99 protein-coding genes, 1 pseudogene and 1 riboswitch (1 of these 101 running past the window's edge) are annotated in these 115343 nt (G+C 40.5%); of the genes and pseudogenes, 16 read left to right on the top strand and 84 right to left on the bottom strand.

Features of this window, described 5'->3' with window-relative positions:
• The 4 genes in view from eno (KQI66_RS00490) to KQI66_RS00475 are tightly spaced (at most 40 nt apart) and all read right to left on the bottom strand, a layout consistent with a single transcriptional unit that may run on beyond the window.
• Positions 1 to 969 carry the 5' portion of a phosphopyruvate hydratase gene (eno, locus tag KQI66_RS00490; protein WP_216426753.1) on the bottom strand. It extends 345 nt beyond the left edge of the window, so only the first 969 of its 1314 coding nucleotides appear in the window; the start codon lies at positions 967 to 969; the stop codon falls past the left edge of the window.
• A gap of 40 nt (positions 970 to 1009) precedes the next feature.
• Positions 1010 to 2557: a 2,3-bisphosphoglycerate-independent phosphoglycerate mutase gene (gpmI, locus tag KQI66_RS00485; RefSeq protein WP_216426752.1), complete on the bottom strand. Its 1548-nt coding sequence runs from the start codon at positions 2555 to 2557 to the stop codon at positions 1010 to 1012.
• Positions 2558 to 2597: 40 nt separating this feature from the next.
• Entirely contained in the window at positions 2598 to 3341 is a 744-nt protein-coding gene (gene tpiA, locus KQI66_RS00480) for a triose-phosphate isomerase (RefSeq protein WP_216426751.1), read from the bottom strand.
• Positions 3342 to 3357: 16 nt separating this feature from the next.
• On the bottom strand, positions 3358 to 4551 hold the full coding sequence (locus tag KQI66_RS00475; protein WP_216426750.1) for a phosphoglycerate kinase: 1194 nt from the start codon (positions 4549 to 4551) through the stop codon (positions 3358 to 3360).
• Positions 4552 to 4750: 199 nt separating this feature from the next.
• Here KQI66_RS00475 and KQI66_RS00470 point away from each other — a divergent pair, with 199 nt between their 5' ends.
• The 3 genes from KQI66_RS00470 to ymfI all read left to right on the top strand — a co-directional run bounded on the left by KQI66_RS00470 (position 4751) and on the right by ymfI (position 7269).
• Positions 4751 to 5554 carry a histidinol-phosphatase HisJ family protein gene (locus KQI66_RS00470; protein ID WP_216426749.1) on the top strand — a complete coding sequence of 268 codons (804 nt, stop codon included), beginning with the start codon at positions 4751 to 4753 and terminating at the stop codon, positions 5552 to 5554.
• 141 nt (positions 5555 to 5695) lie between these two features.
• Complete coding sequence (locus KQI66_RS00465) at positions 5696 to 6559, top strand: deoxyribonuclease IV (protein WP_216426748.1); 864 nt, start codon at positions 5696 to 5698, stop codon at positions 6557 to 6559.
• Positions 6556 to 7269: an elongation factor P 5-aminopentanone reductase gene (gene ymfI, locus KQI66_RS00460; RefSeq protein ID WP_216426747.1), complete on the top strand. Its 714-nt coding sequence runs from the start codon at positions 6556 to 6558 to the stop codon at positions 7267 to 7269. The genes KQI66_RS00465 and ymfI overlap by 4 nt, the downstream gene beginning before the upstream one ends.
• Before the next feature lie 183 nt (positions 7270 to 7452).
• Here the strand turns inward: ymfI and KQI66_RS00455 are convergent, their stop codons facing one another.
• From KQI66_RS00455 to KQI66_RS00435, 5 genes are all read right to left on the bottom strand, one after another.
• Positions 7453 to 8808, bottom strand: a complete 1356-nt coding sequence (locus KQI66_RS00455) for an MATE family efflux transporter (RefSeq protein ID WP_253287599.1) — start codon at positions 8806 to 8808, stop codon at positions 7453 to 7455.
• 224 nt (positions 8809 to 9032) lie between these two features.
• A complete protein-coding gene (tsaD, locus tag KQI66_RS00450; RefSeq protein ID WP_216426745.1) occupies positions 9033 to 10082 on the bottom strand; it encodes a tRNA (adenosine(37)-N6)-threonylcarbamoyltransferase complex transferase subunit TsaD in 1050 nt (349 codons plus the stop codon).
• 18 nt (positions 10083 to 10100) lie between these two features.
• On the bottom strand, positions 10101 to 11009 hold the full coding sequence (locus KQI66_RS00445; RefSeq protein WP_216426744.1) for a ribonuclease Z: 909 nt from the start codon (positions 11007 to 11009) through the stop codon (positions 10101 to 10103).
• Between the two features lie 11 nt (positions 11010 to 11020).
• On the bottom strand, positions 11021 to 12175 hold the full coding sequence (locus tag KQI66_RS00440; RefSeq protein WP_216426743.1) for a S41 family peptidase: 1155 nt from the start codon (positions 12173 to 12175) through the stop codon (positions 11021 to 11023).
• Positions 12176 to 12257: 82 nt separating this feature from the next.
• Positions 12258 to 13103, bottom strand: a complete 846-nt coding sequence (locus KQI66_RS00435; protein WP_216426742.1) for a patatin-like phospholipase family protein — start codon at positions 13101 to 13103, stop codon at positions 12258 to 12260.
• A 512-nt stretch (positions 13104 to 13615) separates the two neighbouring features.
• Here KQI66_RS00435 and KQI66_RS00430 point away from each other — a divergent pair.
• On the top strand, positions 13616 to 14146 hold the full coding sequence (locus tag KQI66_RS00430) for a flavodoxin family protein (RefSeq protein WP_216426741.1): 531 nt from the start codon (positions 13616 to 13618) through the stop codon (positions 14144 to 14146).
• Between the two features lie 160 nt (positions 14147 to 14306).
• Here KQI66_RS00430 and KQI66_RS00425 read toward each other — a convergent pair whose 3' ends face one another.
• Positions 14307 to 14738 carry a flavodoxin gene (locus tag KQI66_RS00425; protein WP_216426740.1) on the bottom strand — a complete coding sequence of 144 codons (432 nt, stop codon included), beginning with the start codon at positions 14736 to 14738 and terminating at the stop codon, positions 14307 to 14309.
• Between the two features lie 288 nt (positions 14739 to 15026).
• Positions 15027 to 15491 (bottom strand): hypothetical protein, encoded by a 465-nt coding sequence (locus KQI66_RS00420; RefSeq protein ID WP_216426739.1) that lies wholly within the window; start codon positions 15489 to 15491, stop codon positions 15027 to 15029.
• 426 nt (positions 15492 to 15917) lie between these two features.
• Here KQI66_RS00420 and KQI66_RS00415 point away from each other — a divergent pair, with 426 nt between their 5' ends.
• Together KQI66_RS00415 and KQI66_RS00410 are read left to right on the top strand one after the other, a co-directional pair.
• On the top strand, positions 15918 to 16346 hold the full coding sequence (locus KQI66_RS00415; RefSeq protein WP_216426738.1) for an RrF2 family transcriptional regulator: 429 nt from the start codon (positions 15918 to 15920) through the stop codon (positions 16344 to 16346).
• A 74-nt stretch (positions 16347 to 16420) separates the two neighbouring features.
• The gene (locus KQI66_RS00410; protein ID WP_216426737.1) at positions 16421 to 16897 is read left to right on the top strand and encodes a pyridoxamine 5'-phosphate oxidase family protein; all 477 of its coding nucleotides are present in this window, start codon (positions 16421 to 16423) and stop codon (positions 16895 to 16897) included.
• A gap of 76 nt (positions 16898 to 16973) precedes the next feature.
• On the opposite strand, the gene KQI66_RS00405 is transcribed toward KQI66_RS00410, so the two are convergent.
• The 11 genes from KQI66_RS00405 to KQI66_RS00355 all read right to left on the bottom strand — a co-directional run bounded on the left by KQI66_RS00405 (position 16974) and on the right by KQI66_RS00355 (position 35195).
• Positions 16974 to 21728, bottom strand: a complete 4755-nt coding sequence (locus KQI66_RS00405) for a stalk domain-containing protein (protein WP_216426736.1) — start codon at positions 21726 to 21728, stop codon at positions 16974 to 16976.
• Positions 21729 to 22253: 525 nt separating this feature from the next.
• Positions 22254 to 25943, bottom strand: a complete 3690-nt coding sequence (locus tag KQI66_RS00400; RefSeq protein WP_216426735.1) for a phosphoribosylformylglycinamidine synthase — start codon at positions 25941 to 25943, stop codon at positions 22254 to 22256.
• A 9-nt stretch (positions 25944 to 25952) separates the two neighbouring features.
• Entirely contained in the window at positions 25953 to 27215 is a 1263-nt protein-coding gene (gene purD / locus KQI66_RS00395) for a phosphoribosylamine--glycine ligase (RefSeq protein WP_216426734.1), read from the bottom strand.
• A 19-nt stretch (positions 27216 to 27234) separates the two neighbouring features.
• Positions 27235 to 28416: a phosphoribosylaminoimidazolecarboxamide formyltransferase gene (locus KQI66_RS00390; protein WP_216426733.1), complete on the bottom strand. Its 1182-nt coding sequence runs from the start codon at positions 28414 to 28416 to the stop codon at positions 27235 to 27237.
• 55 nt (positions 28417 to 28471) lie between these two features.
• The gene (locus tag KQI66_RS00385; protein ID WP_216426732.1) at positions 28472 to 29191 is read right to left on the bottom strand and encodes an IMP cyclohydrolase; all 720 of its coding nucleotides are present in this window, start codon (positions 29189 to 29191) and stop codon (positions 28472 to 28474) included.
• Positions 29178 to 29804, bottom strand: coding sequence for a phosphoribosylglycinamide formyltransferase (purN, locus tag KQI66_RS00380; protein ID WP_216426731.1), 627 nt, complete (start codon positions 29802 to 29804; stop codon positions 29178 to 29180). The genes KQI66_RS00385 and purN overlap by 14 nt, the downstream gene beginning before the upstream one ends.
• Positions 29805 to 29814: 10 nt before the next feature.
• Positions 29815 to 30852, bottom strand: a complete 1038-nt coding sequence (gene purM, locus KQI66_RS00375) for a phosphoribosylformylglycinamidine cyclo-ligase (protein ID WP_305832431.1) — start codon at positions 30850 to 30852, stop codon at positions 29815 to 29817.
• Positions 30852 to 32291, bottom strand: coding sequence for an amidophosphoribosyltransferase (gene purF / locus KQI66_RS00370; protein WP_216426730.1), 1440 nt, complete (start codon positions 32289 to 32291; stop codon positions 30852 to 30854). The genes purM and purF overlap by 1 nt, the downstream gene beginning before the upstream one ends.
• Positions 32292 to 32295: 4 nt before the next feature.
• Entirely contained in the window at positions 32296 to 33006 is a 711-nt protein-coding gene (purC, locus tag KQI66_RS00365) for a phosphoribosylaminoimidazolesuccinocarboxamide synthase (protein ID WP_216426729.1), read from the bottom strand.
• Between the two features lie 136 nt (positions 33007 to 33142).
• Entirely contained in the window at positions 33143 to 33640 is a 498-nt protein-coding gene (gene purE, locus KQI66_RS00360; RefSeq protein ID WP_216426728.1) for a 5-(carboxyamino)imidazole ribonucleotide mutase, read from the bottom strand.
• Positions 33641 to 33713: 73 nt separating this feature from the next.
• A riboswitch (ZMP/ZTP riboswitch) is annotated at positions 33714 to 33798 on the bottom strand.
• Positions 33799 to 33983: 185 nt separating this feature from the next.
• Positions 33984 to 35195, bottom strand: coding sequence for a helix-turn-helix domain-containing protein (locus KQI66_RS00355; protein WP_216426727.1), 1212 nt, complete (start codon positions 35193 to 35195; stop codon positions 33984 to 33986).
• A 248-nt stretch (positions 35196 to 35443) separates the two neighbouring features.
• Here KQI66_RS00355 and KQI66_RS00350 point away from each other — a divergent pair, with 248 nt between their 5' ends.
• The 3 genes from KQI66_RS00350 to KQI66_RS00340 are packed head-to-tail and all read left to right on the top strand — an operon-like array spanning position 35444 to position 38809.
• Positions 35444 to 36448 (top strand): phosphotransferase, encoded by a 1005-nt coding sequence (locus tag KQI66_RS00350; RefSeq protein WP_216426726.1) that lies wholly within the window; start codon positions 35444 to 35446, stop codon positions 36446 to 36448.
• A 15-nt stretch (positions 36449 to 36463) separates the two neighbouring features.
• Positions 36464 to 37765 carry a phosphopyruvate hydratase gene (gene eno / locus KQI66_RS00345; RefSeq protein ID WP_216426725.1) on the top strand — a complete coding sequence of 434 codons (1302 nt, stop codon included), beginning with the start codon at positions 36464 to 36466 and terminating at the stop codon, positions 37763 to 37765.
• Positions 37766 to 37786: 21 nt separating this feature from the next.
• Positions 37787 to 38809: an MtaA/CmuA family methyltransferase gene (locus tag KQI66_RS00340; protein ID WP_216426724.1), complete on the top strand. Its 1023-nt coding sequence runs from the start codon at positions 37787 to 37789 to the stop codon at positions 38807 to 38809.
• Positions 38810 to 38915: 106 nt separating this feature from the next.
• Here KQI66_RS00340 and KQI66_RS00335 read toward each other — a convergent pair whose 3' ends face one another.
• Genes KQI66_RS00335 through KQI66_RS00325 form a run of 3 tightly spaced genes read right to left on the bottom strand, consistent with a single transcriptional unit; the run spans position 38916 to position 41085 of the window.
• Positions 38916 to 39092: a hypothetical protein gene (locus KQI66_RS00335; RefSeq protein WP_216426723.1), complete on the bottom strand. Its 177-nt coding sequence runs from the start codon at positions 39090 to 39092 to the stop codon at positions 38916 to 38918.
• Positions 39093 to 39147: 55 nt separating this feature from the next.
• Positions 39148 to 39822, bottom strand: coding sequence for a TIGR00266 family protein (locus KQI66_RS00330; protein WP_216426722.1), 675 nt, complete (start codon positions 39820 to 39822; stop codon positions 39148 to 39150).
• Between the two features lie 33 nt (positions 39823 to 39855).
• Positions 39856 to 41085 (bottom strand): class I SAM-dependent rRNA methyltransferase, encoded by a 1230-nt coding sequence (locus KQI66_RS00325; RefSeq protein ID WP_216426721.1) that lies wholly within the window; start codon positions 41083 to 41085, stop codon positions 39856 to 39858.
• 165 nt (positions 41086 to 41250) lie between these two features.
• Here KQI66_RS00325 and KQI66_RS00320 point away from each other — a divergent pair, with 165 nt between their 5' ends.
• The gene (locus KQI66_RS00320) at positions 41251 to 41919 is read left to right on the top strand and encodes a YczE/YyaS/YitT family protein (RefSeq protein ID WP_216426720.1); all 669 of its coding nucleotides are present in this window, start codon (positions 41251 to 41253) and stop codon (positions 41917 to 41919) included.
• Positions 41920 to 42233: 314 nt separating this feature from the next.
• Complete coding sequence (locus KQI66_RS00315) at positions 42234 to 43382, top strand: YkvI family membrane protein (protein ID WP_216426719.1); 1149 nt, start codon at positions 42234 to 42236, stop codon at positions 43380 to 43382.
• 139 nt (positions 43383 to 43521) lie between these two features.
• On the opposite strand, the gene KQI66_RS00310 is transcribed toward KQI66_RS00315, so the two are convergent.
• The 31 genes from KQI66_RS00310 to KQI66_RS00160 form a co-directional block, all read right to left on the bottom strand.
• The gene (locus KQI66_RS00310; RefSeq protein ID WP_216426718.1) at positions 43522 to 47868 is read right to left on the bottom strand and encodes a PolC-type DNA polymerase III; all 4347 of its coding nucleotides are present in this window, start codon (positions 47866 to 47868) and stop codon (positions 43522 to 43524) included.
• An 18-nt stretch (positions 47869 to 47886) separates the two neighbouring features.
• Positions 47887 to 48942 carry a flavodoxin-dependent (E)-4-hydroxy-3-methylbut-2-enyl-diphosphate synthase gene (ispG, locus tag KQI66_RS00305; RefSeq protein ID WP_216426717.1) on the bottom strand — a complete coding sequence of 352 codons (1056 nt, stop codon included), beginning with the start codon at positions 48940 to 48942 and terminating at the stop codon, positions 47887 to 47889.
• A 7-nt stretch (positions 48943 to 48949) separates the two neighbouring features.
• Positions 48950 to 50038: a M50 family metallopeptidase gene (locus tag KQI66_RS00300; RefSeq protein ID WP_216426716.1), complete on the bottom strand. Its 1089-nt coding sequence runs from the start codon at positions 50036 to 50038 to the stop codon at positions 48950 to 48952.
• 12 nt (positions 50039 to 50050) lie between these two features.
• Entirely contained in the window at positions 50051 to 51205 is a 1155-nt protein-coding gene (locus KQI66_RS00295) for a 1-deoxy-D-xylulose-5-phosphate reductoisomerase (protein WP_216426715.1), read from the bottom strand.
• Between the two features lie 33 nt (positions 51206 to 51238).
• A complete protein-coding gene (locus KQI66_RS00290) occupies positions 51239 to 52054 on the bottom strand; it encodes a phosphatidate cytidylyltransferase (RefSeq protein ID WP_216426714.1) in 816 nt (271 codons plus the stop codon).
• 15 nt (positions 52055 to 52069) lie between these two features.
• Positions 52070 to 52798 carry an isoprenyl transferase gene (locus KQI66_RS00285; protein ID WP_216426713.1) on the bottom strand — a complete coding sequence of 243 codons (729 nt, stop codon included), beginning with the start codon at positions 52796 to 52798 and terminating at the stop codon, positions 52070 to 52072.
• Between the two features lie 66 nt (positions 52799 to 52864).
• On the bottom strand, positions 52865 to 53419 hold the full coding sequence (frr, locus tag KQI66_RS00280; protein ID WP_216426712.1) for a ribosome recycling factor: 555 nt from the start codon (positions 53417 to 53419) through the stop codon (positions 52865 to 52867).
• A gap of 48 nt (positions 53420 to 53467) precedes the next feature.
• On the bottom strand, positions 53468 to 54175 hold the full coding sequence (gene pyrH / locus KQI66_RS00275; RefSeq protein WP_216426711.1) for a UMP kinase: 708 nt from the start codon (positions 54173 to 54175) through the stop codon (positions 53468 to 53470).
• A gap of 85 nt (positions 54176 to 54260) precedes the next feature.
• On the bottom strand, positions 54261 to 54893 hold the full coding sequence (locus tag KQI66_RS00270) for a thiamine diphosphokinase (protein ID WP_216426710.1): 633 nt from the start codon (positions 54891 to 54893) through the stop codon (positions 54261 to 54263).
• Between the two features lie 2 nt (positions 54894 to 54895).
• Entirely contained in the window at positions 54896 to 55558 is a 663-nt protein-coding gene (gene rpe, locus KQI66_RS00265; RefSeq protein ID WP_216426709.1) for a ribulose-phosphate 3-epimerase, read from the bottom strand.
• Position 55559: 1 nt separating this feature from the next.
• On the bottom strand, positions 55560 to 56441 hold the full coding sequence (gene rsgA / locus KQI66_RS00260; protein WP_216426708.1) for a ribosome small subunit-dependent GTPase A: 882 nt from the start codon (positions 56439 to 56441) through the stop codon (positions 55560 to 55562).
• Between the two features lie 15 nt (positions 56442 to 56456).
• Entirely contained in the window at positions 56457 to 58925 is a 2469-nt protein-coding gene (locus KQI66_RS00255; RefSeq protein WP_216426707.1) for a protein kinase domain-containing protein, read from the bottom strand.
• 2 nt (positions 58926 to 58927) lie between these two features.
• Complete coding sequence (locus KQI66_RS00250; RefSeq protein WP_216426706.1) at positions 58928 to 59671, bottom strand: Stp1/IreP family PP2C-type Ser/Thr phosphatase; 744 nt, start codon at positions 59669 to 59671, stop codon at positions 58928 to 58930.
• A 35-nt stretch (positions 59672 to 59706) separates the two neighbouring features.
• Positions 59707 to 60744, bottom strand: coding sequence for a 23S rRNA (adenine(2503)-C(2))-methyltransferase RlmN (gene rlmN, locus KQI66_RS00245; protein WP_216426705.1), 1038 nt, complete (start codon positions 60742 to 60744; stop codon positions 59707 to 59709).
• Positions 60745 to 62094 carry a 16S rRNA (cytosine(967)-C(5))-methyltransferase RsmB gene (gene rsmB / locus KQI66_RS00240; protein ID WP_216426704.1) on the bottom strand — a complete coding sequence of 450 codons (1350 nt, stop codon included), beginning with the start codon at positions 62092 to 62094 and terminating at the stop codon, positions 60745 to 60747.
• Between the two features lie 167 nt (positions 62095 to 62261).
• Entirely contained in the window at positions 62262 to 63161 is a 900-nt protein-coding gene (gene ftsX, locus KQI66_RS00235) for a permease-like cell division protein FtsX (protein ID WP_216426703.1), read from the bottom strand.
• A complete protein-coding gene (gene ftsE, locus KQI66_RS00230; protein ID WP_216426702.1) occupies positions 63151 to 63834 on the bottom strand; it encodes a cell division ATP-binding protein FtsE in 684 nt (227 codons plus the stop codon). Before ftsE ends, ftsX begins: the two co-directional genes overlap by 11 nt.
• Positions 63835 to 63905: 71 nt before the next feature.
• Positions 63906 to 64997 (bottom strand): PucR family transcriptional regulator, encoded by a 1092-nt coding sequence (locus KQI66_RS00225; RefSeq protein WP_216426701.1) that lies wholly within the window; start codon positions 64995 to 64997, stop codon positions 63906 to 63908.
• A 345-nt stretch (positions 64998 to 65342) separates the two neighbouring features.
• Positions 65343 to 66194 carry a YitT family protein gene (locus KQI66_RS00220; protein ID WP_216426700.1) on the bottom strand — a complete coding sequence of 284 codons (852 nt, stop codon included), beginning with the start codon at positions 66192 to 66194 and terminating at the stop codon, positions 65343 to 65345.
• Positions 66195 to 66263: 69 nt separating this feature from the next.
• On the bottom strand, positions 66264 to 66986 hold the full coding sequence (locus tag KQI66_RS00215; protein WP_216426699.1) for a WecB/TagA/CpsF family glycosyltransferase: 723 nt from the start codon (positions 66984 to 66986) through the stop codon (positions 66264 to 66266).
• A gap of 24 nt (positions 66987 to 67010) precedes the next feature.
• The gene (csaB, locus tag KQI66_RS00210; protein ID WP_216426698.1) at positions 67011 to 69233 is read right to left on the bottom strand and encodes a polysaccharide pyruvyl transferase CsaB; all 2223 of its coding nucleotides are present in this window, start codon (positions 69231 to 69233) and stop codon (positions 67011 to 67013) included.
• Between the two features lie 36 nt (positions 69234 to 69269).
• The gene (locus tag KQI66_RS00205; protein WP_216426697.1) at positions 69270 to 69755 is read right to left on the bottom strand and encodes a DUF4330 family protein; all 486 of its coding nucleotides are present in this window, start codon (positions 69753 to 69755) and stop codon (positions 69270 to 69272) included.
• Between the two features lie 13 nt (positions 69756 to 69768).
• The gene (locus tag KQI66_RS00200) at positions 69769 to 70236 is read right to left on the bottom strand and encodes a DUF4330 domain-containing protein (protein ID WP_216426696.1); all 468 of its coding nucleotides are present in this window, start codon (positions 70234 to 70236) and stop codon (positions 69769 to 69771) included.
• Positions 70237 to 70246: 10 nt separating this feature from the next.
• A complete protein-coding gene (locus KQI66_RS00195) occupies positions 70247 to 71356 on the bottom strand; it encodes a glycosyltransferase family 4 protein (RefSeq protein WP_216426695.1) in 1110 nt (369 codons plus the stop codon).
• Between the two features lie 2 nt (positions 71357 to 71358).
• Positions 71359 to 72780: an O-antigen ligase family protein gene (locus KQI66_RS11445; RefSeq protein ID WP_216426694.1), complete on the bottom strand. Its 1422-nt coding sequence runs from the start codon at positions 72778 to 72780 to the stop codon at positions 71359 to 71361.
• Between the two features lie 4 nt (positions 72781 to 72784).
• Entirely contained in the window at positions 72785 to 74359 is a 1575-nt protein-coding gene (murJ, locus tag KQI66_RS00185) for a murein biosynthesis integral membrane protein MurJ (protein WP_216426693.1), read from the bottom strand.
• Between the two features lie 22 nt (positions 74360 to 74381).
• Complete coding sequence (locus tag KQI66_RS00180; protein WP_216426692.1) at positions 74382 to 77174, bottom strand: phosphodiester glycosidase family protein; 2793 nt, start codon at positions 77172 to 77174, stop codon at positions 74382 to 74384.
• Positions 77175 to 77178: 4 nt separating this feature from the next.
• Entirely contained in the window at positions 77179 to 77655 is a 477-nt protein-coding gene (locus KQI66_RS00175) for a hypothetical protein (RefSeq protein WP_216426691.1), read from the bottom strand.
• A 173-nt stretch (positions 77656 to 77828) separates the two neighbouring features.
• Positions 77829 to 78392 (bottom strand): DUF3877 family protein, encoded by a 564-nt coding sequence (locus KQI66_RS00170; protein WP_216426690.1) that lies wholly within the window; start codon positions 78390 to 78392, stop codon positions 77829 to 77831.
• Positions 78393 to 78405: 13 nt separating this feature from the next.
• Entirely contained in the window at positions 78406 to 79725 is a 1320-nt protein-coding gene (locus KQI66_RS00165; protein WP_216426689.1) for an LCP family protein, read from the bottom strand.
• Positions 79726 to 79743: 18 nt separating this feature from the next.
• The gene (locus KQI66_RS00160; RefSeq protein WP_253287617.1) at positions 79744 to 81054 is read right to left on the bottom strand and encodes an LCP family protein; all 1311 of its coding nucleotides are present in this window, start codon (positions 81052 to 81054) and stop codon (positions 79744 to 79746) included.
• Positions 81055 to 81422: 368 nt separating this feature from the next.
• Between KQI66_RS00160 and KQI66_RS00155 the strand changes: the two genes are divergently transcribed.
• Positions 81423 to 83306 carry an LTA synthase family protein gene (locus KQI66_RS00155; protein WP_216426687.1) on the top strand — a complete coding sequence of 628 codons (1884 nt, stop codon included), beginning with the start codon at positions 81423 to 81425 and terminating at the stop codon, positions 83304 to 83306.
• Between the two features lie 362 nt (positions 83307 to 83668).
• Here the strand turns inward: KQI66_RS00155 and KQI66_RS00150 are convergent, their stop codons facing one another.
• From KQI66_RS00150 to gpr, 4 genes are all read right to left on the bottom strand, one after another.
• Positions 83669 to 83836 (bottom strand): hypothetical protein, encoded by a 168-nt coding sequence (locus tag KQI66_RS00150; protein WP_216426686.1) that lies wholly within the window; start codon positions 83834 to 83836, stop codon positions 83669 to 83671.
• A gap of 288 nt (positions 83837 to 84124) precedes the next feature.
• The gene (locus KQI66_RS00145; RefSeq protein WP_216426685.1) at positions 84125 to 85744 is read right to left on the bottom strand and encodes an ABC-F family ATP-binding cassette domain-containing protein; all 1620 of its coding nucleotides are present in this window, start codon (positions 85742 to 85744) and stop codon (positions 84125 to 84127) included.
• 34 nt (positions 85745 to 85778) lie between these two features.
• Entirely contained in the window at positions 85779 to 86741 is a 963-nt protein-coding gene (locus KQI66_RS00140; protein ID WP_216426684.1) for a hypothetical protein, read from the bottom strand.
• A gap of 126 nt (positions 86742 to 86867) precedes the next feature.
• Entirely contained in the window at positions 86868 to 87842 is a 975-nt protein-coding gene (gpr, locus tag KQI66_RS00135; RefSeq protein ID WP_253287598.1) for a GPR endopeptidase, read from the bottom strand.
• A 242-nt stretch (positions 87843 to 88084) separates the two neighbouring features.
• Between gpr and rpsT the strand changes: the two genes are divergently transcribed.
• Positions 88085 to 88345, top strand: coding sequence for a 30S ribosomal protein S20 (gene rpsT, locus KQI66_RS00130; protein WP_216426683.1), 261 nt, complete (start codon positions 88085 to 88087; stop codon positions 88343 to 88345).
• A gap of 86 nt (positions 88346 to 88431) precedes the next feature.
• Here rpsT and KQI66_RS11180 read toward each other — a convergent pair whose 3' ends face one another.
• The 8 genes and pseudogenes from KQI66_RS11180 to KQI66_RS00095 all read right to left on the bottom strand — a co-directional run bounded on the left by KQI66_RS11180 (position 88432) and on the right by KQI66_RS00095 (position 95480).
• The gene (locus KQI66_RS11180; protein WP_253287597.1) at positions 88432 to 88908 is read right to left on the bottom strand and encodes an MATE family efflux transporter; all 477 of its coding nucleotides are present in this window, start codon (positions 88906 to 88908) and stop codon (positions 88432 to 88434) included.
• A pseudogene (locus KQI66_RS11175) lies at positions 88884 to 89302 on the bottom strand (stalk domain-containing protein). Before KQI66_RS11175 ends, KQI66_RS11180 begins: the two are co-directional and overlap by 25 nt.
• A gap of 191 nt (positions 89303 to 89493) precedes the next feature.
• On the bottom strand, positions 89494 to 89838 hold the full coding sequence (locus KQI66_RS00120) for a type II toxin-antitoxin system PemK/MazF family toxin (RefSeq protein ID WP_216426682.1): 345 nt from the start codon (positions 89836 to 89838) through the stop codon (positions 89494 to 89496).
• Positions 89839 to 89960: 122 nt separating this feature from the next.
• Entirely contained in the window at positions 89961 to 91121 is a 1161-nt protein-coding gene (gene alr, locus KQI66_RS00115) for an alanine racemase (protein WP_216426681.1), read from the bottom strand.
• A 14-nt stretch (positions 91122 to 91135) separates the two neighbouring features.
• The gene (locus KQI66_RS00110) at positions 91136 to 91771 is read right to left on the bottom strand and encodes a LolA family protein (protein WP_216426680.1); all 636 of its coding nucleotides are present in this window, start codon (positions 91769 to 91771) and stop codon (positions 91136 to 91138) included.
• Positions 91772 to 92160: 389 nt separating this feature from the next.
• A complete protein-coding gene (locus KQI66_RS00105; RefSeq protein WP_216426679.1) occupies positions 92161 to 93693 on the bottom strand; it encodes an NAD(P)H-hydrate dehydratase in 1533 nt (510 codons plus the stop codon).
• 2 nt (positions 93694 to 93695) lie between these two features.
• Positions 93696 to 94070: a holo-ACP synthase gene (gene acpS / locus KQI66_RS00100; protein WP_216426678.1), complete on the bottom strand. Its 375-nt coding sequence runs from the start codon at positions 94068 to 94070 to the stop codon at positions 93696 to 93698.
• A gap of 312 nt (positions 94071 to 94382) precedes the next feature.
• Complete coding sequence (locus tag KQI66_RS00095; RefSeq protein ID WP_216426677.1) at positions 94383 to 95480, bottom strand: Ldh family oxidoreductase; 1098 nt, start codon at positions 95478 to 95480, stop codon at positions 94383 to 94385.
• A gap of 230 nt (positions 95481 to 95710) precedes the next feature.
• On the opposite strand from KQI66_RS00095, the gene KQI66_RS00090 reads away from it, so the two are divergent.
• A complete protein-coding gene (locus KQI66_RS00090; RefSeq protein ID WP_216426676.1) occupies positions 95711 to 96532 on the top strand; it encodes a ferredoxin in 822 nt (273 codons plus the stop codon).
• A gap of 65 nt (positions 96533 to 96597) precedes the next feature.
• On the opposite strand, the gene KQI66_RS00085 is transcribed toward KQI66_RS00090, so the two are convergent.
• The 8 genes from KQI66_RS00085 to KQI66_RS00055 form a co-directional block, all read right to left on the bottom strand.
• Positions 96598 to 97074 carry a nucleoside deaminase gene (locus tag KQI66_RS00085; protein ID WP_216426675.1) on the bottom strand — a complete coding sequence of 159 codons (477 nt, stop codon included), beginning with the start codon at positions 97072 to 97074 and terminating at the stop codon, positions 96598 to 96600.
• Positions 97075 to 97134: 60 nt separating this feature from the next.
• On the bottom strand, positions 97135 to 99771 hold the full coding sequence (locus KQI66_RS00080; RefSeq protein WP_216426674.1) for a valine--tRNA ligase: 2637 nt from the start codon (positions 99769 to 99771) through the stop codon (positions 97135 to 97137).
• Positions 99772 to 99984 (bottom strand): hypothetical protein, encoded by a 213-nt coding sequence (locus KQI66_RS00075; protein WP_216426673.1) that lies wholly within the window; start codon positions 99982 to 99984, stop codon positions 99772 to 99774. It lies immediately after the preceding gene.
• Between the two features lie 377 nt (positions 99985 to 100361).
• On the bottom strand, positions 100362 to 100490 hold the full coding sequence (locus KQI66_RS11355) for a hypothetical protein (RefSeq protein ID WP_256441556.1): 129 nt from the start codon (positions 100488 to 100490) through the stop codon (positions 100362 to 100364).
• Positions 100491 to 100631: 141 nt separating this feature from the next.
• On the bottom strand, positions 100632 to 102002 hold the full coding sequence (locus KQI66_RS00070) for an amidohydrolase (RefSeq protein WP_216426672.1): 1371 nt from the start codon (positions 102000 to 102002) through the stop codon (positions 100632 to 100634).
• Positions 102003 to 102033: 31 nt separating this feature from the next.
• Positions 102034 to 103794, bottom strand: a complete 1761-nt coding sequence (ade, locus tag KQI66_RS00065; protein WP_216426671.1) for an adenine deaminase — start codon at positions 103792 to 103794, stop codon at positions 102034 to 102036.
• Between the two features lie 18 nt (positions 103795 to 103812).
• Positions 103813 to 105396, bottom strand: a complete 1584-nt coding sequence (locus KQI66_RS00060) for an N-acyl-D-amino-acid deacylase family protein (protein WP_216426670.1) — start codon at positions 105394 to 105396, stop codon at positions 103813 to 103815.
• A gap of 135 nt (positions 105397 to 105531) precedes the next feature.
• Positions 105532 to 106593, bottom strand: coding sequence for a DSD1 family PLP-dependent enzyme (locus KQI66_RS00055; RefSeq protein ID WP_216426669.1), 1062 nt, complete (start codon positions 106591 to 106593; stop codon positions 105532 to 105534).
• A 58-nt stretch (positions 106594 to 106651) separates the two neighbouring features.
• Here KQI66_RS00055 and KQI66_RS00050 point away from each other — a divergent pair, with 58 nt between their 5' ends.
• Positions 106652 to 107542 carry an MBL fold metallo-hydrolase gene (locus KQI66_RS00050; protein WP_216426668.1) on the top strand — a complete coding sequence of 297 codons (891 nt, stop codon included), beginning with the start codon at positions 106652 to 106654 and terminating at the stop codon, positions 107540 to 107542.
• Positions 107543 to 107598: 56 nt separating this feature from the next.
• On the opposite strand, the gene KQI66_RS00045 is transcribed toward KQI66_RS00050, so the two are convergent.
• The 7 genes from KQI66_RS00045 to KQI66_RS00015 form a co-directional block, all read right to left on the bottom strand.
• Positions 107599 to 108702, bottom strand: a complete 1104-nt coding sequence (locus tag KQI66_RS00045) for an extracellular solute-binding protein (protein ID WP_216426667.1) — start codon at positions 108700 to 108702, stop codon at positions 107599 to 107601.
• A gap of 36 nt (positions 108703 to 108738) precedes the next feature.
• On the bottom strand, positions 108739 to 109803 hold the full coding sequence (locus tag KQI66_RS00040) for an ABC transporter ATP-binding protein (protein WP_216426666.1): 1065 nt from the start codon (positions 109801 to 109803) through the stop codon (positions 108739 to 108741).
• A 13-nt stretch (positions 109804 to 109816) separates the two neighbouring features.
• Positions 109817 to 110611, bottom strand: a complete 795-nt coding sequence (locus tag KQI66_RS00035) for an ABC transporter permease (RefSeq protein WP_216426665.1) — start codon at positions 110609 to 110611, stop codon at positions 109817 to 109819.
• Positions 110604 to 111440 carry an ABC transporter permease gene (locus tag KQI66_RS00030; RefSeq protein WP_216426664.1) on the bottom strand — a complete coding sequence of 279 codons (837 nt, stop codon included), beginning with the start codon at positions 111438 to 111440 and terminating at the stop codon, positions 110604 to 110606. Before KQI66_RS00030 ends, KQI66_RS00035 begins: the two co-directional genes overlap by 8 nt.
• Before the next feature lie 155 nt (positions 111441 to 111595).
• On the bottom strand, positions 111596 to 112024 hold the full coding sequence (locus KQI66_RS00025) for an OsmC family protein (protein WP_216426663.1): 429 nt from the start codon (positions 112022 to 112024) through the stop codon (positions 111596 to 111598).
• Between the two features lie 24 nt (positions 112025 to 112048).
• Positions 112049 to 113224: a M20 metallopeptidase family protein gene (locus KQI66_RS00020; RefSeq protein WP_216426662.1), complete on the bottom strand. Its 1176-nt coding sequence runs from the start codon at positions 113222 to 113224 to the stop codon at positions 112049 to 112051.
• A gap of 86 nt (positions 113225 to 113310) precedes the next feature.
• Positions 113311 to 113823 carry a DUF1097 family protein gene (locus tag KQI66_RS00015; protein ID WP_216426661.1) on the bottom strand — a complete coding sequence of 171 codons (513 nt, stop codon included), beginning with the start codon at positions 113821 to 113823 and terminating at the stop codon, positions 113311 to 113313.
• A gap of 282 nt (positions 113824 to 114105) precedes the next feature.
• Here KQI66_RS00015 and KQI66_RS00010 point away from each other — a divergent pair, with 282 nt between their 5' ends.
• On the top strand, positions 114106 to 114681 hold the full coding sequence (locus KQI66_RS00010) for a helix-turn-helix domain-containing protein (protein WP_253287595.1): 576 nt from the start codon (positions 114106 to 114108) through the stop codon (positions 114679 to 114681).
• Between the two features lie 185 nt (positions 114682 to 114866).
• On the opposite strand, the gene KQI66_RS00005 is transcribed toward KQI66_RS00010, so the two are convergent.
• Positions 114867 to 115343: hypothetical protein (locus KQI66_RS00005; protein WP_216426660.1), on the bottom strand; the 477-nt coding region annotated here is incomplete at its 5' end.

The raw sequence follows: 115343 nt of genomic DNA, 5'->3' as shown, positions 1-115343 counted from the left end.
GTCGTCGCCAACGAGCTGAACCTTGTCACCGATTTCCTTAGTAAGTAACTGCCAGCCTGCCCAGTCCTCTTCTGCAAGACCGTCTTCAATAGAGATGATAGGATATTTTTCAACAAGCTTTTTCCAAAGCTCTACCATTTCTTCGCTTGTTCTTACTATTTCCTTGCCTACCATTTTGCTTTCGCCGGGGAAATGATATTTTCCGTCTTTTTCATCGAAAAGCTCGCTTGTTGCAGGGTCCATAGCAATCTTAATATCTGTGCCCCAGCCATAGCCTGCTTTTTCAACTGCCTCTTTGATAAGGTCGATAACTGCATCGGGTGTAGGAAGGTCGGGAGCAAAACCACCTTCGTCGCCTACTGCTGTTGAAAGTCCCTTTGACTTAAGAACGTCCTTAAGGTTATGATAGATTTCAGCACACATACGGAGAGCCTCTTTGAATGAAGGAGCACCTACTGGCATAATCATAAATTCCTGGAAGTCAACAGTGTTGTCTGCATGCTTACCGCCGTTCATAATGTTCATCATGGGAACGGGAAGCTGTTTTGCGTTAAATCCTCCGAGATACTGATATAAAGGCATATCGAGTGCCTCTGCGGCTGCCTTTGCAACCGCCATTGATACACCGAGGATAGCGTTTGCACCGAGCTTGCCTTTGTTGTATGTTCCGTCAAGATCGATAAGCATTTTATCGATAGCAACCTGGTCAAGAGCATTCATACCGATAATTTCTTCTGCGATTTCGTTGTTTACATGGTCAACTGCGTTCTGAACGCCCTTTCCCATATATCTGTCGCCGCCATCACGCATTTCAACAGCCTCGAACTGACCTGTTGATGCACCGCTGGGAACAGCCGCACGGCCCATAAAGCCGCCTTCAACCGAAACTTCAACCTCAACTGTGGGATTTCCTCTTGAGTCAAGTATTTCTCTTGCATATACGTCTAAAATTTCAATATAGCCTTTCATTTTGTCCTCCTTAGATTTTAGATATTAAATCCAATTTGTTTTAAATATTATTAATCAGCAGGCTTTCGCCTGTCATTTCCTTTGGTTTGGGAAGGTCCATCATGGCAAGAAGCGTCGGAGCTATGTCGCAGAGTCTTCCGTCCTTAATGCCTATTCCGTCCGTATAATTTACAAGCACAAGCGGAACAGGATTTGTTGTATGTGCCGTCATTGGCTGACCTGTTTCATAATCTATCATCTGATCGCTGTTGCCGTGGTCTGCACAAATAATCATCTGTCCGTCAGCCTCTTTGAGTGCATCGTAAACACGGCCTACACATTCGTCAACCGCTTCAACCGCCTTTACTGCGGCCTCCATAATGCCTGTATGTCCAACCATATCTGAGTTTGCAAAGTTAACTATAATAAGGTCATATTTTTTGGAAAGAATGTTTTCGACAAGCACATCGCATACCTCATAAGCACTCATTTCCGGCTTAAGGTCATATGTCGCAACCTTCGGCGAAGGAATAAGTATTCTGTCCTCACCGGGATTTGGCTCTTCAACGCCGCCGTTAAAGAAGAACGTAACGTGTGCATATTTTTCCGTTTCGGCTGTTCTGAGCTGTTTAAGTCCAAGTGAAGAAATATACTCGCCAAGTGTATTGTCAAGCTTCTGCGGCTTGAACGCAATGCTCACGTTAGGAAGTGTATCATCATAGCGTGTAAAGCATATATAAACAAAGCTCTTAAGCACCTTTTCTCTTTCAAAGCCGTCAAAATCCGGATCCACAATCGCTCTTGTTATTTCTCTTGCTCTGTCAGGACGGAAATTGAAGAATATAAATGAGTCGTTTTCTTCTGCCTTAGCCACCGGCTGACCGTCCTCATCTGTGATTACGGTTGGTATAACAAACTCATCTACAACGCCTGCCGCATAGGAATTATCCATACATTCCTCTGCCGATGCGGCTTTATTGCCTTTGCCGAGCATTATGGCATTATATGCCTTTTCAACTCTGTCCCAGCGTTTATCTCTGTCCATTGCATAATATCTGCCGGAAACAGTGGCAATTTTGCCTGTTCCGACCTTACGGAGCTCTTCCTCAAGCTGAAGAAGATAATCTTTGCCCGATGAAGGCGGAACATCTCGTCCGTCCATAAAAGCGTGTACATAAACCTTTTCAAGTCCATTGTCTGCCGCAAGCTTAAGAAGTGCATACAGATGCGAATTATGGCTGTGTACACCGCCGTCAGAAAGCAGTCCCATTATATGAAGTGCCGAATTATTCTTTTTGCAGTTATCAACTGCCTTTAACAATTCCTCGTTTTCAAAGAAATCTCCGTCCTCAATGGACTTTGTTATTCTTGTAAGCTCCTGATATACAATTCTGCCTGCACCTATGTTAAGGTGTCCAACCTCGGAATTTCCCATTTGTCCTTTGGGAAGTCCGACGTCAAGACCGCTGGCAAAGCCCTTTGCGTGGGGATATTTGGCCATAAGCATATCCATAACAGGAGTTTTTGCTGTTTTTATTGCATTTCCTTCGGTACGGTCGTTAATACCGTAGCCGTCAAGTATCATTAAAACCGTAGGTTTTTTACTCATATCGTTTCTCCTTCGGTAAATTTTGTTGATTTCGGAAAAATTAATAATTTACTATATCCTTAAATTCTTCCTTAAGTGATGCTCCGCCGACAAGACCGCCGTCTATATCAGGCATTGCAAAAAGCTCGGCCGCATTTTTACCGTTTACACTGCCGCCGTACTGTATTCTGATTTTTTCAGCTGTTTCCTTATCGTACATTTCGCCGAGAACGCCTCTTATTGCGGCACAGACCTCTTCTGCTTCAGCACTTGTGGCTGTTTTGCCTGTTCCGATTGCCCAGATAGGCTCATAGGCAACAACAACCTTTGTTATATCGTCCTTTGAAATGCCGTTAAGACCGCATTTAATCTGTGTTCTTATAAAATCTATTGTTATGCCCTTTTCACGCTGTTCAAGAGTTTCTCCGCAGCACATAATCGGAATAAGATTATGCTCAAGAGCTTTTTTAACCTTTTTATTGACTGTTTCGTCTGTTTCGGCAAAATACTGACGTCTTTCGGAATGACCGAGAATAACGTATTTTACGCCTGCGTCTGTAAGCATTGCCGGAGAAATTTCACCTGTATATGCTCCGCTTTCCTCAAAATACATATTTTCTGCACCGAGAGCGATTTTTGTGCCTTTTATTGCCTCTGCAACGGGAATTATATCTATCGCCGGAACGCAGAATACAACATCTACTTTATCTGTATTAACAAGAGGAACAAGCATTTTTGCAAGTGCAACAGCCTCAGAAGGTGTCTTATTCATTTTCCAGTTTCCTGCTACTATTTTTTTACGCATGGTATCATTCCCTCCATTATTTATCGTCAACTGCGGCTACACCGGGAAGCTCCTTGCCTTCAAGGAATTCGAGAGAAGCACCGCCGCCTGTTGAAATATGGCTCATCTTATCACCGTAGCCGAGCTGGTTTACAGCCGCAGCAGAATCACCACCACCGATGATTGTTGTTCCGTCAATGTCCGCAAGAACATGAGCGATTGCCTCTGTACCTTTTGCAAAGTTAGAAAATTCAAATACGCCCATAGGTCCGTTCCATACAACAGTTTTAGCTTCTTTAAGAGCTTCAGAGAAAAGCTTTATTGTTTCCGGTCCTATATCAACGCCCATCCAGCCGTCTGGAATAAGTCCTGTGGGAACGATGTCGCTTTCTGCCTCGTTTTTGAATTCCTTAACAATAACCGTATCAATGGGAAGAAGAAGCTTAACGCCTTTTTCCTGTGCTTTTTTAATCATATCTGCAGCATAATCAACTTTGTCGGCTTCAAGAAGCGAGTTTCCGATATTTCCGCCGAGTGCTTTAATGAATGTATAAGCCATGCCACCGCCAATAACAAGTATGTCTACCTTTTCAAGAAGGTTGTTAATTACATTGATTTTATCGCTTACCTTTGCTCCGCCGAGAACAGCCGCAAAAGGTCTTACGGGATTATTAACCGCATTTCCGAGATATGCGATTTCCTTTTCCATAAGGTATCCGACTGCCGATTCCTTTACAAATTTTGTAACACCTACTGTCGAGCAATGAGCTCTGTGTGATGAACCGAAGGCATCATCAACATAAACATCGGCAAGAGAAGCAAGCTCTTCGCTGAAATTATCCTCGTTCTTTGTTTCTTCCTTACGGAAACGTGTGTTTTCAAGAAGTATAACCTCTCCGTCCTTCATTTCTGCAACTGCTTTTTTAGCATTTACGCCGACTACGTTGTCGTCCTTTGCAAAAAGAACATTAACGCCGAGTTTTTCTGAAAGTCTTACTGCAACGGGAGCAAGCGAAAGCTCCGGCTTAACCTCTCCCTTGGGTTTGCCCATATGTGAGCAGAGAATTACCTTAGCACCTTCATCAAGGAGCTTTTTGATTGTCGGTATTGATGCCGTAATACGGTTATCATCCGTTATGACACCGTCCTTAACGGGAACATTAAAGTCGCATCTGACAAGGACTCTTTTTCCCTTTACCTGTAAATCATCAACTGTTTTTTTGTTAAGCATTCTGCAGTTCCTCCTAATCTTATTCGAAATAAGTTTTTTGTTGGATAGTCTTAATTAAATGATGCCTGTCTAAGCTCGTATTATTATGCCCGAACTTTCCGTTAATATTATACTACCGTTGGCAATAATTTTCAACGTATGCTATAATTAAATCCAATATGATTATATTTTAAAAATTCACACAGGAGGCATTTTTATTATGTTTTTCGCAGATTATCATATACATACGTCTTTTTCTTCCGACAGTACGGCGGAAATGCCCAAAATGATTGAAAAGGCGATTGAGCTCGGACTTAAGGAAATAATGATTACCGACCATATGGACATAGGATTTCCGAGCCATGATATGCTTTTTACTCTGAACTATTCAGACTATTCCGATGCGGTTAATTTATACAAGGTGCTTTATAAGGACAGGATTGATGTGCTTATAGGTGTTGAAATGGGACTTCAGAAGCATATCGTAAGAGATGCACGAATGTTTACGGAATTTAATCCATTCGATTTTGTTATCGGCTCAACTCATGTAATAAACGGTCTTGACGTAAGTGACAGCAGATTTTTCGAAGGCAAAACCAAAAAAGAGGCATATACGGAGTATTTCGAAAATGTTCTGGAAAATGCAAAGCTCCATGACTGCTACAATGTTTATGGACATCTCGATTATATAAACCGATACTCACATTATGAGGACAATTCGCTTGAATATAAGGATTACAGCGATATTATAGACGAAATACTTAAGGTACTTGTATCCAAAGGAAAAGGACTGGATATAAATACATCCGGCTACCGCTATGGCCTTGGCAGAACAAATCCTCAGCTTGATATTGTAAAACGCTTTAAGGAGCTTGGAGGAGAAATTGTAACTGTCGGCTCTGACGCACATAAACCGGAAGACGTCGGTGCATACTTTGCAGAGGCATATGCCATGCTTAAGGAGGCCGGCTTTAAATATACGGCATCGTTCAGAAATAAGAAAGCAACAATGGTTAAATTATAATCGGTTTACCGTAATAATATTATGTAAACTAATCTGATTTATTAAAAATAATATTACACTTTATTATAGTTTAGATTAACCCTTTTTAAAGGGTTACAGGGTATGGGACAGAATCCCATGGTTTTAAATAAGAGGTATTTTATGTTAATCGGCTCACATGTATCAATTTCAAAAGGTCTTTTAGGTGCGGCAGAAGAAGCCTTCTCTTACGGTGCAAATACATTTATGGTATACACCGGAGCACCGCAGAACACTGTACGCAAACCGCTTGAACAGCTCAAAATAGAAGAAGGTAAAAAATTTATGTCCGAGCATAGCATATCGGACATTGTCGTTCATGCACCGTATATAATCAATCTTGCGTCCTTCAAGAAGGAAACCTATACTCTTGCAAAGGAGTTTCTCGAAAAGGAGCTTATAAGAGCAGCCGCCTTCGGTTCAAAATATATCGTTCTGCATCCAGGAGCATATACCGAAAAGGACTTGGATTACGGAATAAACCGTATTGCCGACGGCTTAAACGAGGTATTAAGCAAGGATATTCCCGATATTTATATCTGCCTTGAAACAATGGCAGGCAAAGGAACCGAGGTCGGCAGAAGCTTTGAGGAATTACAGCGGATAATAGAAAAAGTTGACAAAGCCAATCATATAGGTATATGCTTTGACACCTGCCATACTCACGACAGCGGATATGATATTATAAACGACTTCGACGGAGTTCTGAAAAGCTTTGATGAGATAATCGGACTTGAGAGGCTTAAGGTATTTCATATAAACGGCTCATTGAACAAATGTGGTGCACACAAGGACAGACACGCAAATATCGGTGCGGACGAAACAAATCCCAAAGGTGCGGATAACATCGGCTTTGAGGCAATAAACCGCATAGTGCACCACCCTAAAACACAGGGACGTCCGTTTATACTGGAAACACCATGGATAAGCAAAACAGAGAATTTATACAAACAGGAAATTGCAATGTTAAGAGGAGAAGAAAAATGAAAACAGCGGTTGTAACAGGCTCATCAAGAGGTATAGGCAAGGCTATTGCAGAGGAATTATGCAAAAAAGGATATTTTGTTGTGCTTAATGCGGCAAAAAGCGAGGAAGAGCTTGCCGAAACACACAGGGAATTCAAGGAAAAAGGCTATTCATGTGCGGCTGTACTGGCTGATGTTTCGGACTATGAGGCGGCTAAAAAGCTGTTCTATTTCAATGCAGACGTATTAGTAAACAATGCCGGAGTTTCGCATATCGGGCTTTTTATGGATATGCAGCCCGATGAATGGAAACGAGTTGTGGACATCAACCTTAATTCGGTTATGAACTGCACACATATAGTTCTTCCCTATATGCTCAGACAGCACAGCGGTGTAATAATAAACATATCGTCTATGTGGGGAGAAAAAGGCGCATCATGTGAGGCTGTTTATTCGGCAACAAAAGGCGGAATAAACGCTTTCACCAAGGCTATGGCAAAGGAAATGGGCCCTTCCGGAATAAGAGTGAACGCCATAAGCTGTGGAGTTATAGACACAAAGATGAACGACTGCTTTTCACCGGAAGAAAAGGCAATGCTCTGCGATGAGATTTCGCTTATGCGGTTCGGTAAGCCGTCAGAGGTTGCAAAGCTTGCGGCTTTTCTCGCCGATGAAAACGAATCGGGATATATCAGCGGACAGGTTATATCAATAGACGGTGCGATTGTGTAAAATAATAAGGCCTAAGGGCGTTGCCCTTAAACCCACCGGACTTTAAAAAGTCCGGAGTCAAACTTTGTTTAACTACATTCTTACGAATGTAGTTATGTAAATTTCAAAAACTAAGTATTTTATTAGAATATATTAAACAGCCCTATTCCATAGCGATATTATGAAATGAGGCTGTTTATATTTTTATGCGGTTGTTGTTTTTGGTGTCAGCCACTTTCCGTTTCTCATGTATAGCAACATAAGTATTACACCGACTGTCCACGAAACCGGATACAATATATAAATTCCTTCGATTGAGCTGAAAAAGTACGGTAATATGAGCTTAATCCAGAATATACGGAAAAGGCACATTGATATAAGAAGTACAACCATAGGCGGCACTGTTTTTCCTGTTCCCCTTACCGTTCCGGCTAATCCCTGCAATATACTGATTATGAAATAGAACGGGCAGAAATATTTCATAGCAATCTGTCCCTGTCTTATAACCTCTTCGTCATGTGTGAAAAGGTGCATTATACTGTACGAGAAGGTTAGAAGAAGTATACCTGTTATAATAGTATATATAAGTCCCATTACAAGTGTTGTCTGCATACCCTTTTTTACCCTGTCCATTTTTCCGGCACCGTAATTCTGACCGACAAAGGTTGTTGCCGCCATACTAAAGCTCATAACCGGAAGTATATTAAAGCCATCTATTTTGAGATATGCACCGTAGCCAGCCATTGCAGACGCACCGTAGCCGTTTACGCCTGACTGCACAAGCACGTTTGAGAACGAAATAACCATGTTCTGTATGCCTGTCGGCAGACCTATTTTTACTATAAGACTAACCATATCCTTATCAAGACGTATCTTTTTCAGCTCAAGGCGATAATCTGCCTTTGCACGGACAAGATATATTATTGCAAGCACACTTGAAACAAGCTGGCTTATATCAGTTGCTATTGCCGCTCCGGCAACACCCATATTAAACACTCGTATAAACAGAATATCCAGCACAATATTTGTTACCGAGGCACAGGCAAGGCAGAATAAAGATTTCTTTGAATTGCCTGCCGCATTAAGTATACCGGACGCCATGTTATATATTACGTTAAATACAACACCGCCAAAGTATATTTTGAGATAAACCGATGAATCGACAAAAACCTCATCGGGAGTATTCATCCAATGCAATATAGGAATACTCAAAAGCATACCACCGATTGTAAGCACAATTCCGAGAATTATAGAAATTGCTATTGCTGTATGTACTGCCGAATTTACGCCTTTTTTATCCTTTGCGCCGAGATACTGCGACACAACGACGCCTGCGCCGACCGATGCACCCTGGCTGAAAGCGATAAGCAGATATATAAGCGATGTGCTTGAGCCGACTGCCGCAAGAGCGTTACTGCCGACATAGTTGCCGACTATTATTGAATCAGCTGTGCTGTAAAGCTGCTGAAGAAGGTTACCCAATATAAGCGGAATGGAAAACATAAGTATCTGCTTTGCTATGTTTCCCTCCGTCATTAAGTTTGATTTAGTTTTTTCCATTGTTTTTCCTCTGTAATATCTAATTTTGACCGAATAAAACCCCTTGCCCATTAGAGCAAGGGATATAAATTCTTAAAGCCATGGGACTCTGTCCCATACCCTGCAATCCTTTAAAAAGGATTGACCTAAATTTTATTATTTAAAATTGCATTCTTCAAATGAAGTTTTAAGGTTTAAATCAAAATAGTAAACCGCAAAGATAAATGCGGCAATTAAATATCTCATTAAATTCGCTCTCCGAGCTTAAGGTTCGGTACTGCATTAAGCTCCAATCCGTCACGTCTTCCGGCGATATATTCATAATATCCTGCCGCACCGATCATTGCCGCATTATCTGTGCAGAGAATAGGTGCAGGAATATTGAGCGAATATCCATGCTCATCACAGGCCTTCTGCATAGCCTCTCTGAGTGCCGAGTTTGCCGAAACACCGCCTGCCATTGCAATCTTTGTTATGCCCTTTTCTGCCGCAGCCTTCATTGTTTTTGTAACAAGAACGTCTATTACCGAATACTGGAAAGACGCCGCAACGTCCTCCGGCACTATCTTTTCACCGAGCATATTCATTTTGTTTACATAATTAAGCACCGCCGACTTAAGTCCGCTGAAGCTGAAATCATAAGTATCGCCGTCAAGGAACACATGCGGAAACTTTATTGCGTCCTTGTTTCCCAGACGTGCCGCCTTTTCTATCTTAGGACCACCGGGATAGCCCATGCCGATAACTCTGGCTACTTTGTCAAAGGCCTCTCCTGCGGCATCGTCCCTTGTTTTTCCCATTATTTCGTATTTTCCGTAGTCCTCAACATATACAAGGTTTGTATGTCCGCCGGAAACAACAAGTGCCATATAGGGCGGCTCAAAATTAACGTCCTGTATATAGTTTGCCGAAATATGTCCTTCTATATGATGAACGCCGACAAGCGGTTTTCCCAGTGCGTAAGCAAGTGCCTTTGCCTCTGCAAGCCCTACAAGAAGTGCTCCGACAAGTCCGGGGCCATATGTTACGGCTATTGCGTCTATATCATCAAAAGTTTTTCCGGACTCCTTCATTGCCTCGGTTATAACCGCATCTATATTTTCTATATGCTTTCTTGACGCTATTTCCGGCACAACTCCGCCGTAAAGCGTATGCAAATCTATCTGTGACGAAATTATATTTGAAAGGACATATCTGCCGTTTTTAACAACCGACGCCGCTGTTTCATCGCATGAGCTTTCTATGGCAAGAATATATATATCCTTTTTTTCTCCTTCGTTTATTTCTGCATTCATTTCTGCTTTCCTCCGTAATTACTCCTCAAAATCAATACGCTTTGTCATTCTGTCCAGACCGACAACCGTATTTGCGAATATTTTTCTGGCATTGTCTATATACTGCTCAGGCTCGGACATGGACGGACTGAGATGTGTAAGCCAGAGCTCCTTTGTTCCTGCCGCTCTGGCAAGCTTTGCCGCCTCCGAAAACAGCATATGATGGTATTCAAGTGCTTTACTGCGTTTTTCATCATCGCCGTACATACCTTCACATATGAAAAGATCCGTATTTTTTGCAAGGTCAATAAGTGCATTTACAGGACGTGTATCAGTCGAAAAAGCGATGCTTATGCCTTTTCTCGGCTCACCGAGCACCATATCTCCGGTATATATTTTTCCGTCCATCTCAAATTCTCCGCCTTTTTGGAGTATTGACCATGCCTTAACGGGAAGTCCCAATGCCTGTGCCTTCTCAACCGAAAACTTTCCCTTTCTCGGAATGTCAAAACGATAGCCGAGACATTTTATTCTATGGTCACCTTCGCAGGTGCTTATTATTATATCATCAAATTCATATTTTTTACTGCAATCGTCTATTTCGATATACTCAAGCTTAAAAGGAAGCTCCGGAAATATAAGCCTTAAACCGTCAACAACACGCTTTAGTCCTGTCGGGCCCATAAGCTTGACAGGCTCGGTTCTTCCCGAATTTCCTATGGCAAGGAGCATTCCCGGCAGACCGGATATATGGTCGGCATGGTAATGCGTAAAGCAGATAACATCAATCGCCTTAAAGCCCCAGCCGAGCATTTTCAGCGAAACCTGTGTGCCTTCGCCGCAGTCAGTCAATATTAATTTTCCGTTTAATCTCATCATCATTGATGAAAGAAATCTTTCCGGCATGGGCATCATTCCACCCGTTCCCAGTAATGCTATATCTACCATAGTATCAATCCTTAATCCTTTGTTTTCAAAAGCTCCATAGCCTTATTATACTGCAAATCTTCATTTCCGTCATTTTCTATGACATAATCCGGAGTAATTCCTATTCCGTTTATGCAGACTCCGTTGGGAGTGTAATATTTCTGTATAGTTATCTTTAAGCCTGAACCGTCGCTAAGAGAATAAAGTCCCTGTACAATTCCTTTTCCAAAGGTCTGTGTACCTATTATAATACCCTTTTTTCTGTCCTGCAATGCACCTGCCAGAAGCTCCGAGGCAGACGCAGAGCCGCCGTTTACAAGAACGGCAACCGGCATATCCAGCTCACCTTCGGCAGACAGAATATCCCTTCGGTTTCCGTATTTATCAACCGTATATGTAATAAGCCCTTCGGGAAGAATTGTGTCCGCAATTTCCGCAACAACATCAATTATTCCGCCGGGATTGTTTCTCAAATCTATTATAAGTCCTTTTATATTCTGTTTTTCAAGGTCGGCAAGCATTGTTTTGAACTGCTCTGCCGCAACCTGTGAAAATTCCGTTATTTTTATATATCCGATATTGCCGTCGCATTTTCCGGTAACATATTTAAGCTCAATGCTCTTTCGTTCAACATTAAAATCAAGCCTTTTTGTTCCTCGCATAACGGATATATTTACATTTGTGTTTTCAACGCCCTTTGTCATTGCAGATATTTCGGTTATAGGCATACCCGATACATCGGTTCCGTCTATTTCCGTTATTATATCACCGGCTTTTATGCCGGCTTTTTCCGCCGGAGAGTCTTCGAGTACCTCTTTTATTATGCAATGGCCATCCTCTTCGGCAATAACAACACCAATGCCGCTCATCCTTCCGGAGGAATCATCGGTGAATGCCGTCATTTGCTCCTTTGTGAGATAGCATGTATATGGATCGTCCATGGCATCTGTCATTGCCGCATACATTTTTTCCGAAAGCTCTGTATCGTCAAAATTTTCTATATAATTCTTTTCGAGCATAGATGCAATAATCGACGCTTTTTCGGACATCTGCATATATTCAGGCTCAAAAAATGCCTGTTTTGTCTGCTGTGCCTTTTCCGAGCGGATAACTCCGCCGATAATAAGTGCCGTACACAATGTACATACAACGCTTACTCCGAGCCGTATATTCTTTTTATTGTACACATAATCATCTCCGCATAAGCCTTAATAATAGCTTATGCCACAACCATATATTATATATGTAAGCATTGTACAATTCAAGAAATTAATTTCCACTGACAAAGGATTTTATAACAGCACCGTCATTATAACCTTTTTTATAAAGCATATCAAATGCCTCATGGCTTGTGGTAAGCGTTTTCATACCTTCTATGCTGTCGGGAGCGACAATAATCGCATTTCCCTCCTTTTCAAGCTTTTTGGCAAGATCTACACCTTTATTATATCGTTCCGCTCTATGAGCCATGTTATAGGACGCCTTAGGATATTTTCTTTTGAGCAGCTTTGCAAGCTTCGTATCCTTTTCCGGCTGACGGACTGTATCTCTCGGCTTTGTAAGAACAACAACAAGCTTATCACAGCCATCGTCCAAAGCTTTTTGAACCGGAACGGGATCGCCGAGAGCACCGTCATAATATGCAGTTCCGTTTATATAAAACGGTTTACAAACAACCGGTATTGATGAAGATGCCTTGAAAACACCATAGTCGTCCTGGTGAATATCGGATTTGTGGAAATATTTTGTTTTTCCGCTGACAGCCTCAGAGGTAACTATAACGAATTCCATAGGATTTGCGATTATTTTTTCATAATCCAGAGGATATTCTCCGTCTGCATTGCTCAAAGCTCCGTATATATATTCAACATCAAGATATGAGCCTTTTTTAATGAAATTGCGAAAGCTCATATAATCCTTTCGGAAGGAATAATCTCCGAAGAACACCTTATTTCTTCCTCGCTGACCTGCCATAAAGGAAGAAATGTTGGCACTTCCGGCAGATACGCCTATGCCGTAATCAAATGTAACCTTATCATCTATACAGCGGTCAAACACTCCGGCTCCGTATATTCCGCGCATTCCGCCGCCAACATCAACAACGCCTATTTTCATCGGTATTACACTCCTTACAAAATTTCAAACTGTAATAAATTATATATCAATATGTATGATTTTAAAATAAACTGTTTTATGGCTTTGTCCAAAAAGTATACTTTATTGTAACGATAAGACCTAAGGGCGTTGCCCTTAAACCCACAAGCCTTTAAAAAGGCTTGACCTAAACTTTGATTAACTACATTCTAACGAATGTAGTTAGGGGAAAAATTAAAATTAATTCTCCCAACTTGAACACACCTAAAGTATAAAAACCGTTAAAAATCGAGCAGTATTCCTGCGAGATTTAGGTTTTTCAGTAACTTGTGCGTGTCCGGAAAGGAGGGAGCACGAGGGAGGACAGGCGGACTTCGCAATTCTAAGCGCGTCCTCCCTCGCAAAACAACCCCGCGACTTGTAAAGCCGCAAAATGAATTTGTAAGATTGCCGACTGGCAATAAAGTATATTAATTGAAAATTATATTTCCATAGTTTAAAATATAAAATAAAAAGCTTAGGGGGAACAATAAATGAAAATCGTAGTTTTAAACGGAAGTCCACGTAAAAATGGAAACACAAGAATAATGGCAGAGGCATTTGCCGAAGGCGCAAAAAGCAAAAACCATGAGGTAAAAATTCTCGACATTGCACACATGAACATCAAAGGCTGCATGGCATGCGAATATTGCTTTGCACATGACGGCGTATGCGTTCAGAAGGACGATATGGCTCTTGTTTTTGACGAGCTTAACACTGCCGACATGGTTGTTTTTGCCGCACCAATCTACTGGTTCGACATTACTGCACAGCTTAAGACAGTTATCGACCGACTTTACGCACATGGCAAAATCGGCTTCAACTTCAACAAAACAGCACTCCTTCTTGACGCAGGTGCAGACGGCGGTGTGTTTACTGCCGCAATAGCACAGTACAAGGCAATGACAGCCTTCTTAAAATGGGAGGACAAAGGCATTATCACTATAGGCGGCATGATGGGTAAAGGCGATATGGAAAAAGCCGCAAAGCTTGCTGATGTACGTGCATTGGGAGCAAGTCTTTAAGCAAATATATTAATCGAAAAACCTCTCCTTAAAAAATCTTGGGGGCTAATAAGGAGAGGTTTATACTTAGAGAGAGTTTACATCAGGTATAAGGTTTATAAGGTTTTAGGTTTAGTTTGGAAAAATCGGGCATATTGCCCATATAATATTGCTAACTATATCAGAGTGATGCAAGCTGTTTTCCAACTGCTTTGCATTCGTCAAGAACAGCCTCATCGGGTGTTTCGTGTGCCATAATTCCTTCGTTTCCGAGAATGTTTGCACCGGCTGCACTCATTCTGTCTACCCAGTCACGCATCCACTGTCCGTCGCCCCAGCCATATGAGCCGAAGAGAACGATGCTTTTGCCGCCTACGAATTTTTCTACATCACATACGAAGGGCTCCATTTCAGCCTCCTCAAGAACCTCTGCTCCCATTGCAGGGCAGCCGAGTGCGAAAGCCTTAGCAGCTTTAAGATCATCAAGAGAAGCTTTGTCAGGTGTTACAACAACTGCTTCCTTACCTGCCTCTTTTGCTCCTTCGCCGATAGCGTTTGCCATCATTTCTGTGTTTCCTGTCTGTGACCAGTAAACAACAATTACTTTGTCCATTTTAAAAATTCCTCCTGTTATGTATTATTAACTTTGAATACCGTTGCTTCGGTATCCGGAAGATAAGTCGTTATTAGGTATAACTAACTTACATGAGTTAGTATATACTAACATATATATCATGTCAACCTACTTTCATATACATTGACCAATGCGGTCATAAAAAGCGAAAACGAATATTTTTTCAATCACTGAATATATGATAACTATACAAAAATTTGCTTAACACATTAAAAACCTCTGCAACAAATTAAAGCAAATTTTATCACAGAGGTTACTGTCAATTATTTAGTTTTCAGCCATCGGTGCAAATTCTGCCAGCACAACCGAGCCATCATTTCCGCTTATATCAACCGAATAATACTTTGTTGTATTATCGCCGTATGTATAAGCTATTCCATTGTTTGGTATATCGCCCAGCATTTCCATTCCGACTGTTACTGCTTCGCCGTCTTTCAGTGCGCCGTAGTTTTCGGCATCTTTTGTTTTGAAAAACATCGTTCCGCTGTCGTCGGCATTATCAAATGTCAATTCGAGCGTTTTAAAATCCACTATATCTCCGTCGGCAGTAAATACTATCGCCGACTGCTCAGCAGGATCCTCCCATTCGGCTTTTATAACCGGCTCTGTTTCGGACCGCTCCTGTGTTTCGGCTTTGGATTCGGCGTTCTGCTGTCCTCCGCAGCCGGAAAGGGCAAATGCCATAACTGCTGCGGTAAATATAATGTTTGATAAATTCTTTGAATAACTCATGGCTTTCACATCCCTTTTATTTAATTTTCTCGTATTTTAGCACAAAATAATATGAATGTCACCCATAAGCATGAAATTTTTATAAATTTATTTCATGTATATTTCATTCAATATATTGAGGAGTATAAGAAATTTCTATCAAATCATTGAACTCGGCAAAAACATCATTATAATTTTTCGGAAAATCATTATTCCCATAAGCCTTAATTTCTGTTCCGTCCGTAAAAAATAACTACTCTTTGTCAAGCGTAGAGTAAACTCATTTTCGAAACCTGGTACAATAGTATACGTATAACGCTATTCCGTAATTTACATTTTAGATTATTTATTTTACATAATTTTAATATCGGAGTAATATCTATGTTTTTTATATTGAAAAAAATATAAACATTGTAGTATAATAGGTTATAGTGGAGGTGTATTGAAATGATGGTATCAACTAAAGGACGTTATGCTTTAAGGGTTATGATAGACCTTGCAGAGCACAACACCAGAGATTATATACCGCTTGCGGATATTGCAAAGCGTCAGGAAATATCAGAAAAATATCTTGAAAGCATAGTCGGAGTTTTAAGCAAAAAAGGACTTGTTGAATCCTTGAGAGGAAAAGGCGGCGGTTACAGACTTAACCGTTCACCGGAAGAATATACGGTTGCGTCAATCCTGAAAGTAACAGAAGGTTCTCTTGCTCCTGTTGCCTGTCTTGAAAACGAAGTAAATACCTGTCCCAGAGCAGCGGAATGCCGAACAATAGACATGTGGACAAAGCTATATAAGCTTATTGACGACTTTTTTGAAGGTGTAACAATAGCTGACCTTATAAGACCGGACGACGGCGGAAATTATGTAATTTAATATTAGTATTTCACCCGAATTTTTAATTTTCGGGTGTTTTGTTTTATATTTCTTATTTAAAATGAGGTGAATATATGTTCAGACCTATCAAAAAGAAGAAAAGTGAACTCAGTACCGAAGCAACAAAGGAGCTTCTCCGTAATTCACGCAGAGGCGTTCTTGCCGTAAATGGAGATGACGGTTACCCTTATGCAATTCCTATAAACTACTTTTATGATGAAAAAAATCAAAAGATATATTTTCACGGAACTGCCGTCGGACATAAAGCCGATTCAATAAAAGCATGTGATAAGGTGTGCTTTACAGTTTACAGCAATGAAATTATAAAAGAAGAAGCATGGGCTCCGTTTATGCAGAGTGCTGTTGTTTTCGGAAGATGTCATTTAATTGAAAATCAAGATGTTATATTTACACTGCTTAAACAGCTTTCTATGAAATACTATCCGGATGAAAGCATATTTAATGATGAAATGGCTGTTTCCGGAAAAGCCGTGAAAATGTATGAAATAGATATTGAGCACTTAAGCGGAAAAGAAGTTCAGGAAAAATAAAATATGTATAAATGAAGAGGTATGACAAAAGCCATACCTCTTATTATTTTGCTATTATTTTGCTATTATTTTGCTATTATTTACCGGGTGTAATATATATCTGCTGTAATTCCTGATTCCATTCAACCTCTGCTCCAAGATTTTCCGCAATAAATCTGAGAGGCAGATATGTTCTGCTGTTTTCGATAAATGCAGGAGAATCAAGAAGAACTTCCATACCGTTTACAAATGCAATATTTGAACCGATAGTAATTTCGATTACCGTATTTTCTTTTGTTATAGTAACCTTCTGTGCCGCTTCATTCCATTCAACACTTGCTCCGAGTGCTTCGGCAACAAATCTTGCGGGAAGCATTGTTCTGTCGTTTCTGATAACTGGAGCAACATCATTTACAACCTGTTTTCCGAATACATCAGCAACCACGCTGTTTATTGTAAGAACAATTACATCAGTCTTTGTTGTGTCATCAGCTGTGTTTTCCTTTTCAAACTCTGCTGTAACAACCGCAGGAGTAAGTGTGGGAACCTTATATGAATATGTTCCGTCACCGTTGTCTGTTACGTCAACCTTCTTGCCTTTTGCGTCAACAACCTTGATTTCGCTTAAAACATATCCTTCATCAGCCTTAGGTGTTGCTGTTACCGTACTTCCGGAATATGCAGTTTTACTGCTGATTGCAACTGTTCCGTTTTCGATTTCACCAAGCTTTGATGTTATTTCTCTTGTGCTTGATGAACCGCTTGAGCTTGATGTTTTCTTTATGAATTTAGCCGATACAACATCACTGCTGTTCATGCCTTCTTTAACTGCAATAGCCTTAACTGTGCATGATTTTGTTATTGTGAATTCACCTGTGTAAACATCGCTGTTGCCATTGGGTGTTGAACCGTCTGTTGTGTAGTAAATAAGCGAATCTTTTGTATCACATGAAATGCTTACCTTCTTTGAGCCTCTGAAACTGCCGCCGTCCGGTTTGATTACGGGAGCCGCAACTGTTTCAATTTCCGCTGATGTCTTTACTACGCCTTCAACTGTTATTGTCTTGTTTTCCGCAATATTGCTGATTACATAATAAGCTCCGTCGGGCTCAACAATCTCACCGTTTACCTTAACAGCGAAGTTTTCGCCCTTTTCATATCCAGCTGAGATTATTACATCAAATGTGTATGAACCGTTTTCTTTGATTCCTTCAGTGGGATCATTTCCTGGTGAAAGTATTGTATAGCCTTCTCCGTTTTTAAATTCAACCTTATATGTTGGTACAGATACTTCTACAATGCCTTCAACTGTTACAGTCTGGTCTTCGGTTATATTTGTGATTGTATATTTATTATCTGTAAGCTCAACCGCAACATTGTTTACCTTAACAGCAAAGTCATCGGATTTTGCATATCCGTCTGCGATTTTGAGTTCAAAGCTGAAGCTTCCTTTATCATCTACAATAAGAGATGAACCGTTTATTGCTGTAAGATCATAGCCTACACCATTAACAAGCGTAATGTCGTGAGTTATCTTTTTCTCACCTACCGGATAAAGTGATAAATCAGGCTGGCTTGTGCCTCTCCAATATGTATCGGAAGGCTTTTCTGTTTCGCTATTTACGATTTTACCGTCAATTCGATTTGTATTTGTGCTGTCTGAAATCGTTATTGTATCTGTTGCGGCAGAACCGCCATCTGAATCCTGCTTAGGATACATAGCACAACCACCTTCAAGATAAGCCTCATTTGTGCTGATTGTTCCTGTTCCTGCCACTGCATTTCCGCCGTTATCAAATGTACCGTCAGCACCTCTTGCGATAAGCTTTCCATTGCCTGTTATAGTACCTTTATCCATCTTGATTGCTGTACCGCCGACTGATGTTGTTGCGTCCATACCGCCGCCGAATACACCAAGAATCGAACCGTCCTCAAGTGTTAATGTTCCGTTTACAAGAAGACCTGTCTGTCCGGAATAGCTCTTGCCTGTTGTGGTATCTGTACCTGTGGGAGCATTATCGCCGCGGATATATACATTACCCTTAAGCTTAACATTTCCGTTTACGACAACAACTGGCTCTGTATTCTTTCTTGCTTCACTTCCGTTGGCAATATTATTTGTGTTTGAATAGATAAGTGCATTTTCGATTGTTGCACCGTCCTGTAAAATTAACTGACCGTTGATTGATGCACCGTTAAGGAATTCTCCTCCGCCGTAATCATTGTAGTTCATTGAGAATGTACCGCCGTCAAGAACTTCAATAATTCCTTCTGCTGTTGAGTCACGAAGAATAAGCTTTCCGCCGTTTTTAACCACAATTTTAACACTGCTGAGAATATCCATGTTTACGAGTGTAAGATTACATCCGTTAGGAATGACAAGTGTCTGTGTTGTTGCATCGCCGAAAGGAACAGCATAGCCAAGCTCGCCGTATGTTCCGCTTGTATGTGAGCCATACCAAGCCTTAACGTCCTTAGGTACTATTACTGTGCTATCATCTCTGTCGAAATTGATGATTTTCCAAGGCTCCATATCATACATATATTTGCCGTCAGCTGTCTTAGTGCAGTTGTCAAGCACAAGTTGATCCTCAAGATATTCATTTCCTGTATAAACCTTGAATGTAAGTGTGTTGCTTGTTGCTGTACGTCCCTGGTCATCTGTAATTGTTACCGATATTTCGTATGTACCTGCATTTGAAGGTGTTCCGGCAAGAGTTACCGAACCGTCATGTACAGAATATACGCCTACCATACCGCATGAGCTGTCTAAGTTTACTTTAGACTGTTTTGAATTGATTGTTATTCCACTTTCGCTTAAAAGCTTCCAATCGCTTTCAATGGGTAACTGTCCTTTCGGAAGAATAGCAGCCTCAACTGATGCGTTGCTGTTTTTGTTCTGTGTTACATTTGTTGATGCACTTGATATTGCATCATAACCCTTCTGGTTTACAAGAGCCGATTCAAAGCTTCCTACAAGACGAACATGAAGCTCATAGTTATCTCCGGGATTTTCGCTTCCGTCAACGGGTTCAACAGTGAGCTTTCCGAAAGCAATGCTAACTTTAAGCTTAACTGTGCTGTAATCGGGATTTGTTATTTCAATAACATCTCCTGATTTTAATACGCCTGTGTTTGCAAAATAGATTTTATCTGTATCATTTTCAAGATAATACTGATTTCCGTTAAGTGCCATCTGGAAAGTCTGTCTTGTGAATGCTGTTCCGTTTACACTGATTTCTGTTACGCCTTTTACATAGCCGTTAGTTGTTGTTCCGATAATAATATATGAGTATCCTGAATTGTCATCAACACTGAATTCAGGTGTAACTTTTCCGTAATCGGGATCTTTTTCACTACAAACTGTGCATACGCCGTCTACATAATTATGAGGTCCAAAATCGCCGTATTCTTGACTGCAGATATTGCAGACTGCCTTTTTGAGGCAAGTAGCTGTACCACCTGTGTGTTCATGCTCTTCCGGCTTTGTTGATGAATCTTTAACTGTTGCTGTGTGAGCATTCTTGTCAAGCTCAAGAACTAAGTCCTTGTAGCCGTCTGCTGTAATGACGCATTCAGCTTTGCCTGTGTCACCGATTCCGGCTTCACCGATTGTTATATATTCACCGCTACGGATATAATATGCAAGATTACCGCTTACGCCAAATGAATAAGATGCTTTTGTATATGTTTTACCGTCAACTGTAACACCGTTTATAGCTGCTAAATAATCCGCACCGTCAACGAATTTAATAACAAAGTCATAGCCGAAATCTGATTCGCAGCTGCTGATTTCCGGTGCTGTTTGCTTTGCAGCATTGGGATCTTTTGCACCACAAACTGTGCATACGCCGTTTTTATAATCATGATCGCCGTAATCACCGTATTCTTGACCGCAGATATTGCAGACTGCCTTTTTGAGGCAAGTAGCTGTACCACCTGTGTGTTCATGCTCTTCCGGCTCTGTTGATGAATCTTTAACTGTTGCTGTGTAAGCATTCTTGTCAAGCTCAAGAACTAAATCTTTGTAGCCATCTGCTGTAATGATACATTCAGCTTTGCCTTCATTATCAAATGTGCCGCCTTCGCCGATAAGAAGATAGCTTGAATCAGCATAATAACAAGTATTTCCATATACGCCATATGAAGAATCCTTTACAGTATAAGCATCACCGTTTACTGTAACACCTGTTATTGCTTTTAAATAATCATCTGAGCCATCACCAAAAGTCATTTTAAAGTCCCAGCCAAAATTAGCTCTGCAATCTGCTAATACGGGTGGTGTGAGCTTTTTACTTGAATCTTTTTCACCGCAAACTGTGCATACGCCGTTTTTATAATTGTGATCGCCGTATTCACCGTATTCTTCACTGCAGATGTCGCAAACTGCCTTTTTAAGGCAAGTAGCTGTACCGCCTGTGTGTTCATGCTCCTCCGGCTCTGTTGATGAATCTTTAACTGTTGCTGTGTGTTTTGTTTTGTCAAGCTCAAGAACTAAATCTTTGTACCCATCAGCTGTAATAGTACATTCTGCCTTGCCTGTATCGCCGATGCCGCCCTCGCCGATTAAAACGTAGTTATCACGTGCATAGTATTTTGTTGCTCCGGAAATCAAAAACGAAACTGACGTAAGCTCATAATCATCTCCGCCAACACTTATACCGGTTATTGCTTTAATATAGCTTTCATAACCTGTTCCAAACTTAATATCGAAATCGCCGTTACTGTACGGTCCACATTCCGTAATTTCCGGCGGTTCTGCATCTGCCGCAAAGACAAATGCTACATTTGTCGATACAACCATAATTATTGCCATAATGATTGAACCGACTCTTTTTAATACATTTTTCAAACTAAACCCTCCTCATAATTTTGTATATTCCAACCAATTATTAGCTAAAACTAACTTTAAATTTATAAAAAATAGTTAGTTTTTACTAACCCTATTTGGAACGAAATAATATGTGACCGTTCATTGGCTTTATTCTCCGCACAAATTTCACAAAATTCGGGATAAATTCGGCGTAGTAATCGAATTATATGCGAAATCGACACAAATATGCCAATCGGACATTTAAAAATTTCTCCCTTAAAATTAAAGAATACGGCTATATTCAGCCTGCGGCGTACTGCTGAAATAACTGTCTTAAGGAATTTAATTTTTAAATTCGGTCATTCCTTTTACTCAAATTTTATACCATATCAAGGCAAATTCAGCAAGCGGTTAATTGACAAAATAATTCAAAAAATTCAGTATCGGCTTAAATTTATTTCATGTATTTAATATTGTATTATAAATAACATTACAATCATAAAAATTTGCAAAACAAAAAACAGACACAGCTTATTTAAGCCATGTCTGTAATTTATGTTGTTATTATTTATAATATTCAACAGCGGATTTAAACATCTTAATATCGTAATTTCCGTCAACATTCTTATAAAGACCGTTATTCCATCTTTCAGAATGTCCCATTTTTCCGATTACCCTTCCGTCCGGCGATGTGATACCTTCTATTGCCATTGCGGAGTTGTTCGGATTGAAATGTATATCGTCTGTCGGATTTCCGCTTAAGTCAACATACTGTGTTGCAATCTGTCCGTTTTCGGCAAGCTGTTTTATTACCTCATCAGAAGCAAGGAAACGTCCTTCGCCATGTGAAATAGGCACAGTGTAGATATCGTTTACGCTTGTATTCATAAGCCAAGGTGACTTGTTGGACGCAATTCTTGTTCTTACAAGCTTGGACTGATGTCTGCCGATTGTGTTAAAAGTAAGTGTCGGGCAGCTTTCGTCTGTGTCGATTATCTTTCCGAAAGGAACAAGGCCGAGCTTGATAAGTGCCTGGAAACCGTTGCAGATGCCGCACATAAGACCGTCACGATCTTCAAGAAGTCTTGTTACTGAGTTCTTGACAGCCTCGTTTCTGAAGAATGCTGTTATAAACTTGCCTGAACCGTCGGGCTCGTCACCACCGGAGAAACCGCCGGGAATGAATATAATCTGTGACTTATCGGCTTTTGCCGCAAAATTCTTGACCGACTCGGCAACAGTATGGGCCGAAAGGTTGTTTATTATGAATATTTCCGCCTCTGCTCCGGCAGCCTCAACAGCCTTTGCGGAATCATATTCGCAGTTTGTTCCCGGAAATACCGGTATAAGCACCTTAGGCTTAGCAAGCTTAATTGCCGGTTTTGGATATGTTTTTGCCGTATATTCAAACTTAGGTATATCCTTGTTTTCGGAAGGAATGTTACAGCTGTATACACTCTCAAGCTTGTTTTCATATATATCTGAAAGTTCTTCCATTGTTATGCAGTGCTCTTTATATTCGATTGTCTGTTTTTCCGTAACAGTACCGAGCTTTTTGCCGATAGCTGTATCGTCTGCCATTTCAAGAACAAAGCTACCGTAGTTATATTCGAATATACGGTGTTTAGAAAGCTCGTCTTCATATTTAAAGCCAAAGCCATTTCCGATAGCCATTTTATAAACAGCTTCAGCAATACCGCCAAAGCCAATAGCATAAGCAGAACATACCTTGCCTTCTCTCATAAGCTTTGTAACATCAGCGAATACGCTCTTAAGTGATTCCGCATTAGGAAGTCCGTTGTCATCATATTCGGGACGTACAAGCATTACGCTGTGTCCGGCTTTTTTGAATTCCGGAGAAACAATGTCGCCGAGCTCTGCCGTTGTTACGGCAAAAGAAATAAGTGTAGGCGGAACATGAATATGTTCAAATGTGCCGCTCATGGAGTCCTTACCACCGATAGCCGCAATTCCGAGATCCTTTTGTGCCTTATATGCACCGAGAAGCGATGAAAGCGGTTTGCCCCAGCGCTCGGGATCATTGCCGAGCTTCTGGAAATATTCCTGGAAGCTTAAATATACATCTTTAAATTCCGCACCGGAGGCAACAAGCTTTGCCGCAGACTCAACAACGGCAATATATGCTCCGTGATAAGGACTTCTGTCTGAAATAAACGGATTAAAGCCCCAGCTCATAAGTGAACAGGTTGTTGTGTCGCCATGCTCAACAGGAACCTTCTGAACCATAGCTTGTACAGGTGTAAGCTGATATTTTCCGCCGAAAGGCATCATAACACCACCTGCACCGATTGTTGAATCGAATCTCTCGGAAAGTCCACGCTTTGAGCAGACATTGAGATTTCCGGCAACATTTTTATATAATTCGGTAAATGAACCTGTTGTGTCCTTTTCCCAGTCTGCACCGACTGTATTTACAGCGGTAATATGCTTTTCTGCACCGTTGGAATCAAGAAATTCTCTTGAAATATCAACTATGTTTTTGCCGTTCCATTTAAGAATAAGGTGAGGATACTCCTTAACCTCCGCAACAACAGATGCCTCAAGGTTTTCGCCTTCGGCAAGCTTCATGAACTTTTCGACATCTTCTTTAGCTACAACAACAGCCATTCTTTCCTGTGATTCGCTTATTGCAAGCTCTGTTCCGTCAAGACCGTCATATTTTTTGAGAACAGCATTAAGGTTTATTTCAAGACCGTCCGCAAGCTCGCCGATTGCAACCGACACACCGCCGGCACCAAAGTCGTTACAGCGTTTGATAAGCTGTGCGGCTTCGGGATTTCTGAAAAGTCGCTGAAGCTTTCTTTCTTCGGGTGCATTACCCTTCTGAACCTCAGCTCCACAGTTTTCAAGCGATTTAAGGTTATGACTCTTTGATGAGCCTGTTGCACCGCCACAGCCGTCACGGCCTGTTCTTCCGCCGAGAAGAATAACAATATCGCTGTCAACAGGTCTTTCTCTACGAACATTCTTTTCGGGTGCGGCTGCAATAACAGCACCAACCTCCATACGCTTTGCAACATAGCCTTCATGATATATTTCATCTACAATGCCTGTTGCAAGACCGATCTGGTTTCCATATGAGGAATATCCATTTGCCGCAGTTGTCACTATTTTACGCTGAGGAAGCTTTCCTTCTATTGTTTCGCTTACGGGCTTAAGAGGATTTCCCGCACCTGTAAGTCGCATTGCTCCATATACATATGAACGTCCCGAAAGCGGATCTCGTATAGCACCGCCGATACAGGTTGCCGCACCACCAAAGGGCTCTATTTCCGTAGGGTGGTTATGGGTTTCGTTCTTGAACATAAGCAGCCATTTTTCTTTTTCGCCGTTTACGTTTACGTCCATTTTAATTGAGCAGGCATTGATTTCCTCTGATTTATCAAGCTTATCGAGAAGTCCCTGTGCAGAAAGCACCTTAACGGCAAGTGTACCGATATTCATAAGAGTAACAGGCTTTGTAATGCCGAGTGCCTTTCTGTCGGCAATATACTCCTCGTATGTTTTCTGAACAAGGCTGTCCTCAAACTTAACATCATCAATAATTGTGAGGAATGTTGTGTGCCGGCAATGATCCGACCAGTATGTATCAATTACCTTTATTTCGGTAATGGTAGGATTTCTTTTTTCGTTTCTGAAATATTCCTGTACAAAGGCAATGTCGTCAATATCCATTGCAAGACCTTTTTCGGCAATAAAGTCCTCAAGACCTTTTCTGTCGAGGTCGTTAAATCCGTCAAGAACGGCAACCTCTGTCGGAATATCGTATTCAACCTTAAGTGTTTCGGGCTTTTCGAGCACTGCCTCTCTTGCCTCAACCGGGTTGATAACATATTTTTTAATCTTTTCAATATCCTCTGCGGAAAGATTTCCGTAAAGTGCATAGACCTTCATTGTTCTGATAAGAGGTCTGTCCTGCTGTGAAATAAGCTGGATACACTGTGCGGCAGAATCGGCTCTCTGGTCAAACTGTCCCGGAAGATATTCAACCGCAAATACAACTGCATTTCCGAAATCAACGCTTTCCGTTGCAATATCAAGCTGTGGCTCTGAAAATACTGTTTTCTTGCAGTAATTAAAAAGCTCTTCATCTATATTTTCGGCATCATAGCAGTTCACAAGTCTTACATCAGTAATACCGTCAATGCCGAGAAATGTTTTTATATCATTAAAAAGTGACTTTGCCTCATTGGCAAGCTCTTTTTTCTTTTCAACATAAACTCTGTATACCATAGGTGTTCCTCACTTTCTCATAAGAGCACGTCTGCCTATGTCCTTACGGCAGAAGCCGTTATCAAATTTTACCTTAGCTGTGAGTGCGTATGCCTTGTCAACTGCCTCCTTAAGTGTAGGAGCTGTTGCTGTAACGCCAAGCACACGGCCTCCTGCGGAAAGAAGCTTATCTCCGTCCTTCTTTGCTCCGGCAACATAAATAATGCCGTCGTCTGTTTCGGGAAGAACTATTTCAAAGCCGCTTTCGTATTTAACGGGATAGCCCTTTGATGCAAGAATTACACAGCATGCCGAATCATTGCTGAATTTAACCTCTGTATCTGCAAGAGTTCCATTTGTAACCGCTTGCATAACAGTAAGAAGGTCGCTTTCGAGCAAAGGAAGAACAACCTGTGTTTCGGGATCGCCGAAACGGCAGTTATATTCGATTACCTTAGGGCCTTTTTCCGTAATCATAAGTCCGAAATAAAGACAGCCTCTGAACTCTCTGCCTTCTGCCTTCATTGCATTGATTGTAGGAAGGAATATTTTTTCCATACATTCCTTTGCAACATCGGCTGTGTAATAGGGATTGGGTGCAACAGTACCCATTCCGCCTGTGTTAAGTCCTTCGTCATTATCGAGTGCTCTCTTGTGGTCCATTGACGAAACCATAGGCTTAACGACATTTCCGTCTGTAAATGAAAGAACGGAAACCTCCGGACCTGTAAGGAATTCCTCAACAACTATTCTTGAGCCGCTTTCGCCGAAAACCTTGTCCTCCATCATAGAGTGAACAGCGTCAACAGCCTCCTGCTTTGTCTGTGCGATTATAACGCCCTTGCCCAGTGCAAGACCGTCGGCCTTTATAACTGTCGGATAATCACAGCCTTCAAGATATTTGAGAGCATCTTCCTTGTTGTCAAAAACCTCGTATGCCGCTGTCGGAATACCGTATTTCTTCATAAGATTTTTTGAGAAAATCTTGCTTCCTTCGATTATAGCAGCGTTTGCCTTAGGGCCGAAACAGGGAATACCTGCCGCCTCAAGCAAATCAACCGCACCGAGTACAAGCGGATCATCGGGAGCAACAACAGCATAGTCGATTTTGTTTTCAACCGCAAATTCCGTAATTGCTTTAATATCCTTTGCACCTATATTGACACACTCTGCGTCAGCGGCAATTCCACCGTTTCCGGGAAGAGCGTAAATTTTTTCAACTGTTTTGTTTTCCTTAAGCTTTTTGATTATGGCGTGCTCACGTCCGCCGCCGCCAACTACCATTATTTTCACGGTCATAACCTCCTGTTAATTAATGGTGGAACAATCTCATGCCTGTAAATGCCATAGCAATATTATATTTGTTACAGCAGTCAATTACAATATCATCTCTTACCGAACCGCCCGGCTCTGCAATGTAATCAACGCCGCTCTTTCTTGCTCTTTCGATATTATCACTGAATGGGAAGAATGCGTCTGATGCAAGGGCAACTCCGTGAAGTGATGCAAGATAAGCTTTTTTCTCTGCAAGAGTGAGCTTTTCGGGCTTAACTGTAAAGAAGTCCTCCCAGTTTTCGAGAAGCTCGTCGTTATCCTCTTCTGAAATGTACTGGTCGATTGCGTTATCTCTGTCCGGTCTGCCTACACTGTCCTTGAAAGGAAGATTAAGAACCTTGTCGCACTGTCTTAAATGCCAGATATCTGCCTTGTTTCCGGCAAGTCTTGTACAATGGATTCTTGACTGCTGGCCTGCGCCTACACCGATTGCCTGTCCGTCCTCGGCATAGCATACTGAATTTGACTGTGTATACTTAAGGGTTATGAGTGCAATAATAAGGTCACGCTTTGCCTCTTCCGTAAGAGTTTTGTTTTCTGTAACAATATTATTAAGAAGATCTGCATCAATTTTAAAGTTGTTTCTTCTCTGAGCAAATGTAATTCCGAATACCTGCTTAAGCTCTGTTTCTTCGGGAACATAATTTTCATCAATCTTGATTATGTTATACGAACCTTTTCTTTTGCTCTTAAGTATTTCAAGAGCCTCATCTGTATAACCGGGAGCAATAATACCGTCAGAAACCTCTCTCTTGATAATCATTGCAGTTGTTTTGTCACAGACATCGCTTAATGCGATGAAATCGCCGAAAGAGCTCATTCTGTCTGTTCCTCTTGCTCTTGCATAAGCACAGGCAAGCGGTGACTCGTCAAGACCTTCTATATCGTCAACAAAGCAGGCTTTTTTGAGCTTATCGGAAAGCTTGATTCCGACAGCGGCTGATGTAGGGCTTACGTGCTTAAATGACGCAGCCGCAGGCATATTAAGAGCCGCTTTAATTTCCTTGACAAGCTGCCAGCTGTTGAAGGCATCAAGGAAATTTATGTAACCCGGTCTTCCGTTAAGAATTTCGATAGGAAGGTCTGAACCGTCCTTCATATATATTTTTGCAGGCTTCTGGTTGGGATTACAGCCGTACTTAAGTTCAAATTCTTTCATTTAGTCTTTACTCCCTTCTAAGGTCTTTTCTCTCTTCGGTATATCACATCATAAATCAGGCATTTTTATTAAACATTCTGTTTTCAACTGTTCCGTCAGCAATATTTATATAACGTACATAAAGAGAAATTTTGTTGCTTTCATTGAGATTTGTCCAGATTTTATCCGCAAAAGCGTCAATGTCGTTTTCAATGGCAACTCTTTCGGGCTCACCTGTGAATGTAGGCAGAGGATTGCCGTCACATACATATGTATGGATAAAATGTCCGAGTCCGTTTACAGCCTCATAATCATAGAAATAACGTCCGCAGGCACTTCCGTCCTTATCAAGCGACTTAAGTATGCTCATTGAATAATCAAAATCATTGTCCTTAAAATTCATAATTCCGCTTATTCTCGGTGTATAATTGGGTTTATCCGGCTCAAACTCTCTTGTCTTGAGTGCCTCTCTGAAGCATTCGCCTTTCTTTATAAAGTCATAAATTGTGTCTGTCTGGTCGCCGTTTGTAACAATAAGCTTATTTTCGATTTTCTTGATCGGTGAATATATTATAAGGCTCGGATCTTCAACCTTTGATTCGTCAAAGGGATAGATTGTTACATTTTCGCCTTCTTCTTTAAAAATACGGTTACGACTGTTTTCGCTTCTGCCCATTATGAAATAAGCAGTAACAGCATTTTTGCCGTCGGGAGTTTTTCCGATTACGATACCTCTTCCGGCATAAGCATTGTTCTTTAAAAGCTCACCAATATCATCTATTTTATAAACGTCCATAGTTATCTCCTTTTTCAACTATTTCACTTGCAACCTTTTCACATGCTTTGGGAAGAATAATCCATTCTGCCTCTTCCATAACACGCTTCTGAAGAACCTCCGGTGTATCTCCGTCCAGAACAGCCACAGGCTTCTGGAAAATAATTTCTCCGCCGTCGGGTATTTCGTTTACAAAATGTACCGTTGCTCCGGTAACCTTAACTCCGTAGGCAAGCGCCTTTTCGTGAACATGAAGTCCGTAACAGCCCTTTCCGCAGAACGAAGGAATAAGCGACGGATGAATGTTTATTATTCTCTTCGGCCATTTTGAAGTAAAGTCGGCAGAAAGTATGCACATAAAGCCGGCAAGAACAATCATTTCAATGCCGTTTTCCTCAAGTATCCGCTGTAACCTTTCTTCAAACGCCTGCTGTGAGCCAAGCTCTTTTTTTACAACTACCGCTGTTTTTATTCCGTTGTCTTTAGCCCTTGTCAGTGCATAGGCATCTGCCTTGTCGGAAACAACGAGAACAATCTCTCCATGGGCAAGCGCACCGATTTTTTCCGAATCGATAAGTGCCTGAAGATTTGTGCCGCCACCGGAAACAAATACCGCAATTTTAGTCTTTTTCATGCCGACCTCCTCAGGCAATAATAACGCCTTCGTCAGACTTAACTATTTTTCCGATAACATAAGCGTCCTCACCGTCAGCCTTAAGTGATGCAAGTGCTGTTTCGGCATCTTCGCTGTTTACGACAATGCTCATGCCGACGCCCATATTGAATGTATTGAACATATCTCTTTCAGGAATATTGCCTGTCTTTGCGATAAGGTCGAATATAGGTAATATCTTGAGTGCCGATTTATCAATCTGTGCAGAATATCCCTTAGGAATACTTCTGGGAATGTTTTCGTAAAAGCCGCCGCCTGTTATATGGGAAACCGCCTTTATAGTTACCTTTTCGCTGAGATTGAGAACAGGCTTAACATATATCTTTGTAGGCTCAAGAAGTGCCTCACCGAGTGATTTTCCGCCAAGCTCTGCAACAGGCTTTTTAATATCGCTGTTTTCAATATCAAATACCTTTCTTACGAGAGAAAAGCCGTTTGAATGAACTCCGCTTGATGCAAGGCCGATTATAACGTCGCCTTCTTTAATCTGTGTATTGTCAAATACTTTTTTTCTGTCAACAACGCCTACCGAAAATCCGGCAAGGTCATATTCGTCAATTCCGTAAAAACCTGGCATTTCCGCTGTTTCTCCGCCGATAAGAGCCGCTCCGGACTGAACACAGCCTTCCGCAACGCCCTTAACGATTTCCGCAATCTTTTCCGGTACGTTTTTGCCGCACGCAATATAGTCAAGGAAGAAAAGAGGCTTTGCACCGCAGCAGATAATGTCGTTTACGCACATGGCAACGCAGTCGATACCGATTGTGTCGTGCTTATCCATGATAAAAGCAAGCTTAAGCTTTGTGCCCACTCCGTCTGTACCGCTTACAAGAACAGGTCTTTCCATTCCTGTAATGTCAAGCTCAAAAAGTCCACCGAAGCCGCCGATGTCCGATAATGCTCCGGCTGTCATTGTTTTTGCAATATGCTGTTTCATAAGTTCAACTGCTTTATATCCGGCAGTAATATCTACACCTGCCGCTTTATAGCTTTCGCTCATACTTTTCATTACTTCGCCTTCTTTCCTTCCGATATTTTCTGTTCAAATCTGCTCTTTGATGCTGTCTGAGGTATCTCTGTCGGATAATTTCCGTCAAAGCAGGCTGCACAATATCCGCCGCAATGGCTTCCGCCTGCAAGGAGATTTACATATTCCGTATTGAGATAGCCGAGAGAATCAACGCCGATTATTTCCGCAATCTCCTCGACCGTATGATGACAGGCGATGAGATTTTCTCTTGAATCAATGTCTGTTCCGTAATAGCAGGGATTTGTGAACGGAGGTGCGGATACACGCATATGTACCTCTGTTGCTCCTGCGTTTCTTACAAGCTGGACAATACGCTTGCTTGTTGTTCCTCTAACGATTGAATCGTCGATAAGAACGACACGTTTGCCCTTTATTGTTTCGGCAATGGGATTAAGCTTAATCTTAACCTTGTTTTCTCTGGATTTCTGTCCTGCCGAAATGAAGGTTCTTCCGATATATTTGTTTTTGATAAAGCCTACTCCGTAAGGAATGCCGGACTGTCTTGAATATCCGATTGCCGCATCAATACCACTGTCGGGAACGCCGATAACAATATCGGCCTGTACGGGGTGCTCAAGCGCAAGGAAAGAGCCTGCACGGAGTCTTGCGTTATGCACCGAATGTCCGTCTATTATTGAGTCCGGACGAGCAAAATAAATATACTCAAATACGCACATCTTAGGATCTTTCTTACCGCAGTGATCCTCTATTGTACGGACACCGTCCTTATCAAACACAACGATTTCACCGGGCTTAAGGTCACGGATAAGTGTTGCACCGACTGCATCAAGCGCACAGCTTTCACTTGCAACGATGTATTTTCCGTCATCTGTCTTGCCATAGCAGAGAGGTCTGAAGCCATATTCATCTCTTGCCGCAATAAGCTTTGAAGGTGACATGATAACAAGTGAATATGCACCCTTTATTTTGTACATTGCGTTATTAACGGCCTCTTCTATAGAAGAGCATTTTATCCGTTCTCTTGTGATTATATATGAAATAACCTCTGTATCGCTTGTTGTATGGAAAATAGAGCCGTTCATCTCAAGCTCCTCACGAAGCTCAAGTGAATTGACAAGATTTCCGTTATGTGCAAGTGCCATACGGCCCTTGATATGGTTTACAACGATAGGCTGTGCATTTGCTCTGTCGTTGTTTCCTGTTGTTCCGTAACGTACATGACCGACAGCCATGTTTCCTTCTCCGAGTGATGCCATAATTTCGGGAGTAAACACATCGTTTACAAGTCCGACATCTTTATGAAAATTAAAAAGTCCGTCATCATTTACAACAATACCGCAGCTTTCCTGACCTCTGTGCTGAAGTGCAAAAAGTCCGTAATATACATCAGCCGCAACATCACAGGTTTCTTCGGCAAATACGCCGAAAACACCGCATTCTTCTCTTAAAGAGCTCATTAAATTATTCCCCCATTAAACGACGCATTACTTCCTGATAAGCTTCCTCTGTACCGCCAAGATCTCTTCTGAAACGGTCTTTGTCAAGCTTTTCGTTTGTATCCTTGTCCCAAAGACGGCATGTATCGGGTGAAATTTCGTCTGCAAGAACGATTGTGCCGTCAGCAAGTCTGCCGAATTCAATCTTGAAGTCAACAAGCTTGATGTTAAGGTGAAGGAAATACTCCTTAAGTGTGTCATTTACTGTGAATGCCATTTTTTTGATTGTTTCGATTTCTTCTCTTGTTGCAAGCTTAAGGGCGATTGCATGGTAAGCATTCATAAGGGGATCGCCAAGCTCGTCGTTTTTATATGAAAATTCGATTGTAGGCTCGTCGAAAACAATTCCCTCTTCAACACCGAAGCGTTTTGCAAATGAGCCTGCTGAAATATTTCTGATAATTACTTCAAGAGGAACTATTGAAACCTTCTTTACAACTGTTTCTCTGTCATTAAGCTCCTCAACGAAATGTGTGGGAACACCTTTTTTCTCAAGTACCTGCATAAGCATATTTGTCATTCTGTTGTTGATTGAACCTTTTCCGACGATAGTACCCTTTTTCTCTCCGTTGAAGGCTGTTGCATCGTCCTTATATGATACGATGTAAAGATTTTCGTCGTCAGTTTTAAATACCTTTTTTGCCTTTCCTTCGTAAAGCTGTTCTCTCTTTTCCATTGTTTTTATCTCCTCATAAATTATTAAGCTGAAAAATAAATTCCAACAAGATTACTGAATATAAATATATAAAATAAACAGGTATAGCCTCGAAAACCGTCCGGCACACCAACGGACCGCCGACAAGGCATATCAATTATAAACTGCTGTATTTTGCCGTTACATCGGCATTTTTAGCAAGAATTTTCTCTCTGTTTTTAGCTCTGTCCTCTTTAAGCTTGTCGCTAAGCTCCTTATCGGTAAGCGCAAGTATCTGTACAGACAACAAAGCGGCATTTCCTGCACCGTTGATTGCAACCGTAGCCACAGGTATTCCCGTAGGCATCTGAACAGTTGAAAGAAGTGCGTCCATGCCGCTTAAAGTATCGTTTTTGACAGGTATGCCGATTACAGGCAGAACTGTGTTTGCCGCAATAGCGCCCGCAAGATGTGCTGCCATTCCTGCCGCCGCAATAATTACACCAAAGCCGTTTGCCTCTGCGTTTTCAGTAAATTCCTTAGCCTCCGCAGGTGTTCTGTGTGCGGAAAAAACGTGCACCTCAAAAGGTACACCGTATGTCTTAAGCACATCAAATGCCTTGCTTACTACAGGTAAATCACTGTCGCTTCCCATAATAATAGCTACTTTTTTCATTAATTTGACCTCCGTAAATATTATTTTAATTCAGCAAATAAAAAAGGACATACCTATCCCTATTATTTCTAAAGAAGGCTGCCCAGACGGTCGACAATTACATTATGTTCTCCGCTCCCCCATGGTATTCCATGCTTCCGTCAGTTACGAAGAATTCACCATTATTGTACCATTTCATTCATTTTTCGCCAATAGCCCCAATAAACAAATTATACAATTTATTTGAAATGTTTTTGTAGATTTGTACTAAAGATTTATTTATCATACAGGCTGAGCCGGTTTTATGGCATTTAATAACAACTACTGTCAAAGCTTGTCTTTTGCCGGCGGTAAACGGTTATGTTTATTGATTTTCCGACAAATTCTGACGTATATAAACCGCTGTTTCCTTTATTATAAAGGCGTCGCCGAAATTTTTTGACGGTCTTAAGCCGGTAAGGCTGTAAAGCTTTTCAAGCCTTGAATTTATCGTATTTCTGTGAAGAAATGTTTTTTCGGCGGTTTCGGTTATATTCATACAGCTGTCAACATAGGCTTCGGCACAATCTATTATGTCCTTATAAAGCGTGCCGTCCTTTTTTGTAAGCTTTGATATTGTGGAAAGTATTATTCGGTTTATAATCTGCGGGTGCATATAACAGCATACGCTTTCAAAAAGCAGATTTTCCGGCATATAAAACTGCTCGTTTCTTTTGGATTTTATACCTATTCTTATCAAGTCCTCCGCCTCATTATAGCTTTTCTGCACATTCATAATGTCCGGATAAAGACTTCCGCACGCCATTTTAAAGCTGAAGGAATTAAATGATGAGCATATTTCGGCTATGCTTTCGCATATTTTGTCGAGGGAAAGATAAATCCTTGACATATCCTCAACGGGAATAAATGACTTTATTACAACCGCCGTATTATAGTCATACATACAGACTATGTCCTGCGAATTGAGATACATATTTGCACCAAGACTGCTCATAAGATTGTTTTTAAGGCGTTCTATTCCCGATGTATAGCCTAAATTAAGCTTTATATTAAAGTAGTTATTCTGATGATAATTCATTCTGATAAGTATTACGCAACGCAAAAGCTCGGGATTCATGTCCAGTCTGTACATAACGGAATTTATTTCCTCCCGACTGATACTGCCGTTCAAAAGCTTTATTCCGAGATTGGAAAGCATATCCTTCTGTCCCTTATCGTACGATCGGTGATTATCGTAGGCAATAATCGTTTCTATTGAATTTCGTATCATTTCGCCTATGCTTACGGAAACCTCCGCACTTCCGTGTACAATAACCGTTCCGTAGTTTTCGCCGTCAACAATCAGCGGTGCTCCGTATATGGAGCTGTAACTGTCCCTTGCCGCATCTGGATTGGCTATCGAGGTTGCCCTCTGGACATCGTTTATATATAATGCCGTACTGCTTATACCGCCCGTTCTTTCCTTATCCGATGAGGCAATTATTTTAGAAGCCGTATCGGTTATATGTATTATGCACTCTCTGTCGGAATACTTATCTATTATTGTATTTAAAAACGAAACATTTAAAGCTCTCATACTGCCCTCCGCCTTGATGTGCAAAATGCACTTTTTATATATTGATAATCAGCAAAAGCATTATATTTTATCTATAAAAATAATATCATATCTTTAAATCGATGTAAATTATGCGTTTTGCACTTTTATGCTCACTTATTTTGATAAATATGTACATTTTGCAATGGGATATTTTATTGTGGCAAATCATAATATCACATATACTCGTATTGTAAATAAACGGAGCAATAAAAAAGGAGGTAAACAAAATGATTGATATTGCTGTAAAAGAACAGCTCGAACAGTACTTGCTCGAAAAAGGCGTAATTAACAAAAAAGACGGTTATTCCTTTACCTACTGCGGCGGCGGTGTATCCGGAACGGTTGCTTTTGTATATGCCGGAGATAAGGAGCTTATTGTAAAACAGGCTCTTGCTCAGCTTAAAACAAAGGACACATGGTTATGCGATCCCAAGCGTATGTATATCGAAAAAGAGGCAAACCGAATATATAACGAAATAGTTCCCGAAAACGTACCCGAGGTATATTTCTATGATGAGGATAACTACATTTTCGGTCGTGCCGCAGCTCCCGAAAGCTGTACCATGTGGAAAAGCGATCTTCTCAGCGGCTTATACGATTTCGACGTTGCCCATAAGGCTATTGATTCACTTTCAAAGGTACACAACGCCTGTGCCGACAATGCCGAAATCAAAAAAATATTCGGTGACAAGGCTCTCTTCTATGATTTAAGAATATCACCGTACATTGAGTTTACCGTAGGAAAGCACCCCGATTTAAGAGCATTTGCCGACGGCGTAAACGAATTTCTTATGGGTGACGGCATAACTCTTGTTCATGGAGATTACAGTCCTAAAAACATAATGGTTGACGGACGTAAAATATATATACTCGATTTTGAAGTAGGTCATTACGGTCACCCCGCATTTGATTTAGCGTTTTTCTCAAACCATTTCCTTCTTAAGACGGTTAAGAACAAGCAGTGGTCAGACACAACAACAAATATGCTTAAGCTTATGCTCGACGAATATTTCTCAAAAGCAGACTTTATGGATAAGGCAGAGCTTGAAAAATGCTTTGTAAAAACTCTTGCAATGCTCTTTATTGCCAGAGTTGACGGAAAATCCCCTGCCGAATACATAAAGGAGGAGGCAGACAAGGAAATAATAAGAAAAACAGCCTATAAGATGATAGAAAACGACATAACCGATTACAATTCGGTTATAAAGCTTATTAAAGAAATGATAAAATAACGGGAGGATATAATAATGAAGGATTTAAGAATAAAAGGTGTAAAAGCAAGACAGATTTTTGACTCAAGAGCCAACCCGACTGTTGAGGTTGAAATTACCCTCGAATGTGGAGCAGTCGGACGCAGTATTGTCCCCTCCGGTGCGTCTACGGGAAAATTCGAGGCGCTTGAATTAAGAGATGGTGATATGTCTGTTCTCGGCGGAAAAAGCGTAAGAAAGGCAATCGCCAACATTACAGATATTATCGCTCCAAAGCTTATCGGTCTTGACGCATCAAACCAAACATATATTGACAACATGATGATTGCCCTTGACGGAACGCCGAACAAAAGCAAGCTCGGTGCAAATGCAATACTCGGCTGCTCAATGGCTGTCGCTTATGCTGCCGCAAATGCCATGGAGGTACCTCTTTTCCGCTATCTCGGCGGTGCAAATGCAAAGACGGTTCCCGTTCCTATGATTCAGATTATCGGCGGCGGCGCTCATGCCGTAGGCTCGATAGACATTCAGGACTTTCTTGTTATTCCTATGAGTGCAAAAACATTTGAGGACGGCTTTGCAATGGTTGTAAACGTATACAACGCAACCAAAAAAATATTTACCGAAAAAGGCAAGCCTCTTGCAATCGCAGACGAAGGCGGCTTCTGGCCGACAGACTTCAAAACAAACGAGGAAGGTCTTGAGCTTTTGACCGAAGGCATTAAACGTGCCGGCTATGAACCTATGAAGGACGTTGCAATAGCTCTTGATATAGCGTCAAGCGAGTTTTATAATGAGGAAAACGGTACCTATGTATTCGGTCTTGAAAATAAGGTTATGACAAGAGAAGAATTTGTTGATCTTCTTTGCGAATGGGTTGACAAATATCCTATCATTTCAATAGAGGACGGCTGTGCCGAATCCGACTGGGAAGGCTCTGTTCTTCTTACACAGAAGCTCGGTAAACGTATCCAGCTTATCGGCGACGACCTTTTCACAACCAATGTTGAAAGAATCAAAAAAGGCGTTGAAATGGGTGCCTGCAATGCAGTATTAATCAAGCTTAACCAGATCGGAACAATCACAGAAACAATGGACGCCATCGAGCTTACAAAAAACAGCGGTTATCTTCCCGTTATCTCTGCAAGATCGGGCGAAACCGAGGATGCAATAATCGTTCATCTTTCAATGGCAACAAATGCCGGACAGCTTAAGGTCGGTTCGGTTGCACGTTCCGAAAGAGCCGCAAAATGGAACGAAACAATCCGCATGGAAGAATATCTCGGAGAAAGCGGCTACTACCCTTCAGCCGATATATTCAAAAGAGTTATAAAATAAATCAAAAGGCAGGTATTTTGTATGGAAAAACCGGAAATGACACCAAAGGAAAGAGTATTTGCAGCTATAAATAACATGGATTTTGATGTTTATCCGGCAATCAATCCGACATCGGTGGCAACTGTTGAGGCTATGAAGCTTTCCGGAGCATTTTTTCCGGAGGCTCATACCGATGTCAGAAAAATGGAGGCTCTTGCCTCCGTCGGCCATGATGTATTCGGTTTTGATTCTGTTTCTCCCTACTTTTCCATACTTCTTGAGGCATCTGCTCTCGGTGCAGAGGTTGACTGGGGCAATATATATGAAATGCCATCGGTCATAAAAAAGCCGATTAACAATATATCGGATTATGAAATTCCGAAAAACTATATGTCAAGAAAAGAATTTTCGTCAATGATTGAGGTCTGCTCAAGGCTGAAAAACAAGTACAAGAACGAAGTACCGGTTATCGGCAAGGTAATCGGCCCGTGGTCACTGGCATACCACCTGTACGGAGTTGAAAATCTTGTACTTGATACAATTCTTGAGCCGGAAAAGACAAAGGCTTTCATAACCATGCTTTCGGAAATACCTATCAGCTTTGCAAAGGAACAGTTTAACGCCGGTGCAGATATAATCGTCTGGGCTGACCATGTTACGTCGGATCTCGTAAGTGCGGAAATATACAAAGAATTTATTATGCCGATTCATAAAAAAGCGGCAGTGGAGCTGCAAAAATACGGCCCGGTAATACTGCACACCTGCGGCAATGTTGCCGACAGACTGCCCTATATAGCAGGCACCGGTTTTAAAATATTCCATATGGATTCCAAAAACAATATTGCCGAAGCGGTAAAAACCGTCGGTAACAGAATGCTGATAACCGGCTGTATAAACAATCCTGTCCTTCTCGCACAGGGCGAACCGCAGGACGTAAAAAGAGCCGTTGAGGAAAATATAAAAAACGGCATAAAGCTTATATCACCGGAATGTGCAATTCCCTTTTCCGTTTCTTCGGACAACCTTATTGCACTGGTAGAGGCGGCACATAACACAAAGCTGTAAAAATAATGGCATCGGTTTTTCCCGGTGCCATTTATGTATCTATTATTTGTTCAATAGCCTCAGTAATTACTATATTACTGAGGCTATCCTATAAACCATAATTTACTCATTTCTTACTCGGAAGAAGTGCAAGCACCGCACCAACAATTCCGGTAATCATAAACAAATGCTGCCACTCCATGCCAATATCACCAATGAAATAAGTCCACCCCACATTATGAAATGTCACTGAAAACAGAATACTTAACAAAATAATAACTATGCCATAAAGCTGTATTTTCATATTGTAATCTCCTTATGAAATTCCGACTTGTTAATTTACAATGCTGAATTCTCCATTAATCACCGGTAGGTATAAACGGTGCAACTGCTCCGGCCACAGCAGAAATAGGCATTGTCTGAAGCCAGATTTTGCCCGGGCCTGTAAGAACGGTATTAAACAGTCCCTCGCCGCCAAGAGCTATATTCTTGAATCCTTTTATCTGCTGTATATCAAGATTAACAGAGCCTTCAAAGCCAAGTACATAACCGGTATCGACAATCATCTGCTCACCTGCTCCAAGACTATATTCTATAAGTTCTCCGTCAACCTCAGCAAACACAAAACCATTTCCGGAAACCTTCTGCATTATAAAGCCCTCGCCTCCGAATAAGCCTGTACCCAACTTCTTGTTGAAATGAGTTGAAAGCTCAACGCCTATTTCCGATGCAAGAAAAGCTTTCTTCTGTAATATAAATTCATGTCCGTTACTAATTTCTATAGGAAGAATTTTTCCCGGAAAGCTTGAGCCAAAGGCAATTATTCCATCTGCCTTTGCTGTATAAATATTCTGAAACATATGCTCACCCGAAAACGCTTTAGAAAACATTTTGCCTAAGCCACCGCCCTTAGTTTCCATTTCCATACAAGGGCTCATCCATACCATTGCTCCTTTTTCTGTTATCATTTTTTCGCCCTTTTTCAGATGACATATAACAACAGGAAAAGCTCCGCCTTTGATTTCATATTCCATAATTTATTCCTCCCTTATTTTAAAAAAATACTGTTATACTATCTGGAAAATATAAAACTTCAAGTAGTCTGTTTCCGGCACATTCCAGAGTATCGGATGATCCGGCGACTGCTGTCTTGCCTCTATCTGTCTGAGCTCGACATTTGCGTCTGCGGCGGCAGAATGGAGCATTTTTCTGAAAAGGTCATCTCTCATAAAGTGCGAGCATGAGCAGGTTGCAAGGTATCCGCCTCTCGGAAGAAGCTTCATCGCCTTCATATTGATTTCCTTATAGCCTCTTTCGGCATTTTTAACCGTAGATGAGCTTTTTGTAAATGCCGGAGGATCAAGTATTATATAATCATACGGGCATTTGCCGTCCTTCGCCATTTCCGTAAGCAGTTCAAAAACATCAGCACATTTAAAATCCATTCGTCCTTCAAGACCGTTTAAAACAGCATTGGCTTCAGTCATTATTACGGCGTCCTTTGAAACATCGACAGCCGTTACATGCTCTGCTCCGGCATAGGCACAGTTAAGTGCAAAGGCTCCCGTATGTGTAAAGCAGTCAAGAACTCTTCTGCCTTTTGCAATTTTTGCCGCCGCAAGTCTGTTATATTTCTGGTCAAGGAAAAATCCTGTTTTCTGTCCGTTTATATAATCTACGTTATATTTAATTCCGTTTTCGGTTATTATTGTTTTTCCGCCGGTATCCGTTCTTAAGCCGTCATATTCATAAAAGGCTTTATATTCCTCCATGCCTTCCTTTTCACGTATCTTAACGTCATTACGTTCATAAAGAACATTTATCTCTTCACCCATATCACGAAGAGCATTTATTACGGCCGGGAATATAATATCCTTTAATTTATCTATTCCGAGTGAAAGGCACTGAGTAACGATTACATCGCCGAAACGATCAACGGTAAGACCCGGAAACTGGTCTGCCTCACCGAAGATAAGGCGACAACATTTAAAATCATCACCCATTACGGTTTTTCTGTAATCCAGAGCGTATTTAACCCTTCTTTCCCAGAACGCATTATCAAATTTGTCATTTGCATTTTTTGAAATAACTCTTACACGTATCTTTGAATTATCGTTAATAAAACCTGTTCCCATATATCTGTTTTTTGCCGAAAACACATCAACAAGCTCTCCGTTTTCATAGCCGCCTTCTATTGCGGTTATTTCGTCGGCAAACACCCATGGATGGCCGCCCTTTAATGCTCTTACGGCTTTGTCTGTTATGTATACCTTAGAAAAATTACGTTCAGTTTTCATTTTTTTCTTCCTTTGCAATTCAAAAATTTAATTGTTTAGAGTAATTTTAACATATATATGCCGTAAATTCCATAAAAACCAAACTTATCATTGCAATAAGTTTTTGGCTGTAATATAATTTTGTGTAATATTAATTTTGCAAAAAACATCAGGAGGACACAAAAATTGACAAAACCAAATAACCTATTAAAACGACTGATTATTTATTTAATCGGTGTATTCGGAACTGCCGTTGCCATAGCAATCTCCAAAATGACACCTCTTGGAATATCTCCGAATGCATCTCTTCCGAATGTAATCAGCCTTATTCTGGACGCAAATCTCGGTCTTGTTACGGCAATAGTTTTTTCGCTGTACGTAATCATACAATGGATACTTCTCGGAAAGGATTTTAAGATTATAAATTTCATACAGGTTATTTTATCAATAATATACGGCGTGTTTGTGAACATTGCCGTTGCTCTCGTCAACAGAATACTTCCGCCATGCACAACATATCCAATGCAGCTTTTATACATAGTCATAAGTGCACTTCTGCTCGGAGCAACAATCAAAATATATATGGAACCCAGACTTATGGCTCTGCCTGCCGAAAGCCTTGCAAGAGCGGTATCAATAAGATTCAATATAGATTTTCCGAGAGCAAAAAACACCTGCGATATTATAATAGTATGTATATCCGTAACGCTTTCGCTCATATTCTTCCATGGCTTTAACGGAATAAGAGAAGGCACAATAATACACGCAATACTTGTAGGAAGAGCCGTTAAGTGGTCTGAACACCTTTTCGGCCCGAAGCTCAGAAAATTTATTTACGGAACAGAAGAAATATAATTATATCAAACCGATTTCTTTATGAGATCGGTTTTTTCAATGTGTTCTTTGTCTTAAAAATTCTACATTAATCTAATATTTTCTACACTTCTGTCTATTATAATCTACAGTCATATCATAAATTATCTAAATTTTCCTTTAAAATCCTTATTTTAAAAGTTGGCACGGTTTTTGTTTATAATATAGATAGTTATGTAATTACATAATGATATAACTACATAATTATATTTAAGTAGTCGTATACTTCAATCCAATGCTCTCTGTAATTACATAACTCGTCATTATATTTATTATTTTTAAGGAGGTATTTTCATATGAATTCAAAAACAAAAGGAGCAAGCTTTGCCGCACTGTTTTCAGTTGCATCGGTATGGTTCGGCTCACACGCAGGCGGTGGCTTTGCCACAGGTAACCAGACAACACAATATTACGTACAATACGGCTGGTTTGCTCCGATTATGGCTGTTATAGCAATGGCTATACTCGCCCTTGTAATCAAAGAATGTGTTTTAATGTACCGCAATCACAGCTTTACAAACTACAAGGATATGTTTGTTGAAATGTGGGCTCCCTATTCCAAGCTCGAAATATTATTCGAAATCTATATGATTCTTATTGTATTTGTAGGCACAGCGGTATCTATATCCGGTGCGGCAACACTCTTTACTCAGTTCGGAGCACCTTACGGCGTTTCACTCGTTATCATAGGCGTTATACTTTTCCTCTGTACTATATTCGGTGCCGGACTTGTTTCAAAGGCTTCAACACTTATGTCTATCATAATCCTTATATGCAGCTTTTCAATATTCATCGTAGGTATTGTTAATAAGAGTGATGTAATAAGCAACATATTCGCAACACATCAGATAGATGGCGTTACAAACAACCTTCCCGGCGCATTCTGGAAAGCCATTGTTTACGCAGGTTATCAGTCGGTTTGCATTCCTTCGTTATGTGCCTGCTCAGGCGTACTTAAAAAGAGAAAAGACGCATCAAAGGCAATGTTCCTTGCTTTCCTTATGAACGGTATCGCACTTGCTCTTTCCGCAACAATGCTCCTCGGCTGGTATAAGGACTTTATGGCGGCAGACGCACTTGCACTTCCGACATTATATGCCTGCCGAACAATGAACATTCCCATTCTCTATTATGCTTACAGTATTTCTCTCTGCCTCTGCTTTATATCGACAGGCGTTACCTGCGTATACGGCATAATACCGAGATTTTCAAGCTTAAAGATATTTGATAACTGCTCGGAAAGAAAGAAAAGCTCAATTATATCTATGTTTGCAATTATCGTATCTGTTGTACTTGCACTTACAGGACTTGTAAACCTTGTTAAATACGGCTACGCATACTGCGGCTACATAGGTCTTTTCGCTGTTGTAATACCTATGCTCACAATAGGACACATAAAGAATAAAAAATTTGCCGAAGCAAATCCCGATTGGGACGAAAAATAATTCAATAAAGCCCCTTACTATTGATTAATTCACACCCTATATCAATAGTTTTATATAACTGTGCCGAACTCACACCCTACCGGCACAGTTTTTTCGTATTAAAAAACCGGTCACCATAAACAGTAACCGGTTATATTGGTCATTGAAAATCAAATAACGAAATCTGATCCGATTCCGGTATTCCTCTTAAAACACCGTTTTCCTTCAAAAGCTCTACTATGCTTGCTCCGGCAGAGGTACGACTCTTGAATTCCTCGATTGTACGAAATTCTCCGTCTTTTCGTCCTTCCACTATGCTCTGTGCAACCGAAAGACCGAGTCCCTGGAGTGCATTTAGCGGAGGAAGAAGATTTCCTTCCGGCGTAACAATGAACTTTCTTGAATCCGATTTATACAAATCTATCGGCACAAAGCTGAAGCCTCTCGCATAAAACTCAATCGCAAGCTCAAGCACTGTTGCCGAGTTCTGCTCCTTTGTAGTGGCCGTATTACCCTTTGCGGCTATCTCTTTAAGTGCCGCCTTTGCAACATCGGCACCCTTGCACATAATAGCATAGTTAAAATCATCTGACGCACGTATCGTAAAATATGCCGCATAATATGCTTCGGGATAGTTTACCTTAAAATATGCTATACGGAAGGCATTCATAACATAAGCCGCCGCATGAGCCTTCGGGAACATATATTTTATCTTAAGACAGCTGTCAATATACCACTGAGGAACGTCATGCTCTTTCATATATTCAATATCATCGTCGGCAAGTCCCTTTCCCTTACGAACCTTCTCCATTATTTTGAAGGATTTTTTATTGTCCAGTCCCTTTGTTATAAGGTAGCTCATTATACTGTCACGAGTTGATATTGTTTCCTTAAGCGTAATAGTTCCGTTTTCGATAAGCTCCTTTGCGTTGCCTACCCAAACGTCCGTACCATGGGAAAGTCCCGATATTCTCAGCAGGTCCGAAAATGTTTCCGGCTTTGTATCAATAAGCATATTCCTTACGAATTTTGTTCCGAATTCCGGTATGCCAAGCGTTCCCGTCGGGCAGTTTATGTCCTCCGGCTTTAAACCGAGAGCCGCAGGCGACTGGAAAAGCGACATTGTTGCCTTATCGTCAAGCGGAACATTCTGCGGATTTTTTCCCGTAATATCATAAAGCATACGAATAAACGTAGGATCATCATGGCCGAGAAGGTCAAGCTTAAGAATACGTCCGCTTATGGAATGATAATCGAAATGCGTTGTTATTATCGTTGAATTGACATCATCAGCCGGATGCTGTATCGGGCAGAATTCATGTATATCTCTGTCCTTCGGCACAATCATAAGACCTCCTGGATGCTGTCCAGTTGTTCTCTTTACACCTGTACAGCCTCTTACAAGACGGTTTATCTCCGCATTGTGCAGTACAAGATTGTGGTCGTCCATATATCTTTTTACATAACCGTAGGCTGTTTTATCAGCAAGTGTGCCGATTGTTCCGGCTTTAAAAACATGGCCTTTGCCGAAAAGAACCTCGGTATAGGCATGAGCCTGCTGTTGGTATTCGCCGGAAAAGTTAAGGTCAATATCCGGTTCTTTGTCACCGTCGAATCCGAGGAAGGTTTCAAAAGGAATGTCATGTCCGTCCTTACGCATCATTGTTCCGCACTTAGGGCAGGCTTTGTCCGGCATGTCCACTCCGGAACCGCCGACCATAAATACCTTCTTTACTTCTTCCGATTCAAAATCCGAATATTTGCAGTTAGGACATATATAGTGCGGAGGAAGTGAATTAACCTCCGTAATACCTGTCATATTGGCAACAAATGACGATCCTACCGAGCCTCTTGAGCCGACAAGATAGCCGTCGTCATTGGATTTCCAAACAAGCTTCTGTGCAATTATATACATAACGGAGAAACCGTTTTTTATGATTGAATAAAGCTCCTTATCCAGTCTGTCCTGGACTATTTTCGGCAGTGGATCGCCGTAAATCGAATGTGCCTTATCCATTGCAATCTGCTTTATCTGCTCTTCCGCACCTTCGATATTCGGCGGAAATGTTCCGTCCGGAACGGGCTTAATCTTTTCAATCATATCGGCAATCATGTTTGTATTTTCGATAACTACCTCATGTGCCTTTTCTTCGCCGAGATATTGAAATTCCTTAAGCATTTCATCTGTTGTTCTGAAATAAAGCGGCGGCTGTTTTTCCGCATCATCAAAGCCCTTTGCATACATTATTATCTTTCTGTATACAGAATCCTCGGGATTAATGAAATGCACATCGCCTGTTGCAACAACCAGCTTGTTATGCTCTTCGCCCAATGCGACTATTTTTTTATTAAAGCTCTTTATATCCTCAACAGAATTTACCGCCGGGTATCTCTGACTGTCTATCATGAACATATTATTGCCAACCGGCTGTATTTCAAGAAAATCATAAAAATTGACTATATTATCTATATAATCCTTTGATTTCATATCAAGCAATGCTCTGTAAAGCTCACCTGCCTCGCAGGCACTTCCGACAATAAGCCCTTCTCTTTTTTCCGTGAGCTTTGATTTGGGTATTCTCGGCTGTTTGAAATAATATGTCAGATTGGACATGGAAACAAGCTCATAGAGATTTCTCAGTCCGACAAGATTTTTGACCAGTATTATGACATGGTGCGATTTAAGCTTATTGTAATTAACCGTTCTGCTTGCAAAAACATTGATTTTATCAACGTCATGGACATCGTTCTCCTCCAGCATTTCCAGAAGCTTAAGGAATATTCCGGCTGTTGCCTCCGCATCGTTTACGGCTCTGTGATGTCCTTCCAGAGATATGCCGAGGTGCTTTGCAACAACGTCAAGCTTATGCTTTTTCAAATCCTTGAGCAATGTTCTTGAAAGCTCAAGAGTATCAAGTATTGTATTTTTAACATCACCAATGCCAAGCTCTGCCGCTTTGATTCTGACAAAGCCCGTATCGAAGGACGCATTATGTGCAACAAGAACGGCATTTCCGCAGAACTCAAGAAATTCAGGAAGAACCTCTTTTATTGTACGCTGTCCTATGAGCATATCATCGGTTATATGAGTAAGGTTTACAATTTCATCGGTAAGTTTTTCTTCCGGATCAATGAACACCGAATATCGGTCGATTATCTCTCTGTTTTTTATCTTAACCGCACCGATTTCGATTATTTTACAGATTTCCTTATTAAGACCAGTTGTTTCAATATCGAAAACGACATATTCATCATCAAAGCTCTGACCTCTGTTATATGTAACAACCTCTCCGAGGTCGTCAATAAGATAGCCTTCAACGCCGTAGATAACCTTTATATCCTTGCCGTCTGCCGCATCCATTGCAAAGGGATATGCCTGAACAACACCATGGTCTGTAACAGCGATTGCCTTATGTCCCCATTTGATTGCCCTTTTTATGTATTCCTTAACGTCGGTTACGGCGTCCATGGCACTCATTGTTGTATGGAGATGAAGCTCAACACGTTTTTCCTCGCTGTTATCCATTCTTTCGGGCGGTCTTTCCGCTTTTTCGATGTCCCTTGTCATTATGAGCAATTCATTATTATTATATTTATCCGCCTGAACATCGCCCTTTACCTTTACATAAGCACCCTTGAGTGCCGATTTTATGCCGCCATCGCAGTCATAGGGCTTCTTTTCGGTAAAGAATTTAACCGTTGTAGAGTCCGAACCGTCCGTAATATCAAATGTAACGATATATTTTCCGCTTTTTGTTTCCTTTTCTTCGAGATTAAATATATCGCCCTCTATTATGACTTTCTCGCCTTCAAGCTTGCTTTCGGCAATCTTTATGGGTTCGCCGGTAAAGCCCTTGCCTATAATAATGCCTTTGGATATATTCTCCTGTGCGGCATCAGTCAAGGCATTCTCTTTAGCCGTTTCCTTCATAACCTGTTCGCTGAGTATTGCACTGATAAGCTGTTTCTCAAAGGATTCCTTCTTATCCTCGTAAACCTTTTTATCCTCTTCGGTTGTCTTTTTATTTTTAAAAGTTACGTTTACGTCAATGCCGAACTGGTCTTTTATTCGGTGAATAAGATAATTGTCAATGCCTTTTTTATACATATAATAAGCGGCATTATGGCCGACGTTAATAACAACGGCGTTATCGTTAAACACCTTTGTGCAGTCCTCAAGCACACAACCGCAGACTGGGCTGTCTGCCGAAAGATAGCTGACAACATCAGTCCACATAAAATTAAATATGCTTTCCGCCGAATTATCTGCCAAATCATAATGCAGATTTATTTCTACCTTATCGGCAACGCCGACCGTATCTTTTATCGCCTGTTCAATTTTATATTTACATTCCGTCGGTATAAGCGTTTTCGATACAACGTCTGCACGCAGTATTTTTGTGCTTTTGGATATAGTCAATTTTTCAACAAAGGAGTCATTAAACGACTCCTTCAATGCTGCGTCAGCCTTAACCATACCGAATACCTTACTGAATTTTTCGTACATTAGTATCACCCGGCTTTTTTAAAGCTTCTCTATTTCTTTCATAAGCTCATCAACAAGCATATTTTCCGGCACCTTTCGGATTATTTCGCCCTTTCTGAATATAAGTCCCTCGCCATGTCCTCCGGCAATGCCTATATCTGCCTCTCTTGCCTCTCCCGGTCCGTTTACCGCACAGCCCATAACAGCAACCTTAATATTCTTGTCAATGTTTTTTACCTTGCTTTCAACCTCATTTGCTATCGAAATAAGGTCAATGCTTGTTCTTCCGCATGTAGGACAGGAAACAAACTCAACTCCGAATTTACGCAAATTCATATCCTTGAGTATTTCCTTTGCGGCATAAATTTCCTCGACGGGATTTCCGGTAAGAGATACTCTTATTGTGTCACCTATGCCTCTGGAAAGTATTGCACCTATGCCGACTGCCGATTTAACGGTACCGCCCCATACAGTTCCGGCCTCTGTAATGCCTACATGCAGAGGATAATCCACTGTTTCCGAAAGCAGTTCATATACCTCAACGGAAAAAGGAACATTAGATGCCTTAATTGATATGACCGTATCATAAAAATCATATTTTTCAAGCAGTCTTACATGGCCGAGAGCGCTTTCGACAAGTCCTTCGGGAGTAACTCCGCCGTATTTTTCGACCAGGTGCTTTTCAAGCGAACCGGAGTTTACGCCGACTCTTATGGGAATACCGTTTTTCTTTGCCATATCGGCAACCTGTTTAACTCTGTCCTCAGAGCCGATATTTCCCGGATTAATCCTTATTTTATCTATACCGCCGTCAATGGCCTTAAGCGCAAGACGGTAATCAAAATGTATATCCGCAACAAGCGGTATATCAATCTGTCTTTTTATATCTTTTATTGCTTCTGCCGCCTGCATATCGGGAACGGCAACCCTTATTATTTCACAGCCTGCATTTTCAAGCTCTTTTATCTGCTTTACGGTTTCTTCGACGTTTCTTGTGTCCGTATTGCACATGGACTGTATCGCAATGGGATTATCACCGCCGATTTTTACGCCGCCGATATTGACCTCTCTTGTTTTTTTTCTGCTGTATTTCATCTGTTCATCACCTTATTATATTCACTATATCGTTAAATGCAATAAGTATCATACATGCCATAAGAAGCATAAATCCGGCAAGATGTATTCTGCCTTCGATTTCCGGATCTACGGGCTTTCGTCTTATTCCTTCAAGCAGAAGGAATGCAATTCTTCCACCGTCCATCGCCGGAATAGGAAAAAGATTGATTATGCCGAGATTTGTGCTCAAAAGTGCCGAAAGTGTTGCCATGTTCATTATGGCATCTGTCAGGCTGTATTTCAAGCCGGCTTCATAGGTATCACCTATCATGCTTACCATACCAATAGGCCCGGATATTTCGTTGGACTTAACCTGGAATGTAAAAAGCTTTACAAAGCCGACAACAACGGACTTAACAAAATAATTCATTGTCCATATATCTGCATTTATTGTGTCTGCAACAGTGGCTCTGTTATAGCCTTCAACCTGTTTTCCGAAAAGTCCGGAACGTGCATTGAAGGTAAAGCCGACCATATATCTGTCTTCCTCTTCGTTATATTCCGGCTGTACGGTAACATTAAGCTTTTCACCGTTTCTCTCTATCAGATAGTCAACAGGCTCATCCGAGGCATAATTGGCTATGACAAGGCTGTAATCCTGATAAATATGCAGTCTTGTTCCGTTCAGCTTTAAAATTCTGTCGCCATGCTGCAAGCCTGCCGCTTCTGCCGGTGTTCCTTCATAAACAGTATTTACCTCCGGAAGGAAAAAGCCGTTTACACCAAGCATAATAAAGAGCAGAACAAAGGCAAGCACAAAATTCATGCCCGGTCCGGCAAAAAGCACCGCAAATCTCCGGAGAATTGTTTTGCTGTTAAATGACCGTGAAGGATCATAATCCTTACTGCCGTCATCATCATCTCCTTCTTCGCCCTGCATACGGCAAAAACCGCCGAAAGGCAAAGCTCTGACAGAATACTGTGTTTCTCCCTTCTGTCGGGAAAATAACAAAGGCCCCATTCCGACAGAAAATTCCTGTACACAAATACCCACCTTCTTCGCCACAGCAAAATGTCCAAATTCATGGACAATTACAATAAGCGAAAAAACGATTAAAGATATGATTATTGACAATTTTAAATCTCCTTATTTATTGATTATAAAGTCAAGAGCTGCATTTCTCGCCCATTTATCCGCATTAAGCAGATCCTCCACCGTATAATTATACTTAACATTATATGAATTCATTGTTTTTTCTATTATATCGGCTATATCAAGGAAACCGATTTTTCCGTCAAGAAAAGCCTTTACGGCTGTTTCGTTTGCTCCGTTCATTGCCGCAGGCATTGTTCCGCCTATGCCGACCGCCTTATAAGCCAGTCCGAGGCATTTGAATGTGTCCATATCCGGCTTCTGGAAGGTCATTGACGCATGCTTTGCAAAATCAATCTTCGGGAATGAGTTTTTCACTCTCTTAGGATATGTCAGTGCATACTGGATAGGCACACGCATATCCGGTTCGCCCATCTCCGCAATGACCGCACCGTCCTCGTATTCTACGGCCGAGTGCATAACACTCTGCGGATGTATAAGCACCTCTATATCCTCAACGGGCACATCAAAAAGCCATTTTGCCTCAATAACCTCAAGCCCCTTATTCATAAGCGTTGAAGAATCTATTGTTACCTTCTTCCCCATATGCCACGTCGGGTGATTAAGTGCATCCGACGCTTTTACGTTTTTAAGCTCTTCTCTTGTTTTCCCTCTGAAAGGGCCGCCCGATGCGGTAAGAAGTATACGTCTTATTTTGTTGCCTTTGTTGCCCTGAAGGCTCTGGAATATTGCCGAATGCTCGCTGTCAACCGGATATATTTTAACACCGTTTTCCTTTACGGCATTTATAATAAGCTCACCGGCCGAAACAAGCGTTTCTTTGTTGGCAAGAGCAATGTTTTTTCCGGCTTTTATTGCCTCAAAGGTCGGAAGAATACCTATATTTCCGACAACAGATGTAACGACAGTATCGCTCTTTTTATAGGTTGCCGCCTCAATAAGTCCTTCCATACCGCCGAGAACAGCTACATTGCAGTCCTTTACTCTTTCCTTAAGCTCTGCCGCTTTGTTTTCGTCCATGACTGCGGCAAGCTCCGGTTTAAATTCACGAATCTGCTTTTCAAGCAGATCTATATTGTTGTTGGCTGTTATCGCACAGACATTAAGACCGCCGATTTCTCTTACAACCTCAAGAGTCTGCGTGCCTATTGAGCCTGTCGAGCCAAGTATTGATATATTTTCAGCCATAGTACACCTCAATAATAAGTCAAAAATTTACTTTTAACTTATTTTTATCAAATAAAACATAATGTAATATACAGTCGGTGCAGTAAGTATTACGCTGTCGAAACGGTCAAGAACACCGCCATGTCCGGGCATAATCTTTCCGAAATCCTTAATGCCTGTATATCTCTTCATTGCCGATGCGGCAAGATCACCTATCTGTGAAATAATCGAGCCGATAAGTCCGGCAAGGAAGCAGAGCATAACCGTATCAACTCCGGCAAGCTCATTATAATGCTCTACAATTATGCCATAAATTACACAAGCCACAATAGCCGTAACAATGCCGCCGATTGAACCTTCGATAGTCTTTTTGGGGCTTAACTGCGGTATAAGCTTATGCTTTCCGAATGCCATTCCGGTAAAGTATGCACCTGTGTCACAGCCAAAGGCACTGAGGAAAATAAGCCATACAAGCATAGCTCCATGTATATACTGGCGTGTAAGATATACATGCGAAAGCAGGAAGCAGACATAAAAAAATCCGAAAAACGTAACTATTGCATCCATAGTATTTCCGCTTTCATGCGCTATTACAACATACACAAGTATCACAAGCAGAAATACTGCAATAAATACATTGAGCAATGATGCCGTATATATTATCTTTTCGATAAAAGCCATATAAATTACAGCACCGGCAAATCCGATATAATGCACAGGTTTGATAAAACCGCTAAACGCTCTGTAAAGCTCATAAAGACCTATACATGTAAGAACCGTAATCGCAATCTTAAGCGGCATATTTCCGAGAACAATAAATATAATAAGCAATGGAAGTGCAACAAGTGCAGAAATAATTCTTGTTTTCATAACTCCAACTCCTGTTTATCTGCCGCCAAATCTTCTGTCACGAGTCTGATAGTAGCAAATATCTCCGTAAAGGTCTTCAGCAGAATAATCCGGCCAGAATTTGCTGTTAAACACAAATTCGGAATATGCAATCTGCCAGAGAAGGAAATTGCTTATTCTTTCCTCACCGCTTGTTCTTATAACAATCTCCGGATCGGGATAAAAATGTGTATCAAGGCTTGAAGAAATTGTGTCCTCTGTTATATCATCGGGATTGATTTCTCCGTTTTTAACCTTTTCTGCTATTTTCTTAACGCCTCTTAAAATATCGTCACGGCCGCCGTAATTAAGTGCGATATGAAGATTCATTCCCGGCTTATCCTTTGATATTTCCTCAATACGTCTTATTCTGTCCTGAATATCGGGAGCGAGACGGTTCTTTTCGCCGATAATATCTATCTTTATGTTTTCCTTCTCGGCTGTTCTTATATAACGGTCAAGATAATTTCTCAAAAGATCCATTATCGCTCCAACCTCTTCTTCGGTTCTCTTCCAGTTTTCTGTCGAGAAGGCATAAACCGTAAGATGCTCTATTCCGAGGTCATCGGCAACTCTCGATATATTTTCGAGTGTATCTGCTCCGGCTTTGTGTCCGAGTTTTCTCGGAAGAAAGCGTTTCTTCGCCCAGCGTCCGTTGCCGTCCATAATTATCGCAACGGATTTAGGGAGCTTTGACATATCAATTTCATCTCTAAGTGAACTCATATAATCCTCCGATATTATCAAAACACCCCTTTACGGGGTGTCTAAATTTTCTTTATAAGGTGTTTATCATACAGCCATAATATCTTTGCTCTTTGCATCAATCTTCTTGTCGATTTCAACAATGTATTTATCAGTAATTTTCTGAATATCATCAAGAAGGTCGTTAAGAACGTCCTCTGAAAGCTCGCCCTTCTTCTCCTGTTTCTTGAAAGCATCAACGGCATCTCTTCTGATGTTTCTGATTGCTACCTTTGAGTCCTCGCCCTTTTTCTTAACTTCCTTTGAAAGCTCTTTACGGCGTTCCTCTGTAAGCTCAGGGAATACAAGTCTGATAACCTTACCGTCGTTTGAAGGGTTGATTCCAAGCTCTGATGTATTGATTGCCTTTTCGATAGCTTTGAGAAGGCTTGATTCCCAAGGCTTAATCTCGATAAGACGAGCTTCGGGAACTGTTATGTTTCCTATCTGATTGATAGGAGTAGGTGTTCCGTAATAATCTACTGTAATTTTGTCAAGCACCTTAGGGTTTGCACGACCTACACGGATTGTTGCAAACTCGCTGTCAAGTGCCGCAAGTGTTTTTTTCATTTTTTCTTCATATACTGCTGTTTCCTTAGCCATATTCTATCCTCCCTAAAATTTAAAAATTTTTCATATATTATTCCATTTTCAATCGACAGTAACAACTGTGCCGATTTTTTCACCCTTAACCGCTCTCATAAGGCTGTTTTTCTCATTCAAGCCGAATATAAGAACAGGTACCTTCTGGTCGTTGCAAAGGCTTGCCGCCGAAAGGTCGATAACACGAAGTCCCTTGCTTATTATGTCCGCACATTTAATTTCGTCTATCTTCTTTGCATTGGGATTTATCTTTGGATCGCTGTCATAAACGCCGTCAACATTCTTTGCAAAAAGAAGTATATCCGCATCAAGCTCACAGCCTCTTAATGCGGTTACCGTATCTGTTGAGAAGTACGGATGTCCGATTCCTGCGGCAAAAATAACTACCTCGCCGTTTTCAAGATGCTTTAAGGCACTTTCCTTGGAAAACTGCTCCGATACCGTTCCGATAATGATAGGTGTCTGTACAGCCGCCTTTATTCCTCTCTGTCTGAACACATCGGCAACATATACGGCATTCATAACCGTAGCAAGCATACCTATCTGGTCAGCCTTTGTTCTGTCCATAGATGAATTTGCGCTTCTGCCTCTCCATATGTTTCCGCCGCCGATAACAAGAGCCACCTGTGTACCCATATCAAGTATTTCCTTAATCTGGTCAACTACGGCAAATATCGTTTCGTCGTCATACATAATGCCGTCTTTATCTCCGGCAAGAGCTTCGCCGCTGAGCTTTAAAATAATTCTTTTGTACATAAAGCACTTCCCCCTGTAAGATACATGTTCATATATAAATTAACATATTTTCTGAAATATTTCCACTATAATATTACGGCAATAATCAATCCTTGGCTTTTATGATAAGTGCCATACCGCTTTTGAACGAATATTCTGCATAATCGCCTTCCATAACGTTGGATACGCCCATAGGAGAATCCATGTGCATTACTGCGTTTTCAAGAGGATATTCAAGTCCCTTTGTGTAAACTCCGGTAACAACGTCCGTAATCGGTATAAATGAAACCAAATCGTCCTTTTTGCCGTAAATTTCTGCTTTTCCCGTGCAGAGTGTAATATTATTTCTTTCGTTTACTATTCGTGCCTTAATGCCTAATTTTTCAAGCTTGATAAGCTGAAAAATATTCGCAAGAGTATGGTCAAGACGGCTTCCTATTCCGCCGATAAGCGTAATATCGTCCGCACCTAACTCAACCGCATGATTTATTCCAAGCTCCATATCGGTTTCATCCTTCCGACACGGAACCTGTTTAAGCTCAATATCCTGTTTTTTATAATAATCGAGAACCTCCGGAGATACGCTGTCGAAATCGCCCACAATATAATCGGGAACAATTCCGAGCTTCATTGTATGGCGCATACCGCCGTCACAGCTTATTATAACTGCGTCCTTAATATATTCCTCGCAAAAGCCATAGTCCTCAATATCCGCATTTGCAAACACAACTGCCTTCATAATTAATCATACTCCCTGATAATATCAAGCATATCCTTAGCAGCCTTATGTATATCCTCTGCTCCGAATACTGCCGAGCCTGCAACAATAACGTCAGTTCCTGCCTCAAGAACTTCTCTCACGTTTCCGGCACCGATACCGCCGTCAGCCTCAATTTCATATTTATAGCCGTTTTTATCACGAAGCTCCTTGAGCTCTGTAACCTTTTTAAGGCAATCCGGCATAAGCTTCTGTCCGCCAAAACCCGGTTCAACAGTCATAACGAGCACAAGATCAACAAGACCGAGATAAGGCTCTATTGCACTTACAGGAGTTTTCGGCTTTATGGTTATACCTGTTTTAACTCCGTAGCTTTTTATTTTTTCAATAACCGACATAGGATCATCGGTTGCCTCAACATGGAAATTGACTATGTCCGCACCTGCTTTTACGAAATCATCAATATATCTAATGGGATCGGTTATCATAAGATGAACGTCAAAAACCATATCTGTTGACTTTCTTATGGTTTTATATACCGGTGCTCCAAAGCTGATATTCGGTACAAAAACACCGTCCATAACATCAATGTGAAGATACTGTGCTCCTGCTGTTTCAATCTGCTTAAGCTGTTCGTTAAGTATACCGAAATCGGCGGAAAGCATAGATGGAGAAAGCTTTTTCATATTATCTTTTCCTTTCCTCTAATATCTCGTTATATATATCTCTGTAACGTGCATATCTTTCTTCGCTTATATTTATTCCGAGCTGTGCCTTGATTCCGCAATAATCCGGAGATTCGTTAAGATGCTTGCATCCGGCATAACGGCAGTCATCAAGATACGGCTCAAACTCTCTGAAATAATACTGCAAATCCTCCGGCTCAATGCCTCTCATATCAAGAGAAGTAAAGCCCGGTGAGTCCACGATATATGTTCCCGGCTCAAGCTCGATAAGCTCCGACTGACGGGTTGTATGCTTTCCTCGTTCAATCTTTTTGCTTATTTCGCCGACCTTTGCTCCGGCCTCGGGACTTATCATATTGAGTATGCTGGATTTTCCGACACCGGAAGGTCCTGCAAGCACCGATATTTTTCCCTTAAGCTTATTATAAAGCTCCTCTCTGCCTCTCTTTTCTGCGGCAGAAACCGGAATAACCTCAAAGCCGGCCTTTGAATACATATCGCATATTTTTTTATATTTTTCCTCCGAATCAATATCGGTTTTATTTATACATATAACTATGTCAAGCTTCTGCTGTTCGGCAAGGACAATAAATCTGTCCATAATGTCCTCGTTAAAATCCGGACTGACCGACGCAAAAACAATGACAGCCTGGTCGATATTTGCCGCTCTCGGACGTATAAGGCAGTTTCTTCTCGGTTCAATTACATCAAGCGAGCCTTTTTTGTTTTTCTCGTCAAGTACGCTTATATTAACTATATCGCCTACTGTAGGTTTAATGCCTTCTTTTCTGAATTTACCTCTTGCACGGCATTCATAAACGCCGTTTTCGGTTGAAATATAATAAAATCCGCCTATACCTTTTATTATTGTGCCTTTTAGCATATATCCACCCTTCAATTATTCTGCTGATGTTTCGGTTGAACCTGTTTCTGAGGGAGCACTGTCGCTGTTTGTTCCGCCGATTTCGCCACTGCCGAGTGCAGGAACATCATCATCTACATTTGTTCCGCCGCCTTCGTTTGTATCCGGTGTTGAACTGCTGTTATTTACTTTGCCCGATGAAGTACTACCGCCGGAGCTTGTTGTGCCGCCATATGTGTTTCCGCCCGATGTACTTCCGCCTGATGTACTTCCACCTGATGTTGTGTTATTGTTTGTTGTTGTCTGCGCACCTCTGCCTAAGCTTACTACTATATCTATTGTGCTTGTTTTAAGTATTTCTTCTCCGGGCTCTGCTGTCTGAGTTATAACATAGCCTTTAGCAACCGAATTACTGTTTATTCTTGAAATATTTCCGACCGAAAGACCGCTTTCGTTTATTTTATCGATAGCGTCGCTTTCGGAATAGCCTGCTACATTGGGTACTACTGCGTTAAGGCTTGATGAATCACGACAGATAGTAAGTGTAACACTTACAGACTCTGTTACCTGTGAACCGCCTTCCGGTGACATTGATATAACCTCACCTTCGCTATGTGTAGAATCGCTCTTATATTCAAGTATTATATTAGCATTGGGAAGTGCTTTTGTTATCGTTGAAATCGCAACGCTTTCGTCTTTTCCGACTACATTGGGAAGCTCCGAAGTGTCAGCTCCGGCACTTACCGTAACGATAATTTCCATATCCTTTGTGATTTCCGAACCGGCCTCAATATCCTGTGTTAAAATCACGTTTTTTTTATCGCCGCCTTCAACCTCTGCACCTTTTACAAGCTTGATGCCAAGCTTTTCTGCCTCTGCAGATGCTTCGTCATAGTCCATATCAATGAATAAAGGCACTGTTGAAGTATCGTTCTTGCTAATAAGACCCTGCATATTGCCGAATACGTTGAAATATTTTACACCGACAAACACAATAACTGCAATTATAACAAGCGATGTAATTACTGCGGCAATGGTGACCTTCTTTTCCTGACGCTTTTCTTCGTCATATTCCTCGTAATAATCGTCGAAGTCGTCGTCATACTCTTCATCATCGTCGTAATCATCATAATCGTCGTCATCGTCGTATTCATCATTATCATTATTGAGTTTAAGCTTATTCTTATATTTGCCGAAACCGACACTGCTCTTTGGTAGTTTTATTTTTGATAAATCGCTGGCAAGTTCAACTTTAATATCATCGTCATCATCGTCCGAAACATTTGAAAATTCGTCATCATAATCCTCTTCATAATCTCCAAACGTATTTCCGGTTTTTGGAATAGGAGCTGTATCATAATCGTCGTCCCAGTCCTCTTCTGCCGCATGCTTTTTAACTCTCGGCTGAACCATTGTTTCATCGCTTGCAAGCTCTTCCGCCGTATCCTCAGGAATGTTATTTACTCTTCTTCCGTTCTTAACTGCATTGGGAATTTCAATTTCGCCGGTCTCATCATTTACTGCTGATTCTGCCGCTTCCGCTGTTTTTGCATCATATATATCATTTGCGGCTTTTGCGCCTACCGCTGCGGCTGTTGCTGCTTTTGCCGCATCAGCAGCCTTATTTTCTGCTTTGACATTGTTATTTGCGGCTTTGCCTTTTCCGCCCTTTTCTCTTACTGCCTCAACAATGGCAAGCTTAATATCGGAAAGAAGAATATCTATGTTGTCATAGCGTTCATCTGAATTTTTCTGTGTTGCTTTTCTTATTATACCCTCAAGACCTCTTGTTATATCAGGATTGTACTGTCTTATATCCGGAAGCTCCTCATTGAGGTGCTTAAGTGCAACGGCGATTGAACTGCTGGCATCAAAAGGAACTCTGCCCGTTGCCATTTCATACATAGTTATACCAAGAGAATATATGTCGCTCTTTTCATTTACAAAACCGCCTCTCGCCTGTTCCGGAGAGAAATAATGAACAGAGCCCATTGCATTCACATCTGCCGCATATGTGCTTGAGCTTGCGGCTCTTGCAATGCCGAAGTCAGTAACCTTAACTGTTCCGTCAACGGCAACAAGTATGTTCTGTGGTTTAATATCCCTATGTACAACATGGTGCTTATGTGCGTAAGAAAGAGCTGATGCAATCTGCATTGCAACAGAAAGCGTTGTAACGGAATCGAAAGGAGCCTTTTCCTTTATTGCTTCCTTAAGTGACTGGCCATGAGTATATTCCATTACTATGTAATTAATACCTCTGTCCTCTCCGACATCATAAACACGCACAATGTTATGATGAGAAAGACTTGCGGCCGCACTTGCCTCCGCACTGAATTTTGTAAGGAAATCAGCATTTTCGGAATATTCGTCCTTAAGCACCTTAACGGTTACAAATCTGCCAAGTCGCATATCCCTTGCCTTATAGGCAACTGCCATTCCGCCGGCACCAAGCTTTTCTATTATCTGATACCTTTTGCTGATGATCGTTCCTTTATCCAACATTGTTAATTATCCACCCTTCTATCTGCAAGAATAACGGAGATGTTATCTGTTCCTCCGTTCTTGTTTGCAAGCTTTACAAGCATATCTGCCTTATCGGCAAGATTAGTTTTTTTCTTAAGTATTTTTTCTATATCTTTATCCTCAACCATGTTTACAAGGCCGTCTGAGCAAAGCAGAACTATGCCGTTCTCGTCCAGATCGCAGATAATCGTGTCTGCCGGCATATTTTCCTCGATTCCGATAGCCTTTGTTATAACATTTTTCCGAGGATGGTTTTTCGCTTCATCAAGAGTTATCTGTCCTCTTCTGACCATTTCCATCACAAATGAATGGTCCTTTGTAAGCTGTCTAAGACCTTTTTTATCATATACATAAAGTCTGCTGTCACCGATATGTATTCCGTAAAGTCTTCTGCCGCATATTGCCGCCGCAGTGAATGTCGTTCCCATTCCGTTGAGCGACTCATCATTAAGCGACATATCATAAAGTGCCTTATTGCTGTAACGCAGTGCACTTACAAACAAATCCAATATATCATCATAGTCTTCGGTATTAAAGTTTTTGTCAATATACTCATTGAACAGCTCAATGGAACGCCGGCTTGCAATTTCGCCGGCATTGTGGCCGCCCATTCCGTCAGCAACTATATAATATTCAAAATCCGTATTCGGATTTTCCGATATATAAATCGAATCCTCATTCTGCTGTCTTAACCTGCCTAAGTCACATCTTCCAACAGCTCCCATGCAATCACCTCTTTTACAGGATGCTTTCTGATGCTCTATCTTTTTTCATCCTTATAGCGTTTCCTCAGCTGTCCGCAGGCAGCGTCAATATCACTTCCAAGCTTTCGTCTTACCGTTGTTTCTATGCCTCTTGATGTAAGTATGCCTTCAAAGCGTTTAACAGCCTCATTCGTGCTTCTTACATAATCTCTTTCCTTAACATCGTTGACCGGAATAAGATTGACATGGCACAGAAGTCCTTTAAGCTTTTCCGCAAGCTCCTTTGCATTTTCCGCACTGTCGTTTACGTCCTTTATGAGTGAATACTCAAATGTAATACGGCGGTTGGTTTTTGCAACATAATCTCTGCATGCCTGTAAAAGCTTATCCATAGGATTTGCCTTGGATACAGGCATAATTCTGTTTCTTATCATATCATTCGGTGCATGAAGGGATACTGCAAGAGTTATCTGCAAATCCTCATCAGCAAGCTCATAAATTTTATTTATAAGTCCGCAGGTTGACAATGTAATATGGCGCTGTCCCATATTTTTGCCTTCCTTTGAATTAATAAGCTTAATAAATTTAATTACGTTATCATAATTATCCAATGGCTCTCCGCTGCCCATAAGTACAACGCCGGAAACCGTTTCGCCTTTGTCCTTCTCTATCTCGTATACCTGTGAAAGCATTTCCGAAGGAGAAAGGCTTTTTTCGACTCCGTCAAGGGTTGATGCACAAAAAGTACAGCCCATTCGGCAGCCTGCCTGTGTTGAAATACATACTGTATTTCCGTATGAATACTGCATAAATACGCTTTCTATTATACAGTTATTATCAAGCTCAAACAAGTATTTTGTCGTATTGTCGATTTTCGACACGAGCTTTTTAACCTGTTTAAGCGAACCTATCGTATAATTTTCCTCAAGCTTTGCCCTAAGATTTTCGGACAAATCGCTCATCTGAGAAAAGCTGTCTGCATATTTAACGTGCAGCCATCTGTATATCTGCTTTGCTCTGAACTTTTTTTCGCCTATGAGCAGCATTTCTGCCTCAAGCTCGGGCAAAGTTAAAGATTTTAAATCAGTTTTCATTTAATGACCATTCTTTCTCATAACGGCGATAAAAAAGCCGTCTGTTTCATGTATTCCCGGAAGGAGCTGTATCATGCCGTTTTCGGCATACCCCCTGAGGTTTTCGGGCAAAAGCTCCGTTATGTCAACAGGCTCAAAATTTTTATGCTCGGCAAGGAACTTTTTTACATTCATCTCATTTTCCTTTTTGCATATAGTGCAGGTGCTGTATACAAGCGTTCCGCCTACCTTAACGCATTCTGCCGACACTCTTAAAATATCCTGTTGCAATACAATAAGCGAATCAATATCATCGCCTGTTTTATTCATTTTTATGTCAGGCTTTTTTCTTATAAGACCAAAGCCGGAGCAAGGTGCATCAACAATGACTCTGTCAAATTTTTCGTAATCCTCTTCGTGTACTATCATGGCATCTCTTAGCTTTGTTTCAACTATCTTTATGCCGAGACGAGTTTTTGTTTCCTCCATAAGACCGAGCTTATGCTCATGTATATCACAGGAAACAACCTTGCCTTTGTTATCCATAAGCTCTGCCGCAAGAAAGGATTTTCCTCCGGGAGCCGCACATACATCGAGTATTTTCTCGCCCGGCTTAGGATCAAGCAGTTTAACCGCAAGCATAGAGCTTTCGTCTTGGACATGAAAAAGACCAACCTTGAACATCTCGGTTTCGGCGAGATTGGACGAGCCTTTTATATGAAGTGCGTTTTCATAATGTACTCCGGTTTTAACCGATATGCCGTTTTTTCTTAGCATTTCGGCAAGAGCTGTCGGAGTTGTCTTCAACCTGTTTACGCAAAGCGTTACATCGGGAGCTGTATTTCCGGCAATACATATTTTTTCCGTTGTTTCAAAATCATATTTTGCAAGCCACATTTTCACAAGCCAGAGCGGATGTGAATATTTTACGGAAATATATTCTGCTGTTCCCTTTTCCGGAAGCTTAATATCTTCTTTATTTCTTATTACAGTTCTTAGAACTCCGTTTACATAGTTACCTAAAAAAACAAGGCCTCTTTTTTTGACCAGAGCAACGGCCTCCGAACAAGCCGCAGAATCCGGAACTCTATCCATGAATATAATCTGATACACGCTCATTCGCAATACGGCAAGCACATACGGTTTTAATTTATCTGTTTTTGTCTTGGAGTATTCATTGATTACATAATCAACATAAATTATATTACGCAGCGTACCGTTAACAACCTCGGTTACAAATGCCTTATCTTTTCTCGGCATTGCACCGTTCAAACGGAGGTATTTTCTGAGCGTTATGTTACTGTATGCCGCAGAAACGGTTATTTCTTCCAAAGCATCTGCCGCAACCTCTCTCGGGTTTATTAGTATCATAATTTAACTCCTTTCAGATAAAATTACCGTTACGCCTTTAACATAATATATCATAGCTATATATCTGCACATTATGTGGACAATTATACCATAATGAGATATTTTACCGCATTTTGACCAAATAATCAATATAAAATACCCGACACAATAATATGTCGGGCAAAATTTTAAACATTCAAATGTTTTCTTAATGAAATTGTACTTCCGATTATACCGAGTACAGCACCGAAAAGAAGTGCAAACGGCAATAATACGGAGAATATATCTATACCGAAACGGAATGCGAAAAGCGATTTTATCATCGGTATATGCTGATATATTATATCTATAAGCTTATTATACAGCGGCCATGCAACAACAATAGGTATACATGCGCCTACAAGACCGATTATTATACCTTCGATAACGAAAGGCCATCGTATGAACCAGTCGGTTGCACCTACATATTTCATAATGCTTATTTCGGTTCGTCTTGTAAAAACCGAAAGCTTGATTGTGTTTGTAATTATAACGACAGAAATCGCCGCAAGCACAAGTATAAGCACAATGCCGAATATACTTAAGAAATTGCTTATTTTAACGAGTATCTGCGTTTCCGATTCCGCATGACGTATGTTTCTTACGCCGGGAATCTGTTCAAGCTTAGAAACAACATCTCCCTGATATGCTATATCATCAAGAGATACTTCAAACGAGCTTGAAAGCGGATTGTTTGTTTCGTCAAAGCCTGCAAGTATATCCTCTGCGTCCCATGAGCTTTTAAGCTCGTTCAATGCGTCTTCCGGAGAAATGTATTTAACAGTTTCAACATGGTCGATTGCAGTAATTTCATCATTTATTGCAATAACCTCATCGGAACTTATGTCATTATCAAGGAAAACGGCAATACCGATTGAATCCTCAACCTGCTGGAGCATATAGCTCACGTTGGAAAGTGCACAATACGAAATCGCTATAATGAATATACATGCCGCAACAGTACCTATCGAGGCAACCGACATAAGTCTGTTTTTTATTACGCCTCCGAAGGCTTCTGAAAAAAAGTATTTTATTGATCTAAATTTCATCGCTGTACCCACCTTTTTTATCACGAATTATGTGACCGTTTTCAAGAGTGATAACTCTCTTCTGCATCTGGTCAACTATATCCTTTGCATGAGTAGCGATCAAAACAGTTGTTCCTCGCTTATTAATTTCCTCAAGGAGCGTCATAATATCCCAGGCCGTTGCCGGGTCAAGGTTACCGGTAGGCTCGTCCGCAATAAGTATAGGCGGATTGTTTACAATCGCTCTCGCAAGTGCAGTTCTCTGCTGTTCACCGCCGGAAAGCTCTCTGGGAAATACCTTTGCTTTGTCCCTAAGCCCTACAAGGCTGAGTACCGTCGGCACATTACGTCTTATTGTTTTTGTCGGTGCCTCGATAACCTGCATTGCAAACGCAACATTATCGAAAACCGATTTATTCGGAAGAAGTCTGAAATCCTGGAAAACAACACCGAGATTTCTTCTCAAATAAGGTATCTGGTTTCTTTTAAGCTTTCCTGTGTCAACACCGTTTATTACTATACTGCCTTCGGTTGGATCAAGCTCCTTAAGCAGAAGTTTAATCATTGTTGATTTACCGGAACCACTTGAGCCGACAAGGAATACAAATTCGCCCTTGTCTATGTGTATGTTTATATCCTCAACACCGACTGTTCCGTTGGGATATACCTTTGAAACGTGTTCTATGTCTATCAAAAATAATCGTCCTTTCCCGGCCTTTATTCAAGAGCAGGCTTTTGCGGATTTTAATTTCTATCCGCAGTTAATCAGTACACCATTTTGTCCATGTACATCATGTATTTGCTTACCATAAGTGTTATCTTGAATATAATGGCATCGTCAAAATTACGCAGGTCAAGACCTGTCATCTTCTGAAGTTTGTCAAGTCTGTACACAAGCGTATTTCTGTGTATGTAAAGCTGTCTTGAGGTTTCAGATACATTCAGGTTATTTTCAAAGAATTTATTGACTGTGGCAAGAGTTTCCTCGTCGAAATCGTCCATAGTAAGTCCGTGAAGAACCTCTTTAATGAACATCTTGCAAAGTGAAAGAGGAAGCTGGTAAATAAGTCTGCCGATACCGAGCTTTTCATAATTAACGATATATTTGTCGCTTTCAAAAATTTTGCCGACCTCAAGAGCCATCTTAGCTTCTTTATATGAACGTGAAACGTCCTTAAGATCACTGACAACAGTACCGATTGAGATATAAACCTTAACATTAAGCTCTGTTGAAAGAGTATCTGTTATCATCTTTGCAATCTTCTCGATTTCGTCCATTGTTTCCTTTTCACGAAGTTCTTTGACGAGAATTATGCTGTGCTCGTCAACCGCTGTAACGAAATCCTTTGTCTTTGCAGGGAAAATACTTCTTACAATCTCAACAATATTCATATCCTTATCAATGTTTGTTTCGATAAGATAAACGATACGTCTGATATTGTTTTCGATATGAAGCTTTTTAGCTCTGCTGTAAATATCGACAAGAAGAAGGTTATCAAGAAGAAGGTTTTTGATAAAGTTATCCTTATCGTATCTTTCCTTGTATGCAACAAGAAGGCTTTGAATCTGGAAAGCAGCAATCTTGCCGATTCTGTAACCATCCTCGTCTTCGCCCTTAACCTGTATAACATATTCCGGAATACCGTTATCATAAACCTTGAAATACTGATAACCGAGAATAAGCTGGCTGTCAGCCTGTGAGCCGACAAAGTTTTCAATGGCGTCAATCTGTCTGCCGATCATGTTTTCTTCGGTTGTGGCAATTACTTTACCCTCTTTTTCGACAACGCTCATGTCTTTACGGGTAATATTTTTGAGCCCGTCAATAGTACTCTGTAAAATCTGATTAGAAATCATAAAACCCACCCCAATATCTTTAATATAGTTTGTTCCCCATAATTTTAACGGTCTGCACTCTATAGGAACTTTTCTACATATCAGCAGACGAGTGATAAATTGCATAAAGCAATATATCGGTATTACGTATATATTCATGTAAAATCTGCTGTCGTTAAAATTCACTATGACTGATTTATATTTTATAACAAAATAACAAAAAAATAAAGAGAAATTTCAAAAAAAGTGACAGAATTTTTTTTAATGCACAAAAGTTTAAAATATTAACAGTTTTGATAGTATTACACAACTGATTTGTGGGAACAAATTACAGTGCCGGAGCATAATGTACTTTTGTTTACTATGCTAAAACTTTTTAAATCCGTTTCCGTATACGTCATTTATATCAAGAAGAATAATAAATGCTTTGTTATCAATAAATTTTACAGTTTCTTTGAGCTTAGTTATTTCATTTTGTGAAAAAATACATATAAGCACATTACGATATTCATTTTTGTACATACAAACACTGTTCAGTCCCGATGTTTTTCCGCAATCTGCCGTCCTCAGACAACTTATCACATCCGACGGCCTTTCCGAAATAATAAGCGCCATTTTGTCATATGACGATCCTACAGACACAGCCTTTACACATTTTGACGAAATATATACGGAAATAACCGAAAACATGGCTTTTTCAGCTCCGAAAACAAAAAATCCGAGCATAATTACTGTCGCATCTATCAAAAAGATGTAATCCGAAACCGAAAGTCTGTCATTTTTCTCATGTATCAGCTCTGCGGCTATTTCCGTTCCGCCTGTTGTTGCGGAAGCGTTAAGAACAAAGCCAACTCCCGTTCCGCTCAATATTCCGCCGAAAACAGCTGCAAGCATGGTATCTCCGTTATATTCCGGCAGAACCAGCAATATTTCAAGTGCCAGAGAAAACAGAATCGATGCAAGCAGACTTCTTTTTATATAACTCTTTCCGAATTTTTTATATGCGGCAAAAAACAGCGGAAAATTAAATGCTATATTTGTTACGGACACAGGTATGCCGAAGCCGAGATATTTTTCCGAATAGCTCAATATAATAATTCCGAGTCCGCTTACGCCGCCTGCCGCCATTTCAGCCGGAGCATAAAAAACATCTATTGCCGCCGCAATAAGCAAAACACCGAGTACAAGCATAAAATATCGTTTCAATAAACCATTCATATTTTTCACTCCAAATAAAAACTCCCATACAGTAATTGTTTACCGTATGGGAGCAAAATATGTTGTGGTTTATCTCATCACCTTGCGTACTCTCAAAACAAACTTTGGAAGACGCATCATTCTTTTAAATCTTGTCGGCTGTTTTATAAGTCTGTAAAGCCATTCTATTCCGAGCTTGCAGAAGAACTCCGGTGCTCTTTTAAGATTTCCGCTCATTACGTCAAAACTTCCACCTATACCGATTGCAAGCTTTGCACCGGTAAATCTGAGATTTGAATAAATCCATTTTTCCTGTTTCGGTGAACCGAGTCCGACAAGAAGAAGTGACGGCTTTTTCTCTTTAATATCAGCAATAATGTTTTTTTCTTCCTTTGCATCAAAATATCCGTCATGTATACCGACTATTTTAAGTCCGGGATATTTTTTTCTCATTTCCTCTGCCGCTTTCTCAGCAACTCCGGGAGCACCGCCGAACATATAAACCGTATTATCGGTATCTTTTATTCTGTCAAAAATCTGAAGAACAAGGTCATATCCGGAAACACGCTCGGTTATTATGTTTTCGGCATATTTTGATGCCCATACGATACCTATTCCGTCGGCTGTCACCATGTCTGCCGCTTTAAGTATATTCATAAGCTCGGTATCGGTCTGTGCCTCCATAACAATTTCGGGATTTGGAGTGCAGATGATATGCTGTCCCGGCTCTATCATAAATCCGACTGCGGTATCAGCCGCCTCCGCCATTGTTTTTACGTCAAACGGAACACCGAGTATAGTTGCTTTTCCCATATATTTTTACCTCCGTAAAGGTACTTATTTCAACAATGTACCAAGATATTTTTCATTAAGCTCTGCTTTTTCTTCAAGCTGTCTTGCAACGTCATCAAGGTTTTCAACGACATCTTTATAATTTTCAAGAATATTTCCGTAAGCGTCAACGGTTTTTTCAACATCAATATCTTCAACATTTCCGCCGTCCGGTGCATTCAAAAGCTTCATATAGTTGCTTATCTTCGGATCATATACAAAGCCGATTATAGGAATACGCTGTTTTGTAGCAAATATAAGCGTATGCAGACGCATACTGAGTATTACCTCCATATGTCCAATCATGCCGATAAGCTCATTGGGTGTATACTGTCCGTCAAGAATATATGCCTGTGAGTGCATTTTTTCCATAACCTGTCTGCTTATGTTTGCATCAGCCGGATTGTGCATTACTATGAAAACTATTGTTTTATTATATTCGTCATGTATTCTGTCACAAATCTGTGCGAATCTTTCCGGAATTGTGTCACAGCCCTTCCAGTTTCTTACCGAAACGCCGACAATGCCTTTTGTTGTAGGTATTCCGGCTTTTATAAGCAGCTCCTTTGAACGGTAATACGGAATTATATCCATTGTAAAAACAGGATCGGCAGTAACATAAATATTCTTGTTCGTAATGCCCATGGAAACAAGCTCATCCATGGAATCCTGTTCACGTAATGTAATAAGGTCAGCCTTATTTACAACATTTTTAACCATATTTCTGTTTTTCACCTTGGAAACGGGGCCAATACCGTTTGCGTAAAGCATTACCTTCTTATTCATCATTTTTGCGGCTTTAATTATGGAAAGATAATACATAAGCGAGCGTGTACTTGTTGTGTCCTGCAAAAGCGAACCTCCGCCGCTTAAAAGAATATCACATTTCTTTATTGCCTTAAGCACCTTAAACAGGTCAAAACGGTATACAACATTCTCAAAACCATATTTTGCTCTCGTTTCCTCCGGATTTTTCGAAAGTACGGTAATGCTTATACTCTTATCCATTTTCTTTATATTTTTATAGATCGTTGTAAGTATTGCTTCGTCACCGCTGTTATTAAATCCGTAATAGCCTGACATCAGTATTTTTTTGCCGTTATTCATACTGTAAGCATCGTCATACATCTCTATACAGTCATCGGCCATTTTTTTAACGGAATAATACTTGAATATTATTTCTCTGCCATATGCTCCGAGCTCTGCCTTTTCCTCATCAGTGCTGTCAAGCAAAAGCTGTTTTATGTCACGCACAAGCAGTTCACCGGACGAAAGCTCACAACCACGACAGCAGAAGTTGTTTTCCTGTGCCTTTTCAAGCTTATCCTCGGAGAAAATACCTATATAGCCTTCATTTCCGGCAACAATAACAGGCTTTGCCGCTGCCATTGCCTCAAGTGCGGAACGGCTTACGCCGACAAATATATCGCCTGCGGCTATTATTTTATTAATGTCGGTTCTTCCGCCTGTCATAATTACACACTGACGGTTGAGCTTCTTATTTACCGCATCGGCCTTTTCCTTAAGTCTGTCGAAAGAATTTCCGCCACCTGTTATAAGAAGCTGAATGCCTTCTATGCTTTTATCAAGCTCTTCGGCATAATCAATAAGCTGTTCGGCAACAAGCGATCTGTCCTCGTCCATACGGCTTACATAGGACACAACCGGAAAATCGGGATTAATATTAAATTCCTTTATAACGTCATCACCGGTAATCTCCGGAGAGAATTTATCGGTATCTATACCGTTTATTGTCACATAAATATTTTCTTCCGGCGTATTGTAATTATCGATAAGATACTGTTTAATATCCTCACTTACCGCAATTACCTTCTGTCCCCAGTTAGTAAGGTATTTAAGTCCGTGTGATGTATTGAAAACCCAGTGAGCGCTTGTAACAAAAGTGAATTTTTCCGAATGGTTTATTATTCCTGTTATAAAGCCGGGTATTCTCGCATGAGAATGTACAATATCAAACTTTTCGTCCTTTATTATTTTTTTAAGCAGTTTATAGGACTGATACATTTTTGAAATATTACGCACATTCATCGGAACTTCAAAATGGCGTATTCCGGCGGCCTCAAGCTCCTCAACATATACGCCGCCGTTTGATGCAACGCTTACATCATAGCCACGCTTTGTAAGCTCCTTGGCAAGCTCAACGATATGCGTTTCCGCACCGCCTATATCAAGCCCCATTGTTGTCATAAGTATTTTATATTTCTTCATCGTTATTCCTCCACCCCTTTACAGGAACGGTAAACTTTAGTTATTCTCGGCTGAAATGCTTGTGATTTTAGCTGTACAGTCGATATATTTAGTGTATATTTCTCTCTTGGAATTCATACAGAGGTCATATACCTTATTTACAGAATACATACCGTTATTTTCTGTTGCCTGTGCCTCTATTGTTATTATAACATCATATCTGTTTTCAACAGGAGCGGCAACAGTTCTTCCGTCCTTTGTATACAACGCTCTTACCGCATCGTCCCATTCGATATTTGTTATTGTTCCGATTGCATTATTTGATGTATAGTCGTATACTGTATCGCCAACCTTAATATTATTGAAAACATAATCTCTTAATGCCTCAATCTTCATCTGATAAGTAACCGTCTGCATATTTACATTCTTTGATGTTTTATCGAGTCCATGGAATTTATATACTGCACCTGCGATTATTACGACAATAACCAAAACAACAATTCCGTCAATTATATTAAATCTGCCTTTTTTTCTCTCTGCCATATTAACCGCCTCCTTATCGTTCAATCTGTATTACATAGCCTTCGCCGGCATATCCGGGGCCTTTTACGAATATCTCGTTTCCGGCTCTTACAATATACTGTCCGTTAACAGCATAGGCACTGTCTGTTTCGGTAACATTCGCCGTTACGGTTATTATTACTCTTTCAGATGTAGGATCGACCGAATCAACATATCTTTCATTTTCATAATCCTGTGTAATCTTTGTATAAGGTACTGTTTCAACGGAAACTACATTGCCCATACTATAATTTTTTGTGTTTTCATAAAGCTGGTCGCCTTCGTGGATATAGTCTGCAAGTCCCGGTGCGGCATCATTAAGCTCAATTTTATAAGTAAGCTTTTTTGTATCAATTGTTGTTTCCCTATGCGTGAAAACATAAAGACCGACGCCGATGCAAAGAACAATAACCACAATAACAATATCAAAGATATTTAATTTGAATTTCTTTTTTTCGCTCATTTTATACTCCTTATTTCATTAATCCGGCATACACCTTTTCTATATTCTCCGCATAAATTTCAGCGGTAAATTTCTTATTGAATATTTCAACGGATTTATTTTTCATGTACTCATAGGTTTCCGGCTCGTCCATAAGCTTCATAATATATTTAGCCATATCATCGCTGTCCTTAAGTTTGAATATATATCCGTTTTCGCCATGTGTTATTACTCCTGGATTTCCGCCGTAATCGCTTACAACCGCCGGTATACCGAGGCTCATGCCTTCAAGCAGTGAAAGACTTGTCGCTTCCGTTCCGAAGGAAGCATTTGCCTGAACATCAAGTATTGAAAGCACTTCGTTTACATTTTTGATAAAGCCTGTAAATATGACCGTATCTTCAAGGCCTTTTTCGGCAACAACCTTTTTCAGCTTTTCTTCCAAAGCACCTGTACCTATTATAAGCGTTTTTATCGGTCTGCCGGCTTTTTTAATCTTCTCCGTTGCCTCTATAAGATAAATATGGCCTTTTACCTCTTCGATACGTGCCATTATGCCGACCGTAAAATCTCCGCTTTTTATTCCGTATTTTGATTTAAGCGTTCTTATCGTTTCATCAGAGGCTCTCTTCTGCGGTTCAACTCCGTTAAGAATTACCTTAACTCTGTTTCCGTCAATTCCGGTATCGGTAAGGTTTTCCTTAGCCGCCTCTGCCACTGCAATTATATCATCGGCATAGTGCATATTTATCATTCCATTTATTTTCTTTCCTATGCCCTTGCTTATTCTGGGGCTGACCGGAAAAACGGAATGTCTTGTGAACACTACCTTTTTGCCGCATTGTCTGCCTGCAATACGTCCGCTCATGTTTCCATGCGTATGTACTATATCGCAGTTACTGTCTTTTATAATTTTCTTAAGCTCTTTTATGCTTTCCCCACTGAGTGACTTTTCCGCAATGGTATCTGCCTCAATGGTTTTTATGCCGAGCTTGTTAATTTCGGGAATAAGCAGACTGTTTCTCGGAACGACAACCTCAACATCAAACTTTGTTCTGTCGAAATATTTAAGAAACGTAAGCACACATCGTCCTGCTCCGCCGATGTTGCTGTCGCTTATTATGTTCAGTACCTTTATCATTTTCAGTCCTCCTTAAGAGTATCTATATCGGAATAAAGTACGGAAAGAGCGGCAACGCACCAGAACATAAACATAACTCTGTAATTATAGAAAGTATAATCTGTAAAGCTCTGGAGGAAAAATCCGCTTAACGCCGCTATTGCACCCATTATAAATATCTTATCCTTTTTATCCTTTGTCTTTTTAAGACCGATTGCACAGGTTTTATAAAGACGGTAAATAATTCCTAAAAATACGATAACTCCGCAGATACCTGTGTCGCACATAGTTTGTAAATAAAGGTTATGCGAATGAGGTGCTGTTATTGAATCATAGGCATATGACGGATAAACCATATTGAAGGCATTTGTTCCCGGTCCGACACCGCACATCCAATAATCCTTAAGCATACTGAGAGTACCCATATAAATATAAAATCTGTAGCTTGTTGATGAGTCCGACATATTGCCGATACTCATAAAACGGTTTATTATTGTCTGCGGAAGAACAAACGGAAGAAGTATAAGTCCGACAATTACAAGAAGTATACATCTTCTGTCCAGCAATATAAGAAATACCATTGCCGCAAACATAATTCCGAGCCAACAGCCTCTTGAATATGTCAATATAAGACAGAGCATCTGTATTGCACATACAATAAAGAAAAAGCCCTTTTTAAGAATTCCCTTTGATGTAAAGAAGAACGATACGCCAAACGGTATTGTAAGAAGAAGATATTCTCCGAGAACATTGGGATTTCCGAGAGTTGCATATACTCTGAAGCCGATGTCGGAAAACATTTCAGTATCTATCCATGAACCGCTAAATTTAGACGGATTCATATACTGATAAAAACCATAAAACGACACCAGAACAGCAAAGCCCATAAAGCACAATGTGAGCACCTTAAGCTGTGTTTTTGTCTGAACGGCATTAATAACAACAAAATAGAACAGTGCAAACACGATAAAAAGCACTGCGCCGAAAAGTGAACCTTTAACAGTTACAGATGTAAGTGTCGCAACAAAATAAACCAAAGCATATATAAGTATATATTTATTAAGCGGTGAATATCTAAGCTTAAAGCTTTTTTCTGTAAACAATCTTATGGCAAGTGCAAGAAATCCTGCAAGTGCAAGTGCAACAACGCCCATTGTCGGCAATACCGGTGCAAAGACCATTGCAAGAAAACACCATAAAAACGGCATTTTAAATATACTGCCTTCAAAAAGCCTATCCAGATGAAGAGCCGAAAATATTTTTCTGAATAAGCTCACAATACCGTTAAATATTTTTGTAAATATACTGCTGTCCGAAAAGACTTTAAAGCCGCCTTCTCTTAAAAATCTTCCTATTAAACAGCTGTCATTGAACTGCTCCGAAAACCAGCCGCCTATTGCCGCCAGAAGATTATAGAAAATACTGTTTTTTATTATATCCGGCACGCTGTTATTCCTCCGTTCCTTTTTTCTTTATTATATTCTTGGCATATTTAAGCACAAGAGTCATTTCGTAAAGCTTTGTAATTTTTGTCATTACCGCATAAACGATAATTCCGACAACAACCGATATTCCTATAACGATTACTTTCATTATAAGTGAACCGGCAGAGCCCCAAAGAATATTTTTAACTGCCGTAACCGCAATTCCCATAACGACAGCAGATATTATCATCTTTATTATCGAACTGCCGAAGCCTTTCATATCAGCATCCTTATTTTTTCTTCTGAGCGCAATAAAAAGCACAAGGCCATATACAGTTGAAGATATTGCCGAGGCAAGTGCAAGTCCCGAAACTGCCATTTTGCCGACAAGTATTTTACAAAGCACAAGATTGACGGCAATGGAAACAAAACCGGCAATAAACGGTGTTTTTCCGTCCTGTTCCGCATAATAAGCTCGGCTGATTATCGTCTGAAGTCCGTAACCGAACATACCAAGCGCAAAAAAGAAAAGTGCCTGTGCCGTAATGCCTGTCGAAAAGGCATCGAACGCACCTCTTTCGTATATAAGCGATATAATCTGTCCGCTAAGGCACATTACGCCGACGGTCATCGGTATTATTATAAAGGATAAAACCCTTGTTGTCATAATTACTGTGTTAAAAAAAGCATTTTTTTCATTATTAGCTGTCATTCGTGAAAGTCTTGGGAAAATAACATTTGCCACTGACAGAACAAAAACGCCTACTATAATCGTATAAAGATTATTGGCGTACTCTATGGCTGAAACACCTGCACCTTCATAAAGAGTAGATGCAAAACGTGTATTGATTGCTACGTTAATAGGCTGTACCCATGTGCTTACCATAACCGGAAGCATGAGCAAAAGCACTTTTTTTATGTTATCGTCATGCCTTACATTGAGCATAGGCTTATAACGATACCCTTTTTTAATCAATGACGGTATCTGCATAACTGCCTGCATTGCCCAGCCGATAAGGAAAGCAGCCGCAAGGCCGAAGATACCCATACTTCTGTTAAAGAACAAATAATAGATAATTATAATTCCGTTTGAAACTATACTGAGTGCCGCCGGAATAGTAAATTCATCAAAGGATTGGAGCACTCCGACAAAAGAATATGCAATTCCCGTAAATATAACCGTAGGGAACATAAATATTAAAAGCTTTGAAGAAAGCGATGCCGTTTCAGCATCAAAGCCGACCGCAAACAGATTGACAAGCTGTGGTGCAAAAGCCATGCCTGCCACAGTAAGTGCAGCCGTTACAACAAAAATAAGCGATACAAATTTATTTGTAAATTTAAAAGCCTCGTCTTTGCCTTTTTTTTCAAGACATTCGTTAAATATAGGGATAAAGCTGGCGGATATAGCGGACGCAAAAATTGCATCGAAAAATACCCTTGGTATTCTGCTGGCAGTCAAAAATGCATTAGCCTCCATACCCGAACCGTAGTTAGCCGCAAGAAGCATATCCCTTACAAGTCCGAGAACCTTTCCGACCAGTGTTATTATCATCATAGAGCCTGCCGCTCTGACTGCTTTATCGTTATTATCCGCCATGACCTTACCTCTTAAAAATTATTTAAAAAACCTTACTTATATCATAAACCATTCCTGTTGAATCAACCTTTACAGTAAGTGTTGTATAGGCTGTATTAACAGAACCGTTGGAATTGAAAAGGTTTGGAAGATTTATATATCTTATTCCGTCCTTAACAGTGTTCCAAGAGCCTGTTCCGCTTGCAGAAACAACATAAACATTCTTTCCGCTGTCACGGAGCTTTCCGAGTGCCGTTCTCATAAGCTCTGTTTCCGAGCTGTCCGAGAAGTTGCTCGGAGTTACGTCCATAATAAATATTACATTTGTATTGCCTGCGGCATTAATGTCATTTGAAAATCTCTGCCACTGGCTTGCCTGTGTTGACTTAAGTCCGCCGTTTTTAGCCGTAAGCTGAACGATACTGAGATTAGCATTATTATAATTGTAAAAATTATATGTATTTGAATATCTCAATGTCTGAACCGACGGTGACACTGCCGAGCTGTTTGCTCCGGCAAGCACAGCCAGATCACTGTTTCTCGAAAGAGCCGCATTGACAGCCGCAAGTGATGAACCGTAGTTATTTGCCGATGAAGGAACAGCAGTTGCTCCGCCTATTGTTACATAATACGAACCTTCTACCTTATTTACAATACCCACATTCTGTCTGTCGGTAAATATTGAATCGGCAGGCTTAGAAACGGAAGAATCCGCAACAACCGCTCTTATGTTATCAAAAGCAACACTCTGTGTGGCTGTGTTTGTGTTTGAAAGAGCCGCAACATATATTGTTTTGAGCTTTATAGGATAAGCCACGCCTGTCGGAACAGATGCAGTTACATCCTTCCAGCCGCTCCAGTTGAGTGTCTTTGTAAAATCAACCGTATATTCCTTGCCGTTGTTATCGACAATCTTTCCTCTTACCCATTGTTCTGTTCCGTTGCCCTTAACAGACATTGTTATCGTTGTCGGTGAACCGTTGAAAACAACGGGATTTGACAGGTTGGCATAAGCTGCCTGTGTTGTTGAGGCAGAAGCCATTGTGTAGTTAAGCACAAGTGACTTGGCTCCGTCAGATGCGGTTGAAGAATAAGCCGCATTTCCGCTAACCGTCGTAGGATAAGCCGAGAACGAAACTGCAGGCGAGCCTTCAAATGACTCAACAGTTTTGAGTGTTCCGCCGACTACAACCGATATGTAACACTTAACTCCGTTCTTTTCGCACTCTATGTAGCCTGTTCCGTTTGACGTTGCGGTAAATGTATTGCCGTTCATAGAGCCTATCGCATTATTGGAAAGTGTGTATGTAATTCCGTTTGATACTGAAAGCGAATATCCTTCGGTATCCTTAGCTGTAAATGTAAAGCTTGCTGTCTGTCCGGGTGCAAGCGTTACCATAGACACATTAGGTGTTATTGTGTTTGCATTTGAGAACACAACCGTATCGACTGCGGTAACTCCGCCGTATGATGCGGTAACAATTACCGAACCGGGTTCATCGCAATAAAGAACACCGTTTGACACATAGGCGTTTCCGCCGACTGCACTGTATACAACATCATTTGCAGGAACATTTACCTTATTATAATAGCTGTCATATCCCTTTACGCTGAGTGAAACGCCCTGACCTACGATTGCCCTGTCTGCCGAAGCTGTAAGCTTAAGCTGACTTAAAGCACCTGTCGATGATGTATTGAAAACTCCGAGAGCTGTCATAATTCTTCTCGGTGTACCTTCGGAAACATTGTTTTTGATTGATAATGAGTTTTCATCAACCGTTTCGGCAACCATTGTGCTTGAGCCGCCTCCGTCAAGGTGCATTGCGTTATATGCACCGTATTCCTTCATTATCTGTGCCATTTCCGAATGAGTTGCACCTATGCTTGTTCCACGTCCGTCAACAACAACGAGTATAAGATGCTTCTGGTCCTGAGAAATACCAAGACCTGTTCTGGGTTGTCTTCCGCTGATGATAGTTCCATCGGAAACCTCTGCACCGTTTACCAGCATTCTTCCGCCGCCGCCGACTGCTGTTTCAATGGAGTCAAGGTCGATTGAAGAAGAAATAACCGTCTGAACAACATCGCCAACATGGAAATTCTGTTCAGCATATGTCGCATAAGAATCCTTTACAATTATAAGATACCCGTCCTCCGGACAATTAACCGTTTCTCCCGGCTGTGAAATATTTGTAATCATATTATTCACAACCGTAAGCTTAACAAGTCCGCTGAAACGTGCATCAAGATCCTTTGTATTAGGTGCCGCCTCCGAATTGAAATATATCGGATAAATCATCTGTGTTATTTTATTGATTGACGCAAGCTCAAGCTTTGCCCCTGTTTCATTTACGAAATTAGCCTGAAACTTAAGATAATCAATAAAACTTCTTCCGTTTTCGTCAAGGAAATATGCCGCAAATTCCTTTGATGAAAGGTTTTTGTCCGTTCCTACCGAAACAAGCTCACCATCGGCAATAACCGGACCGAATGACGCCGAATAAGAACCGGTAAGTCCGAAGAAATCAGCATTTACTCCGGCAACGGCACCACTGTCATTAAGTATTTTAAGTGCTGTTTCCTTAAGTCCGTATTCTGTTGAGCTTTCGACCGGCGCTATCTTAACATTATCCGATGTCAAGTCAATATCCAGTGCATAAATATTCTGCCAGCCGTCCGATGTAAGCCTGTGTTCATAGGAATATGTAACGCCCTTTGTGACAATTTCCTCAGTTTTGTCACCGTAAAGCTTGTCTGCCATAGCAACAGCCGAAAATCCGAAGGACATTCCGAAAACAAGAACCGCTGCTGCCGCAAGCTTTATGTATTTTTTCATATTATCACTCCTTGCCGGTATTTATTTGATACCCGCCCTTAATTAAAACTCTGACTCTGTCCTTTGCCGTAAGTCCTGTGCCTTCGGTCTGAACAACATAAAGATGATTATGCATAATCTCCATGCCGTCCTCAAGAACTCCGCCCATCGTAATATCAACGAGGTTATCATTAAGACAAATAGCCGTTGCATGTCCGATTGTTACTATTGCTGTACTGCCTGCCGCAAACTCTATTGTCTGATTTTTTTCAAGCTCAACAATATCATAAATAGAATTTGTTGTAAGATTTTTGGCATAGCTTTCTACCTGACTTGTTGTGTTATCGGTTTCTTCAACATATCCGTTTTCTATTGTGGAATGGAGTATTTCTGAAAAATTATCCGGAGTATGTATACTCCTGTCCTCAATAATAACCGAAACTGCAGTTGCACAGGCGGCAACAATCAGCACAACTAAAGCTGTTTTAATTTTCTTGTCCATATTAATCACCCATTGTATCACATTATTTATATTATCATATTCTTCGTTTATTAAGACACAGCTTGATAAATTTTAATAAAATCGTAACAAATGTTAAGCCGAAAACAGATTTTTAACTTAGTATTTTAACGCAAATTATCCCGCCTGTTTTATAAGGCAGGATAATAAAATTCTTAATGCAGATGTCCTTCGTGGCTTGCATGCACGATTGTATCAAAATCATAATCTATGAGCCTATGATAATAGCTGCCCATCACATCAAATGTAAAGCAGTATTTATATTCATCTATACTCTCGTCTTTAAAATACACGACATACTGAAATTCGGAATCATCTATTTCCTCACAGACATAATCCTGACTTTCAGCCGCAAATATTTCTTTTATCTGCTCGAGCGTACAGTTTCTTCCTCTTATTGTATCAATAAGCTGTCTGAGGAAAAATCTTCTCGGATTGCTCTCCATTATTATATCTATACCGTTGCTGTATACTCTTATTCCGTAACGGTTATCCGAAGCTGTTTCAACATCGACTCTGCCGAGCTTTTTCTCCGCATATGTCTTAAATTCATTAAGCTTTTCGGGCAGCTCTTCTTTTTTGCAGCCAAGAAGGAACGCAGCAAGCTCCTGTGTATAATAAATACACATACTGCTGTTATGCTGTTCGTCCAGCTTAAGCATCATTTCAAATATTGAATCCGAAAGATTTTTTAAAAGATAGTCTTTTCCGCTTTCCATAGTTCCACCCTGTTTATTCGTTAGTTTTCGGTATTGATGTAATATCGCCCTGTTCAAGTCCGAGAATTATCATTATATCGGTATTTCCGTCAAGAAGAAGGTCATCGGCAACAATTACGGCATTGTCGAAATAAGGAAGCAAATCTTCGCCCATTCCGCTTTCTTTAACCACAATTCTTGTATAATCGGTCTGCTCACCGTTATAGGTTGTGACATTGCTTATTGTGTATCCGTCACTCTTAAGCACTTCGCTTACTCTTCCGGCAAGACCTGTTGTGTTTCCGCCATTTGAAACCTCAATCTTTTTACGCTTGCTTGATGTTGAAACCGAACCTGTTGTATAGAAAATTTCGTCAACCGTTCCCGCAACTTCCGATGTATCCACAATATAATAGCTTGCACCGCTTATCATCTGAGGATATCCGGGAACTGTTTCGGTTATTATCTCGCTTGATTTAAGCTGATTGATATATTTTGCATATTTAAGCATATCAGCTAACTTAAGGTCTGTATCTACATATTCAAAGGCAGCCTTAATAAGCTGAGGTGCATTTGAAATAATTGTTTCACTGTCAAGTATCTTGCTTACGAAAGCAGAGAAGAACTGATGCTGAACTTCAATACGTCCAAGGTCACCTGTCGGATATTTTCTGAAACGCACAAGCTGTTCTGCCTGGTCACCGTCAAGGTGTTGCTGACCTTCCTTAAGATTGATATAAAGTCCCTGTACAGGGTCACTGTAATACATATCCTGTGGGACATACATATCTACACCATCAATTATATCAACAACTTCTCTGAATGCATCTGTGTTAAACTTAACATAATTATCAATTTTTATTCCAAGAAGATCCTCAAGCTGAAGTTCAAGACATTCCATTCCATCATTCTTTCCATAAACATTTACAGCATTAAGCTTAACAACACTTGGGGGATTCATTCCATTATCGTTTGCAATTTTTCTTACCGAAGGAATTATTTCAGTATAAGTATCTCTCGGTATTGAAAGCATTTTTACCGTGCCTGATTCCGTATCAACATTAACAACAAATATAACATCAGTTCTTGTTTCACCCTTATCAAGGCCGCATACAAGAATATTTGTATTGATGCTTTCGTTTGTCGTAAGCATATTTCCGATTACATCTGTAACTTTCGGAGGTGTTTCATATCCTTTTTCAGGTGTATATGTTGCCTTTGTATAGGCATAAACACCGATGAACGAAAATGCCAAAAAACATACCAAGATTATAAGCAATGTTCTAAAAAATATAAACACCGAACTATGCTTCTTTTTACCTTCTTTTTTATTTTGATTGTCTGCTTTACCCATAACCTTCTCCTAAATATTTTACTGTTCCTCTGAACCTGTAATTATTTTTATATCAGTACCGGAAGAAATCTGCGATGCATCAACAATAACTTCTGCCGATTTAAACAAATCAACAAGGTCATCGCCAATTCCGTCCTCCGATACATAAATACGTGTCTGCGGCATCTTTGTTCCGTCATAGGAAGAAATTTCCGTAACATTATATCCGAGAGCATTAAGTCTTTCCTGTGTTGCGGCGGCATAACCGTTTTTGAAACCACCGTTTGCAACCTCTATTTTATAATCCTTGCTTGCTCCTGCCGAAGAACCTTCTGTTGCTGTATCTTCCTCAACTATACCTTTGAAAACTCTGTCGGACATTTCCTTTATTCCGTCATAATCCGGAATATACATATTTTCGGCTGTTCCGGGTATTGTTTCCATTGTTATTTTTGATGTATCTATGAGAGATATATATTTAAGATAGCTTATGCAGTCAACCAGAGTCATATCTGTTTTTACATATTTATATACTGCTTGTACAACTGCCGTCATATCGCTCAAAACATTTTCTGAATCGAATAATTTGTTTATCACAGCCTTCATAAATTCATGCTGTGTTTCGATTCGTCCTATATCCTGCTGTGCATATCCCTTTCTGAAACGTACAAGCTGTTCTGCCTCTGCTCCGTCAAGATGCTGTTCACCTTCTTTAAGGTTAATAAGCGGACCACCGTTATCTCTCATGTCCCAATACATATCCATAGGTACATACATATCTACACCACCGATTGCATCGACAATTTCTTTAAATGCCGTTATGTTTATTGCAACATAATGGTCAATATCTATATCAAGGAGATCTTCAAGCACCTGAACAAGATATTCATTATTCTTTTCCGGTCCGGCATAGGCATATACCTCTGTAATCTTACATTCGCCTACCGTACCGTATTTTGTCGGTATATAATCGTCTCTGCCGTTGTTCTTCATGTCGAGCATCATGCTGTCGCTCATAAATACCTGTGTATCTCTCGGAACGGAAACAAGATCCATTTCTCCGCTTGAGGTATCGAAGGAAACAACGAAAATAACGTCTGAATGTATTTCGTCCTCATCAAGTCCCATTACTGCAAAATTTATCTTCTGGTCGGCAATTACGGCATTTACATCAGATTTTTCTTCATCACCGTTCAAAGCCGCCTTTTTATCAGCACTCGATTTATAAGCCGTAGCGGCAAGAACAAATACTGCCGAAAACACAAAAACAATGATAGCCACCGTCAGAAAAAATCTTCCGATAAGCTTGTTTCTTCTACGTTTTTCTCTGTAATCATTATCATATCTCATGCTCACTGAATATCTTCTCCCCGTTATATTTTAATAAACAATCCTATTTTTGAAATTTAACTAATACATTATATCAAAAATTCGCCGATAAAACAATAAATTCGTTAATATTATACAATTTTTAATAAAATCTTAAGCAATTTAACCTTTAAAAATTACTCTTAACGTCATTTTACACTATCTGTCGTCAAAATGGAACTTATATAATGTAAAAAAATACATGACGGAAAAATATATGCACATTTTGGATAAACTCTGAAATTAGATGTGTATATCAATAATATTTGCAAAATTGGCTCAAAAGCATTAATATAGAAAAATCGGGGCCACCCCTAAGTTTTAATGAATGTTTAACGGAGGCTTAACATATGAACAAGAAATTAAAAACCTTCAGACCGGACATTCTGCCGTCGTTTATAGCTATAATAATTGTTTCGCTTTTAACCACCGGCTTTATGTTTTATTATTCTCCCGGTTCACTGAGTACATTTTTATCACTGCTCAAACAGCAGCCTGCTTTATTTTTTCTTAACTATCTTCCTGTAATTTTATCGATGCTGATAATATATTTCGTTACGGGAAATTCATTTTTAGGTGCAACATTTCCTGCCGGAATATGGGCGGCATTTGCCTTCTGCAACCGTCAGAAAATAAAAATGCGGCAGGATCCGGTTGTCCCGAGCGACCTTGCTGTTTTTACGGAAGTAAAATCTCTGCTTAAAAATTTTGATCCGTACTATGTAAAACTTGGAATAACCATTGTCGTTGCGTTCTTTATAATATGTATAATCGAAATTATATTTATCCGCAAGGACAAAAAGCTTACATGGAAAAAACAGCTTATCGGTGCGGCAGTAACAATAGGCATAACCGCCCTTCTTTACTGCACTACATATACAAACACAGAGCTTTATGACAGCTTTATGGTTGACGGAAACCAGTATTTCAAGGTAAATCAGTATGTCTCAAAGGGCTTTACTTACAGCTTTTTATATGATATTGAAAATCTTAAGGTTGCAAAGCCTGATAATTACAATCCAACCGAATTTGAGTCTGAAGAATACACTTCCAAGCCGGACGTACTCGAAGATGTTGCAAAGCCAAACATAGTTATGATAATGAGTGAGGCTTTTTCGGACATAAGCATTGCCGATGACATCAGTTTTGAAGGCTATGACGAACCATTGGAATTTTATAAGGAATTTATACAGCGTGGTGATGTGCTTTCCGGACATATTGTTGTTCCGAACTTCGGCGGCGGTACATCCGATACGGAATTTGATGTGCTTACCGCCTGTTCAACAAGATATATCAACTCATCACAGATAAGCTACAACATTCTCAATAATAATCTCGAGGCTATACCGAGCCTTCTCAAAAACAACGGCTATGACACACTCGCAATCCATCCAGGTTACGGCTGGTTCTACAACAGAAACAATGTTTATAAGCTTCTCGGCTTTGATGATTTTCTCAGTCTTGAAACCTCGTTTGATGCCGAAAAGCAGAACAAAGGCGGATATATTTCTGACGAAGCCACAGCCGAAAGCATTATCGAAAATTTTGAAAAGCACACAGCGGAAAGCGGCAATCCTCTGTTTGAATTCTGTGTAACAATTCAGAATCACGGCCCTTATGGTGAAAAGTATACCGACCTTGCCAGAAATTTTACAAGCAATACAAACCTTACAGAGGACGAAGAAGCCATTTATTCGGGATATTTCGAAGGCATTGATGATGCAGACAAGCAGATTGAAGACCTTGTAAACTATTTCAGCAACTCGGATGAGCCTGTTGTGCTTGTGTTCTTCGGCGATCATCTCCCCGGATTTTCAAACGGAATGACTTATTTCGACCAGTTCAGACAAGATATAAATATGAACGGAAATATCGAAGAGCGTGCAAAAGCATATGAAACACCGTATTTCGTATGGGCAAATGATGCGGCAAAGACAATGACAAATTACAGCAAAAACATTAAGAGCATTGACCTTCCGGATAATCATATAATCAGCTCGTCCTTCCTCGGTTCGACCGTTATGGAGCTGCTTGATATGGAAAACATATCGCCGTTCATTGAATATGCAAACGAAATAAGACGAGTTTTGCCGGTTGCATCAGGCAACATAATAATGTATCAGGACGGAACCTTCACCGATATGATAACCGCCGATGAACAGGCAATGATTGAAAAATATAAACGCTGGATATATTACAAAATATTTGATGAATATTCGTTCTTCAAGGAATGATGTGAAAAAGGCTGCTGTATCTTTTGAAACAGCAGCCTTAAGTGCTTTTACTTTTTATCCATCTTATTACGGATAAACACTCTGAGAATAACACAAACAATAATCACCGCTAAAGAAGCCGCACTATACAGTAATGCCTCTGTATACCACGGAGCTGAATAAGAACTGTACAGATTGGGAAAACATTTATACTCATAAAAATCCATACCGGTTTTTATTACTATTACATATAAGCTTGCATAAATGACATATTTTAGAATATTGTAAAGAGTTTTCATGTTTCCTCCTAATTAATCAATAAGATTAAAAATTAATTGCTCCGCTCGTATTCTTATTATAAACCATTGAGAATATCAGTTTACTTATTCCTTGTCCTTGCTAATATAGCCGATAATCGCCATAATAAATCCTATTATAATCAATGCGATTGCAACCCACATAAGAGCATACATTGATTTCGTAAAGCCGCACCACATGAACAAGAAAATTGCCAAAAGCATTAAACTATTTCCAAACATAATATTTTTCATAATGACACCTCCACAAATTTCTATTTTTTATTATACCGTAAATTACTTATCTATCCAAGACTCCATTTAGCAATTAAATTCATTAAACGAAATGCTTTTGGGTATCGGAACTTTTATAATTTCAGAAATCGTATTTTCTTCGCTTTAACTAAAAAGGATAGAGGTTGAGTTTCCTCTTCCTCTATCCTTTTTTACCCCACCTCTTGACAAAGAGCCACTAAAAAGGATAGAGATTGAGTTTTCTCTTTCTCTATCCTTCTTTACAACAACTCTTGACAAAGAGCCTTTTTATTTTAATTTTTCTCTTACCTCAATAAGTCCTTCATTTTTGATGAACTCGTCATATGTTTCTCTTCTGTCGATTATACCGCCGGGAAGAATTTCAATAATTCTGTTTGCGATTGTTTCAACGAACTGGTGGTCATGTGAATCAAAGAGGATAGTTCCCTTATAATCAACAAGTCCGTTATTAAGTGCCTGAATACTTTCAAGGTCGAGGTGGTTAGTAGGCTCGTCAAGCACAAGCACATTCGCACCGGAAATCATCATCTTGCAGAGCATACATCTTACACGCTCACCACCTGAAAGTACATTAGCGGGCTTAAGTGATTCCTCACCGCTGAATAACATTCTTCCGAGCCAGCCTCTAATGTCTGAATCATAACGCTCGCCTTCCTTTGCATATGGTCTTAACCATTCTACAAGTGAATCTGTGCAGTCATCGAAATATTTTGAATTGTCCTTAGGGAAATATGATGTACTTGTTGTTACACCCCATTTATAAGTTCCTTCGTCCGGTTCCATCTCTCCGCAGAGAATCTGGAAAAGAGTTGTTCTTGCAATTTCATCATCGCCTACGAAAGCAATTTTGTCATTAGGCATAACGATAAAGCTTACATCATTAAGCACCTTTTTGCCGTTGATTGTCTTTGAAATGCCCTTAACTTCAAGAACATCGTTTCCTACCTCTCTGTCCTGCTTGAAGCTGCAGAAGGGATAACGTCTTGAAGAAATTCTTAATGTATCCATCTGAAGGTTATCGAGAAGCTTTTTACGGCTTGTTGCCTGTTTTGACTTAGATGCATTTGCAGAGAATCTCTGAATGAACTCTGTGAGCTCTTTAATCTTCTGCTCTGCACGCTTATTCTGATCCTTTATCTGACGGTCAACCATCTGTGAATATTCATACCAGAAATCGTAGTTTCCGACATACATTGTTATCTTACCGAAGTCAATATCGGCTGTATGCGTACATACTGTATTAAGGAAGTGACGGTCATGCGATACAACGATTACAGTGTTTTCAAAGTCAAGAAGGAAATCCTCAAGCCAGTTGATAGATGCAAGGTCAAGGTGGTTAGTAGGCTCGTCGAGAAGAAGTATATCAGGATTTCCGAAAAGAGCCTGTGCAAGAAGAACCTTAACCTTCTGGTTACCTGTAAGCTCACTCATCTTTGCATAGTGGAATTCGTTTGTAATTCCAAGACCGTTAAGAAGGATTTCCGCATTTGATTCCGCCGACCAACCGTCAAGCTCCGCAAACTCGCCTTCAAGCTCGGAAACCTTTATTCCGTCCTCATCGTTGAAATCGGGCTTTGAATAAAGAGCTTCCTTTTCTTCCATTATTTCATAAAGACGTTTATGTCCGTAAAGAACGCATTTGATAACCTCAAAATCATCAAACATGAAATGGTCCTGTCTGAGAACAGCCATACGCTCACCGGGTGTTATTGTTACCGAGCCTGTATTGGGCTCAATATCTCCGGCAAGAATTTTGAGGAAGGTTGATTTTCCGGCACCGTTTGCACCGATAATGCCATAGCAGTTGCCCTTTGAAAATGTTACGTTTACATCCTTAAAAAGAACTCTGCCGCCATACTGTAAAGATACGTCATTTGCACTAATCATAAATTATTTTCTCCTATATATTTATCCTTTGTAATTATTCAGCACTTGCATTTGTTGTGTTTTCCGAATTATCTGTTGTGTTATCCGTGCCGTCTGCCGCTGTATCTGTCTGTGCTCCGTCCGATGATGAATCCGATGAATTCGAAGCCGTTACAGCCGGCATTTCAATGGCATTCTGTGCATCATCCGAAAGCGTTGTGTCAACGCCCTTATTATATTCGGTTACTGTTCCTTCGCACATATATTTATTTGCTGTGATAATCTGCTGGTCATCGGAAATACCGTTTGTTTCGTAAAGAACCGAAAGAAGGCTTGAAACAAGGTCTGTAAGGTCTAAGCTATAACCTACTATTACTCCTTCTTCATTTACAAATATTGATACCTTCTGGTCAGCCGTATTCTTATAATATGAAGCGTCAATAGATGTTCCTATAAGGCCTATTGCTCCTGAGGTTTCCATTACATCCGAAAGCATATCGGCAGGTATTGTTCCTTCAAAACGGTCAACGTCCATTCCGTTATACTGCTCAGAACCCATATTCTGAAGTCCCGATGCCGATTTAATGAAAAGAAGTCCGTTTTCAACAGGATTGTACTGTGAAACAGAATAAGTAAAATCATCTGTTTCTACCTGCTGTTTATACCATACGCCGTTATATCCGGCATAAGCTGTGTTCACTCCGTCAACAGTCTGTAAATACATATCAGATGTATAAGAGTTTTCCGCACTTTCGCCTTCCTTTGTTGATGTTGTTATGGAAGTATGGGCAAAAAATGGTTCTTTGTTATAATCCAAAAGGCTCTCCATTTTAAGCTCTGTTGCATTTCCCTGATAATTAAGCTCGGTGCTGAGTGTAACCGAACCCTTATAATTTTCGAGTGCCTCGGTTTTGCTTACAATATCCGCAACCGTATTGCTGTCAGAGCTGCAGCCTGCTGCCGCAAAAACAAGAAGTGACGAAGTCAAAATCGCAGAAATTTTTTTGAATTTATTCATATTTCTCACCCTTTTGTTATTTTAATTTATTAAATTGTATACACACATTTTTATATTATATTTTAATTTTCCGATTATTGCAAGCATTATGTTTATGCCACAAAAAGCATGAATTATATAAATATTTCATACATATTTGTTAATATCTTCTTTTGTAAGTGCCGGATGTACAGCGATATTTATTGCATTTGAAATAATTTCGGCAAGTCGTTCTATAACCTCATCAACCTCCTTCGGTGTAACAAACATATTTTCAGCATAAGGCTCAAGCAATTCCGCTATCAACGCCTCTCTTTCATCGCCGAGATTGTTCAATGTGTTATAAAACAGCTTTTCCTCCGATGCCTCTGCCATTGCGTAAAGTATCCTTTCCATTGAGTCATTAACGAGCGTTGCCGCAGAAACAACCGTCGGAACGCCTATGCCGATAACAGGAACGCCAAGGCTTTCTTCATTAAGCAGCATTCTTTTGTTGCCTACTCCCGAACCTGGAGAAATTCCGCTGTCGGCAATCTGTATGACCGAATTTATTCTGCTTGTTCTTCTTGCCGCAAGTGCATCTATGGCAATGACTGCATCGGGCTTTATTCTTTCGATTATACCCTTCAATATCTCCGCCGTTTCTATGCCGGTTATGCCCATTACTCCCGGAGCTATCGCCGCAACAGACGCAACACTGTCGTCTATTTTATCGGAAAGCGTATCTCTTATATGCCTTGTGACAAGTATCTTTGCCACAACCTTAGGTCCCAAAGAATCCGGTGTTATATATCTGTTGCCGAGTCCTGCCACAAGAATATTTTTCTCTCTGTCGGAATTCAGAACCGTTTTGAGCATATCGGCTGTTATTTCTATAACTTTCTGTCTGAAATCCGCATCTGCACCCTTCATTTTATCTGCCTCAATACTTATATATGTTCCCTTCGGCTTTCCTACCGCCTCTGCAGCATTGTCGTTTGTTATCCTTACCGTTGTTATCTCTATTCCGTCCGTTCTTTTCATTTCTGTTTCTATACCTTTATAAGTTTCTTCCTTGCTCAAAAGCTCACAGGCCTCCATGGCAAGGTCTGTTCTTACGGAAATTTTATTTGTTTTATTCAAAATATCTGCCTCCTATGCTATAATATAAAAAGAATTTTGCGTTTTTTAATATTTTTCCGCTAAAATTTACAGATATTCATTGACTTATAATTGTTATTGGTTTACAATATTAGCTGTTGATTTGACCGCAACCCTATGGAAAGCACACTCGGCCGTGGTGCTTATCAGTGGTCAAAGTAAGTGATATTCCCCAATATCAAACGAAAAAAATTTTAATAAGCTTATTTTAGGAGGAAATAACGTTGGCTAACATTAAATCAGCAAAGAAAAGAATTAAAGTAATCTCAAAGAAAACATTAAGAAATAAAATGATCAAATCAGCTACAAAGACAGCTGTTAAGAAGGCTCAGCTTGCTATCGCTGCAGGCGACAAGGCTGCTGCTGAGGTAGCTTGCAAAGAAGCTATCGCTGCTATCGACAGAGCATACACAAAGGGAATCTTCCACAAGAATGCTGCTGCAAGAAGAAAATCAACAATCCAGAGACTTTACAACGCTATGTAATGCGTCGTTAAAGACAATATTTCTTAATATCATGATATTAAAGGCTTGGAAATTGCTCCAAGCCTTTTTTATATATCATTATTCTTTTATATCAGACAGAACTTAGTCCACTTCTTTGAATGATACCTTCTGATAAATATAATACCACGAAATACAAGATCCATACTCATTCCTATCGCAATACCTATTACACCCCATCCAAGCACCAAGCCGAACAATGCCGAAAAAGCAAGTCTTGCCGCAATGGTCAGCGTTACGGAAGTAATCATTGTAAACTTTACATCTCCGGCAGCACGCAGACCGTTTCCGAGCGAACCGGCAAACGGATAAAACAGTCCGTTAAAAATATTGTTAATAAGAACAAGCCATATAACAAGGGATTTTGCCTCTGACGAAATAGCCGAATATTTTATAATCAACGGTGTTATTGCAAAAACAAGAGCATTCCAGAGTACAGACAACACAAAAGTTATTTTATTAAGCTTTTTAAAATAAAAATTTGCTGAATCAATGTCTCTTGCACCCATGCACTGCCCTATTACCGTTGTATAAACAGGAGCCATTGCAATCCCATTATCGAGGCCAATGACCATATACTCTGTGCCATACCGTTTGCGGCAATCTGATATGTGCCGAATAAAGCAACCATACTTGAAAGTGCAACCTTAACAAGCTGATGTACACCGTTTTCAATGCCATTAGGTAAAGCAATTCCCATAATTTTCTTTTGCAGTGAACCATTCCAGTTTACTTCTGCACCAATTTCGTCAACAACCAATCTGATTGGTACATATGTACGGTCATTCATTATCTGTGGTGCAACACCGTATGCTTCAAGTACCTTGTCTATTGTCATTGTTATTTCCTTACCATCTATTTTAAGAGTAACTGTCTTTGTTGCATCATTCCAACAACTTCGCCGCCAAGAGTTTCTGTTACTATTCTAATGGAAACCAAAGTTCTGCCATTTACTATAACAGGAGCAACATCGTTTGAAATTTAAATATTTCTATATACATATTTTGTTAATTTTTTAGTTATCTATTTTCGACATATATTGCATTTACATTTGTAAAACTTTTTGTCTGCTTTTGTCCTATAAACACAAAAAGACCCACAGATTTCGCTCTGTGAGTCTTGATTTTTATTCATAATATTCCCAAGCTGATACATAACGCCTTGTTTATCATCATCATAAAAGCATTGTCCGTCGTGCATATTTTTTCTCTCAGTCGTTTTTTATCTATCGTTCTTATCTGCTCAAGAAGAACAACCGAATCCTTGACCAGCGAATATTTTTCGGCTGAAATTTCGATATGTGTAGGCAGTTTAGCCTTATTTATCTGTGATGTAATAGCCGCACATATAACCGTAGGACTGTATTTATTTCCCATATTGTTCTGTATTATAAGCACAGGTCGTATTCCGCCCTGTTCTGAACCTACAACAGGTGATAGGTCGGCATAAAATATATCTCCCCTGGCAACTGTCATCTCAATTCACTCTCCGCCTGCATATTAAAAATAGTTGAGCGGTATGTAATGCTTTTTTATTTTGTCTATGTACCTGCACTTCAACTATCTTCAGCAGGTATTATTGCCCTTTAAAAAAGCTATTATACATATTTAACGGTTTCCGTAACCTTACCGTTTCTTATGTACTGACGAGGTACTCTCTTGGAAAGAGTACAGAATACCTCATAATTTATTGTATTCAAAGCCTTAGCAATGTCATCGGCAGTTATGCTGTTTTCGCCCTGTGTTCCCATAAGGACTACTTCATCATTTATTTTTACGTCATCAATATCCGTAACATCAACCATAAACTGATCCATGCAGATTCTTCCGACTATCGGTGCAAACTTACCCTTTATAAGCACCTTTCCGTCCTTTGCATAGGCTCTTATAAAGCCGTCCGCATAGCCAACGGGAATTGTTGCGATTTTTCTCTTATCCGGTGCTGTATATGTTCTTCCGTAGCTTATGCAGTCGCCCTTTTCAACCTCTTTTACAAAGCTGACATGAGTTTTTATGGACATAACGGGACGAAGATCAAGATTTTCCTTAACAACCTCGTCGGAAGGATAAGCTCCGTAAAGAATTATGCCCGGACGAACCATATTGAGCATCATGGAATCAATATCCATTATAGCCGCAGAGTTTGCCGCATGTCTGACGGGTATATTAAGTCCTCTGTCCTTGAGCATTTTGTCCATTTTCATAAAACGCTCAAACTGCATATTTGTGTATGCCTTATCTGCCTCATCGGAAGCCGCAAAATGAGTGAACATACCGTTTACTTCAATACCGGGAAGCTTTGATATTCTGACAATTTCGTCTGCCGCCTCATCATTTACACGATAGCCTATTCTTCCCATACCGGTATCTATTTTTATATGTACAACTGCCGTTTTGCCTAATCTTACGGCAGTTTTTGAAAGCTTTTCAGCCATTTCATATGAATACATGGTCTGAATAAAGCCGTTATTTATTACATCCTCAAAACGAAGCTCAGGCGTATATCCGAGAAGAAGTATCGGAGCATTTATTCCATGCTTTCTGAGATTAAGTCCTTCGTCAACAACCGCAACCGCAAACCAGTCCGCACCGTTTTCGAGCAATACCTGTGCCACCTCAACCGAACCGTGTCCATAGGCATCTGCTTTTATAACTCCTATTATTCCCGTGCCTTCGGGTGTTTTTTTTCTGATACTCTTGATATTATATTCAAGTGCATCAAGGTCAATCAGAGCAAGTACTCTTTCCTCATCTGTCATTTTTCATTCCTCCGCTACTTAGCCGAAAATACGCTGCTGTCTATTTCGGGATTATATTCAAAATTGTTGTAGGTTATAATGTATCTTTCTCCGCCGTTTTCATCATATATGACGAGCTTAAGCGGCAAAAGCGTTTCGTTATCTACCCACAGCTTTTCAGTTGATATGTATTTGTTGCCTTCGGGAATAACCGCCTCAAGAACCGTACAAACGGATTCATCAAGTGATGCCGCAGTTTCAACCGACACATTCTCCGACATCAAATAGTTTTTGATGAATGTCGATATAAAAAGCTGACTGCCTTTTTGCATTTTAGGCACATCAAGGCTGACTGTTTCATCTGTCTTAGCATTATATTGCTTTACGCTTGTTCCGTCAAAAACAGTATAGTTGCCGTTCATCGCCTCCGGCGACTTGATTTCCATGCGATATTCTCCTGTTATTTTGGAATATTGCGTTGTCTCGTAGGTATTCTCACCTTTATTGGAAAACCTCTGAATAGTTGCGTCCGTTTTTGAGCATTCATACTCCGTAAGCATCTTCTGCACCTTTTCCATCGCCGTCATTTTTTCGCCGCCACAGCCGGATATAATCACACATACAACCAATGCCACAGCCGCACAAACAATTCTCCGAATTACCGTAAGCATATTATTACCTCATATTTCTTTATGGTTATAGTTATATATACTTACACTTATTCGATAAAATGACTTAAGTCGAAAACAGGTTTCCGACTTGTTTAAATTAAGGCATGAACAGTTCATTCCATCGGCTAAAGTCTTGAAACTATTGACCATAGCATGGTGGCGAAGCCACTTTCGCTCGCGAAAGTCATGACTAAGCTGTTCTCCTCGACGGGAATGAATACCGTCTATTGACCGCACAAGACAGTGCGGCGGCAAAGCCGCTTTTGCTTTTTCAAAGCAAAAGTCATGACTGGATGGATTCAATTCAGAAAACTCTTTGTTCTCCGAACCTTTAAGCTAAAAATTCAAATTACTTAACAATACATTAAATTTTATCCAAAATATCATTATTATCTGAACTGCTTGACCGCTTCGGCAATATTTTCCGCAATATCGCCCGCCATAACACCATACGAACCAAGCTTATCTCGGCATATATCACCGCTAAGGCCATGGAGATATACTCCGACAGCCGCCGCATCAAAGGGAGCAAGCCCCTGTGCAATAAGCGACGAAATAACACCGGTAAGAACATCTCCGGAACCGCCTGTTGCCATGGACGGATTTCCGGTTACATTAATGATAACTCTTCCGTCCGGTGAAGCTACAACCGTTCTCGCATCCTTAAGAACAACGATACTATTATACTGCATTGCAAAGTTTCTTGCAACCGAAACGGTGTCATGAAGTATCTCAGATATTTTAAGCCCGGTTAATCTGCTCATCTCTCCGGGATGTGGTGTAATTACCGGAACATGCTTAAGTGAAAGCAGAACCGACGGATTTTTTGATATGGCATTAAGACCGTCGGCATCAATAATAACGGTCTTGTCAACCTCTGTAATAAGCTTATTTACAAACTCAGTTACCTCTTCACTCATGCCAAGGCCGGGGCCTACAGCTATTGCCGAGGCATTACCTATTTTAGGCTCTATGTCCTCTTCATAGCATTCATATCTTACCTTGCCTTCATATTCCGACAAAGGCATAACAACAGCCTCAGGCACAAGCTGCTGAACAACATGTATGCCACTCTGAACTGTGCAGGCATAAACAAGTCCTGCTCCTGCACGAAAAGCACCCTTACAGCACAATGCAACTGCACCCGTCATATCCTTAGAACCGGCAATTATATAAAGTCTTCCGTAACTGCCTTTATTTGTTCTTTTTGCACGTTCGGGAAGTATTTTAAGAATATCGTTTTTGTCCAGAAAGCCTGTTTTTATATCCATAGAATCTATCGTGCTCTGCTGGATTGAAATATTGGCTATTTCTATTCTGCCGCAATGCTCTCCGCCGGGATATAACAGCATTCCTATTTTAGGCAAGGCAAATGTAACCGTTATATCAGCATTAACCGCACAGCCCATTATCTGTCCGTTATCGGAATTTACTCCCGAAGGAATATCTACGCTTATTACCTTCTTTGAATAAGTATTTATTACATTAATAACGTCCGCATAAATGCCGGTTATTTCTCTTGATATACCTGTTCCGAACACCGCATCAACCACAATATCGGCTCTCATTGTTTCGATTACTGCCTCGGTTATATCGGTTATTATATAAAGTCCGCTATTTATTGCCGCTTTATAATTAATTCTTGCATCTTCGCTGAATTTGCTGTTTTCAAACAAAAATGCCAGCTTACATTCGATATTTCTGTCATTAAGTATTCTTGCAAGTGCAAAGCCGTCACCGCCGTTATTGCCCTTTCCCGCAAAAATAAGCACCTTTGGATTCTTTGTATCCCTAAGCTCTTTTTCGCACACATCTGCAACAGCTCTCGCCGCATTTTCCATAAGCACTATTGACGGTATGCCTATTTCTTCGCTTGTAAGTCTGTCGATTTCTCTCATCTGTTCAGCAGTTGCCGCTCTCATAATCAATCCTCTCCTTCTGCAGTTACATATGCCGTTGCATATTGTCTGCAATGCGACATGGAAAGCTGAATATTAATAATGCCATGTCTTTCGGCTATCAGCTTCGCCTTTTCGTGAAGAACTATTGACGGCTTTCCGTTATCATCATGTTTTATTTCCACATCATGCGGTCCAAAGCCGACAAAGCCAGTACCGAGCGCCTTAGCCATGCTCTCCTTTGCCGCAAACATTGCCGCCGCGCTCTCTGCATTGTTTGACCGTTCATAAATATAGCGTATTTCTTCTTCCGTATAGTATTTTGTCATAAATTTGATATTACTTATAAGCTCACTTAATCTGTTTATCTCTATTATATCCGTTCCTATTCCCTTTATCATAAGAATGCCTCCATAATGAAATCTAAGAACATTATACTGTAAATCTAAAAATTCTCATATAACTTCAAATAGTTTAATACTACGATTTACATTTATATTTGTAATATATCACCATGCCGATATAAATGCAATAGGTTTCAGAAATTTATAAATATTTTTTAAATAATCTGAAATTATAATTAAGTGAATATAAAAAGGACGACAGATAATCAATCGTCCAAATAAATATTTATTAAATAATATATTTCAACTCACAGAGAATATCTCTGACATATACAGCGGCACAAATTATGCCGCTGTAATAATTACATATTATTCATATACTATCTTGCCAAGGAACTTCTCCATATCAACGCCGTATTCATCACAGATAACCTGCATTTCCTTAACGGTATTTTCGTTTACGGGGATACCCTCTTTTAATATACGTGCGGTTGCCTCAACCTCTTTTTCACCATGAGTATAAATTCTCGGCTGACCGTCTGCCTTAGGCGCTTCTCTAAGCTCCTTAAGGAACGTAGAAAAATGTTCCTTAATTTCTTCCGGATTTCCGAAAAGATTAGGATTGATTGCCGCAAAACCGTGGCATGTTCCTCCGACCGAGCCTATGTTAGTATGGTTTGATGTAAGTCCCATTGAGAGAATTGAAGAGAATATTTCGGCAAGCATACCATATCCATAGCCCTTATGTCCGCCGCTCTTTTCGGAAATTCCGCCAAGAGGAAGTATACCGCCGCCATTTTTCTGTTCAATGTTTTTAAGAATTTCAGCCGCATTTGAACCGGGCTTTCCTTCAGCATCAACTGTCCAGCCTTCGGGAAGAGGCTCGCCCTTCTTGTTATATACTTCAACCTTACCTCTTGTTACAACCGTTGTTGACGCATCAAAGAAGAAATCATAAGGCTCCGCAGGCATAGCAACGGCAATGGGATTTGAACCGATCATAGCAAGTCTGCCATATGTCGGAACCATAATAGCCTCGCTGTTTGTGACCGAAAAACCGATAAGTCCCTTCTTACATGCCATCTTTGCATAATATCCGGCAATACCGTAATGATTTGAATTTCTTACTGTAACAATACCGAAACCGTTCTTTTCTGCCTTTTCGATTGCCATATTCATTCCGAGATAGCCGGCAAGCTGGCCTGTTCCGTCATGGTTATCGATAACGGCGGAAAGCGGTGTTTCAAAAACAACCTCGGGCTTTGTTCCCATATGAAGTCTGCCGTTTTTAATGCTCTTATAATAACGCACCATTCTCTGCATACCGTGTGATTCGATGCCGTAAAGATCGGCAGTAAGCAGAACGTCTGTTATTATTGCCGCCTCATCGGGTGTATAACCCATTTTTTCGAATACTTCCAAAGAAAATGCCTTTAAGTTTTCATACTGAAGCTTAACGTAAGCCATTATTATGTCCTCCTGTATATAAGCCAAAAAATTTACATTACCCGATAATTTTAACTTATTTTATTCCGATATTCAATAAAAAGTTGAATTTAGTGATTTAAACCTTCAATTCTCATAAATATTATATCTGACTTTTCTGTAAAATTTGCCCTTCCAATATTGCATGATGTATACATTTGATGTATAATAATTGTAGAACAATTAACAATTACTAAAATGAGGTGAACATTATGGCAAAAAAGGTTTACGGTATGTTCTTCACAGGTACTGGAACTACCGAAAAAATGGTTACATATATAGCTAAAGAGCTTGCAAAGGAGCTTGGCTGCGATTATGAGCCCTACGATTTTACACTTCCCGCTGTTCGTAAAACATTTAAGGAATACACAGCAGATGACATTGTTGTTCTCGGCACACCGGTTATCGCAGGACGTGTTCCCAACCTTCTTCTCAAATATCTTGACACTATTGTAGGAAACGGTGCATACGGCATTCCCGTTGTTCTCTACGGAAACAGAAACTTCGATGACGCACTTATCGAGCTCAGAAACATAATGGAGGCTGACGGATTCCACACAATCGCCGGCGGTGCATTTGTCGGTGAGCATTCTTTCTCAAGAACACTCGGACAGGGCCGTCCCGACGAAGAGGATATGGCTGTTGCCGCAACATTCGTTTCTAAAATTGCAGAAAAGGTTAAAAGCGGAAACATCGACAAAGAGCCTATTGAGGTTGAAGGCTGCACACCTATCAGACCTTACTATACACCGAGAGACAGAAACGGAAACGGTATTGACATTCGTAAGGTAAAACCCAAAACAGATATGAGCATATGTACAAACTGTGGCTTCTGTGCCGCTAACTGTCCTCTTGGCTCAATCAATCCCGAAAATCCTGCCGAAATTACAGGTATCTGTATGAAATGCTGTAAATGCGTTAAGCTCTGTCCCGTACAGGCTAAGTATTTTGATGATGAAGGTTACCTCTATCACAAAACTGAGCTTGAAGAAATGTACGGCGGAAGACGTGCAGAAGACAAAATCTTCTATTAATTTAATCTTTGACAAAACTAAGACCTGTGGAAAATCCGCAGGTCTTTTTGCTATCTATTATAAACTTATTTATTCCAATATCCTTTATGCACCTCTGCCGCCTCTTCCGCAAGCTCATCAAAAGGCCCTTCAACAAGTATGTCCTTCTGTCCTCTTGCAAAAACCTCTCTGCAAGGCAAATCGAAGGTAGGATTCTGTTCATCACTGCCGGTAAGCGATAAAAGCTGTTTTTCAGTCATTGCATAAACAACTCTGCCTACTCCTGCCCAATAGATTGCTCCGGAGCACATGGCACATGGCTCTGCCGTTGTATAAAGAGTACATTCCGCAAGAAAATCCTTTGAATAAAGTCTTGATGCCTTTTCAACGCACTGTGTTTCGGCATGGCCTGTACACTTGCTTTCTGTAATCTCAACATTTTCCTGCTCGATAAGTATGTTTCCGTCCTTATCAACGAGCAATGCTCCGAAAGGCGTATTGCCATGCTCTCTTGAATTTCTCGAAATCTGAATAGCTCTTTTAAGATAATATATGTCGTTCATAGTATACCTCCTTATATACCAAAGAGGTATGCAACCGAAGCCACATACCTCTACATCATTTTACTTTAACGCCTCAAGTCTTTCTTCGATTTGTTTAAGTGTTTCTTTGTATTTAACTCCTTTGGCTCTTTCCTCTTCGATAACATTAGCGGGAGCTTTTGCGACAAAGCCCTGGTTAGCAAGCTTTTTCTCTACTCGCTCAACCTCTTTAATCATTTTATCACGCTCTTTTGTAAGACGTTCAATCTCCTTGCTAATGTCAACAAGCTCTGCAAAAGGCATATATACAGTTGCTCCTGAAACAGCCGCAGATACAGCATCTGAACCGATACCTTCTTTATTATCCTGAATTATAAGCTCTGAAGCATATGCAAGAGTCTTAAAGAATACAGCCGAGCGCTCAAATATTCCGGCAATCTCGCTGTCTGTTGTTACTACATATACAGTTGCTTTCTTGCTGGGAGCAACATTCATTTCCGCACGAACATTTCTTATTGCACGAACTGCGTCTTTAATAAGGTCAATTTCATTTTCATTTTCCTTGAAATCCCATTCTGCTTTGAATTCCGGCCATTCAGAAAGCATGATTGTTTCTTCCTCGCTCTGAAGATGTGTAAAGATTTCCTCTGTGATGAACGGCATAAACGGATGAAGGAGCTTAAGCGCATTTATAAGAACTGTCTTAAGTGTCCAGAGTGCCGCATCTCTTGTGCTGTCCTCTTTGTTATAAAGTCTGGGCTTAACCATTTCGATATACCAATCGCAGTATTCGTCCCAAAGGAAGTCACGAATTTTCTGTGCGGCAAGGCCGAGATCATAAGCATTAAGATTTTCGGTAACATCTTTTGCAAGCGTATTAACCTTACTTAAAATCCATTTATCCGCACCAGTAAGGTAAAGAAGCTTATCCTCTTCCTCATCGCTTTCAAGGTTCATCATTACGAAACGTGAAGCATTCCAAAGCTTATTATTGAAGTTACGGCAGTCATCAAGTCTTTCCCAATAGAAACGCATATCGTTACCGGGAGCATTACCAGTTACAAGCATAAGACGCATTGCATCAGCACCGTATTTTTCGATAACATCAATGGGATCGATACCGTTTCCGAGGCTCTTTGAGAACTTACGGCCTTTATCGTCACGGATAAGACCATGGATAAGAACGTCCTTGAACGGGCATTCTCCGACCTGTTCAATTCCGCTGAATACCATTCTGATTACCCAGAAGAAAATAATATCGTAGCCTGTTACCATTGTGCTTGTAGGATAGAAGTGCTTAAGCTCTTCTGTTTCATCGGGCCAGCCGAGTGTTGAGAACGGCCAAAGTGCCGATGAGAACCATGTATCAAGCGTATCTTCGTCCTGCTTAAATTCGGTTGAACCGCATTTTGAGCATACAAGTCCTGTCGGATCCTTTGTTACTTCTATATGACCGCATTTCTGGCAGTAATAAGCCGGTATTCTATGGCCCCACCAGAGCTGACGGGAAATACACCAGTCACGGATATTTTCAAGCCAATGTGTATATGTCTTTCCGAAACGCTCGGGAATAAAACGGAGCTCACCTTTATTATATACATCAAGTGCAGGCTTAGCCATTTCTTCCATCTTAACGAACCACTGAAGCTTAATCATAGGCTCAACAATTTCGTTGCAACGTTCATGTACGCCTACCGAATGTGTTATATCTTCAACACGAACAAGAAGTCCGAGGTCGTCAAGCTCCTTAACAATAAGCTTTCTTGCCTCATAACGGTCCATGCCTTCGTATTTTCCGCCGTTTGAATTTATTGTACCGTCATCATTGAATACATTAATCTTAGGAAGATTATGTCTTTCGCCAACCTCATAGTCGTTAGGGTCATGTGCAGGAGTAATTTTAACAACACCTGTACCGAATTCACGGTCAACATAAGAATCGCCGACAATAGGAATTTCCTTATTTACGATAGGAAGGATAACCTTTTTGCCGATTAATTTATTATATCTTTCGTCCTCAGGATGAACGGCAACGGCTGTATCGCCGAGCATTGTTTCCGGACGGGTTGTCGCAAGCTCAAGGAATTCATCTGTTCCGGCAATGGGATATTTGATATGCCAGAAATGTCCTGCCATATCAACATGGTTTACCTCTGCGTCGGAGATAGTTGTCTGGCATTTAGGGCACCAGTTGATAAGCTTTTCGCCTCTGTAAATATAGCCTTTATTATAAAGACGGATGAATGTTTCAAGAACGGCCTTTGAGCAGCCTTCGTCCATTGTGAAACGTACTCTGTCCCAATCGCAGCTTGAACCGAGCTTTCTGAGCTGCATAAGAATCTCTGAGCCGTATTCTTCCTTCCATGCCCATGCACGTTCAAGAAACTGTTCTCTTGTAATGTCGTTCTTTGTTATGCCCTCTTCTGCCATTTTCTGAACAATTTTAACCTCTGTTGAGATTGAGGCATGGTCTGTTCCGGGAATCCAGAGTGCATTATATCCGCTCATTCTTTTCCAACGGATAAGAATATCCTGAAGAGTGTTATCAAGGGCATGGCCCATATGGAGCTTACCGGTGATATTCGGGGGCGGCATTACGATAGTAAAGGGCTTTTTCGATTTATCTACCTCGGCATGAAAATATTTCTTTTCAAGCCAGTTGTTATATATACGCTCCTCAATATTCGGATTGTATGTTTTTTCAAGTTCATGTATCATTTAGTATAAAACCTCCTTTATTTTCCAGACAATAAAAAACGCCTTCGTCAGCATAAGGACGAAAGCGTCGTGGTACCACCTTAATTCATAGAACGAAGAAATAAATCCGCATTCCATGCACTCAAAGCCGTTAACGCAGGCAAAACGGCAAAGGCTATTTAACGGCAGAGCCGATGTTCTCACCAATGCTGCTGACGGACTACCTTCCGGCATATCATTCCCACAGTGTATTCCAGCCGAATATCAATGATATAAGAACACTGCTCTCTTGCGGCGATATTACCGTACTCCTTCCGATAAACGCATTTATATTTTTCATATACTATAATGAAATATGATAGCCGACAATCACCTATTTGTCAAGGGAAAGTCGGCTAAGTTTTAAAAATCAAGGCTTTGCCCAAACCCTACAAGCCTTAGTATGGTCAGAACTTTGCTTCGCAAAGTGGCTACACCACCGCATCATATTCAGAACTTTGCTTCGCAAAACGGTCTTCGACCGCCGCATCTTTCTTTGCGGTTCACTGGTCAAAGCATTTTGCTATGCAAAACGGTCTATTGTCAAAATTTTGCTACGCAAAACCGCCTATTCAGAACTTTGCTTCGCAAAGTGGTCTGCGACCGCCCCGTTTTTCTTCGGGGTGCATACTTTGCGGTTCATTGTTCAGAACTTTGCTTCGCAAAGTGGCTACGCCACCGCATCTATCTTTGCGGTTCATAAAAGGCTTGACCTAAACTTTGAGCAACCGTACTGTCAGTACTTCGCAATTTAAGAGTTTCCTCTCTCGCAAGTAAAACCCTGCGACTTGTAAAGCTGCAAAATGATTTTGTAAATCGCCCATTGGCAAAAATCAAACTTTTCAGCACTTTATTACCGGGAATCTATCCGGAAGCACAATTCCGGCTCTCTGTCTGATTGCCTCTGCATGGATTTTAGCTTCTTCAAGTATTGCCTGTTCATCAAGAGTTACAAGAACTCTGTTTTTCATAATCCATTCGCCGTTGCACATTACCGATTCAACATTTGATTCGTGCATTGCTGTAACAATGTTTGCGATAGGATCATGCAAAGGAAGCATCTGTGCAGAATCTGGATTGATTATGATAAGGTCTGCCTTCATTCCGGGCTTTAACGCACCGATTTCGTCTTCCCAGAGAAGTGCCTTTGCACCGTTTGTTGTTGCCATTGTTATTATTTCCTCTGCCTTAACAACAGTAGGATCAAGTCTCCAGCCTTTATGTATAAGAGCTGTTACATACATCTCGTCAATCATTGTCATACGGTTGTTTGCAGATGCACCGTCTGTACCGATTGATACGCATATGCCCTTCTTAAGCATTTTAGGAACCTTAGCAAAACCAAGAACACGCATAGCCGATGCAGGGTTATGGGATACCTTTACATCATATTCTTTGAACATATCAACCTCTTCGTCGGTAAGCCATACTGTATGTACGGCAAGAAGGTTTTTATCAAGCACACCGAGGTTTCTGAGATGAGTAACCGTAGGAACACCCTTTGTTTCCTTAACATATTCTACCTCTGCCTTTGCCTCTGCAACGTGCATATGGATACCTACGTTGTATTTATCGGCAAGCTCCTTTGTGCCTAAAACAAGCTTATCCGAGTCGTTGAAAAGTGTTCTTAATCCGAACCATACCTTAACACGGCCGTCATATGTATTGTTCCAGTCCTTTAAATCCTGCTCCTGAACATCAAGCTCCTCCTGTGTTGAACGGCGCCAGATAGGAGGAAGGTTATCGCCATAGTCCATTGATGACTTGGCAAGTATACCTCTTATACCTGACTGTGCAACAGCCTTGCACATACTTGGTACAAACTGTCCGCCGGGCTCTGCTATTGTTGTAACACCGGATTTAATCTGCTCAACAAGACAGAGAAGTGTTGAAATATAGCTGTCCTCAGGTGTCATGCTTGATTCGTAAGGGAATGTTCTGTCTGTAAGCCATGTAAGAAGGTCAACATCGTCACCCATACCTCTTTCAAGCTGCTGTGAAGTATGTACATGTGTATTGATAAGACCTGGCATAACAATTTTGCCCTTTGCGTCTATTATCTGCGTATCGGGAAAAATTTCTTTTTCGTCGATTTTTCCGACTGCTTTGATTTTATCATCAACAATAAGAACTCCGCCGTTTTCAAAGACCTGCTTTTCGTCATTCATTGAAATGACATAGGCATTCTTAATGTATGTTCTTTTCTCTCTCATAATTATTTCCTTCCTAATCTCTTTTATAACATCATGCTAATTTTTCAATAATCGGATCTACAACCTTGCCGTTGATTACATCAACAATTCCTTTGTCTGTAATGCCGTAGAAAGGAATGAAGATAAGTGTAATGAATGCAAGAGTCATATAAGGTGAACCCATTTCGCAGCCCTTAGCTGCAAGGTCTTCCTGCATTTCTTTAAGTATAAGCGCACTTTCTTCTCCGCTGAGGTCTGTAAGAAGTCCGCAGATAGGAAGAGGAAGCTCATATTTAACCTTGCCGTCCTCAACAATTACAAGACCGCCGTTAAGCTCATGTATACGGTTTACGGCAACTGCCATATCCTCTGCAAGTGTTCCGACAACAGTAATGTTATGGTGGTCATGTCCCATTGATGTAGCGATAGCGCCCTTGCTTATACCAAAGCCCTTAATAAATGATTTTCCTATGCTGCCGCCCTTTCCGTAACGCTCTACACAGGCAATACGAAGAATATCCTCCTCAGGCTTAGGCTGAACAACACCGTCAACAACATCAAGGTCTGCCTCAAGTGCATCTGTAAGAAGTGATGTAGGTTTAGCACCGATAACTCTTACTTTAACCTTCTTTGCGTCTGTCTTTATAACAAGATCATCTGCTGTGATTTCCTTTGAAAGTTTAACTGTATTAAGTAAGCATGACTTAAATTCAGGCTTTTTGAATTCAACAACCGTTTCACCGTTTTCAACAATAAGCTTACCGTTTGAAATAACGCTTTCAACCTTACACTGCTCAAGATCAGAAATAAATACTATGTCAGCGCATTTTCCGGGTGCAATACTGCCGTATTTATTGTCAACCTTAAGGCTTTCAGCAGGGTTGATTGTTGCCATCTGTATAGCTGTTACAGGGTCAATGCCGGCTTCGATACAGCGTCTGATTTTGTAATCAAGATGTCCTTTTTCATAAATATGGAGCATATCAATATCATCGCTTACAAGAGCACAATGTCTTGTATCAACATGATTTTCTGTAATTATTTTAATAACTGCGTCCAAGTCCTTTGCGGCACAGCCTTCTCTTATGAGAACACGAAGTCCTGCTCTGAGCTTTCCGAGAGCCTCTTCCTTATTTGTGCTTTCATGGTCTGAACGGATACCTGTTGATACATAAGCATTAAGAGGAGCACCATAAAGTTCGGGAGCGTGACCTTCTGCTGTTTTTCCGAATTTTTCGGCAAGCTCAAGAATATGTGCTGAAAGAGGACTCTTATTGAGAATAGGCGGATAAAGCACCTCTGCAAGACCTACGGCTCTGGGAATCTGGATAAAGCGTTCAATCATTTCCGGTGAAAGAGCCGCACCTATTGTCTGAAGGTCGCCTTCTTCGCTCATGAAAGCCGGTACGGGATAAAGTAATTTAACAGGAAGTCCTTCGGACTCTTCAAAAATAGCATTTATGCCTTCTTCGCCGGAAACAATGGCAACCTCCATAAGGTCTGTTGCTACTGCTGTTGTACCATGCTTTACAAGCATACGGCTGAATTCTGTGTAAGAAAGCATACTGCTTTCAAAGTGGATATGTGCATCAATAAAGCCGGGAGCAAGATATTTGCCCTCTGCGTCGATTACCTGTGTATCTGCACCTATTGTTTTTTCTCCGAGTGAACCCAATGCGGCAATTACTCCGTCGGCAATAGCAATATCTGTTTTGTAAATCTCATGTGTATTTACATTGATAAGCTGGCCGTTTTTTATTACCATATCGGCAGGTGCATTTCCGAGTGCTACGTCAATTACATGATTATTCATTATGTGGCCTCCTTTAAATTATAATATCTTACCGGGGAATAATCCGGTTGTTTTCTTATCGTGGTATACTATCTGTCCGGCTACTATTACATATTCGATACCATCACACATCTGAACGGGATCGGCATATGTAGGTGTGTCATAAAGCTTGTCATAATCAAAGAGAACAAAGTCCGCATCATAGCCTTCCTTGATAAGTCCCTTGCCCTTAAGATGAGCTCTTTCAGCCGGAAAGCCTGTAATCTTATGTATGATTTCAGGCAGAGTAAAAAGCTTTTTCTCTTTATGATAATAGCGGATTGCCTTAGGGAATGTCGCAAATGTTCTCGGATGTGTTTTTTCGTCAAGAGAACGGCATGTTCCGTCTGTACCTACGCATATATTGGGATTTGTTATTATTCTGCACATATCCTCTTCGCCCATTGTGAAGTAAATTGCGTTTGCCTTTCCTCCGTTGGCAATAAGAAGATCAAAGTATGCGTCAAAAGGATCCTTTCCGACAATTTTTGCCCATTCGGCTACATATTTTCCGTCAGCCTCTTTAACCTCGGGGCATCCGGCAATAAATATATTTTCAAAACCGCCGGCATTGAGATAGAAGTTATCATAGCCGCAGTTTACGTCCTGCATTTCAGCCTTAATCTGCTTACGCATTTCGGGATTTTTAAGAGCTTCAACCATTCCGTCAACACCGCCCTTAACAAAATACTTAGGCGGTATACATATATTGAGGTCTGTCATGTTAGCTTCATAGGGATACTGGTCGGCTGTAACAAGCATTCCGCTTGCATTTGCCTCGTCAATGAGTCTTGTTGTTTCCTTTGATGCTCCCCAATAAGGTCTTCCAGCAACCTTATGGTGAGAAATCCATACAGGAACGCCTGCTCTTCTGCCAATTTCTATGGCTTCTTTAACAGCATCAACAACAGAGATAGATTCACTTCTCATATGAGTTGCATAGAATCCTCCGTATTCCTTAACGACAGATGCAAGCTCAACAAGCTCGTCCGTTGTTCCGTAACAGCCGGGAGAATATATAAGTCCGGAGCTTAAGCCTGCGGCACCGCATTCCATGGCAATACGCACCTGACGTTTCATTTCTTCCATTTCCGCATCGGTAGGCTTTCTGTTGTCATAGCCCATTACGGCAGCTCTTAATGTCGAGTGGCCGATTAATATTTTCATATTTCCGATAATGGGAACCGATTTTGCATAATCGAAATATTCTTTTGCTGTTTTCCACTGAATCATTTCATCAGGGAAGGTATGTGTTCCGATTGCAAGAAGTCCCTTTTCAAGATCGATATGCTCCGGTGTTACAGGAAACATGGAGCCACCGCACTGTCCGGCGATTTCCGTTGTTATGCCCTGATTGATTTTTGCAAGCATACCGGGATACTGACCGAGCACCTGGTCACCATGCGAATGGGAATCGATAAAGCCGGGCGTAAGATAAAGTCCGTCGGCATCAATAACCTGCTTTGCCTCTTCTGTACCGTCGGCTTTGCATATTTTTCCGTCAACAACTCCGACAGAGCCGAAATATTCGTCAGAGCCTGAACCGTCTATAATTTTTGCATTCTTTATAAGTAAGTCTAACATTTTAAAACCTCCTTAGCATTTATATTATAGCATATTAAAGCGTACATCGTTCGAAAAAGTGAACGGTTATATAAAATTTTTTCACTGCCGAACATCCGGCAATGAAAAAATCTTCAATTAGCTTTTTCTGTAATATTAATAAGCCTTGCCTCTTGCTGTTATCTTCCAGCAGTCAACAACCTCATCGCCGTCAACAACATAAAGCTCGTCAAATATATTAACTGTTGTACAGCAATGTCCGGGAATATATCTGAGTTTATCATTTATCTTAAAATTATGCTCACAGTATACCGCCCCATGCTCCTCGCTCATGGAAATCGGGCTGCCTTCGGGAACACCGAGGAAAACCGGATCGCCCTGGTCCATACCGAGTGATTTAACGCCCGTATCTGTAACAACTCTGTCCTTCTTTGTGCTGATAACCGTTGTAAGCACAAAAAGCGCATTTTTAAATCCGAGATGAAGCTGTCCATAAGCATTATCCATAAAAATATAACTTCCGGCCTGAATATCCGTATAAACAGTATCCTTTGCCTTCTGCTCTATTGTGCCTGTACTTCCTCCGCCGACTTCTTTAACCTTAAGACCCTTAGCCTCAAGAAGTGCCTTAAGCTCTCTTACCTCATTTTCGATACGGTTTGTTTCGGCAATTCTTGTTTCAAGCGAATGTTCATGTGCCATATGTCCGCCGTATGCCTGTATACCTTCAAATATAAGTCCTTCGGATTTATCTATAAGCTCCGCAAGCTCTATAAATTCATCATATGTATCTACTCCGCAGCGTTTCATACCCACTTCGTACTCAACAAGCACATGAATTTGAGAACCGGCCTCCACTGCCGCATCAGAAAGTGCCTTAATATTGTCTTTATCATCCACACAGATTATTATATAGTGGTCTTTGGCAAGCTCTGCAACACGTTTGACCTTAGACGGCTGAACAACCTGATTGGCAATAAGAATATTTTCAATGCCTGCATTGGCTAAATCCTCTGCCTCACCAAGCTTTGCACAGGTTATGCCGGCTGCTCCTCTTTTAATCTGAAGCTTTGCAATTTCTGAACATTTATTTGATTTATAATGTGGTCTGAGCTTCATTGTTGTTCCTTCAAGAAGCTGATCCATACGTTCAAGGTTATACTCGAAGGTCTGCTTATCCAATATAAGCGCCGGAGTTTCAATTTCATTTATTTTCATAAAAAATCCCCCAATTATTTAAAAATAGTGTATACTTAATAAATAAATTAAATTCAGTATGCTGAACAACAGACGAATGTCTGCTCTTCACCGTACTGACAGAACGGAGGTAATTATGCTTAAAATAACCGCACTTGCCGAAAACATAAGCGAAAATGAGCTTCTATCAGCCGATTTTGGTCTTTCGCTCTACATTGAGTTCGGCGGAAAAAAGATACTTCTCGATACCGCAAGCACAGGAAAATGTCTGGAAAACGCCGAAAAGCTCGGCATAAATCTTCATTCGCTTGATGCAATAGTGCTTTCCCATGGTCATTTTGACCATACCGACGGTGCTGTAAGCCTTATAGAAAACGGTATAACCGATACTCCAGTTTATATCAGCCGTTATGCTTTTTCTGAGCGATACTGGCACAGAACCGATGACGGAGAATTTTATTTTCCGACAATGGCAGGCATTTCTCCGGCATATCTCCAGCGTAAGCATGTACCGTTCAGAGCATTATGCACAGACAGCTATGAGCTTGGAGAGAACATATACATACTCTCAAACATAAGCCGAAGCTGTGAATTTGAGGCTGTATGTCCCGATGATTTTGTAAAGGTCGGAAATGATTATGTTATCGATGATTATCGTGATGAGTGTGTTCTTGTGCTCGATATGGGCGGTGGTCTTGCCGTACTTACCGGCTGTGGGCATCATGGTATAATCAATATTATACGTCATGTTGAAAAAGTATTCAACAAGCCTGTTTGGGTATTTGTCGGCGGAACACATCTTGTTGCATTCGGTGCCGAAAGAACCGAATTGACAGTAAAGGCTCTTAAAGAAAGTAATCTTAAACTGCTTTGTGCCGGACATTGTACCGGACCGGACGCCATGAAGGCTTTCGCCGAAAAGCTTCCGTTCTTCAAGCCGTTACATACCGGAACAATAATCGAACTTTAATAAAACTTTTTAAAATAAGGCTGCCGCAATTAAGCGGCAGCCTTTTTCATTAGCTGTTAGGCAACGATTTTCTGCCATTCTTCGATTAATGTAGGTTTGATTCCGTTAAGGAAGTCATAATCAAAGAATTTACATTTATCGAATTCATCCTGTCCGTAAACAAGGATAGCATCTTTTTCTTCTGACATTTCAGCTGTCTTGTTTGTAGGAGCTTCATTGTTGAGTTCAACAAATTTTTCCTGTGTTTCTTTTTCAAGAGCGTATTTAACGAAAAGCTGTGCAAGCTCTTTGTTGGGAGCATCTTTAACTACGTTGATGAATACGTCATCAATGAAGTTGCCTTCTTCTGCGTCTACCCAAGTCATGTTAAGACCTGATGACTGAAGTACAGGAAGCATTAAGTCCATGTAAACTGTGATAGCTACCTGGTTTGATGTAAGAGCGGGAACGATATCTGATGTGTACCATAAACCGATGTTACCTGCTTTTTCTTTATATAAGTCAAGAGCTGCCTGGTAATCTTCAAGGCTTCCGCCGAGGTCTTCAGCGATTGCACCTAAAACGTAAGGTCCGGCTGTTGCTGTCATAGCGGGAAGTGAAACAAGTCCTGCATATTTATCATCGAAAAGATCCATATATGATGTAGGAGGTTCAAGACCTTTTTCTTTAAGCATATCTGCATTGTACATGATACCGAAACGACCTACACATACCATAGGGCCATAGCCTGTTTCGTTCTGAGCGAAATCATAAAGCTGATCCATGTTATCAACTACTGATGTATCAATTTTTTCGAAGAGATCAAGACCTTCGCCCTGTTTTGCGAATGCACCTGAAAGGTAAACAACGTCATCTTCTACGTTTCCTGATTCAATCTGTGACTGAAGCTTTGCAATACGGTCTGAGTTAGCGTTTACCTCATCAATAACTACTGTGCAGCCATATTTTGCTTCGAAATCAGCAGCAAGTTCTTTTGTAGCAGCGCCTGTTGAGCCGCCCCATGTACATACTGTAAGCTCAACACCTGAGTAATCTGCTTCGCCGTCTGTTGTTTCTTTTGTGTCTTCAGCAGGTGTTGTTTCTGTCTTTGAAGAACATCCTGCAAGCACGCCTGCTGTCATTACAGCAACAAGTGATAATGCTAAAAATTTCTTTTTCATAATTTTCTCCTTTCGCATCTTTTTTGCTTTAAAAAATTATTTTTTATATATGATAACCTTGCTTTCCGGGAAGGCAACATAAATGTCTTCGCCTGCGGCAGGTCCTTCATAATCATAACTGCTTACCGTTAAAGGCTCATCAAATATATTTTCGACAACTATACGTGTGTTGTTTCCTTTATATGTAAGTGAAAGAACCTTTCCCTTTAAATATCCCTCCTCAGGCTTATCCGAAACAAGAATATTTTCCGGACGTATCGAGAAGATAACCTCTTCGTCTACCGCAGCCTTATCGCTTTCGGTATCCGTTGAATTAACAACAGCTCCTGTTGATGTTCTGACAGATGTTCTTCCGTCCGAAACCTCTCTTACGGTACCATGGATAAGATTTGCAAATCCCATAAAGTCCGCAATGAACGGAGTCTTAGGATGATTAAATACATATTTAGGCGAACCGACCTGTAAAATATGTCCGGCATTCATAATAATAATTCTGTCGGCAAGAGATACGGCCTCTTCATGGTCATGTGTAACGATGATTGTTGTTATTCCGAGTGTTCTCTGAATTCTCTTTATTTCCACCTGCATCTCAACTCTGAGCTTTGCATCAAGGTTGGAAAGAGGCTCGTCAAGAAGGAGTACATTCGGCTCCATAACAAGTGCTCTGGCAAGAGCAACACGCTGCTGCTGACCACCGGAAAGCTCTCTCGGATAACGCTCCGAAAGTCCTTCAAGCTTAACAAGTGCGAGTATGCTTTCTACCTTTTCTTTGATAACATTCTTATCCATTTTTTTGAGCTTAAGTGAAAAAGCTATGTTATCGTAAACAGTCATGTGAGGAAAAAGCGCATAGTTCTGGAAGAAAATACCTACATTTCTCTTATATGCGGGAATTTTGTTCATAACCTGTCCGTTGATTTCCACTGTGCCTTCGTTAGGCTCGATAAAGCCGGCAATCATACGGAGAATTGTTGTTTTTCCGCAGCCGCTTCCGCCGAGAAGTGCAACCATTTCGCCTTTTTCAAGATCGATATTAATATTCTGAACGGCAGTAAAATCGCCGTATCTTTTTGTAAGTCCTTTTATGCTTAAGTAACCCAAAGTACTGTCCTCCTTAGTTAATCATGGAATCAAGACCGACAAACTTGTTAATAAGAATCATAATAACAAGCGACGCAGCCATAAGTATAGTCGATATGGCGGCAACCGTAGGGTCGAAGGTGAATTCCAAATAGTTGATAATCTGAACCGGAAGTGTAAGGAACTTCGCCGATGTAAGGAAGCTGCTTATTACTGCCTCGTCAAATGAATAGAGGAATGAAAGCATTGCTCCGGAGATAATACCGGGCTTAATAAGCGGAAGTGTTATCTTAAAGAAAACCTGTGCCGGGTTTGCACCAAGGCTTGCCGCTGCATCCTCTACCGTCCAGTTATAGTTTACCAGAATACTCATTGTATTTCTGATTATGTACGGAAGAATAATTATAAGATGACCTACAAGTATTTTTGAAAACGGAGTCATCATTTTTATTGCTGCTGTTGTTCTAAGAAGAACAAAAGCAAAAGAAATCGAAGGAATGAACATAGGGCTTGTAAAGAATGAAACAAGAAGTCCCCTGCCCTTAAAGTTATATTTTGTAACCGAAAGCGATGCAAAAACACCGATAAAAATATCAAATACAGTCGCAATGGCGGCTACCTTAAGGCTGTTTCCGAGTCCCTTAAGGAAGTTCGTCGGGCCTGTAACTATGTATTCATACCATCTTAACGAAACACCGCTTGGAGGAAACTGAATAGCCTCTCCGGAGTTAAATGATATAATTACAATGATTATCATAGGTGCAAGAATAAATGTATATGCAAGCACCGTAACAAGCTTTGAAAACCAGTTTACTCTCTCATCACGCATTTTTTCCACTTCCTAACCTTTTATTTACACTATTGCTTATGTTGTTCGCTACTATCTGGAATATGAGAATTGCGAATACAAGTATGTAACAGATTGCATTGGCAAACTCAAGGTTATAGGTTGTTTTAATCTGGCTGTAAACAAGAGTTGACATTGTAAGATACTGAGCACCGCCGAGTAACTGAGGAGTAATATAAGATGTCATACCCATTGTGAAAACAAGTATGCAGCCTGATATAACACCGGGAGCACTTAACGGAAATGTTACCTTAAAGAATGTCTGAACCGGATTTGCTCCGAGGCTCTTTGCGGCATTTTCGACATTCGGATCGATATTCTGTATAACACCCGTAATCGAAAGAATCATATAAGGCAGAACAAGCTGTGCCATACCTATCATAACCGCAGTTTCGGTATACATTATCTTTATGGGTGAATCAATGATTCCTGCATTAAGAAGAAACTGATTGAGTATACCGGAGTCACCTAAAATAACCATCCAACCGTAAGCTCTGATAACGGCACTTACGAGGAACGGGAATATTGTTGCAATAATAAGAATACTTTTAATCTTTGATTTTGTTCTCGCTATAAAATAAGCAGAAGGATAACCGAGAACAAGAGTAAGAAGAGTAGTTTTTAATGATAATTTTATTGTATTTCCAAAAATCTTCATATAAAACGGATCCGTAAAGAACTTTGTATAATATGTAAGATTATCGTTTATCAACGCTTTTATAAATGTATACACCATAGGTATAATAAAAGCAATAAGCAGTGTGAGCGTACATGGCAGAGCCAGAAGCAGCACATTTCTTTTTTCCTTCATAAATCACATCTCCTATTATAAAAAACGGGACAGATATGGTGCAAAACACATTTTGCAGACCTCCTTGTCTGTCCCGATTACCTGTTCATTATATCGAATAAAATTCAAATTGTCAATTTCAATTTCTGTCTTAATATACGATACAATACAACCTGTCACTTAATATCGAAGCTGACAGCCGTCATATTTTTTATATTGTCGGTTACGGGGCATCTGTCAATGACATTTTTAAGCCAAATTGCCTTACTATTTTCATCAATATCCGCATCAAGCTCAATAAAAACGTCAATTTTACTAAATCCTGCTCTTTTTTCGAGATTTCCTGTAAAAAATGCCGTACCGTCAACCTCGCCGTCAATATTAACATGGAGATGCTTAATCTTAAAATTCATTTCGTTTGCTACCCACTGACCTATCGCATTGATACAGCCTGCAAGAGAAACCAAAAGCATTGCCACCGGACTTGCAGCCGTATCCTCTCCGCCAAAGGGTGCCGGTTCATCAATAACAAACGAATGACCGCCTGCCGTTATATAAGTCTTTGTGCTGTCAAAAGCATCAGCCACAGCATTAATAACCGCCATGTAGTTTTCCTCCGTTAATCTGAATTATAACATTTTCTTTTCAAGCACCGATGCGAAAAGAGCCAGTCCGTAATAAAGTCCGTCTTCGTCCATAAGATATGCCGGATTATGATGAGGTCTTATTGTGCCCTTTTCTTCATTTCTTGTGCCTATTTCAACAAAACAGCCGGGGCAGTTTCCTGCTTCGGTAAATGCAGAGAAGTCCTCACCGGGCATAACCGGAAGAATTTCAAGAACAGCATCTTCTCCGAACCAATCTCTTACCGCTTCTCTTGCCTCGTCTGTAAGCTGTTCATTATTTACAACAGAGTCATAGCCCTTGTCATATGAAACTTCACATTCTGCTCCGTTTGCGGCTGCAATTCCGTTAGAAATCTGTTTAATCTGCTTTTCAACCTCTGCTCTTACCTCCTTTGAGAAGGTTCTTACTGAGCCGGAAATGCTGACTTCACCTGGAATGATGTTATAAGCATCACCGCCATGTATTGTACATACCGAAATAACGGCTTTGTCGTAAGTACTGATTTTTCTTGCTCTGATGTTCTGGAGTGCAAGCACAATCTGAGCCGCTGTTATTACGGGATCAATACACTGCTCGGGCATAGATGAATGTCCGCCCTTGCCTATTACCTTAATATCAAAACCGTCTGTTGCGGAAGTAAGTGCACCGTTCACAAAGCCGTATTTTCCCGTCGGATAGTTTGATGAAAGATGAAGTCCGAATATTTCATCAACACCTTCCATAACTCCGGCTTTAACAAGCTCGATTGCGCCTCCGGGAGGAAGCTCCTCAGCATGCTGGAATATGCAGATAAGCTTTCCGTGGAGCTGTGCTTTTCTTTCAGAAAAGAGCTTTGCAGTTCCGAGAAGTATTGCAGCATGTCCGTCATGTCCGCATGAGTGCATTGCACCCTTGTTTTCCGATACAAAAGGAAGGTCGTTTGTTTCTGTCATGGGAAGTGCGTCAATATCGCATCTTAGTGCGATCGTCGGTCCGGGAAGAGCTCCTTCGATTATGCCGACAACACCTGTCTTTGTGGGACGTTTAATTTCGATACCGCCAAACTCCTTAAGTTTTTCTTCAATGTAATCCGATGTCTGGAATTCTTCAAAGGAAAGCTCCGCATGCTGATGAAAATGACGACGCCATTCAACAACCTGACTGAAAAGCTCCTTTACTTCCTGTTTTAAATCTGTCATAATTTTTCCTCCTGAAAGCAAATATTTAATGTACTGATTTAACACTCTAAACTGATTACTAATTTTATAAGCTTTTGTTCATTTGGTCAACCCTTTTCTTCCAATTTCGATATAATTCTTCCCGTTGCGAATGCCATGACTATTCCGATAACAACGGATAAAGCGCAGTACGGTGCGGCAGAATATCCGCCGGAGGCGTATATAGTAGCTATTGCGGCAAAAACAGCCGGAATAACATTAAGCTTTGTATTTGACAGAAATTTAAGATGAATAAACAAAAGAGATGCCGTAAGAACAAACTCGGCAATAACAATGCAAAGCTTAACCTTAACAGGAAAAACAGCCGAAAGCCAACCGCCAAGATTCACATATAAAAACGCCCATCCGTAGCCGATAAGTGTCGACAATATATAATTGAGCATTGCACCCTTCCTTGCACCGAGAGCCATTGAAAGAAAAAAGCCGACATATACACACCACAAATATCCGCTCAAAGTATTGTCCATGTATATATAAACTGCCGTTACCAGTGCAAAAGCAAGTCCTCTCGTAACTGCAATATTTTTTATCGTGCTGTTTTTAAGCTTATTTTCCGGCATAATTTTCTCCTGTCGATGTTTAAAAATGATTTACTGAAAATTTGTAACAATACACTAAAACAATTTATAGACAATACATAAATTGGCAAAAACATTCATTTAATTAAAAGCAAAAATTGTAGTGTTGTTATATACATTAGGATATTCTATAAATATAGAGCTTTGTTTTTCTCATTATAGCATCGCTTTGCTGTTAAAACAATCTGTTTATATTTGACGAACTTGAAACAATTTGCTATAATACCAGTATTTTATAGCAATTATAGCTAACAAAAGTATCGGATGGTGAAACAAGTAATGAATCTTGAATTCATAGGCAGCACCCTTAAACAGCACAGATTAAGCCGAGCAATGTCAATTCGTGAGCTGTCATCTATTTCCGGCATTGCATCAAGTACTATCAGCCAGATAGAAACTGGAAAAAATTCTCCAAACCTACTTACGCTCAAAGCAATATGCGATGCACTTGACATACCCGTATTCTCTCTTTTTATGGAAGAGGATCAAACAAAAATACGTCTTGTACGAAAAGACGACCGTGAACCGTTTGTCCGTAATACATCTAAGGGGGCACCTGTAAAGGAGTCACTTATAATACAAGGCAAAAACGAAATGTACGGAGGCGTTGTAGAAATGCCGCCGCATACCGACAGCGGTGCATTCAGTCATCATGGCGGAGAAGAATTTGTCTTTGTTCTTGAAGGAACGATTAATTTCTATCTTGAAGGCCATAATGAATACGAACTGCATGAAGAGGACACACTTTATTATCCCAATTATATAGGTCATCGTTGGGAAAATAAAAGCGACAGTACAGTAAAAATGCTTATGGTATCGACCTCACCGTATAATTTTTAATGTATTTTCTACTGACATTATACTTTTGTCACTGAAATAAGTAAAGATATTAATTGAATACATTGCAGCAAAAAGCATAGCCGACCGGCTATGCTTTTTGTTTTATATCATGTTTATTTTTTCAAATCAGTTTTATACCAAGCCAAAAACCAATAAAGTTTTCGGCTTGATATACTTTTTATATTTTAGTTTCTCGGAACGAGAACAATTACAACTACTTCGTTTCCGTATACATATCCTGTTACTGTATACTGGTCTGTATTGCTTGCCGTATTTATATTTGTCATTTCATAGCTTTCTACGCCTGTCTTGACATATACCTGTACGTCCTCGCTGAGGTTATATTTCTGTGTCTGGCTTGTTGCTGTGCCGTAGCCGACATTTGTAAGCGATGTTCCGCTAAGTCTGCCGATATATACAAGCTTGCCGTTGTTGAACTGGAAGTATGCCGGGCCTCTTGATGCGCCGTAGTCATCACCTGTGAAGGTTGCCTCGCCGGGAACACCGTTGATAAGGTATTTATATGTTATCTGGCAAGTTTCTTCGCCGTCATTGTCATAGCCTGTTATTATCTTATCCGTATCAACGATAACACCGAACTGCTTGCCTTCGTTGAGTACATCATAAAGTATGAGGTCTGTAATCTCGTTATTGCCGTTTGT

This window comes from Anaerotignum sp. MSJ-24 (genome assembly GCF_018918145.1).
Taxonomy (GTDB): domain Bacteria; phylum Bacillota; class Clostridia; order Lachnospirales; family Anaerotignaceae; genus Metalachnospira.
Note: the sequence above shows the minus strand (reverse complement) of the source record. Positions and strands in the feature narration are given on the sequence as shown.

What these genes read in the sequence shown, in the direction of transcription:
- gpmI (WP_216426752.1), bottom strand. Translation starts at nt 2,557, where the DNA reads ATGAGTAAAAAACCTACGGTTTTAATGATACTTGACGGCTACGGTATT.
- tpiA (WP_216426751.1), bottom strand. Translation starts at nt 3,341, where the DNA reads ATGCGTAAAAAAATAGTAGCAGGAAACTGGAAAATGAATAAGACACCT.
- KQI66_RS00475 (WP_216426750.1), bottom strand. Translation starts at nt 4,551, where the DNA reads ATGCTTAACAAAAAAACAGTTGATGATTTACAGGTAAAGGGAAAAAGA.
- KQI66_RS00470 (WP_216426749.1), top strand. Translation starts at nt 4,751, where the DNA reads ATGTTTTTCGCAGATTATCATATACATACGTCTTTTTCTTCCGACAGT.
- KQI66_RS00465 (WP_216426748.1), top strand. Translation starts at nt 5,696, where the DNA reads ATGTTAATCGGCTCACATGTATCAATTTCAAAAGGTCTTTTAGGTGCG.
- ymfI (WP_216426747.1), top strand. Translation starts at nt 6,556, where the DNA reads ATGAAAACAGCGGTTGTAACAGGCTCATCAAGAGGTATAGGCAAGGCT.
- KQI66_RS00455 (WP_253287599.1), bottom strand. Translation starts at nt 8,808, where the DNA reads ATGGAAAAAACTAAATCAAACTTAATGACGGAGGGAAACATAGCAAAG.
- tsaD (WP_216426745.1), bottom strand. Translation starts at nt 10,082, where the DNA reads ATGAATGCAGAAATAAACGAAGGAGAAAAAAAGGATATATATATTCTT.
- KQI66_RS00445 (WP_216426744.1), bottom strand. Translation starts at nt 11,009, where the DNA reads ATGGTAGATATAGCATTACTGGGAACGGGTGGAATGATGCCCATGCCG.
- KQI66_RS00435 (WP_216426742.1), bottom strand. Translation starts at nt 13,103, where the DNA reads ATGAAAATAGGCGTTGTTGATGTTGGCGGCGGAATGCGCGGAATATAC.
- KQI66_RS00430 (WP_216426741.1), top strand. Translation starts at nt 13,616, where the DNA reads ATGAAAATCGTAGTTTTAAACGGAAGTCCACGTAAAAATGGAAACACA.
- KQI66_RS00425 (WP_216426740.1), bottom strand. Translation starts at nt 14,738, where the DNA reads ATGGACAAAGTAATTGTTGTTTACTGGTCACAGACAGGAAACACAGAA.
- KQI66_RS00420 (WP_216426739.1), bottom strand. Translation starts at nt 15,491, where the DNA reads ATGAGTTATTCAAAGAATTTATCAAACATTATATTTACCGCAGCAGTT.
- KQI66_RS00415 (WP_216426738.1), top strand. Translation starts at nt 15,918, where the DNA reads ATGATGGTATCAACTAAAGGACGTTATGCTTTAAGGGTTATGATAGAC.
- KQI66_RS00410 (WP_216426737.1), top strand. Translation starts at nt 16,421, where the DNA reads ATGTTCAGACCTATCAAAAAGAAGAAAAGTGAACTCAGTACCGAAGCA.
- KQI66_RS00400 (WP_216426735.1), bottom strand. Translation starts at nt 25,943, where the DNA reads ATGGTATACAGAGTTTATGTTGAAAAGAAAAAAGAGCTTGCCAATGAG.
- KQI66_RS00390 (WP_216426733.1), bottom strand. Translation starts at nt 28,416, where the DNA reads ATGAAAGAATTTGAACTTAAGTACGGCTGTAATCCCAACCAGAAGCCT.
- KQI66_RS00385 (WP_216426732.1), bottom strand. Translation starts at nt 29,191, where the DNA reads ATGGACGTTTATAAAATAGATGATATTGGTGAGCTTTTAAAGAACAAT.
- purN (WP_216426731.1), bottom strand. Translation starts at nt 29,804, where the DNA reads ATGAAAAAGACTAAAATTGCGGTATTTGTTTCCGGTGGCGGCACAAAT.
- purM (WP_305832431.1), bottom strand. Translation starts at nt 30,852, where the DNA reads ATGAAAAGTATGAGCGAAAGCTATAAAGCGGCAGGTGTAGATATTACT.
- purF (WP_216426730.1), bottom strand. Translation starts at nt 32,291, where the DNA reads ATGAGCTCTTTAAGAGAAGAATGCGGTGTTTTCGGCGTATTTGCCGAA.
- purC (WP_216426729.1), bottom strand. Translation starts at nt 33,006, where the DNA reads ATGGAAAAGAGAGAACAGCTTTACGAAGGAAAGGCAAAAAAGGTATTT.
- purE (WP_216426728.1), bottom strand. Translation starts at nt 33,640, where the DNA reads ATGAAAAAAGTAGCTATTATTATGGGAAGCGACAGTGATTTACCTGTA.
- KQI66_RS00355 (WP_216426727.1), bottom strand. Translation starts at nt 35,195, where the DNA reads ATGAGAGCTTTAAATGTTTCGTTTTTAAATACAATAATAGATAAGTAT.
- KQI66_RS00350 (WP_216426726.1), top strand. Translation starts at nt 35,444, where the DNA reads ATGATTGATATTGCTGTAAAAGAACAGCTCGAACAGTACTTGCTCGAA.
- eno (WP_216426725.1), top strand. Translation starts at nt 36,464, where the DNA reads ATGAAGGATTTAAGAATAAAAGGTGTAAAAGCAAGACAGATTTTTGAC.
- KQI66_RS00340 (WP_216426724.1), top strand. Translation starts at nt 37,787, where the DNA reads ATGGAAAAACCGGAAATGACACCAAAGGAAAGAGTATTTGCAGCTATA.
- KQI66_RS00335 (WP_216426723.1), bottom strand. Translation starts at nt 39,092, where the DNA reads ATGAAAATACAGCTTTATGGCATAGTTATTATTTTGTTAAGTATTCTG.
- KQI66_RS00330 (WP_216426722.1), bottom strand. Translation starts at nt 39,822, where the DNA reads ATGGAATATGAAATCAAAGGCGGAGCTTTTCCTGTTGTTATATGTCAT.
- KQI66_RS00325 (WP_216426721.1), bottom strand. Translation starts at nt 41,085, where the DNA reads ATGAAAACTGAACGTAATTTTTCTAAGGTATACATAACAGACAAAGCC.
- KQI66_RS00315 (WP_216426719.1), top strand. Translation starts at nt 42,234, where the DNA reads ATGAATTCAAAAACAAAAGGAGCAAGCTTTGCCGCACTGTTTTCAGTT.
- KQI66_RS00310 (WP_216426718.1), bottom strand. Translation starts at nt 47,868, where the DNA reads ATGTACGAAAAATTCAGTAAGGTATTCGGTATGGTTAAGGCTGACGCA.
- ispG (WP_216426717.1), bottom strand. Translation starts at nt 48,942, where the DNA reads ATGAAATACAGCAGAAAAAAAACAAGAGAGGTCAATATCGGCGGCGTA.
- KQI66_RS00295 (WP_216426715.1), bottom strand. Translation starts at nt 51,205, where the DNA reads ATGGCTGAAAATATATCAATACTTGGCTCGACAGGCTCAATAGGCACG.
- KQI66_RS00290 (WP_216426714.1), bottom strand. Translation starts at nt 52,054, where the DNA reads ATGAAAACAAGAATTATTTCTGCACTTGTTGCACTTCCATTGCTTATT.
- KQI66_RS00285 (WP_216426713.1), bottom strand. Translation starts at nt 52,798, where the DNA reads ATGAGTTCACTTAGAGATGAAATTGATATGTCAAAGCTCCCTAAATCC.
- frr (WP_216426712.1), bottom strand. Translation starts at nt 53,419, where the DNA reads ATGGCTAAGGAAACAGCAGTATATGAAGAAAAAATGAAAAAAACACTT.
- pyrH (WP_216426711.1), bottom strand. Translation starts at nt 54,175, where the DNA reads ATGTACAAAAGAATTATTTTAAAGCTCAGCGGCGAAGCTCTTGCCGGA.
- KQI66_RS00270 (WP_216426710.1), bottom strand. Translation starts at nt 54,893, where the DNA reads ATGAAGGCAGTTGTGTTTGCAAATGCGGATATTGAGGACTATGGCTTT.
- rpe (WP_216426709.1), bottom strand. Translation starts at nt 55,558, where the DNA reads ATGAAAAAGCTTTCTCCATCTATGCTTTCCGCCGATTTCGGTATACTT.
- rsgA (WP_216426708.1), bottom strand. Translation starts at nt 56,441, where the DNA reads ATGCTAAAAGGCACAATAATAAAAGGTATAGGCGGATTTTATTATATT.
- KQI66_RS00255 (WP_216426707.1), bottom strand. Translation starts at nt 58,925, where the DNA reads ATGTTGGATAAAGGAACGATCATCAGCAAAAGGTATCAGATAATAGAA.
- KQI66_RS00250 (WP_216426706.1), bottom strand. Translation starts at nt 59,671, where the DNA reads ATGGGAGCTGTTGGAAGATGTGACTTAGGCAGGTTAAGACAGCAGAAT.
- rlmN (WP_216426705.1), bottom strand. Translation starts at nt 60,744, where the DNA reads ATGAAAACTGATTTAAAATCTTTAACTTTGCCCGAGCTTGAGGCAGAA.
- rsmB (WP_216426704.1), bottom strand. Translation starts at nt 62,094, where the DNA reads ATGATACTAATAAACCCGAGAGAGGTTGCGGCAGATGCTTTGGAAGAA.
- ftsX (WP_216426703.1), bottom strand. Translation starts at nt 63,161, where the DNA reads ATGAAATTTAGATCAATAAAATACTTTTTTTCAGAAGCCTTCGGAGGC.
- KQI66_RS00225 (WP_216426701.1), bottom strand. Translation starts at nt 64,997, where the DNA reads ATGATTTCTAATCAGATTTTACAGAGTACTATTGACGGGCTCAAAAAT.
- KQI66_RS00220 (WP_216426700.1), bottom strand. Translation starts at nt 66,194, where the DNA reads ATGAATGGTTTATTGAAACGATATTTTATGCTTGTACTCGGTGTTTTG.
- KQI66_RS00215 (WP_216426699.1), bottom strand. Translation starts at nt 66,986, where the DNA reads ATGGGAAAAGCAACTATACTCGGTGTTCCGTTTGACGTAAAAACAATG.
- csaB (WP_216426698.1), bottom strand. Translation starts at nt 69,233, where the DNA reads ATGAAGAAATATAAAATACTTATGACAACAATGGGGCTTGATATAGGC.
- KQI66_RS00205 (WP_216426697.1), bottom strand. Translation starts at nt 69,755, where the DNA reads ATGGCAGAGAGAAAAAAAGGCAGATTTAATATAATTGACGGAATTGTT.
- KQI66_RS00200 (WP_216426696.1), bottom strand. Translation starts at nt 70,236, where the DNA reads ATGAGCGAAAAAAAGAAATTCAAATTAAATATCTTTGATATTGTTATT.
- KQI66_RS00195 (WP_216426695.1), bottom strand. Translation starts at nt 71,356, where the DNA reads ATGATAAAGGTACTGAACATAATAAGCGACAGCAACATCGGCGGAGCA.
- murJ (WP_216426693.1), bottom strand. Translation starts at nt 74,359, where the DNA reads ATGGCGGATAATAACGATAAAGCAGTCAGAGCGGCAGGCTCTATGATG.
- KQI66_RS00180 (WP_216426692.1), bottom strand. Translation starts at nt 77,174, where the DNA reads ATGAAAAAATACATAAAGCTTGCGGCAGCAGCGGTTCTTGTTTTCGGA.
- KQI66_RS00175 (WP_216426691.1), bottom strand. Translation starts at nt 77,655, where the DNA reads ATGGACAAGAAAATTAAAACAGCTTTAGTTGTGCTGATTGTTGCCGCC.
- KQI66_RS00170 (WP_216426690.1), bottom strand. Translation starts at nt 78,392, where the DNA reads ATGGAAAGCGGAAAAGACTATCTTTTAAAAAATCTTTCGGATTCAATA.
- KQI66_RS00165 (WP_216426689.1), bottom strand. Translation starts at nt 79,725, where the DNA reads ATGGGTAAAGCAGACAATCAAAATAAAAAAGAAGGTAAAAAGAAGCAT.
- KQI66_RS00160 (WP_253287617.1), bottom strand. Translation starts at nt 81,054, where the DNA reads ATGAGATATGATAATGATTACAGAGAAAAACGTAGAAGAAACAAGCTT.
- KQI66_RS00155 (WP_216426687.1), top strand. Translation starts at nt 81,423, where the DNA reads ATGAACAAGAAATTAAAAACCTTCAGACCGGACATTCTGCCGTCGTTT.
- KQI66_RS00150 (WP_216426686.1), bottom strand. Translation starts at nt 83,836, where the DNA reads ATGAAAAATATTATGTTTGGAAATAGTTTAATGCTTTTGGCAATTTTC.
- KQI66_RS00145 (WP_216426685.1), bottom strand. Translation starts at nt 85,744, where the DNA reads ATGATTAGTGCAAATGACGTATCTTTACAGTATGGCGGCAGAGTTCTT.
- KQI66_RS00140 (WP_216426684.1), bottom strand. Translation starts at nt 86,741, where the DNA reads ATGAATAAATTCAAAAAAATTTCTGCGATTTTGACTTCGTCACTTCTT.
- KQI66_RS11180 (WP_253287597.1), bottom strand. Translation starts at nt 88,908, where the DNA reads ATGGCTCCTGTTTATACAACGGTAATAGGGCAGTGCATGGGTGCAAGA.
- KQI66_RS00120 (WP_216426682.1), bottom strand. Translation starts at nt 89,838, where the DNA reads ATGACAGTTGCCAGGGGAGATATATTTTATGCCGACCTATCACCTGTT.
- alr (WP_216426681.1), bottom strand. Translation starts at nt 91,121, where the DNA reads ATGACAGATGAGGAAAGAGTACTTGCTCTGATTGACCTTGATGCACTT.
- KQI66_RS00110 (WP_216426680.1), bottom strand. Translation starts at nt 91,771, where the DNA reads ATGCTTACGGTAATTCGGAGAATTGTTTGTGCGGCTGTGGCATTGGTT.
- KQI66_RS00105 (WP_216426679.1), bottom strand. Translation starts at nt 93,693, where the DNA reads ATGAGAGCGGCAACTGCTGAACAGATGAGAGAAATCGACAGACTTACA.
- acpS (WP_216426678.1), bottom strand. Translation starts at nt 94,070, where the DNA reads ATGATAAAGGGAATAGGAACGGATATAATAGAGATAAACAGATTAAGT.
- KQI66_RS00095 (WP_216426677.1), bottom strand. Translation starts at nt 95,480, where the DNA reads ATGGCTTACGTTAAGCTTCAGTATGAAAACTTAAAGGCATTTTCTTTG.
- KQI66_RS00090 (WP_216426676.1), top strand. Translation starts at nt 95,711, where the DNA reads ATGGCAAAAAAGGTTTACGGTATGTTCTTCACAGGTACTGGAACTACC.
- KQI66_RS00085 (WP_216426675.1), bottom strand. Translation starts at nt 97,074, where the DNA reads ATGAACGACATATATTATCTTAAAAGAGCTATTCAGATTTCGAGAAAT.
- KQI66_RS00080 (WP_216426674.1), bottom strand. Translation starts at nt 99,771, where the DNA reads ATGATACATGAACTTGAAAAAACATACAATCCGAATATTGAGGAGCGT.
- KQI66_RS00075 (WP_216426673.1), bottom strand. Translation starts at nt 99,984, where the DNA reads ATGCCGGAAGGTAGTCCGTCAGCAGCATTGGTGAGAACATCGGCTCTG.
- KQI66_RS11355 (WP_256441556.1), bottom strand. Translation starts at nt 100,490, where the DNA reads ATGAACCGCAAAGATAGATGCGGTGGCGTAGCCACTTTGCGAAGCAAA.
- KQI66_RS00070 (WP_216426672.1), bottom strand. Translation starts at nt 102,002, where the DNA reads ATGAGAGAGAAAAGAACATACATTAAGAATGCCTATGTCATTTCAATG.
- ade (WP_216426671.1), bottom strand. Translation starts at nt 103,794, where the DNA reads ATGAATAATCATGTAATTGACGTAGCACTCGGAAATGCACCTGCCGAT.
- KQI66_RS00060 (WP_216426670.1), bottom strand. Translation starts at nt 105,396, where the DNA reads ATGTTAGACTTACTTATAAAGAATGCAAAAATTATAGACGGTTCAGGC.
- KQI66_RS00055 (WP_216426669.1), bottom strand. Translation starts at nt 106,593, where the DNA reads ATGAAAATAAATGAAATTGAAACTCCGGCGCTTATATTGGATAAGCAG.
- KQI66_RS00050 (WP_216426668.1), top strand. Translation starts at nt 106,652, where the DNA reads ATGCTGAACAACAGACGAATGTCTGCTCTTCACCGTACTGACAGAACG.
- KQI66_RS00045 (WP_216426667.1), bottom strand. Translation starts at nt 108,702, where the DNA reads ATGAAAAAGAAATTTTTAGCATTATCACTTGTTGCTGTAATGACAGCA.
- KQI66_RS00035 (WP_216426665.1), bottom strand. Translation starts at nt 110,611, where the DNA reads ATGCGTGATGAGAGAGTAAACTGGTTTTCAAAGCTTGTTACGGTGCTT.
- KQI66_RS00030 (WP_216426664.1), bottom strand. Translation starts at nt 111,440, where the DNA reads ATGAAGGAAAAAAGAAATGTGCTGCTTCTGGCTCTGCCATGTACGCTC.
- KQI66_RS00025 (WP_216426663.1), bottom strand. Translation starts at nt 112,024, where the DNA reads ATGGCGGTTATTAATGCTGTGGCTGATGCTTTTGACAGCACAAAGACT.
- KQI66_RS00020 (WP_216426662.1), bottom strand. Translation starts at nt 113,224, where the DNA reads ATGACAGATTTAAAACAGGAAGTAAAGGAGCTTTTCAGTCAGGTTGTT.
- KQI66_RS00015 (WP_216426661.1), bottom strand. Translation starts at nt 113,823, where the DNA reads ATGCCGGAAAATAAGCTTAAAAACAGCACGATAAAAAATATTGCAGTT.
- KQI66_RS00010 (WP_253287595.1), top strand. Translation starts at nt 114,106, where the DNA reads ATGGTGAAACAAGTAATGAATCTTGAATTCATAGGCAGCACCCTTAAA.